General features: G+C 64.2%; 97 protein-coding genes (1 of these 97 running past the window's edge). 67 read left to right on the top strand and 30 right to left on the bottom strand.

From position 1 onward, the window contains the following. From zapE to FJ954_RS03640, 3 genes are all read right to left on the bottom strand, one after another. Nucleotides 1-169, bottom strand: the start of a protein-coding gene (zapE, locus tag FJ954_RS03630) for a cell division protein ZapE (protein ID WP_140660436.1). Its footprint begins 1,052 nt before the window's first position; the window shows 169 of its 1,221 coding nt (coding positions 1-169); the start codon lies at nt 167-169; its stop codon lies off the left edge, out of view. Nucleotides 170-261: 92 nt separating this feature from the next. Then, a complete protein-coding gene (locus FJ954_RS03635) occupies nt 262-801 on the bottom strand; it encodes a protease inhibitor Inh/omp19 family protein (RefSeq protein ID WP_015314997.1) in 540 nt (179 codons plus the stop codon). Between the two features lie 138 nt (nt 802-939). After that, on the bottom strand, nt 940-1,383 hold the full coding sequence (locus FJ954_RS03640) for a hypothetical protein (protein ID WP_015314998.1): 444 nt from the start codon (nt 1,381-1,383) through the stop codon (nt 940-942). A gap of 214 nt (nt 1,384-1,597) precedes the next feature. On the opposite strand from FJ954_RS03640, the gene FJ954_RS03645 reads away from it, so the two are divergent. From FJ954_RS03645 to FJ954_RS03690, 9 genes are all read left to right on the top strand, one after another. After that, the gene (locus FJ954_RS03645) at nt 1,598-2,608 is read left to right on the top strand and encodes an MBL fold metallo-hydrolase (protein ID WP_140618297.1); all 1,011 of its coding nucleotides are present in this window, start codon (nt 1,598-1,600) and stop codon (nt 2,606-2,608) included. A gap of 80 nt (nt 2,609-2,688) precedes the next feature. Continuing rightward, nucleotides 2,689-3,255 (top strand): hypothetical protein, encoded by a 567-nt coding sequence (locus FJ954_RS03650; RefSeq protein ID WP_140660437.1) that lies wholly within the window; start codon nt 2,689-2,691, stop codon nt 3,253-3,255. Nucleotides 3,256-3,468: 213 nt separating this feature from the next. Continuing rightward, nucleotides 3,469-3,630, top strand: coding sequence for a DUF1328 family protein (locus tag FJ954_RS03660; RefSeq protein WP_015315001.1), 162 nt, complete (start codon nt 3,469-3,471; stop codon nt 3,628-3,630). 93 nt (nt 3,631-3,723) lie between these two features. Next, nucleotides 3,724-4,608: a diaminopimelate epimerase gene (gene dapF / locus FJ954_RS03665; RefSeq protein ID WP_140660438.1), complete on the top strand. Its 885-nt coding sequence runs from the start codon at nt 3,724-3,726 to the stop codon at nt 4,606-4,608. Then, entirely contained in the window at nt 4,608-5,933 is a 1,326-nt protein-coding gene (gene mtaB, locus FJ954_RS03670; protein WP_140660439.1) for a tRNA (N(6)-L-threonylcarbamoyladenosine(37)-C(2))-methylthiotransferase MtaB, read from the top strand. Before dapF ends, mtaB begins: the two co-directional genes overlap by 1 nt. Nucleotides 5,934-6,218: 285 nt before the next feature. Beyond that, the gene (gene ftsY / locus FJ954_RS03675; RefSeq protein ID WP_318011572.1) at nt 6,219-7,838 is read left to right on the top strand and encodes a signal recognition particle-docking protein FtsY; all 1,620 of its coding nucleotides are present in this window, start codon (nt 6,219-6,221) and stop codon (nt 7,836-7,838) included. 57 nt (nt 7,839-7,895) lie between these two features. Further along, the gene (locus tag FJ954_RS03680; RefSeq protein ID WP_140660441.1) at nt 7,896-8,570 is read left to right on the top strand and encodes a septation protein A; all 675 of its coding nucleotides are present in this window, start codon (nt 7,896-7,898) and stop codon (nt 8,568-8,570) included. A 19-nt stretch (nt 8,571-8,589) separates the two neighbouring features. Next, nucleotides 8,590-9,210, top strand: coding sequence for a pyridoxamine 5'-phosphate oxidase family protein (locus FJ954_RS03685; protein ID WP_140660442.1), 621 nt, complete (start codon nt 8,590-8,592; stop codon nt 9,208-9,210). Between the two features lie 36 nt (nt 9,211-9,246). After that, entirely contained in the window at nt 9,247-9,786 is a 540-nt protein-coding gene (locus FJ954_RS03690; RefSeq protein ID WP_140660443.1) for an NADPH-dependent FMN reductase, read from the top strand. 72 nt (nt 9,787-9,858) lie between these two features. On the opposite strand, the gene FJ954_RS03695 is transcribed toward FJ954_RS03690, so the two are convergent. Continuing rightward, nucleotides 9,859-10,287, bottom strand: a complete 429-nt coding sequence (locus FJ954_RS03695; RefSeq protein WP_140660444.1) for a GNAT family N-acetyltransferase — start codon at nt 10,285-10,287, stop codon at nt 9,859-9,861. 214 nt (nt 10,288-10,501) lie between these two features. Between FJ954_RS03695 and mdh the strand changes: the two genes are divergently transcribed. The 10 genes from mdh to lpdA all read left to right on the top strand — a co-directional run bounded on the left by mdh (nt 10,502) and on the right by lpdA (nt 21,668). Further along, nucleotides 10,502-11,470, top strand: coding sequence for a malate dehydrogenase (gene mdh / locus FJ954_RS03700; RefSeq protein ID WP_015315009.1), 969 nt, complete (start codon nt 10,502-10,504; stop codon nt 11,468-11,470). A 45-nt stretch (nt 11,471-11,515) separates the two neighbouring features. After that, complete coding sequence (gene sucC, locus FJ954_RS03705) at nt 11,516-12,709, top strand: ADP-forming succinate--CoA ligase subunit beta (RefSeq protein ID WP_140660445.1); 1,194 nt, start codon at nt 11,516-11,518, stop codon at nt 12,707-12,709. Between the two features lie 4 nt (nt 12,710-12,713). Next, entirely contained in the window at nt 12,714-13,085 is a 372-nt protein-coding gene (locus FJ954_RS03710) for a cupin domain-containing protein (RefSeq protein WP_015315011.1), read from the top strand. A gap of 3 nt (nt 13,086-13,088) precedes the next feature. Continuing rightward, nucleotides 13,089-13,586, top strand: a complete 498-nt coding sequence (locus FJ954_RS03715) for a DUF1579 family protein (protein ID WP_140660446.1) — start codon at nt 13,089-13,091, stop codon at nt 13,584-13,586. Between the two features lie 11 nt (nt 13,587-13,597). Then, entirely contained in the window at nt 13,598-14,500 is a 903-nt protein-coding gene (sucD, locus tag FJ954_RS03720; RefSeq protein WP_140660447.1) for a succinate--CoA ligase subunit alpha, read from the top strand. Nucleotides 14,501-14,644: 144 nt separating this feature from the next. Next, nucleotides 14,645-17,629, top strand: a complete 2,985-nt coding sequence (locus FJ954_RS03725; protein ID WP_140660448.1) for a 2-oxoglutarate dehydrogenase E1 component — start codon at nt 14,645-14,647, stop codon at nt 17,627-17,629. Nucleotides 17,630-17,661: 32 nt separating this feature from the next. Next, nucleotides 17,662-18,939 carry a 2-oxoglutarate dehydrogenase complex dihydrolipoyllysine-residue succinyltransferase gene (gene odhB / locus FJ954_RS03730; protein WP_140660449.1) on the top strand — a complete coding sequence of 426 codons (1,278 nt, stop codon included), beginning with the start codon at nt 17,662-17,664 and terminating at the stop codon, nt 18,937-18,939. A gap of 93 nt (nt 18,940-19,032) precedes the next feature. Continuing rightward, nucleotides 19,033-19,485: a hypothetical protein gene (locus tag FJ954_RS03735; RefSeq protein WP_246681010.1), complete on the top strand. Its 453-nt coding sequence runs from the start codon at nt 19,033-19,035 to the stop codon at nt 19,483-19,485. Beyond that, the gene (locus FJ954_RS03740) at nt 19,482-20,237 is read left to right on the top strand and encodes an SDR family oxidoreductase (protein WP_140660451.1); all 756 of its coding nucleotides are present in this window, start codon (nt 19,482-19,484) and stop codon (nt 20,235-20,237) included. The genes FJ954_RS03735 and FJ954_RS03740 overlap by 4 nt, the downstream gene beginning before the upstream one ends. Nucleotides 20,238-20,261: 24 nt before the next feature. Then, entirely contained in the window at nt 20,262-21,668 is a 1,407-nt protein-coding gene (lpdA, locus tag FJ954_RS03745) for a dihydrolipoyl dehydrogenase (RefSeq protein ID WP_140660452.1), read from the top strand. 776 nt (nt 21,669-22,444) lie between these two features. Here the strand turns inward: lpdA and FJ954_RS03755 are convergent. Together FJ954_RS03755 and FJ954_RS03760 are read right to left on the bottom strand one after the other, a co-directional pair. Continuing rightward, on the bottom strand, nt 22,445-23,512 hold the full coding sequence (locus FJ954_RS03755; RefSeq protein WP_140660453.1) for a TraB/GumN family protein: 1,068 nt from the start codon (nt 23,510-23,512) through the stop codon (nt 22,445-22,447). Between the two features lie 349 nt (nt 23,513-23,861). Further along, nucleotides 23,862-24,800, bottom strand: a complete 939-nt coding sequence (locus FJ954_RS03760) for a tyrosine recombinase XerC (protein ID WP_140660454.1) — start codon at nt 24,798-24,800, stop codon at nt 23,862-23,864. 115 nt (nt 24,801-24,915) lie between these two features. Here FJ954_RS03760 and rimM point away from each other — a divergent pair, with 115 nt between their 5' ends. After that, on the top strand, nt 24,916-25,521 hold the full coding sequence (gene rimM / locus FJ954_RS03765; RefSeq protein WP_140660455.1) for a ribosome maturation factor RimM: 606 nt from the start codon (nt 24,916-24,918) through the stop codon (nt 25,519-25,521). Next, complete coding sequence (gene trmD, locus FJ954_RS03770; RefSeq protein ID WP_140660456.1) at nt 25,518-26,216, top strand: tRNA (guanosine(37)-N1)-methyltransferase TrmD; 699 nt, start codon at nt 25,518-25,520, stop codon at nt 26,214-26,216. The genes rimM and trmD overlap by 4 nt, the downstream gene beginning before the upstream one ends. Here the strand turns inward: trmD and FJ954_RS03775 are convergent. Further along, nucleotides 26,198-26,950 carry a sulfite exporter TauE/SafE family protein gene (locus FJ954_RS03775; RefSeq protein WP_140660457.1) on the bottom strand — a complete coding sequence of 251 codons (753 nt, stop codon included), beginning with the start codon at nt 26,948-26,950 and terminating at the stop codon, nt 26,198-26,200. The two genes, trmD and FJ954_RS03775, sit on opposite strands and share 19 nt — an antisense overlap. A gap of 338 nt (nt 26,951-27,288) precedes the next feature. Here FJ954_RS03775 and rplS point away from each other — a divergent pair, with 338 nt between their 5' ends. The 7 genes from rplS (at nt 27,289) to leuC (ending at nt 33,128) form a co-directional block, all read left to right on the top strand. Further along, nucleotides 27,289-27,840, top strand: coding sequence for a 50S ribosomal protein L19 (rplS, locus tag FJ954_RS03785; protein ID WP_013892267.1), 552 nt, complete (start codon nt 27,289-27,291; stop codon nt 27,838-27,840). A 158-nt stretch (nt 27,841-27,998) separates the two neighbouring features. Then, nucleotides 27,999-28,412, top strand: coding sequence for an organic hydroperoxide resistance protein (locus FJ954_RS03790; protein ID WP_140660458.1), 414 nt, complete (start codon nt 27,999-28,001; stop codon nt 28,410-28,412). Continuing rightward, entirely contained in the window at nt 28,409-28,909 is a 501-nt protein-coding gene (locus FJ954_RS03795; protein ID WP_015315025.1) for a MarR family winged helix-turn-helix transcriptional regulator, read from the top strand. Before FJ954_RS03790 ends, FJ954_RS03795 begins: the two co-directional genes overlap by 4 nt. Nucleotides 28,910-29,079: 170 nt before the next feature. Beyond that, entirely contained in the window at nt 29,080-29,877 is a 798-nt protein-coding gene (locus FJ954_RS03800) for a transporter substrate-binding domain-containing protein (protein ID WP_015315026.1), read from the top strand. A gap of 87 nt (nt 29,878-29,964) precedes the next feature. After that, nucleotides 29,965-30,774 carry an amino acid ABC transporter permease gene (locus FJ954_RS03805; protein WP_140660459.1) on the top strand — a complete coding sequence of 270 codons (810 nt, stop codon included), beginning with the start codon at nt 29,965-29,967 and terminating at the stop codon, nt 30,772-30,774. 53 nt (nt 30,775-30,827) lie between these two features. Continuing rightward, a complete protein-coding gene (locus tag FJ954_RS03810; protein WP_140660460.1) occupies nt 30,828-31,463 on the top strand; it encodes a class I SAM-dependent methyltransferase in 636 nt (211 codons plus the stop codon). 255 nt (nt 31,464-31,718) lie between these two features. Next, nucleotides 31,719-33,128 carry a 3-isopropylmalate dehydratase large subunit gene (gene leuC, locus FJ954_RS03820; RefSeq protein ID WP_140618342.1) on the top strand — a complete coding sequence of 470 codons (1,410 nt, stop codon included), beginning with the start codon at nt 31,719-31,721 and terminating at the stop codon, nt 33,126-33,128. A 39-nt stretch (nt 33,129-33,167) separates the two neighbouring features. Here leuC and FJ954_RS03825 read toward each other — a convergent pair whose 3' ends face one another. Then, nucleotides 33,168-33,485, bottom strand: coding sequence for a hypothetical protein (locus FJ954_RS03825; RefSeq protein WP_140660461.1), 318 nt, complete (start codon nt 33,483-33,485; stop codon nt 33,168-33,170). A gap of 149 nt (nt 33,486-33,634) precedes the next feature. On the opposite strand from FJ954_RS03825, the gene FJ954_RS03830 reads away from it, so the two are divergent. Together FJ954_RS03830 and FJ954_RS03835 are read left to right on the top strand one after the other, a co-directional pair. Beyond that, entirely contained in the window at nt 33,635-34,831 is a 1,197-nt protein-coding gene (locus FJ954_RS03830; protein ID WP_140618344.1) for a GGDEF domain-containing protein, read from the top strand. A 75-nt stretch (nt 34,832-34,906) separates the two neighbouring features. Beyond that, nucleotides 34,907-36,124, top strand: coding sequence for a GGDEF domain-containing protein (locus tag FJ954_RS03835; protein ID WP_140660462.1), 1,218 nt, complete (start codon nt 34,907-34,909; stop codon nt 36,122-36,124). Here the strand turns inward: FJ954_RS03835 and FJ954_RS03840 are convergent. Continuing rightward, nucleotides 36,108-36,470, bottom strand: a complete 363-nt coding sequence (locus FJ954_RS03840) for a hypothetical protein (RefSeq protein ID WP_140660511.1) — start codon at nt 36,468-36,470, stop codon at nt 36,108-36,110. The two genes, FJ954_RS03835 and FJ954_RS03840, sit on opposite strands and share 17 nt — an antisense overlap. Nucleotides 36,471-36,740: 270 nt before the next feature. Between FJ954_RS03840 and FJ954_RS03845 the strand changes: the two genes are divergently transcribed. The 8 genes from FJ954_RS03845 (at nt 36,741) to FJ954_RS03880 (ending at nt 44,052) form a co-directional block, all read left to right on the top strand. After that, nucleotides 36,741-37,166, top strand: coding sequence for a hypothetical protein (locus FJ954_RS03845; protein ID WP_015315035.1), 426 nt, complete (start codon nt 36,741-36,743; stop codon nt 37,164-37,166). Between the two features lie 255 nt (nt 37,167-37,421). After that, a complete protein-coding gene (gene sdhC / locus FJ954_RS03850; RefSeq protein WP_140660463.1) occupies nt 37,422-37,838 on the top strand; it encodes a succinate dehydrogenase, cytochrome b556 subunit in 417 nt (138 codons plus the stop codon). Beyond that, nucleotides 37,838-38,233 (top strand): succinate dehydrogenase, hydrophobic membrane anchor protein, encoded by a 396-nt coding sequence (gene sdhD, locus FJ954_RS03855; protein ID WP_015315037.1) that lies wholly within the window; start codon nt 37,838-37,840, stop codon nt 38,231-38,233. Before sdhC ends, sdhD begins: the two co-directional genes overlap by 1 nt. A gap of 4 nt (nt 38,234-38,237) precedes the next feature. Beyond that, the gene (gene sdhA / locus FJ954_RS03860) at nt 38,238-40,073 is read left to right on the top strand and encodes a succinate dehydrogenase flavoprotein subunit (RefSeq protein ID WP_015315038.1); all 1,836 of its coding nucleotides are present in this window, start codon (nt 38,238-38,240) and stop codon (nt 40,071-40,073) included. Nucleotides 40,074-40,075: 2 nt separating this feature from the next. Further along, nucleotides 40,076-40,510, top strand: a complete 435-nt coding sequence (locus FJ954_RS03865) for a DUF3052 domain-containing protein (RefSeq protein WP_140660464.1) — start codon at nt 40,076-40,078, stop codon at nt 40,508-40,510. Continuing rightward, nucleotides 40,510-41,289 (top strand): succinate dehydrogenase iron-sulfur subunit, encoded by a 780-nt coding sequence (locus FJ954_RS03870; protein ID WP_140660465.1) that lies wholly within the window; start codon nt 40,510-40,512, stop codon nt 41,287-41,289. Before FJ954_RS03865 ends, FJ954_RS03870 begins: the two co-directional genes overlap by 1 nt. A 394-nt stretch (nt 41,290-41,683) precedes the next feature. Beyond that, nucleotides 41,684-43,264, top strand: coding sequence for an LTA synthase family protein (locus FJ954_RS03875; protein WP_246681011.1), 1,581 nt, complete (start codon nt 41,684-41,686; stop codon nt 43,262-43,264). A 158-nt stretch (nt 43,265-43,422) separates the two neighbouring features. Then, the gene (locus FJ954_RS03880) at nt 43,423-44,052 is read left to right on the top strand and encodes a DUF480 domain-containing protein (RefSeq protein WP_140660467.1); all 630 of its coding nucleotides are present in this window, start codon (nt 43,423-43,425) and stop codon (nt 44,050-44,052) included. Nucleotides 44,053-44,208: 156 nt separating this feature from the next. Here FJ954_RS03880 and FJ954_RS03885 read toward each other — a convergent pair whose 3' ends face one another. Then, complete coding sequence (locus tag FJ954_RS03885) at nt 44,209-44,634, bottom strand: OsmC family protein (protein ID WP_015315043.1); 426 nt, start codon at nt 44,632-44,634, stop codon at nt 44,209-44,211. Nucleotides 44,635-44,846: 212 nt separating this feature from the next. On the opposite strand from FJ954_RS03885, the gene FJ954_RS03890 reads away from it, so the two are divergent. The 3 genes from FJ954_RS03890 to FJ954_RS03900 all read left to right on the top strand — a co-directional run bounded on the left by FJ954_RS03890 (nt 44,847) and on the right by FJ954_RS03900 (nt 46,099). After that, nucleotides 44,847-45,074: a hypothetical protein gene (locus FJ954_RS03890; RefSeq protein WP_015315044.1), complete on the top strand. Its 228-nt coding sequence runs from the start codon at nt 44,847-44,849 to the stop codon at nt 45,072-45,074. Continuing rightward, complete coding sequence (locus FJ954_RS03895) at nt 45,071-45,427, top strand: YciI family protein (RefSeq protein ID WP_015315045.1); 357 nt, start codon at nt 45,071-45,073, stop codon at nt 45,425-45,427. The genes FJ954_RS03890 and FJ954_RS03895 overlap by 4 nt, the downstream gene beginning before the upstream one ends. Before the next feature lie 141 nt (nt 45,428-45,568). Further along, nucleotides 45,569-46,099 (top strand): hypothetical protein, encoded by a 531-nt coding sequence (locus FJ954_RS03900; RefSeq protein WP_015315046.1) that lies wholly within the window; start codon nt 45,569-45,571, stop codon nt 46,097-46,099. Nucleotides 46,100-46,217: 118 nt separating this feature from the next. Here the strand turns inward: FJ954_RS03900 and FJ954_RS03905 are convergent, their stop codons facing one another. Continuing rightward, entirely contained in the window at nt 46,218-47,477 is a 1,260-nt protein-coding gene (locus FJ954_RS03905) for a ubiquinone biosynthesis hydroxylase (protein ID WP_140618363.1), read from the bottom strand. A gap of 98 nt (nt 47,478-47,575) precedes the next feature. Between FJ954_RS03905 and tesB the strand changes: the two genes are divergently transcribed. From tesB to FJ954_RS03940, 7 genes are all read left to right on the top strand, one after another. Continuing rightward, nucleotides 47,576-48,436 (top strand): acyl-CoA thioesterase II, encoded by an 861-nt coding sequence (gene tesB / locus FJ954_RS03910; protein WP_140660468.1) that lies wholly within the window; start codon nt 47,576-47,578, stop codon nt 48,434-48,436. A 298-nt stretch (nt 48,437-48,734) separates the two neighbouring features. Beyond that, nucleotides 48,735-49,073 (top strand): P-II family nitrogen regulator, encoded by a 339-nt coding sequence (locus FJ954_RS03915; RefSeq protein ID WP_015315049.1) that lies wholly within the window; start codon nt 48,735-48,737, stop codon nt 49,071-49,073. 31 nt (nt 49,074-49,104) lie between these two features. Then, nucleotides 49,105-50,460 (top strand): ammonium transporter, encoded by a 1,356-nt coding sequence (locus tag FJ954_RS03920; RefSeq protein WP_015315050.1) that lies wholly within the window; start codon nt 49,105-49,107, stop codon nt 50,458-50,460. A gap of 326 nt (nt 50,461-50,786) precedes the next feature. Further along, nucleotides 50,787-51,065, top strand: a complete 279-nt coding sequence (locus tag FJ954_RS03925) for a hypothetical protein (protein WP_015315051.1) — start codon at nt 50,787-50,789, stop codon at nt 51,063-51,065. 208 nt (nt 51,066-51,273) lie between these two features. Then, on the top strand, nt 51,274-53,931 hold the full coding sequence (locus FJ954_RS03930) for a DNA translocase FtsK (protein WP_140660469.1): 2,658 nt from the start codon (nt 51,274-51,276) through the stop codon (nt 53,929-53,931). Nucleotides 53,932-54,064: 133 nt separating this feature from the next. Further along, on the top strand, nt 54,065-54,745 hold the full coding sequence (locus FJ954_RS03935) for an outer membrane lipoprotein carrier protein LolA (RefSeq protein WP_140618433.1): 681 nt from the start codon (nt 54,065-54,067) through the stop codon (nt 54,743-54,745). A gap of 98 nt (nt 54,746-54,843) precedes the next feature. Further along, nucleotides 54,844-55,650: an exodeoxyribonuclease III gene (locus FJ954_RS03940; RefSeq protein WP_140660470.1), complete on the top strand. Its 807-nt coding sequence runs from the start codon at nt 54,844-54,846 to the stop codon at nt 55,648-55,650. A gap of 169 nt (nt 55,651-55,819) precedes the next feature. Here the strand turns inward: FJ954_RS03940 and FJ954_RS03945 are convergent, their stop codons facing one another. Beyond that, a complete protein-coding gene (locus tag FJ954_RS03945) occupies nt 55,820-56,275 on the bottom strand; it encodes a cyclic nucleotide-binding domain-containing protein (protein WP_015315055.1) in 456 nt (151 codons plus the stop codon). 123 nt (nt 56,276-56,398) lie between these two features. Next, complete coding sequence (locus FJ954_RS03950) at nt 56,399-57,082, bottom strand: response regulator transcription factor (RefSeq protein WP_015315056.1); 684 nt, start codon at nt 57,080-57,082, stop codon at nt 56,399-56,401. Between the two features lie 144 nt (nt 57,083-57,226). Here FJ954_RS03950 and FJ954_RS03955 point away from each other — a divergent pair, with 144 nt between their 5' ends. Continuing rightward, nucleotides 57,227-57,763: a L,D-transpeptidase gene (locus tag FJ954_RS03955; RefSeq protein ID WP_181177744.1), complete on the top strand. Its 537-nt coding sequence runs from the start codon at nt 57,227-57,229 to the stop codon at nt 57,761-57,763. A gap of 94 nt (nt 57,764-57,857) precedes the next feature. On the opposite strand, the gene FJ954_RS03960 is transcribed toward FJ954_RS03955, so the two are convergent. Then, the gene (locus tag FJ954_RS03960; RefSeq protein ID WP_015315058.1) at nt 57,858-58,100 is read right to left on the bottom strand and encodes a hypothetical protein; all 243 of its coding nucleotides are present in this window, start codon (nt 58,098-58,100) and stop codon (nt 57,858-57,860) included. A gap of 166 nt (nt 58,101-58,266) precedes the next feature. Here FJ954_RS03960 and gcvA point away from each other — a divergent pair, with 166 nt between their 5' ends. After that, the gene (gene gcvA, locus FJ954_RS03965) at nt 58,267-59,199 is read left to right on the top strand and encodes a transcriptional regulator GcvA (RefSeq protein ID WP_140660472.1); all 933 of its coding nucleotides are present in this window, start codon (nt 58,267-58,269) and stop codon (nt 59,197-59,199) included. Nucleotides 59,200-59,203: 4 nt separating this feature from the next. Here the strand turns inward: gcvA and FJ954_RS03970 are convergent, their stop codons facing one another. From FJ954_RS03970 to tsaD, 7 genes are read right to left on the bottom strand one after another with little or no spacing between them, the layout of a single operon-like run. Then, nucleotides 59,204-59,947, bottom strand: a complete 744-nt coding sequence (locus FJ954_RS03970) for a glycosyltransferase family 25 protein (protein WP_140660473.1) — start codon at nt 59,945-59,947, stop codon at nt 59,204-59,206. Between the two features lie 13 nt (nt 59,948-59,960). Then, nucleotides 59,961-60,377: a DUF1761 domain-containing protein gene (locus tag FJ954_RS03975; protein WP_015315061.1), complete on the bottom strand. Its 417-nt coding sequence runs from the start codon at nt 60,375-60,377 to the stop codon at nt 59,961-59,963. Between the two features lie 21 nt (nt 60,378-60,398). Then, the gene (locus tag FJ954_RS03980; protein WP_174361965.1) at nt 60,399-61,124 is read right to left on the bottom strand and encodes a methyltransferase; all 726 of its coding nucleotides are present in this window, start codon (nt 61,122-61,124) and stop codon (nt 60,399-60,401) included. Continuing rightward, on the bottom strand, nt 61,079-61,504 hold the full coding sequence (locus FJ954_RS03985; RefSeq protein WP_140660474.1) for an EVE domain-containing protein: 426 nt from the start codon (nt 61,502-61,504) through the stop codon (nt 61,079-61,081). Before FJ954_RS03985 ends, FJ954_RS03980 begins: the two co-directional genes overlap by 46 nt. A 39-nt stretch (nt 61,505-61,543) precedes the next feature. Then, nucleotides 61,544-61,840, bottom strand: coding sequence for a YciI-like protein (locus tag FJ954_RS03990; protein WP_140618378.1), 297 nt, complete (start codon nt 61,838-61,840; stop codon nt 61,544-61,546). A 37-nt stretch (nt 61,841-61,877) separates the two neighbouring features. Further along, the gene (locus FJ954_RS03995; RefSeq protein WP_140660475.1) at nt 61,878-62,900 is read right to left on the bottom strand and encodes an NAD(P)H-dependent glycerol-3-phosphate dehydrogenase; all 1,023 of its coding nucleotides are present in this window, start codon (nt 62,898-62,900) and stop codon (nt 61,878-61,880) included. Beyond that, nucleotides 62,897-63,982 carry a tRNA (adenosine(37)-N6)-threonylcarbamoyltransferase complex transferase subunit TsaD gene (tsaD, locus tag FJ954_RS04000; protein WP_181177745.1) on the bottom strand — a complete coding sequence of 362 codons (1,086 nt, stop codon included), beginning with the start codon at nt 63,980-63,982 and terminating at the stop codon, nt 62,897-62,899. Before tsaD ends, FJ954_RS03995 begins: the two co-directional genes overlap by 4 nt. Before the next feature lie 101 nt (nt 63,983-64,083). On the opposite strand from tsaD, the gene hemC reads away from it, so the two are divergent. The 6 genes from hemC to FJ954_RS04030 all read left to right on the top strand — a co-directional run bounded on the left by hemC (nt 64,084) and on the right by FJ954_RS04030 (nt 70,167). Continuing rightward, nucleotides 64,084-65,010, top strand: coding sequence for a hydroxymethylbilane synthase (hemC, locus tag FJ954_RS04005; protein WP_140660477.1), 927 nt, complete (start codon nt 64,084-64,086; stop codon nt 65,008-65,010). Between the two features lie 2 nt (nt 65,011-65,012). Next, a complete protein-coding gene (locus FJ954_RS04010; protein ID WP_140660478.1) occupies nt 65,013-65,729 on the top strand; it encodes a uroporphyrinogen-III synthase in 717 nt (238 codons plus the stop codon). A gap of 109 nt (nt 65,730-65,838) precedes the next feature. After that, nucleotides 65,839-67,317: a COG4223 family protein gene (locus FJ954_RS04015; RefSeq protein WP_140660479.1), complete on the top strand. Its 1,479-nt coding sequence runs from the start codon at nt 65,839-65,841 to the stop codon at nt 67,315-67,317. Nucleotides 67,318-67,327: 10 nt separating this feature from the next. After that, on the top strand, nt 67,328-68,920 hold the full coding sequence (locus FJ954_RS04020; RefSeq protein WP_140660480.1) for a heme biosynthesis protein HemY: 1,593 nt from the start codon (nt 67,328-67,330) through the stop codon (nt 68,918-68,920). A gap of 36 nt (nt 68,921-68,956) precedes the next feature. Continuing rightward, a complete protein-coding gene (locus tag FJ954_RS04025; protein WP_015315071.1) occupies nt 68,957-69,436 on the top strand; it encodes a TerB family tellurite resistance protein in 480 nt (159 codons plus the stop codon). A 14-nt stretch (nt 69,437-69,450) separates the two neighbouring features. Further along, on the top strand, nt 69,451-70,167 hold the full coding sequence (locus FJ954_RS04030; protein WP_015315072.1) for a glutamine amidotransferase: 717 nt from the start codon (nt 69,451-69,453) through the stop codon (nt 70,165-70,167). Between the two features lie 37 nt (nt 70,168-70,204). On the opposite strand, the gene FJ954_RS04035 is transcribed toward FJ954_RS04030, so the two are convergent. The 8 genes from FJ954_RS04035 to FJ954_RS04070 all read right to left on the bottom strand — a co-directional run bounded on the left by FJ954_RS04035 (nt 70,205) and on the right by FJ954_RS04070 (nt 79,386). After that, entirely contained in the window at nt 70,205-70,474 is a 270-nt protein-coding gene (locus FJ954_RS04035) for a hypothetical protein (RefSeq protein WP_051041236.1), read from the bottom strand. A 15-nt stretch (nt 70,475-70,489) separates the two neighbouring features. Further along, entirely contained in the window at nt 70,490-71,728 is a 1,239-nt protein-coding gene (locus tag FJ954_RS04040; RefSeq protein WP_015315074.1) for an MFS transporter, read from the bottom strand. 158 nt (nt 71,729-71,886) lie between these two features. After that, nucleotides 71,887-72,987: an aminotransferase class I/II-fold pyridoxal phosphate-dependent enzyme gene (locus tag FJ954_RS04045; protein WP_140660481.1), complete on the bottom strand. Its 1,101-nt coding sequence runs from the start codon at nt 72,985-72,987 to the stop codon at nt 71,887-71,889. Nucleotides 72,988-73,112: 125 nt separating this feature from the next. Then, complete coding sequence (locus FJ954_RS04050) at nt 73,113-73,577, bottom strand: MucR family transcriptional regulator (RefSeq protein WP_041163289.1); 465 nt, start codon at nt 73,575-73,577, stop codon at nt 73,113-73,115. 207 nt (nt 73,578-73,784) lie between these two features. Next, entirely contained in the window at nt 73,785-74,489 is a 705-nt protein-coding gene (locus FJ954_RS04055) for an ROK family protein (protein ID WP_015315077.1), read from the bottom strand. A 14-nt stretch (nt 74,490-74,503) separates the two neighbouring features. Further along, nucleotides 74,504-75,880, bottom strand: coding sequence for a glucose-6-phosphate dehydrogenase (zwf, locus tag FJ954_RS04060; protein WP_140660482.1), 1,377 nt, complete (start codon nt 75,878-75,880; stop codon nt 74,504-74,506). A gap of 22 nt (nt 75,881-75,902) precedes the next feature. Continuing rightward, the gene (gnd, locus tag FJ954_RS04065) at nt 75,903-76,919 is read right to left on the bottom strand and encodes a phosphogluconate dehydrogenase (NAD(+)-dependent, decarboxylating) (protein WP_140618400.1); all 1,017 of its coding nucleotides are present in this window, start codon (nt 76,917-76,919) and stop codon (nt 75,903-75,905) included. Nucleotides 76,920-76,968: 49 nt separating this feature from the next. Further along, nucleotides 76,969-79,386, bottom strand: coding sequence for a glucan 1,4-alpha-glucosidase (locus FJ954_RS04070; protein ID WP_140660483.1), 2,418 nt, complete (start codon nt 79,384-79,386; stop codon nt 76,969-76,971). 210 nt (nt 79,387-79,596) lie between these two features. Between FJ954_RS04070 and FJ954_RS04075 the strand changes: the two genes are divergently transcribed. From FJ954_RS04075 to FJ954_RS04095, 5 genes are all read left to right on the top strand, one after another. Continuing rightward, on the top strand, nt 79,597-80,610 hold the full coding sequence (locus FJ954_RS04075; RefSeq protein ID WP_015315081.1) for an ABC transporter substrate-binding protein: 1,014 nt from the start codon (nt 79,597-79,599) through the stop codon (nt 80,608-80,610). Between the two features lie 49 nt (nt 80,611-80,659). Next, nucleotides 80,660-82,180 carry a sugar ABC transporter ATP-binding protein gene (locus tag FJ954_RS04080; protein WP_246681012.1) on the top strand — a complete coding sequence of 507 codons (1,521 nt, stop codon included), beginning with the start codon at nt 80,660-80,662 and terminating at the stop codon, nt 82,178-82,180. Nucleotide 82,181: 1 nt separating this feature from the next. Next, complete coding sequence (locus tag FJ954_RS04085) at nt 82,182-83,177, top strand: ABC transporter permease (protein WP_181177736.1); 996 nt, start codon at nt 82,182-82,184, stop codon at nt 83,175-83,177. Next, nucleotides 83,165-84,112 (top strand): ABC transporter permease, encoded by a 948-nt coding sequence (locus tag FJ954_RS04090; RefSeq protein ID WP_023771850.1) that lies wholly within the window; start codon nt 83,165-83,167, stop codon nt 84,110-84,112. The genes FJ954_RS04085 and FJ954_RS04090 overlap by 13 nt, the downstream gene beginning before the upstream one ends. Nucleotides 84,113-84,231: 119 nt before the next feature. After that, nucleotides 84,232-86,301: a 3-hydroxyacyl-CoA dehydrogenase NAD-binding domain-containing protein gene (locus FJ954_RS04095; RefSeq protein ID WP_140660485.1), complete on the top strand. Its 2,070-nt coding sequence runs from the start codon at nt 84,232-84,234 to the stop codon at nt 86,299-86,301. A 17-nt stretch (nt 86,302-86,318) separates the two neighbouring features. Here the strand turns inward: FJ954_RS04095 and FJ954_RS04100 are convergent, their stop codons facing one another. Beyond that, complete coding sequence (locus tag FJ954_RS04100) at nt 86,319-87,131, bottom strand: LuxR C-terminal-related transcriptional regulator (protein ID WP_015315086.1); 813 nt, start codon at nt 87,129-87,131, stop codon at nt 86,319-86,321. Between the two features lie 114 nt (nt 87,132-87,245). On the opposite strand from FJ954_RS04100, the gene FJ954_RS04105 reads away from it, so the two are divergent. From FJ954_RS04105 to FJ954_RS04130, 6 genes are all read left to right on the top strand, one after another. Then, nucleotides 87,246-88,382: an ABC transporter ATP-binding protein gene (locus FJ954_RS04105; protein ID WP_140660486.1), complete on the top strand. Its 1,137-nt coding sequence runs from the start codon at nt 87,246-87,248 to the stop codon at nt 88,380-88,382. After that, nucleotides 88,363-89,526, top strand: coding sequence for a spermidine/putrescine ABC transporter substrate-binding protein (locus FJ954_RS04110; RefSeq protein WP_140660487.1), 1,164 nt, complete (start codon nt 88,363-88,365; stop codon nt 89,524-89,526). The genes FJ954_RS04105 and FJ954_RS04110 overlap by 20 nt, the downstream gene beginning before the upstream one ends. A 63-nt stretch (nt 89,527-89,589) precedes the next feature. Further along, nucleotides 89,590-90,453 (top strand): ABC transporter permease, encoded by an 864-nt coding sequence (locus FJ954_RS04115; RefSeq protein ID WP_140660488.1) that lies wholly within the window; start codon nt 89,590-89,592, stop codon nt 90,451-90,453. Continuing rightward, the gene (locus tag FJ954_RS04120; RefSeq protein ID WP_015315090.1) at nt 90,453-91,265 is read left to right on the top strand and encodes an ABC transporter permease; all 813 of its coding nucleotides are present in this window, start codon (nt 90,453-90,455) and stop codon (nt 91,263-91,265) included. Before FJ954_RS04115 ends, FJ954_RS04120 begins: the two co-directional genes overlap by 1 nt. Before the next feature lie 10 nt (nt 91,266-91,275). Next, nucleotides 91,276-92,037, top strand: a complete 762-nt coding sequence (locus FJ954_RS04125; protein WP_140660489.1) for a glucose 1-dehydrogenase — start codon at nt 91,276-91,278, stop codon at nt 92,035-92,037. A gap of 285 nt (nt 92,038-92,322) precedes the next feature. Then, the coding region (locus FJ954_RS04130) for a hypothetical protein (RefSeq protein WP_140618412.1) at nt 92,323-92,932 on the top strand (610 nt) is incomplete at its 3' end.

Here is a 92,932-nt window from a genome sequence, read left to right on the forward strand (position 1 = left end):
CACTGGACTTGTGCGCCAGCCGCTTGGCCGAGATCTCGACGGTCAGCCGGTCGAGCGCGGCGGCGATCGCTTCCTGCGCAGCGTCGCGCTCGATCGCGCCTGACACCACCAGATGGTCGTAGCGCTGCCGGACGGTCGGATGGGTCTGAAGGCCGTCACGCAGATGCATCGATCACGTCATTGTTCAGAGCAGGATGCCCAGAGAAAGGGTGCGCCGAGATCGAGGTCACGCCGCCGGCATCACCTGAATGTCGGCATCTCCTACCTCGTAAGCGAGATCGGTTGCCCGTTGGAAGTCTGGCCGTCGAATTTCGAGCCGCCCGACGAATAGAGCCGCGCCAGCGAACCGCCATTCTCGTCATAAAGCGTCAGCTGCTTGCCGGCGACGTTCCACGACTTGATGCCGTCGATCGGCGCCGGGCAATGCAGCGGCCCGGCGCGGAAACCGGCGCCGAACTTGGTCTGCGGCGTCGCCACCTTGCAGCTCTGGCCGGAGACGCTGACGTTCCAGACACCGGCGACGGCCGCCGCGCTGAGATCGGCGGCACCCGCGGGCGCCGCGCCGTCCGGCGGCAGCGAAGCAACTTGCGTGTTAGCCGGCGCGGTCGGGAACCGCGACGGGTCGGTGGTGCCGGGCGAGGCCGGCGGCGGCAGCTGGTTGGAACTCACCTGGCCAGCGGGGGCTGGCTGCAGCGGCGCCGGTTGCTGGTCGTCCATCGACGAGAAGCGTGAGGTTGAGCAGCCGCTCGCAACGAGTGCCGCCAGGGATACGGCCACCAGGCCGCCTTTCGAAAAATTCATTACAACCTCCGTCGGATCCGGCTGGGGGGAAACCGTCCGCGCAATCTCACCTCCACCAAGATGGAGAAGGTGGCGAAATTTCAACCCGATATGGTTAAAATAGGGTTTGCGGTATGAATTGTTGCAAATTTATCGCACTCACCCGGCGAGCGGCGCACTCGGCACGAACACATATCCGTCCGGTCCGACGATATAGCACTCGCGCAGACCATGCGGCTTGTCGATCGCGCCGGCCAGCACGATGTGGCCATGCTCCAGCGCCGCCGCCTCGATCGCGTCGGGCTCCGCGCCATAGAGACGCAGTTCGATGCCGGCACCGCGCGTCTCCGTACCCGCGATGGAGCCCGTCATGGGATTGTCGAGATAAGAATGGTCCGCATGCAGCATGAACACCGATCCCAGAAGCTCGAGCGCGGCGAAATCCTCGTCGGCATAGACGATGCGGGCGCCAAGCACGTCACCGCAGAAGGCTTCCATCGCCGCCATGTCCGATACCAGCAGATTGACGCCGATGCCGCGCGGCAGCGAGCGGCCGAAATCCTCGGCCTTCATCCAGGGTGTCTTGGTCCGCTTCATCGCCATGGCGTCTTCCTCCTGATGCCGCGATCCTAGCCGAGACCGCCTTGCCGCCCTTGGTCTTCGGCCGGCAAACGCTTGCGCCAGCCGCGTCAGGGCTTATGTCTATGGCCAATTCCAGGAAAGGTGTGTGGCGCTTCCCCGGGAAAACGCGCAGCACTTTCCCCCTGGGAATTGAGTGAAAACAAAGAGTTCACCGAAACCCGCCGGAGCGCAGACCTTGGCCGCCAGAAAGAAAGCCGCCAACCGCTACTACAGCGGCCCGCCCAGCGACCATTTCGACGGCAGCCTGTTCTTCAATCCCGGCGGCCGGATGCCCGGCCCCTTCAAGGATTTGCTGAAATGGCAGTTCAGCGGCCAGCGCTCTAAATGGCCGGCTGCCAGCCCGAGCCCCTTTGCGCAGGCAAAGCCGGCGGCGGCGGTCGAAGGCGCCGATCTGGTCGTGACCATGGTCGGCCATTCGACCTTGCTGATCCAGACAGCCGGGCTGAACATCCTTACCGATCCGGTCTGGTCGGAGCGCACATCGCCGTTCTCCTTTGCCGGACCCAGGCGCGTCAATCCGCCGGGTATCGCCCTTGGCGATCTACCGGCGATCGACCTCGTGCTGGTCAGCCACAACCACTATGACCATCTCGACCTTGCCACGCTGAGGCAGTTGCAGGAGAAGCACGATCCGCTGGTGGTGACGCCGCTCGGCAACGATGCCATCATCGCCGCCGCGGTGCCCGGGACGCGGCTTTCCGCGCATGACTGGGGCGACAGGGTCGATGTCTCCGACGGCACCGCTATCCACGTCGAGCCCGCGCATCACTGGTCGGCGCGCGGGGCGCGCGACCGGCGCATGGCGCTGTGGGCCGGCTTCGTCATCGAGACGCCTGGCGGAAAAATCTATTTCGCCGGTGATACCGGCTTCCACGGCGGCATCAACTACCGGCTGATGGCGGAGAGGCATGGCGGCTTCCGCTTCGCCATCCTGCCGATCGGCGCCTACGAGCCGCGCTGGTTCATGGCGCCGCAGCACCAGAACCCCGAGGAAGCGGTCCAGGGCATGTCGTTGTGCAACGCGGCCTTCGCCGCCGGCTGCCATTGGGGCACGTTCCAGCTCACCGACGAGCCGTTCGACGAACCGGTGCGGAAGCTGGCCGAGGCGCTGGACGGCCGAGGCATCCCACAGGAGCGCTTTCGCGCCTTGCGGCCCGGCGAGATCTGGGAAGTGCCCCGGATATGATCGCCTCGATGGCCGGAATGACCGTTTACCCTGCCATGGTTTTCGCTGATGGTCATCCGCGGACAGGATAGGGGAATCAGATGAAGTCAATCATGGCAGGTCTTTTGGCGCTGGCGGTCTCTGTGCCGGCGGCTTTCGCGGGCGAGATCAGCGATCGGGCGGCCGAGGCCGAGAAGCTGCTCCAGTCGGGTGATGGCGCCGGTGCGCTGGAGAAATTCAGCAGCGCCCAGGAAGCGCTCTGGCAAGCGATGCCGCTTGGCGTCCTGAACGTCAGGCAAGTCGACACGGCCTCCGGCTTCGGTATCTACAGCGAGCGCGCCAACCACATCTACAAGCCCGGCGAGAAAATCGTGCTGTACATGGAGCCGGTCGGCTATGGCTACGGCAAGGACGGCCTCGGCAACAGCATGATCGCGCTCTCTGTCGACATCACCGTCGTGTCCGCAGCCGGCGAAACGCTCGGCACAATGGAAAAAGTCGGCCGTGTTCAGATCGCCTCTCGCTCGCACAATCGCGAACTGTTCTTCAAACTCGACCTCTCCCTCGACGGCCTGCCGGCCGGCAAATACCGGTGCAACTTCGTCATGCATGACGAGAATTCGAGCAAGACGGCCCCCTTCAGCACGGATATCGAGATCGCCGGCTGAGGCGATGCCGGGAAAACCACCGATGTCCGATGGAGACGGCACCGGCGGGGACGAAATCCGCGTCGGGCGCAATGTCTTCATCAATCAGAACTGCACTTTCTACGACCTCGGCTGCCTCGACATCGCCGACGCTATCTCCCGGCCTCGGGAACCCAAGCACGACAGCCGCGTTTTTCAACCGGTTTCAATGTGTCCGGCTTGCGAGGCGTTCCCATGCTCAAATGGATCATCATTCTCCTGATCATCGCCGCCGCGGCGAGCCTGCTCGGCATGCCGGCGCTGGCGGGCGCGGCCGCCACTGGCGCGCGCATTCTCATCGGCATCGTGCTCATCATCTTCCTGTTGATCTTGCTTGGGGTCTTTGCGGTGACGTAAGTCCCGCGCCTTCGCCGTGAAAGCGGCTGCGCACTGGTAATTCCTGCCCGTTTCCGCCATATAGCGCCGAACGGACATGGAAATTTCGGAGCAATGGCAGGCACGGCCCCTTTCGCCAAGATGAACGGCATCGGCAACGAGATCATCGTTGCCGACATGCGTGGCCGTGCGGATCGGGTGACGGCCGCGGCTGCCATCGCGCTCAACGCCGATGCCTCGACGCGGTTCGACCAGATCATGGCGATCCACGACGCCAGGACGCCGGGCACCGCTTATTTCGTCGACATCCTGAATTCCGACGGGTCGGGCGCGCAGGCCTGCGGCAACGGCATGCGCTGTGTCGTCCAGGCGCTGGCCGCCGAGACCGGCGAGAAGACCTTCACCTTCGAAACCGTGGCCGGGATCTTGAACGCCTGCGAACACGCGGACGGCTCGATCTCGGTCGACATGGGCACGCCGCGCTTCGGCTGGCGCGACATCCCGCTGGCCGAGGAGTTCCGCGACACCCGCATGATCGAATTGCAGGTCGGCCCCATCGACGCGCCGGTGCTGCATTCGCCTTCGGCGGTCTCGATGGGCAACCCGCACGCCATCTTCTGGGTCGACGCCGATGTCTGGACTTATGAACTCGATCGTTTCGGCCCGCTGCTCGAAAACCATCCGATCTTTCCCGAGCGCGCCAACATAACCATCGCGCAGGTGACCTCGCCCGACTCGATGATCATCCGCACCTGGGAGCGTGGCGCCGGCCTGACCAAGGCCTGCGGCTCCGCCTCGTGCGCGGCTGTCGTTGCCGCCGCGCGCACCAGGCGCACAGGCCGCAGCGTCAATCTTTTGACCCCCGGCGGCGGTACGCTGCATGTCGAGTGGCGCGAGGACGACCACGTCATCCTGACCGGCGCGGCCGAGTGGGAATTTTCCGGCAGCTTCGATCCGTCGACCGGACAATGGGCCCGCGACACCGAAAGCGCGGCGTGATGTCCGCTCTTGCCAAGGACGTCGACGTGGCGAAGGAGCCCGGCTGCATCGACGTGGTGACTTTCGGCTGCCGTCTCAACACCTATGAGTCCGAAGTGATGCGGCGCGAGGCCGAAAATGCCGGCCTCGGCGCGCTGGATGGCGGCACCGTCATCTTCAACACCTGCGCAGTCACCGGCGAAGCGGTGCGCCAGGCCAGGCAGGCGATCCGCAAGGCGCGCCGCGACAACCCGGCCGCGCGCATCATCGTCACCGGCTGCGCCGCGCAGACCGAGTCCGAAAAATTCGCCGCCATGGACGAGGTCGATCTCGTGCTTGGCAACGAAGAGAAGCTGAAGGCCAATTCCTATCGCGCGCTGCCGGATTTCGGCGTCAACGACACCGAGAAGGCGCGGGTCAACGACATCTTTTCGGTGCGCGAGACCGCCGGCCACATGGTCGACGCCATCGAGGGCCGGGCCCGTGCGTTCGTGCAGGTGCAGAATGGCTGCGACCATCGCTGCACCTTCTGCATCATCCCCTATGGCCGCGGCAATTCGCGCTCGGTGCCGATGGGCGCCGTGGTCGAGCAGGTCAAGCGGCTGGCGGGCAACGGCTACGCCGAGATCGTGCTGACCGGCGTCGACATGACGTCTTTCGGCGCCGACCTGCCAGGCGCGCCGAAGCTCGGCAAGCTGGTGAAGACCATCCTGCGTCAGGTGCCCGACGTAAAGCGGCTCAGGCTGTCCTCCATCGATTCGATCGAGGCCGACGACGACTTGCTCGATGCGCTCGCCACAGAACCCAGGCTGATGCCGCATCTGCATCTGTCGCTGCAGTCGGGCGACGACATGATCCTGAAGCGCATGAAGCGCCGGCATCTGCGCGATCAGTCGATCCGCTTTTGCGAGGATGTGCGCAAGCTGCGGCCCGACATTGTCTTCGGCGCCGACATTATCGCGGGTTTCCCGACCGAGACCGAAGCCATGTTCGAGAATTCGCTGGAGATCGTCGAGGAGTGCGGCCTGACCCATCTCCACGTCTTCCCGTTTTCGCCGCGCGAAGGCACACCCGCCGCGCGCATGCCGCAGGTCCGCCGCGAGTTGGTCAAGCAGCGCGCCGCCCGGTTGCGCGCCGCCGGCGAAGCGGCCTACCAGCGCCATCTGTCCTCGCTCGCCGGCAGCCGTCAGTCGGTCCTGATCGAGCGCGACGGCCTTGGCCGCACCGAAGGGTTCACGCTTGCCGCACTCGGCACCGGCGCGCCGGGAGAGATCGTCGAGGCTGATATAACCGGCCACGACGGGATCAGGCTCATAGCCACCCCCCTTGCCGCCCGCGCCGCCTGAGAACACAAAAGCATGGCTGGTTTTTTCAAGAAGATATTTTCGTTCGGCAAGAAGGAGGTGGTCGAGGAGCGCATCGACGAGACCGCCCCGCTGCCGCCGATCAAATGGGACCAGCTCGACGCGCTGAAGCCAGCGGCCGAGCAGGCCGTGCCGGAGTTTTTGAAGCGCGAGGAGCCTGTGGCGGAAGCCGCGCCGGCGACCGTGCCTGCTCCGGTCGAGGCCGCGCCCGGACCGCAGCCCGAGGAACCCACACCCGAAGAACCCACACCCGAACCTGCGCCGACCATTCCGCCCGCGCCGGAACCGACCGTTCCGTCAGAACCGGAGCGGCAGCCGGAGCCCGAGCCGGAAGAGAAACCGGCACCCGCGCCCGAAACGCCTGAACCGCCCGCGCCCGAAGAGGTCCCGCCGCCGCCGGTTGCTCCCGAGCCCACACCCGAACCCCAGCCGCAGGAGATTCCGCCGGCGCCATCGGAGCCGGAGATCGTTCCCTCACGTCCGGAGGGGCGACCGGAACCCGCGCCCATCGAAGTGCCGACGCCGCCAGTCGAAGTGCCGGCCGGGATACCCGCACCGGTCGAGGTGCCGCCGGCGTCGCCGGTTGAAGTGCCTCCGTCGGCGGCCGCCGTCGAGCAGCCTTCAAAGGCCGGCGCTGCCCCTCATCCGCCTGCCGGCACCTTCTCCCCGTATAGGGACGAGGCGAAGGAAGGGGCTTCAGCACCACCCTCGCCCGGTTTGCGGGGAGAGCATGAAGGAAAGCGCGGACCTGCCGTCGAAGCGGCGCTCGAAGCGCCACCAGCTGAAATCGCCCCTCCCATTCGCCAGCCTGCACCGGTCGAGACGCAGCCGGTCGTTGCCGAGGTCGCGCCCGAGCCTCAATCGGTCCCGCGGCCCGCCCCGGAGCCAAAACCCGTTCCCGGCAAGGTGACGGTCGCCAGGAAGGTCGAGCAGAAGGCCGAGCCGCGGAAGGCGCCGGAGCCGGCGCCGAGGCAATCCTGGTTCCAGCGCATGCGGGACGGGTTAGCCCGCTCCTCGCGCGAACTGACCGGCAACATTGCCGGCGTCTTCACCAAGCGCAAGCTGGACGAGGAGACGCTGCAGGACCTGGAGGACGTGCTGATCCGCGCCGATCTCGGCGTCGAAACGGCGCTGCGCGTCACCGATTCACTGGCCTCCAGCCGCTACGGCAAGGATGTTTCCGATACCGAAGTGCGCGCCGTCATGGCGGCCGAGGTGGAGAAGGTGCTCGCGCCGGTCGCGAAACCACTCGAGCTCGACCTCTCGCACAAGCCGCATGTCATCCTGGTGGTCGGCGTCAACGGCACCGGCAAGACCACGACCATCGGCAAGCTCGCCGCCAAGCTGACCGATGGCGGCCTGTCGGTGATGCTGGCCGCCGGCGACACGTTCCGCGCCGCCGCGATCGAACAGCTGAAGATCTGGGGCGAACGCACGAAATCGCCCGTCATTGCCTCCAAGCTCGGCGCCGACGCCGCCGGCCTCGCCTACGATGCCTTCGAACGGGCAAAAGAAGCCGGCTCCGACGTGCTGATCATCGACACCGCCGGCCGGCTGCAGAACAAGACCGAACTGATGGCGGAGTTGGAAAAGATCGTCCGCGTGCTGGGCAAGCTCGATCCCGAAGCGCCGCACACCGTGCTGCAGACGGTCGACGCCACGACCGGCCAGAACGCGCTCAACCAGGTCGAGATCTTCCGCAATATCGCCGGCGTCAACGGCCTGGTGATGACCAAGCTGGACGGCACGGCGCGGGGCGGTATTCTGGTGGCGATCGCGGCAAAGCATAAATTGCCGGTCTATTTCATCGGCGTCGGCGAACAGGTCGACGACCTCGAACCGTTTTCCGCAAGCGAATTCGCCAGGGCGATCGCTGGAGTGGCTTGAACAGGCACGATGCCGGAAGTGAGGCTTCCGGACTGGATCGTGCGTTAGAAGGAAACCATGAACCCACCCATTCTCGAACGCGATCCGTCCGACCCGCAGAAAGAGAAGAAGGAAGGCATCAATCCCGTGCTCAAGCTGGGGCTGGAGCTCGGGCCGCTGCTCGTCTTCTTCTTCGCCAATGCGCGCGGCGAGTGGCTGACGCAGAAATTGCCCGTGCTGGCTGAATTCGGCGGCCCGATCTTCGTCGCCACAGGCCTGTTCATGGCCGCGACCGCCATCGCGCTGATCGCCTCATGGCTGCTCACCCGCACCTTGCCGATCATGCCGATGGTGTCGGGGGTCGTCGTTTTCATCTTCGGCGCGCTGACGCTTTATCTGCAGGACGATATCTTCATCAAGATGAAGCCGACCATCGTCAACACGCTGTTCGGCGGCGTGCTGCTTGGTGGCCTGTATTTCGGCCGCTCGCTGCTCGGCTATGTCTTCGAGTCCGCATTCAAGCTCGATGCCGAAGGCTGGCGCAAGCTCACCTTCCGCTGGGGCCTGTTCTTCCTGTTCCTGGCCCTCGTCAACGAAGTCGTCTGGCGGAATTTTTCCACCGACGCCTGGGTTACGTTCAAGGTCTGGGGCATCATGCCGATCACGCTTCTTTTCACCTTCAGCCAGATGCCGCTGATCCTGCGCCACTCGCTGGACGACAAGGCCGGCGGCGAAGAAAAAGTCGGCAAATAGGGCTGCAAAGGGGAGAGCCATGGAATTCGTCACCACCCAGGAGGAGCTGCGGACGATCTACAAGACGCCGCGCCCGACCGATGGCTCGATCCGCAAGGAATTGAAGGCGCTGGACGCCCATTGCCGCTCCTTCATCGGCAAGAGCCCATTCGTGCTGATCGGCTCGTCCGATGGCGAAGGCAATGCCGACGTCACCCCGAAAGGCGACAAGCCCGGCTTCGCCGCCATTCTCGACGAGAACACCATCGCCATTCCCGACCGGCCCGGCAACAACCGGCTGGATACGCTGGAAAACATCATCCGCAATCCCTCGGTCGGGCTGCTCTTCCTCATCCCAGGCATGAACGAGACGCTGCGCGTCAATGGCGATGCCCGCATCACCGTCGATGCCACCTTGCGCGAGCGCCTTGCGGTCGACGGCAAGGAGCCGCAAAGCGTTATCGTGATCGTGGTCAAGGCCGCTTACATGCATTGCGCCAAGGCTTTCATGCGCTCCGATTTGTGGAAGCCCGACAGCTGGCATGATCGCGCCACGCTGCCGACGCTCGGCCAGATCCTGCGCGACCAGTTGGCACTGGCCGATTCGGCCGAGGCGACCGACCGCTGGCTCGACGGCGAGTACAAACAGACGATGTGGTAGGGTTGTCGGCCCCCGATTCGTCTGGACTGGTCCGCCTTGCTCAACCTCATTGCGATATCCGGCAGCCTGCGGGCGGCCTCCACCAATTCGGCCCTGGTCGCGGCACTGGCGCTGAACACGCCAGCGGGCTGTCGCGTCACCGTCTATGACGGGCTTGGCCGGCTGCCGATCTTCAATCCCGACGACGAGGGCGAGCGGACGCCGCGCGAGGCCTCCGATCTGATCGAGGCCGTCACCGGCGCGGACGGTGTCGTCGTCTCCTGTCCCGAATATGCCCATGGCGTGCCTGGCGGCCTTAAGAACGCGCTCGACTGGCTGGTCTCGCGTGACGCCGCCGTCGGCAAGCCGGCGATGCTGGCGCACGCCTCGCCACGCTCGCTCTACGCCCGCGCGGCGCTGGCGGAGATCATGCGCACCATGTCGTTCGCGCTTTGCGAAGAGGCCATGCTCGAGGTTTCGCTCCTCGGCAAGAAGCCGGCGGAGGTTGAAAGTATCCTGCGAGAGCCGGCAAACGTGCGGGCAATTCGCGATGGCCTGTCAGCCTTCGCGGCCTTCATCCGCTCGCGCCAAATTTGAGCGGACTCGCGCCAAATTGAGCGGACGCCATCGTGTCGTCGTCCTGGAAGGACCGGAGGCGTCGGCCAATCGCTACAGCCGATAGACGTACATCACAAAGGTCTCCGCCTCGCCATGCGCCTCCTTGCGCCCCTCATAAAGTGCGCGGGCGGGCAGATTGTCCGGCTCGGTGCCGACCCAGGCCTCTTCGCAGCCATGCTCGCGGCCGAGCGCGAACATCGCGTCGAGCATTCCGCGCGCGATGCCCTGGCGCTGGAAGGCTGGCGAGACGCCGACCTCGTCGACATAGAGTTCGGGCGCCTTGTCCGGATGGCGGTGCATGACCGCCGCGCATTGGCCGACGACAACGTCCTCGGCCAGGGCCACGATCATGAAATGGCCCGATTGCGCGAGATAGCTTGCCAGGCGATCGGGCCGCACCGGCTCGTCGAACACGTCGTCGGCAATCCGCATCACAAGGGCGTCATCTCCGGGATAAAGCCTTCTGATCTCAATCGCCATTGTGTAAATTCTCCCAAGTCGGCTTACAAACTTTGACGTTTACGTAAATCCCAAACACACTAACCGATTGAAAATGCAGGGGTCGAAATAATCGTTTGAATTTATTCCGCACCAGAGCTATTGGGTGCGGGAAATTCGCGGTTCCCCCGCAGCAGTCCGGCCTCTTCCTCGACGCCGTGTTGGCGCGTCACAGACAAAGGGAAATCATCCTCACATGGCACGCAACAAGATAGCGCTTATCGGCTCTGGCATGATCGGCGGCACGCTCGCCCACATGATCGGCCTCAAGGATCTCGGCGACGTGGTCCTGTTCGATATCGCCGAGGGTATCCCGCAAGGCAAGGGGCTCGATATCGCGCAGTCGTCGCCGGTCGATGGTTTCGATTCCCGGCTGACCGGCGTCAACGACTATGCCGGCATCGAGGGCGCCGATGTCTGCATCGTCACCGCCGGCGTGCCGCGCAAGCCGGGCATGAGCCGCGACGACCTGCTGGGCATCAACCTGAAGGTCATGGAGCAGGTCGGCGCAGGGCTGAAGAAGTACGCGCCGAAGGCCTTCGTCATCTGCATTACCAATCCCCTCGACGCCATGGTGTGGGCGCTGCAGAAGTTTTCGGGCTTGCCCAAGACCCATGTCGTCGGCATGGCCGGCGTGCTCGACAGCGCGCGCTTCCGCTACTTCCTGGCCGAGGAATTCAAGGTTTCGGTCGAGGACGTCACCGCCTTCGTGCTCGGCGGCCACGGCGATTCCATGGTGCCGATGATCCGCTATTCCACGGTGTCGGGCATTCCGCTTCCCGACCTGATCAAGATGGGCTGGACCTCGAAGGAAAAGCTCGACCAGATCGTGCAGCGCACCCGTGACGGCGGCGCCGAGATCGTCGGCCTCCTGAAGACCGGCTCGGCCTATTACGCGCCGGCGGCCTCGGCGATCCAGATGGCTGAATCCTACCTCAAGGACAAGAAGCGCGTGCTGCCTTGCGCGGCACACCTCTCCGGTCAGTATGGCGTCAAGGGTACCTATGTCGGCGTGCCGGTGGTGATCGGCGCAGGCGGTGTCGAGCGCGTCATCGAGATCGACCTTAACAAGGCCGAGCAGAAGATGTTCGAGGCATCGGTGGCGACCGTGCAGGGCCTGACCGAGGCCTGCGTCAAGATCGCGCCGCAGCTCGCCTCGAAATAACCCGCCCAAACGTCACCCCGGCAAACGACCTGGAGATAGTTCCCGATGAACATCCATGAATATCAAGGCAAGGCGCTGCTGAAGAGCTTTGGCGCGCCGGTGGCCGAAGGCGTGCCGGTTTTCAAGGCAAGCGAGGCGGAAGCCGCTGCACAGGCGCTGCCCGGCCCACTCTATGTGGTGAAGAGCCAGATCCATGCCGGCGGCCGCGGCAAAGGCAAATTCAAGGAACTCGGCGCCGACGCCAAGGGCGGCGTGCGGCTGGCGAAGTCCGTCGCCGAGGTGGTCGCCAACGCCAACGAGATGCTCGGCCATACGCTGGTGACCAAGCAGACCGGCCCGGCCGGCAAGCAGGTCAACCGCCTCTATATCGAGGACGGCGCCGACATCGAGCGCGAGCTCTATCTCTCCATCCTGGTCGACCGCTCGGTCGGCCGCATCGCCTTTGTCGTCTCGACCGAGGGCGGCATGGACATCGAGGGCGTCGCGCACGACACGCCGGAAAAGATCATCACCGTCGCCATCGATCCGGAAAAGGGCGTTACGGCTGAGGACGTCAAGGCGCTCAACGACGCGCTTAAGCTCGACGGCGACGCGGCCAGGGATGGCGGCACGCTGTTCCCGATCCTCTACGAGGCCTTCGTCGAGAAGGATATGAGCCTGCTCGAGGTCAACCCGCTGATCGTCATGAAGGACGGGCATCTGCGCGTGCTCGACGCGAAGGTGTCGTTCGACAACAACGCGCTGTTTCGCCACCCCGATGTGCTGGAACTGCGCGACACGTCAGAAGAGGACGAGAAGGAGATCGAGGCGTCCAAATACGACCTCGCCTATGTCGCGCTCGACGGCAATATCGGCTGCATGGTCAACGGCGCCGGCCTTGCCATGGCGACGATGGACATCATCAAGCTCTATGGCGCCGAACCCGCCAACTTCCTCGATGTCGGCGGCGGCGCTTCCAAGGAGAAGGTGACGGCGGCGTTCAAGATCATCACCAGGGATCCGGCGGTCAAGGGAATCCTGATCAATATCTTCGGCGGCATCATGAAGTGCGACATCATCGCCGAGGGTGTGATTGCCGCGGTCAAGGAAGTCGGGCTCAAGGTGCCGCTGGTCGTGCGCCTGGAAGGCACCAATGCCGAGCTTGGCAAGAAGATCATCAACGACAGCGGCCTGAACGTCGTCTCGGCCGACGATCTCGACGACGCGGCCAAGAAGATCGTGGCGGCGGTGAAGGGCTGAGCCGGTGCCTCCACGCAAGATAAACCTGGTCGAGGCGGCGGATCGGACCATCACTGAGGTCTTCGATCCGCATATCGCCGGCGACGTGAATGACAGCCAGGCCAAGGTCGCCAAGTTCGGCGAGGTCTTCGACTGGCATGCGCATGACAATGAAGACGAAGCCTTCCTCGTGCTGCGCGGCAGGATCGCCATCGATTTTCGCGATGGGCCGATCGAGCTCGGCGAGGGCGATTTCATCGTCGTGCCGCGCGGCGTCGAGCATCGGCCGCGTTCGCTGACATCAGAGCCGGTGGTGCTGATGTTCGAACCGGCGACGACACTCAACACCGGCAATGCCAAGAGCGATCTGACGGTCGCCGATCTGAAGCGGCTCTGACCGATGAACGCCTCGCCCTTCTCTTCGCTCTCGGCCGATCACCAGCTCCTGCAGGCTTTGGTCGGTGCTTGGCGCGGCGAGGAGGAGGTCGCGGATACGCAGTGGGCCGATGGCGGCATGGCGACGAGCGAAGTGATAGCGGAAGCGCAGTTCGGCGGTCTGTTCGTGGTGCAGCGCTATAAGCAGCGCCGCGATGGCACGGTCTCCTTCGGCGCGCACAATGTATTCGGCTTCGACCAGCAGAACAGCGTCGTCACCATGCACCAGTTCGATTCGATGGGCTTTGTGCCGTCCTCGCCCGCCACGGGCACATGGAACGGCAGCGAATTGGTACTGGAGCGATCGTCGCCGCGCGGCTTTGCGAAGGTGACGTATGTTTTCGACGATGCCGACACCTACCGCATGCGATTGCATTTCAAACCTGCCGGCAGCGATGGCTGGCAAGACATGGTGAGCGGCGTCTACCGGCGCGTCTCGCCTTCCTCGATCAACGGTTTTTAAAAAGGGCGGCCATGTCCATTCTCGTCGACAAGAATACCAAGGTGCTGGTGCAGGGCCTGACCGGCAGGACCGGTACGTTCCATACCGAGCAGGCGCTGGCCTATCACGGGACAAAGATGGTCGGCGGCATCCATCCCAAGAAGGGCGGCGAGACCTGGACAGGCTCGAAAGGCGAGAGCCTGCCGATCTTCGCCACTGTCGCCGAAGGCAAGGAAAAGACAGGCGCCAACGCCTCCGTCATCTACGTGCCGCCGGCGGGCGCCGCGGAAGCCATCATCGAGGCGATCGAGGCGGAGATCCCGCTGATCGTCTGCATCACGGAAGGCATTCCGGTGATGGACATGATCAAGGTCAAGGCGCGGCTCGATCGCTCGGCCTCGCGGCTGATCGGACCGAACTGCCCGGGCGTGCTTACCCCCGACGAATGCAAGATCGGCATCATGCCCGGGAACATCTTCCGCAAGGGCTCGGTCGGCGTTGTTTCGCGCTCGGGAACACTTACCTATGAGGCTGTGTTCCAGACCACCAATGTCGGCCTCGGCCAGACCACTGCCGTCGGCATCGGCGGCGACCCCGTCAAGGGCACCGAGTTCATCGACATGCTCGAGATGTTCCTGGCCGATGATGAGACCAAGTCGATCATCATGATCGGCGAGATCGGCGGTTCGGCCGAGGAAGACGCCGCGCAGTTTCTCAAGGACGAAGCCAAGCGTGGTCGCAAGAAGCCGATGGCCGGCTTCATCGCCGGGCGCACGGCGCCGGCCGGACGCACCATGGGCCATGCGGGCGCGGTCATCTCCGGCGGCAAGGGCGGCGCGGAAGACAAGATCGCGGCGATGGAATCGGCCGGGATAAAAGTTTCGCCGTCGCCAGCGCGGCTGGGCACGACGCTGGTCGAGGCGATCAAGGGTTAAGCCAGTAGTGAGTAGCAGGTAGTCAGTAGTGAAGAAGGGAAGAACGGGTGAGTAGCAGCTGAGCGGAAAATTCCATTTTCCACTCACTACCGGCTACTCACTGTTCCCTCGAAAGGAGACGGAGCCAGGCTCCGCTGAAACGACATGGCAAGACAAGATCAGGCCAACGACCAATTTTCGCTCACCTCTTTCCTCTATGGCGGCAATGCCGATTACATCGACGCGCTCTACGCGGCGTATGAGGACGATCCCGGCTCGGTCAATCCCGAGTGGCAGGAGTTCTTCGCCGGCCTGAAGGACGATGCCGGCGATGTGCGCAGGAACGCCAAGGGCGCTTCATGGACGAAACCTTCCTGGCCGCTGCAGGCCAATGGCGAGCTGGTGTCGGCGCTGGACGGCAATTGGGGCATCGTCGAAAAGCACCTGGAAAAGAAGGTCAAGGACAAGGCCGTCACCAACGGTGTCGTGCTGTCCGACGCCGATGTGCACCAGGCGACACGCGATTCGGTGCGCGCCATCATGATGATCCGCGCCTTCCGCATGCGCGGCCATCTGCACGCCAATCTCGATCCGCTCGGCATCAACACGCTCGAGGATTACAACGAACTGTCGCCGGAAAATTACGGCTTCACCGAAGCCGACTACGACCGGCCGATCTTCCTCGACAATGTGCTGGGGCTCGAATTCGGCAGCATCCGGCAGATGCTGGAGATCCTCACCCGCACCTATTGTTCGACGCTCGGCGTCGAGTTCATGCATATTTCCGATCCCGAGGAAAAGGCCTGGATCCAGGCGCGCATCGAGGGCGCCGACAAGGAGATCTCGTTCACCGCCACCGGCAAGAAGGCGATCCTGCAGAAGCTGGTCGAGGCGGAAGGCTTCGAGCAGTTCATCGACGTCAAGTACAAGGGCACCAAGCGCTTCGGTCTCGACGGCGGTGAATCGCTGATCCCGGCGCTGGAGCAGATCGTCAAGCGCGGCGGCCAGCTCGGCATGAAGGAGATCGTGCTCGGCATGGCCCATCGCGGCCGCCTCAATGTGCTTTCCCAGGTGATGGCCAAGCCGCACCGCGCCATCTTCCACGAATTCAAGGGCGGCTCGGCGGCCCCCGACGAGGTCGAGGGCTCGGGCGACGTGAAGTACCATCTCGGTGCCTCGTCGGACCGCGAGTTCGACGGCAACAAGGTTCACCTGTCGCTGACGGCGAACCCTTCGCATCTGGAGATCGTCGACCCCGTGGTAATGGGCAAGGCGCGCGCCAAGCAGGATTCCCTGTTCGGCCGCGGCCGCGAGGAGATCGTGCCGCTGGAAGAGCGGGCCAAGGTGCTGCCGCTCTTGCTGCATGGCGACGCCGCCTTCGCCGGCCAGGGCGTGATCGCCGAGATCCTCGGCCTGTCGGGCCTGCGTGGCCACCGCGTCGCCGGCACGCTGCACTTCATCATCAACAACCAGATCGGCTTCACCACCAATCCGCGCTTCTCGCGCTCATCGCCCTATCCGTCCGATGTCGCCAAGATGATCGAGGCACCGATCTTTCACGTCAATGGCGACGATCCGGAGGCTGTGGTGCACGCCACCAAGGTGGCGATCGAATTCCGCATGAAGTTCCATAAGCCCGTGGTCGTGGACATGTTCTGCTACCGCCGCTTCGGCCACAATGAGGGCGACGAACCGGCCTTCACGCAGCCGCTCATGTACAGCAACATCCGCGCCCACAAGACGACGGTGCAGATCTATGGCGATCGCCTGATCGCCGAAGGGCACATCACCCAGGCCGAGCTCGATCAGATGAAGGCCGACTGGCGCGCGCATCTGGAAGCCGAATGGGAAGTCGGCCAGCACTACAAGCCCAACAAGGCCGACTGGCTCGACGGCGCCTGGTCAGGCCTGCGCACGGCCGACAACCAGGACGAGACAAGGCGCGGCAAGACCGCGGTACCGGTCAAGACGCTGAAGGAAATCGGCAAGAAGCTGACCGAGGTGCCGAAGGGCTTCGAAGCGCACAAGACGATCATCCGCTTCCTCGAAAACAGGCGCCAGGCGATCGAGTCCGGCGAAGGCATCGACTGGTCGACGGCCGAGGCGCTGGCCTTCGGCGCGATCCTGCTCGACGGCAATCCGATCCGGCTGTCCGGACAGGATTCCGAGCGCGGCACCTTCTCGCAGCGCCATTCCGTGCTTTACGACCAGCGCGACGAGACCCGCTACATCCCGCTCAACAATCTGTCGGCGGCGCAGGCCGGTTACGAAGTCATCAACTCGATGCTGTCGGAAGAAGCGGTGCTGGGCTTCGAATATGGCTACAGCCTGGCCGAGCCGAAGGCGCTGACGCTGTGGGAGGCGCAGTTCGGCGACTTCGCCAACGGCGCCCAGGTGGTGTTCGACCAGTTCATCTCGTCGGGCGAACGCAAGTGGCTCAGAATGTCTGGCCTCGTCTGCCTGCTGCCGCATGGCTATGAAGGCCAGGGCCCGGAACATTCTTCCGCCCGGCTGGAGCGCTTCCTGCAGCTTTGCGCCGAAGACAATATGCAAGTCGCCAACTGCACGACGCCGGCCAACTACTTCCACATCTTGCGCCGACAGCTGAAGCGCGACTTCCGCAAGCCGCTGATCCTGATGACGCCGAAGTCGCTGCTGCGCCACAAGCGGGCGGTGTCGACGCTGCCGGAAATCTCGGGCGAAAGCTCGTTCCACCGGCTGCTGTGGGATGATGCCCAGCTGTTGCCCAACCAGGCGATCAAGCTGACCAAGGATTCCAAGATCCGCCGCGTCGTGCTGTGCTCGGGCAAGGTCTATTACGACCTCTATGAAGAGCGCGAGAAGCGCGGCATCAACGACATCTATCTGCTGCGCGTCGAACAGCTCTATCCGTTCCCGGCCAAGGCGCTGATCACCGAGCTGTCACGCTTCCGCAACGCCGAGATGGTGTGGTGCCAGGAGGAGCCCAAGAACATGGGTGCCTGGTCGTTCATCGATCCGTATCTGGAATGGGTGCTGGCGCATATCGACGCCAAGCATCAGCGGGTGCGCTACACCGGCCGTCCGGCGGCCGCGTCGCCGGCGACCGGGCTGATGTCGAAGCACCTCGCCCAGCTCGCCGCCTTGCTCGAAGACGCGCTCGGCGAATAAGCAGAACAGAACCGAAAGAACGGACAGGCACAATGGCTACCGAAATCCGCGTTCCCACACTCGGCGAATCCGTCACCGAAGCGACCGTCGGCAAATGGTTCAAGAAGGTCGGCGATGCCATTGCCGCCGACGAACCGCTGGTCGAGCTCGAAACCGACAAGGTGACGGTAGAGGTGCCCGCCGCCGCCGCCGGGACGCTCGGTGAAATCACGGTTGGGGAAGGCGAGACGGTCGGCGTCGGCGCCCTGCTCGGGTCGATTTCGGCCGGTGGCGCGGCTGCTCCCGCGACCAAGCCGCAAGCGGTCGCGCAGGCGTCCAGCCCCGACGCGGCATCCACCACCAAGCAGGCCGCGGCCGAGACCGCCAAGGTTGCCGGCGATGCCGGACCGGTCGAGCCGCGCACCATGCCGCCGGCGCCGGCGGCGGCAAAATTGATCGCCGAGAACAATCTGTCGGTCGACCAGCTCTCCGGCTCGGGTAAGCGCGGCCAAGTGCTGAAGGGCGACGTGCTGGATGCCATCTCCAAGGGTGCGCCGTCGCAGCCGGCCGAGACGCCAAAGGCAGCGCCGGCACCGATCGCGGTTCGGGCGCCGTCGTCGGGTGATGATGCATCGCGCGAGGAGCGCGTGCGCATGACCAAGCTGCGCCAGACCATCGCGCGCCGCCTGAAGGAGGCGCAGTCGACCGCCGCCATGCTGACCACCTTCAACGAAGTCGACATGTCGGCGGTGATGGCGCTCAGGACCAAGTACAAGGACGTTTTCGAGAAGAAGCACGGCGTGAAGCTCGGCTTCATGGGCTTCTTCACCAAGGCGGTCACCCACGCGCTGAAGGAAATCCCCTCGGTCAATGCCGAGATCGACGGCACCGACATCATCTTCAAGAACTATGCCCATATCGGTGTCGCGGTCGGCACCGAAAAGGGTCTCGTGGTTCCGGTCGTGCGCGATGCCGACCAGATGTCGATCGCCGAGATCGAGAAGGATATCGGCCGGCTGGGCATCGCAGCGCGCGACGGCAAGCTGTCGGTCGCCGACATGCAAGGCGGCACCTTCACCATCTCCAATGGTGGCGTCTACGGGTCGCTGATGTCGACGCCGATCCTCAATGCGCCGCAGTCGGGCATTCTGGGCATGCACAAGATCCAGGACCGGCCGGTTGTGGTCGGCGGCCAGATCGTGATCCGGCCGATGATGTATCTGGCGCTCAGCTACGATCACCGCATCGTCGACGGCAAGGAAGCCGTGACCTTCCTGGTGCGGGTCAAGGAAAGCCTGGAGGATCCGGAGCGGCTGGTGCTCGATCTGTGAGGCGGTCGGATGGCGGCTTGCGGCAAAGAGCGGCCAATGATGGCTCGCTTGCTCGGAGCCACCAAACCGGTTGTGCTTATGGCCGGGATCGTGATGACTACCGCAGCCGCCCAAGCCGCCTGCCCGATCGAACTCGCCGTCTATGGGGATAGCCAGAGCGGCAGCGAGATCGATTTTGCCCCGACCGGCACATCGGCTGTTGTCACCAACAGTTTCCGGCTGATCCTCGACAACAACGTGGTGCTGAACGGCATCGTCATGTGGAACGAAGGCGTCGCACGGCCGAACGGTTCCTTGATGTACAAATGCCCTGAGGGCGACATCACCGGCGCCGAGCTCGCCACCTGCACGCTGTGGAACGGCGTCATCTACACGTCCGACGACAAGGGCAGCATCGGGCTTTTGCCGGCCGAGGGTGTCGAGGCGCCGAAGATGCTGATCCTGCCCGATCTCGGGCCGGTGCTTAGGCAATCCCGGGCGTATGGCGGTGGCGGATTTTCGAAAGTGCCGTCGGATGTGTTCGCGATGAAAGGATGCCAGGAATGAGCGCGGCGCAAAAAGTGCTGCTGGTCACCGGCGGCAGCCGCGGCATCGGCGCCGCCATCTGCCGGCTGGGGTCGGAGGCGGGCTATCGCGTCGCGGTCAATTACGCCTCCAACAAGGCCGCCGCCGATGCGCTGGTCGCCGAAATCAAGGACGGCGGCGGCGAAGCCGTTGCCGTCAGGGGCGATGTCGGCAAGGAAACCGATATCGTGGCCATGTTCGGCGCCGTCGACCGCGCCTTTGGCCGGCTCGACGCCTTCGTCAACAATGCCGGCATCGTCGACGTCAAGGCGCGCGTCGACGAGATGGATGTCGCGCGGCTGGAACGCATGATGCGCATCAACGTCGTCGGCTCGTTCCTGTGCGCCCGCGAGGCGGTGAAGCGCATGTCGACGCGGCATGGCGGGTCGGGCGGTGCGATCGTCAACATCTCGTCGGCGGCAGCGACGCTGGGCTCGCCGGGCGAATATGTCGACTATGCCGCATCCAAGGGCGCCATCGACACCTTCACCATCGGCCTCGCCCGCGAGGTGGCGCTGGAAGGCATTCGCGTCAATGCGGTGCGGCCGGGCATCATCGACACCGACATCCACGCCTCCGGCGGCCAGCCGGACCGGATAGAACGGTTCCGCGATCTGCTGCCGATGAAAAGGGCGGGCACGGCGGATGAAGTCGCCGGTGCGGTCCTCTATCTTTTATCCGATGCCGCGTCCTATACGACGGGCGCGATCCTAAATGTCAGCGGCGGCCGCTGAACCCCAAGCAAAAGGGAAACAAACATGGCTTATGACGTGGTTATCATCGGCTCGGGACCCGGCGGCTATGTCTGCGCCATCAAGGCGGCACAGCTTGGGCTGAAGGTCGCGGTGGTCGAGAAGAACGCGACCTTCGGCGGCACCTGCCTCAACATCGGCTGCATCCCGTCCAAAGCGCTGCTTTATGCCTCGGAAATGTTCGCCGAGGCCGGCCATTCCTTCGACACGCTCGGCGTCGAAATTCCGGCACCCAGGCTGAACCTGAAGAAAATGATGGCGCACAAGGACGCGACGGTGTCGTCCAACGTCAATGGCGTCGCCTTCCTGTTCAAGAAGAACAAGATCGATGCCTTCCGCGGCACCGGCAAGGTGGTTGCCGCGGGCAAGGTCTCGGTGACCGGCGAGGATGGCAAGGTCGACGAGATCGAGACCAGGAACATCGTCATCGCCACCGGGTCCGACGTCGCCGGCATTCCCGGCGTCAAGGTCGACTTCGACGAAAAGATCATCGTGTCCTCGACCGGCGCGCTGTCGCTGGAGAAGGTGCCTGGCCATTTGGTGGTGGTGGGCGGCGGTGTCATCGGTCTCGAACTTGGCTCGGTCTGGGCACGGCTTGGCGCCAAGGTCACTGTGGTCGAGTTCCTCGACACCATTTTGGGCGGCATGGACGGCGAGGTGTCGAAACAGTTCCAGCGGATGCTCTCCAAGCAGGGCTTCGAATTCAAGCTCGGCGCCAAGGTGACCGGCGTCGCCAAGGCCAAGAAGGGCGCGACCGTGACCTTCGAGCCGGTCAAGGGGGGTGCTGCCGAAACCATCGAGGCCGATGCCGTGCTGATCTCGACGGGACGCCGCGCCTTTTCGGACAGCCTCGGGCTGAAGGAGGCCGGCGTCGAGGTCGACGAGCGCGGCCGGGTCAAGACCGACGGGCATCTCAGGACCAATGTTCCCGGGATCTACGCCATCGGCGACGTCATCGCCGGGCCGATGCTGGCGCACAAGGCCGAGGACGAGGGCGTGGCGGTGGCCGAGACCATCGCCGGCCAGGCCGGCCATGTGAACTATGACGTCATTCCGAGCGTCGTCTACACCAGTCCGGAGATCGCCTCGGTCGGCAGGACCGAGGAAGAGCTGAAGAAGGCCGGCATCGACTACAAGGTCGGCAAATTCCCCTTCACGGCCAACGGCCGCGCGCGCGCCATGCTGCATACCGACGGTTTCGTGAAGATCCTGGCCGACAAGCAGAGCGACCGCGTGCTCGGCGTCCATATCGTCGGCTTCGGCGCCGGCGAGATGATCCATGAGGCGGCGGTACTGATGGAGTTCGGCGGCTCGTCGGAAGATCTGGCCCGCACCTGCCACGCCCATCCGACGATGTCGGAAGCGGTGAAGGAAGCGGCGCTGGCCACCTTCTTCAAGCCGATCCACATCTAAGGGTGCCCAACGCTTCGTCGTCCTATGGCGGAGCAAGGAGCGAAGCGACGCGGCGTAGATCCCTGGAGCTGCTCCGCAGCCCAAGGGATCCCTGCCGTGACTTCAGAGCGCTCCTGCGATGCGGAATTCTGCTCCGCTGCATTCCTCGGCCGAGGTCGCGGCATGGATCCTCGGGTCAAGCCCGAGGATGACGAACGGGCGGAGTGGCTTGGCGCCAAGGCCCCCCAACGGTCATCACCCAAAACAAAACGGCCCGCCTTTCAGCAGGCCGTTGGTCTTTGATATCGAGCCCCTTACTGGGCCGGCGCTGGTGCCGGGGCGGGCGCTGGTGCCGGGGCGGGCGCTGGTGCGGGAGCCGGCGCTGGCGCTGGTGCCGGGGCGGGCGCAGGAGCAGGTTCGGCTGGCTTGGCCGGTTCGGCGGGCTTCATCGGTTCAGCCGGTGCGGGCGCCGGAGCCGGTGTGCTGGCCGCTGGCGGCTCGGCGGGTGCCGGGTGCTCGCCACCACTTCTTCCGAAAACATAATACGCGACAATCGCCAGGATAACGACGACCAGTGCAATCAGCCAGGGGCTGCCGCCACCGCCGCTCGGCCGAGGGGCATTGGTGGTCGAATTGTACGGGTCGTTTGGGTTTGGTGTGTTCGCCATAAATGTGTCCTCCGGGAAAATGAAAAAGGTCAATCAACATCCATCAACGCGCAACCGTTGAATGGGTTTCACGCTAGCGGAGGAAAACGCCGTAAACGCGGCGTTTGCGTGCCTCCGCTGCCATCCGACTCAATTGACGGCGGTGACAGTATAGCCGGCTTTGCGGAAATCCTCGACCAGTCCCTCTGGACCGGGAAGGTGCAGCGCGCCGACCGCCATGAAGGCGTTGCCCTTGGCCAGGATCGGCCCGGCATGATCGACCATTACCTTGTTGCGGCTGGTGATCATGGTTTCCTCGAAGGCGGCGTAGCCCGCGGGGTCGTCCTGCTCCTCGGGCATGGCGGCGCGGAACAGCGGCCAGAACATCCCGGTGTCGCCACGCTGGTAAAGCACGATCATGGTTTCGTTGATATCGTTGACCTTGTCGCCCAGCTTCAGCGTGTCGACCAGACCTTTCATGTGAAACGCGAGCGGCAGCGAGGCCATGGCGCGCAGCTGGCTCTCGGCCGTTTCCAATCCTTCCACCGGCTTGCCGGCCGCCTTGGCGCTCTCGGCCAGCTTGACGTCGAGCACCGGCGCGCCGCCGGACTGGCGGGCGAGTTCGCAAGCCGGAAGCGCCATCATGGCCGACAGCATCCACGGCTTCATTTTTGCGACCGTCGCCGGCGGGATGCCGCGCGCATCGAGCGCGGCGTTCATGGCCGCCGCTTCGTCCGGCGACAGCAGTGACGAAAGCGTCGTGGAGTCGGTGAACATCATCAGGTCCGGCTCCTTCAGCATCGCCGCCATCATCTTCTGCTTGTCGAGCACGTCGGTGGTCTCGATGATGAGGGTGCCGGCAGCATCGAAGGCCTTCTGCGCATAGGCCGGCAGCGTGGTGACGCGCGGATCGGTCATGTGCATGGTGCCGAACAGGTAGGATGGCTGTTCGCCCGGTTTTTCCAGCTTCCACAGCAGTCCCTTGCCGTTCAGCGTGGCAGCCGCCTCGGCCGCGATTTTGCCGTAGGTGGCGGGATTGTTCTTCTGCAAGGCCGACAGCATGTCGGCGCCGGTACAGGTCGGGATTTCCGCGTGCGCCCTGCCGGCGGCGAACAGCAAGACAGCAAGGAAGGATAGGAAAAACAGCACGTTGAGCGCGACAAGCAGTTTCAGCGAGACGGAAGCCGCACGGTCGGCGATGGCAATGACACGTTTCATGGTCCCATTCCTAGGACTGAAAAGCGGCAAAACCGTTAATCGGGGTTATGAAATTGTCCTAACCGCCCATTCTTCGTCATCCACGGGCGGAGCAAGGAGCATAGCGACGCGGCGCAGACCCCTGGAGCTGCTCCGCAGCCCAAGGGATCCATGCCGCGACTTCAGAGCACCGCCCACGGTGCAGAATTCAGCTCCGCTGCATTCCACGGCTGATGTCACGGCATGGATCCCAGGGTCTCCGCGACGGAGCTTCGCTCCTGCTTCGCCCTAGGATGACGAAGTTGGGAAGGCTTCGGCCAATCGCGAATGTTTATAATGGGCCACCGATACTGCATGGCTTTACCGACGTTCATGCCCTGGGATGGGCCGATTCGTAGATTTCCAGCAGCCTTGCGGTGTCGACGCCGGTGTAAATCTGCGTCGTCGACAGGCTGGCGTGGCCCAGGAGTTCCTGGATGGTGCGCAGATCGCCGCCTCGGCCGAGCAGATGGGTGGCGAAGGAATGGCGCAAGGCATGTGGAGTCGCCGTGTCCGGCAGGTTGAGCGCCGAACGCAGCTTCGCCATGTCACGCTGGATGATGGCCGGGTTGAGCGGGCCGCCGCGCGCGCCGCGAAACAGCAGACCCTTCGGATCGAGGTGATAGGGGCAGAGCCGGCGGTATTCGGCGATCGCCCTGAGCGCCACCGGCAACACCGGCACCAGCCGTGTCTTGCCGCCCTTGCCGGTGACGCGCAGCACGGTGTCGGCTTCCGACGCCAGATCAGCGGCATTGAGGCCAAGCGCTTCCGAAATGCGCAGGCCCGAGCCGTAGAGCAGCGTCAGCACGGCGGCGTTGCGGGCGGCGATCCAGGGTTCTTCCGCCAGTTGGCCTTCCACCGATACGACATGTTTGGCATCGCTCGCCGTCAAAGGTTTGGGCAGGGATTTGGGTTGTCGCGGCGCGCGCAAGGCCGCCGCACCCGCCGCATTGGCGAGACCGCGCCGCTCGAGGAACCGCAGCAGCGAGCGGATGCCGGCCAAGCCACGGCCAAGCGTGCGGGCGCCGGCGCCGGCATTGCGGCGGGCGGCGAGGAAGCCGCGCAAATCGGCCGGGCGCAGGTCGGCGATATCGGAAATGCCAGGCGGTCCGCCGAGATGGCCGGTGAGGAAGTGCAGGAACTGGCGCGAATCGCGCTCGTAGGCTTCCACTGTCTCGGGTGACAGGCGACGTTCACGCGCGAGCATCTTCAGCCAGCTTTCGCGCGCGGCCTGGAGATCGGCTTTTGCCGGTATGAGGAATTCCTGCATCGGGTCTGTTCCGGTTCGCCGTCATTTTCCGGCAGCCGGGTTAGGAAGCGGTGAAGAGCCCGTTGTTGAAATGACGGCGAGGCGGCGCTAGAGCAGGGACAAAGGATTTTCGCCCATGAGCAAGCCGCAGAACCCCGTCCAGATGGCCGTAATCGGCGCCGCGCACGGCATCAAGGGCGAACTCAGGGTAAAAACCTTCACCGGCGAGCCAATGGCGCTGGCGGATTATGGGCCGCTCTACGCCAGGGATGGACGAGCCTTTCAGATAACCGACATAAGGCCTGCCAACACCGTTGTCGTGGTGCGCTTCAAGGGTGTCAGCGACCGCAATGCGGCCGAGGCGCTCGCCGGCACGGAGCTGTTCGTCGACCGTTCGATGCTGCCCGATGATGGCGAGGAGGACGAATTCTACCATGCCGACCTGATCGGGCTGGAAATCCGGGATGATACCGGCGCCGCTATCGGCAAGGTCGTCGCGGTGCACAATTTCGGCGGCGGCGACATCCTCGATGTGACGCTCGCGGGACGCAAGGGCGTGCTGATCCCGTTCACGCAAGCCGCCGTGCCTGCCGTGTCGATCGCCGAGGGCTTTGTCCGCGTCGATCCGGTGGCGGCTGGACTGGTCGAGGACGAGGACGAGGACGCGGACGCGCCGCGCGAGGAGGATTTCGACCCGAAGGGCCGGCCGCGCGGACCGCGCGACGCCGGGGGCAACCGGTGAGTTTTGCCGCGTCGGTGCTGACGCTCTATCCCGAGATGTTTCCGGGCCCGCTTGGCCTGTCGCTGGCCGGGCGGGCGCTGGAGGCGGGCACATGGTCGCTGGATGCGATTCATATCCGCGACTTCGCCACCGACCGGCATCGCACCGTCGACGACACGCCGGCCGGCGGCGGCGCCGGCATGGTGATGCGCGCCGATGTCCTGGCGAAGGCGATCGACCATGCCTCGCCGGAGGGCGATTTGCGTCCGCGCCTGCTGATGAGCCCGCGCGGCAAACCGCTGACGCAGGCTCGCGTGCGCGAACTCGCCGCCGGGCCGGGTGCCGTCATCCTGTGCGGCCGCTTCGAAGGCGTCGACCAGCGGGTGATCGATGCACGGGGACTGGAGGAAGTCTCGATCGGCGATTTCATCCTGTCCGGCGGCGAGCCGGCGGCCCTAGTGCTGCTCGACGCCGTGGTGCGGCTGTTGCCCGGGGTGATGGGCAATGCGGTCTCCGGGGAAGAAGAGAGTTTCGAAAACGGCCTGCTCGAACATCCGCACTACACGCGACCGCAGGAATTCGAGGGCCGGGAGATTCCGGAAGTGCTGATCTCCGGCAATCACAAGAAGATCGCCGCCTGGCGCCGCGCGCAGTCGGAGACGCTGACGAAAGAGCGGCGACCCGATCTGTTCCGCGATCAGCCTTTGCCGAAATAGTAAAGAGCCAGGAACAGGCCGACGGCGATGACGAAGCCGCGCACCACGTTCTGCGGTACGCGCTTGGCGATCCAGACGCCGGCATAGCCGCCGAGCGCGCCGCCCGGGATCATGACGATCGCCTCCGGCCAGGCGACGACGCCGCCCGAGACGAAGACGACGATGGCGACAGCCGCGATGACCACGGCCAGCATGTTCTTCAGCGCGTTCAGGCGGTGGTAGTCGCCGGCCTGGGTCAGGCCGAGGGTGGCCAGCATCATCACGCCCATGCCGGCGCCGAAGAAGCCGCCATAGATGGCGGTGACGAATTGCGCCAGGGAGCCGGCGAGTGAGCCGACAGCCGCTTCGTGTCCGGGTTTCGGCGCCGGCTTCAGCCAGGGCCCGGCGGCAAACAGTGCCGTCGCGCCCAAAAGCAGCCACGGCACCAGGACGCGAAAGGACGGATTGTCGAGCGCCAGCAGGATCAGGGCGCCGGCTAGCGCGCCGACGGCCGAGATCAGGCAGAGCAGCAGCGCGCCGCGCCAGAAGTGCCTGATGTCGGCCCAGTAAGCGAGGGTCGAGGTGATGTAGCCGGGGAACTGCGTCACCGAGGAGGTGGCGTTGGCCACGATCGGGGGGACGCCGACCAGTGTCATGGCGCCGAAGGTGATGAAGGTGCCGCCGCCGGCAACCGCGTTGGCGGCGCCTGACAGAAAGCCCGCCAGGAAGAGCAGGATGGCGTCGAAAACAGACATGGATGGCCGCCGTGAAGAAGTGTGCTATTCTGGCTTAGGAAGCTTGGTGGACAGACGCAACCCGGCACGGCAGGATTAAGATGGTGCCATGCCGGGAGCCATGCCGGCAAAAAATGCATGGGCAAGGCGTGACAAAGCGCCGAAATAGCTGTATGTGCCCGCCCGTACCGGCAAGAACAAATCTGCCGGACCCGTCAACAATGACGGTGTAGTCGCCCCTGCCCGATGTCTGGGAGACAAATGTCTTGGAGACAAAGGACATAGCCGAGCGGTCAATGGAACTGCAAGGCGAGCGTAGGGCGCTCTGACTGTCGGAAGAACAAGAAGTGGATTTTTAGATGGATCTCATCCGTCAGCTCGAGGCCGAACAGGCCGCCAAGATCGAAGCCAAGCGCAAGCTTCCCGAATTCCAGCCCGGCGACACCGTGCGCGTCCAGGTCCGCGTGACCGAAGGCACCCGCACCCGCGTCCAGGCTTATGAGGGCGTCGTCATCGCCCGCGCCGGTTCCGGCTTCCAGGAAAATTTCACCGTCCGCAAGATCTCCTACGGCGAAGGCGTCGAGCGCGTGTTCCCCGTCTACTCGCCGATGGTCGAAGGCGTCGAGATCGTGCGCCGCGGCAAGGTACGTCGCGCCAAGCTCTATTACCTGCGCGATCGTCGCGGCAAGTCGGCCCGTATTTCGGAAAACACCGGCGTGCGCGCCCGCAAGCTCAATGATGAGGAGCGCGACGCGCTGAACGCCGAGAAGGCGCGCATCGAGGCCGAGAAGGTCGCAGCCGCCCAGGCGCTGGCCGCCGAGACGGCCGCCAAGGAAGCCGCCGAGAAGAAGGCAGCCGCCGAGGCTGAAGCAGCAGCCAAGGCTGCCGCCGAAGCGACCCCGGCCGAATAAGAGTTCGACGAAGGAATTTGAAAAAGGCGGCTTCGGCCGCCTTTTTTTCGTTTCACCGAACTGTGAACGGGTTCAGCCTCGGAGATCGGGGTCGGCAATTGACGCCCAATCATATTGTGTACTAACTAATCGTGCACAATCTAATTGGAGAATGGAAGATGGCACTCTACACCACACAGGCCCACGTGACGGGCGGTCGCGCCGGCCATGGCGAAACCAGCGATGGCCTGCTCAAGGTCGATCTGGCAATGCCCAAGGAGCTCGGCGGACCAGGTGGCGCGACCAATCCCGAACAGCTTTTCGCCATCGGCTATGCCGCCTGCTTCGAAAGCGCGATCCGCTTCGTGGCGCGCAAGCAGAAGCTGCCGCTCGAGGATGCAGCGGTAGCGGCCACCGTCAGCCTGCTCCCCAATGGCGAAGGCTTCAAGCTCGGCGTCGCGTTGGCAGCGGAGACGAAAGGCCTTGATCAGGCGGCGGCTGAAGCGCTTGTATCGGCGGCGCATCAGATTTGCCCCTATTCGAATGCCATCAGGGGCAATGTCGAGGTGGCGCTTTCGGTAAAGGTGGCATGACGACAAAAGTCGAAACGAAAGCCAGAGAAGCCCCGGCGGAGGCCGCCCGGGCGCACCCGGTGCCACGGCTCGATCAACAGCTCTGTTTCGCGCTCTATTCGGCGAGCGGATTGATGACCAAGCTTTACCGGCCGTTGCTCGATCCGCTCGGCCTGACCTATCCGCAATATCTGGTGATGCTGGCGCTGTGGGAACGCGCGCCGAGCACGGTCGGCGACCTTGGCGAAGCGCTCGGCCTGGATTCAGCGACGCTGACCCCGCTGCTCAAGCGAATGGAAGCGGGCGGCCTCGTCACCCGCCGGCGCGATGCCGACGACGAGCGCCGGGTGCTGGTCGAGCCGACGGCCAAGGGCCAGGCGCTGCGCGCGAACATGAAGGATGTGCAGGCGGCGCTCGATTGCGGCATGCCGCTGGAGCGGGCTGAGCTCAAAACCCTTCACGGCACGCTCACCCGCCTTGTCGCGGGATTGCGCGAAGCCGCGACCGAGCAAGATTGATCGCGGCAAGGATCGTCCTCAAAAACCGCCTCCCGGAAGCACTGGAATCCACGTCAACGCGCAAGGTCGCGCTGGACCCGTCTTGCAAGGCGCTTGCGGAAAGCTAAAGTCGGCGCCGGATTTCTCTGCCGCGCATGCATCGCGCGGCCAATCATTTCGGGGAGTGTGTCATGACCAAATCGAAATTGCTGTTGGCCGGCCTGTTGGCCCTGGTCTTGGCGCCCGTTGCCGCCTTCGCGCAGGCGCTGCCCGATCTCGGCGGCAGACAAGTGGTGGTGGTGACCGAGAACGCCTATCCGCCGCTGCAGTTCATCGACGCCAAGACGGGAAAACAGATTGGCTGGGAATATGACGCGATGAACGAGATCGCCAAGCGGCTCAATTTCAAGGTCGAGTACCAGAACACCTCCTGGGATGCGATGATCCAGGCGGTTTCCGACAACCAGTACAACATCGGCATGACCGGCATCACCATCAAGGACGACCGCAAGCAGAAGGTGGATTTCTCCGACCCCTATATGCGCTCGGAACAGTTCATGCTGGTGCGCGGCGATGAAAGCCGCTTCACCGACGCCAAGACCTTCGGCGCCTTCAAGGACGGACTGATCGGCGCACAGGCCGGCACCACGCCTTTCTACACCGCCGTCTACAGTGTGCTCGACGGCAATGAGCAGAACCCGCGCATCAAACTGTTCGAGACGTTTGGCGCCACCGTCCAGGCACTGAAGTCCGGCGACGTCGATGTCGTGCTGACCGACGGCACCGCCGGCAAGGGTTATGTCGATGCTTCGGAGGGCAAGCTGAAGCTGATCGGCGGCCCGCTCGGCACCGAGGATTTCGGCTTCATCTTCCCCAAGGGCTCCGACCTCGTGAAGCCGGTCAACGCGGCGATCGCAGCGCTGAAGGCGGATGGCACCTTCGATGCGCTGAACAAGAAGTGGTTCCTTGATTACAAGATGGGGCAGTGAGCCAATCTTGTTGAGGGCGTGGTCTGATGGGCAGGGATTTGCGTTGGCGCGTCCCTCTCGCAGTTCTTGCGTCGCCGACCTCTGCTAATGGCAGCCCCCACCATTTCCAAACCAGACTTCCCCTGGTGGCTCGCCGTTGCCGGTGTCCTTGCGCTGGCGGCCGCTCTCGCCATCGCCGCCAGCGATCTCTATGCGCAGGTCTTCGCCACTGTCGCCAAGGGCATCGGCATCACCGTCTTCGTCACCGTGATCGCCTTTGTCCTGGCGTCGGTGATCGGCCTCGGCATCGCTTTGATGGGACTGTCGGGTTCGGCCTGGCTGCGGCAGATCGCGCGCTTCTATGTCGAGATCATTCGCGGCGTGCCGATCCTGGTGCTGCTGTTCTGGATAGCCTTTGCCGGCGCGCCGGCCTTCGTCGCGGCCTGGAACGGGCTGACCGCGCCATTGCAGAATGTCGGCATCCTCGGCGAATTGCTGGTGCGTGACGTGTCGTTGCTGTGGCGTGCCATCATGGCGCTGACCATCGGCTATTCGGCCTTTATCTCCGAGGTTTTTCGCGCCGGCATCCAGTCGGTCGAGAAAGGACAGATCGAGGCAGCGAAGGCCTTGGGGCTGAGCCGTGCGCAGCGCTTCCGGCTGGTCGTGTTCCCACAGGCGATCCGCACCATCCTGCCGCCGCTCGGCAATGATTTCGTCGCCCTGGTCAAGGATTCCTCGCTGGTCTCGGTGCTCGGCGTCGCCGACATCACGCAGATGGGCAAAGTGTATGCCGCCGGCTCGTTCCGCTTCTTCGAGACCTATTCGATAACAGCCTATATCTATCTCATCCTCACCGTCGGCCTGTCGCTGGCGCTCAGGGCGCTGGAGCGGCGTTTGCGCCGCCAGCACGAGGAATAGTTTTTGGGCCGGGACAGCGTTACGCTCGGTGCTTGCCGGAGGAGGAACTGCCAGTGAACATCGACAAGGCCAATGCGGCGCTGGATTCGGTCTACACGGCCGATACGCCCGAAACGCTGGCGCGGGCCTATGCCGCATGGGCCGCGACCTATGATGGCGAAACCGCCTCGCTCGGGTATCTCCTGCCGTTCCTGATCACCGCCTGGGTTACCCGCCACGTGCCTGCGGGAGAAGGGCCGCTGCTCGACGCCGGCTGCGGCACGGGCCTGTCGGGACCGTCGCTGAAGGCGCTCGGCTATAGCGACATTGCCGGACTCGACCTGTCGGACGATATGCTCAAGATCGCCGGCAGCCGCAGAGCCTACAGCGAGCTGAAGCAGGCAATGCTGGGCGGGCCGCTGCCATGGCCGGACGGGTATTTCCGCGCCTTCTTCTCCACCGGTGTGTTCACCATCAGCCACGCGCCGGCCACCGGCCTGCACGAACTGGTGCGCATCACGAAAAAGGGCGGCCACGCCATCTTCACCGTGCGCGACCAGGTGTTCGACAGCGGCGGTTTTCAGGCCGTGTTCGACGAATTGGAACAGGCAGCGAAATGGCGGGCGGTTGAGGCAAGCCCGTGGTTTCGCTGTTACGCCATCGCCGAGCCCGACGCGCTGGTGAAGACTTTTGTGTTCGAGGTGATGTAAGCCGAGGGAAGAGGTGCCGGCGACACGCCGCAATTGCCGAAAAGCCAAAACATTGCTATCTAGCCCGCCATGGAAAAGCTTTTCAGCGATCCGGCCTACAAGGGGTTCGTGCTGCAGGACAGAAAACGCCTGCCGTCGCGCTTTTCCGCGCGCGTGTCCGGCGCCCTGACCAGCCGACTTCGCTGATCCCTGCCGGCCGGCCGCGGGCTTGCGGCATCAGCTCCTTCCCATTCTCATATCGACGGATTTACGCACATGAGCGCACCGCGCACCCTCTACGACAAGATTTTCGACGACCATGTCGTCGACCGCCAGGACGACGGCACCTGCCTGCTCTACATTGACCGCCACCTCGTCCATGAGGTGACCAGTCCGCAGGCCTTCGAAGGCCTGCGCATGAGCGGCCGGAAAGTCCGTCACCCGGAAAAGACGCTGGCCGTGGTCGACCACAACGTCTCGACCTCGCCCGAGCGCAAGTTCGGCATCAAGAACGAGGAAAGCCGCATCCAGGTCGAAGCGCTGGCCAGGAACGCCAGGGATTTCGGCGTCGAATATTATTCCGAGAACGATATCCGCCAGGGCATCGTCCACATCATCGGCCCCGAGCAGGGCTTTACGCTGCCCGGCATGACCATCGTCTGCGGCGACAGCCACACTTCGACGCACGGTGCCTTCGGCGCGCTGGCGCATGGCATCGGCACGTCCGAGGTCGAGCATGTGCTGGCGACGCAAACGCTGATCCAGCGCAAGGCCAAGAACATGCTGGTGCGCGTCGACGGCCAGCTGCCGGAAGGGGTCACCGCCAAGGACATCATCCTCGCAATCATCGGCGAGATCGGCACCGCCGGCGGCACCGGCTATGTCATCGAATATGCCGGCGAGGCGATCCGTGCGCTGTCGATGGAAGGCCGCATGACGATCTGCAACATGTCGATCGAGGGCGGCGCGCGCGCCGGCCTGATCGCGGCCGACGAGACCACCTTCGCCTATGTCAAGGACAAGCCGCGCGCGCCGAAGGGCGCTGCCTGGGACGCGGCGCTCGAATACTGGAAGACGCTGCAGACCGACGAAGGCGCGCATTTCGACAAGGTGATCGTGCTCGACGCGGCCAAGCTGCCGCCGATCGTCTCCTGGGGCTCCTCGCCCGAGGATGTCGTCTCCGTGCAGGGCATCGTGCCGAACCCGGAAGACATCACCGACGAGAACAAGCGCACCTCCAAGCTGCGCGCGCTCGACTATATGGGCCTGACGCCGGGGACGAAGATCACCGACATCACCCTCGACCGCGTCTTCATCGGCTCCTGCACCAACGGCCGCATCGAGGATCTGCGCGCCGTCGCCAAGGTGGTCGAGGGCAAGACAGTCAGCCCGCATGTCGATGCCATGATCGTGCCGGGCTCCGGCCTGGTCAAGGAGCAGGCCGAAGCCGAGGGGCTGGACAAGATCTTCCGCGCCGCCGGGTTCGACTGGCGCGAGCCGGGCTGTTCGATGTGCCTGGCCATGAACGACGACCGGCTGAAGCCGCATGAGCGCTGCGCCTCGACCTCGAACCGCAATTTCGAAGGCCGCCAGGGCTTCAAGGGCCGCACCCACCTTGTGTCGCCGGCCATGGCGGCCGCCGCGGCGATTGCCGGCCACTTCGTCGACATTCGGGACTGGAAATAAGCCAGGCTGGAGTTGACCCGAGCCTTTGCAGGGCTTGGGTCAAGCCTTCCTGTCGCGCCGGATGAGTTCATGGAATTCCTCGCGGCGCCCAGGTTCGTCCACCGCGACCACGAGCGCCAGCTGCTCTTCGTCGAAGAGCTTGAACCACTCGTCCCATTCGACAAGCTCATAGCCGCCGGCGTTGACGGGCCGTTCCGGCTGGTCCTGGTCCTGATAGGCGTGCTGGCCGAAGACCAGCCTAAGCATGGGCTGCGTCCCAGCCTCTGGCGATATGTCGACGATTGCGGGAAAGCCGGCACGCCCGGCAGCCCATGAACGGATTGCATCGTGGTCGGTCAATGTGATCGTGTCGGCCATGGCCTGCTCCTGGATTGTGAATTCAGGAACGCTTCCGACAGCACCGGGTTCCCGCAAACATACGGCGCCGACAGCCCAGGCTTAACGGCTTGTTTGGGCTTGCCCTCTAAGGTCTTCCGCGACGTCAACAGAGGGGAAGTCACAGTCCTTTGGACACCGGCCTGTTCATTGCGTTGCTCAACCCGACGATCGCGCTGGCGCTCGGCGCGGCCTTCCTCATGCTGTGGTTCCATCAGCGCCATCGCCCCTATCTGGCGGTGCTGGCGCTCAGCTACTGCGTCTCGGCGCCCGGCTTCCTGTTCCAATATTTCACCTTGCCCATCGGTGTGACGCTGACCAAGCTGGTGTCGAACATCTGCTTCACCATCGCCGCCTGCTGCCTGTCCGGCGCCATCATCGCCCGCTACGGCCGGAAGGTGCCCGGCGTCGGGATCGCCGTGCTGGCGGGCGGCGGCCTTGCGGCATTCGCGTGGTTCCTGTTCGTCACCCCGGATCTCACCTGGCGCATCCTGGCGATGAATTTCGGTTTCGGCGGCGTCAGCCTGCTCGTCGCCGCCGAACTGCGCCCGGTGCGCAACAACGGCCCGACAGAAAAGATCCTGTTCGTGCTGTCGCTGCTGTCCAGCGTCAATTTCTTCGTGCGCACCCTGGCGGTCGTCATCGCGCACGGGCCCTTCGCCGGTTATGACGGCTTCTACGGCTCGTCCTACTGGACGACGGCGCTGCTGTCGCACGCGCTGCTGTCGCTGCTGATCGCGCTTTGCCTCTTCACCGCCGCCGCGCTCGATGTGATGAAGGCGCTGAAGACGGAAACCCACACCGATCCGCTTTCGGGGCTGCTCAACCGCCGGGGTTTCGAGGAGCGCGCCGCCATGCTGCTGCAGCGTTGCGCCGTGGCCAAATTCCCGGTGGCGCTGGTGCTGGCCGACCTCGACCATTTCAAGGCGCTCAACGATATGCACGGGCATGCCGCCGGCGACCGCGTGATCGCGGATTTCGCCGGGAAGCTGCGCTCGGCCACGGGAGCACGAGGTGCCGCGGGGCGCATAGGCGGCGAGGAATTCGCCGTGCTTTTGCCGCTGACCGATCTCGCCGCGGCGCGGCTCTTCGCCGAGGCGGTGCGCACACTCTATTCGGCCGGCGGCGTCGACGGGCTTCCCGCCGGCACCAAGGTTACCGCCAGCTTCGGCGTGGCGGCCCGCAGCGGCGACGAGACGCTGGAACCGTTGATGCGACGGGCCGACGAGGCGCTTTACAAGGCCAAGAAAAATGGTCGCGACAGCGTGCGCCTCTCCTACGAGCGACCGGAGACGGTGTTCGTGCCGGAGCCGCTCAGGGCCAGCTGACCGCCGCGTCCGCGCTTCGCGTTAACGTCTTTTTCGCCCGTCGATGTTTAGCTGTCGGCGGGGGTTTGAGGATAGATGAGCGGCGCCAACTTCATCCTGTTGATCAATCTGGCGGTTGCCGGCCTGCTGGCGGCATCCTTCATGGCTGTCTCGTTCCATGATGCCGGCCGCGCGCCGGCGCGCTGGATGGCGTCAGCTTATGTCCTGGGCGTGGTCTATTCGGCGATCGAATTCAGCATTCCGGCCTTCAACGATGCACGGCTTCCTGTGGTTACCGCCTTTGCCGTTTTCCTCGGCGCCACCATTGCCTTCAACGGCGGACTTGCCCGCAAATATGGCGTGGCGCTGCCATGGACGCCGATGCTGTTCTTCCTGGGCGCAACCACCATCGCGGTCTATTTCGTGCAGGATCTGCCGCGCCAGTCGCTCACCCGCATCATGGCCTACCAGCTTCCCTACGCCGCCATGCAGTTCGTTGGCCTTGGCATCGTCTGGACGTCTAGGCAAAGCCGCGGTCGCCTCGATCTGATCTTGATGGCGGTGCTGGCGGCCAGCGGCCTGCAGTTTGCCTCAAAGCCGTTCATCGCGCATGCGTTCGGCGGGTGGGGCGCCAATCCGCAGGCCTATCTGCAAAGCAGCTACGCGCTGGTGTCGCAGTCGCTGGGCACTGTCTTTGCCCTGGCACTGGCGCTGCTGACGCTGGGCATTCTCGTTCGCGATGTGCTTGCCGAAGTGACGTCGAAGTCGGAGGTGGACACGCTGTCGGGCCTGCTCAACCGTGGCGGCTTCACGCGTCATGCGGAGCTAGCGGTGCACGACGCCAGGCGCCTGGGCGTGCCGGTGGCGATGGTTATTGCCGATCTCGATCATTTCAAGTCCGTCAACGACAGCTTCGGCCATGCCTCCGGCGACCGGGTGATCGAGGCCTTTGCCGGCTTGCTGCGAGAAGCGGCCGAGGGCCATCACGTGGTTGGCCGCATCGGCGGCGAGGAGTTCGCCGTTATCCTGACAGGCGCCAATCTTGCAGCCGCCCGGCTGTTCGCGGAAGGCACCCGCCACGCGTTCGGCGCATTGCCCATCAGCGGGTTGCCGGCCGACAACCGCTGCACGTCGAGCTTCGGGATTGCCGAGCTCCACGTGAGCGAGGGGTTTTCCGACCTGATGCGGCGCGCGGATGAAGCGCTCTACCTGGCAAAGAATGCCGGGCGCGACTGCGTGCGTGTCTCCACCGGGCCGGCCGATGGGCTGGCCGTGTTCAAAATCGGCCAGGCCCGCATCAACGGCAGGGGCTGAGCTCAGGCATTTCGCCGTCGGACAGGCCGTACATATAGGAGCGGCCCTTGACGAACACCGGCGGGCGGTAGCAGTCGCCTTCGCCCGATATGTCGTCGGATTCGTTCTGGTAGATCACCTTGGGCTGGCCGGCGCTGGTGTAGTCGGACAATTGCCTGGCCAGCTTGCCTTCGCCGACGATGATGCGCTTGTAGCCGGCTGCGCTGTCGATGACGAGATTGCCGAGCGAATCGGCGTAGACGCGGTCGTGATGGCGCAAGCCGGCTTCGGCCGGCGCGGCCACCGTGACGGCAAGCGCTGCCAGCGTGAGGGCCGCGAGGGTCGTCCGCACTGATTTGGCCCGCACTGATTTAGCCCGCACTGATCTAGAACGCATGTCGCTCTCCCTTTGTCGGCGCGAGAGAGGTCGCGCCCCGATCTGGTCCGAATCAGAAATTAACCCTTTCTTAACCTTTGTTAAGGGGAGGAGCGGCCCGACGGCCGTTTCTCAATGAACATGGTTAATTTCGCGGTCGCCGCCGATGTCCCCAAGGATCGACATGGCCGGTCTAATCCGGGGTGAACTTGATCTTGGCGCGCCGCGTGGCTAGCGTGCCCGGCCATGAGGGGGCAGCACATGATGTTTGACCGAACGCTTCGGATGTCGTTCGCTATTCCGCTGCTTCTCGCGGCCGGCGCCTGTGTGCCGGAGGACGGCGCGCCCAAGGCCGCCAACACAGCGACACCCGTGGTGGCGCCTGCTGCTCCCGTCCAGCAACAGTCCGCGCGACCGGCGACCAAGATCACCACCGACCTCACCGCCCCACGCCTCACCACAGGCACGGCCACCTACAGATGCGGCAATGGCGGCATGATCACCATTCAGAATCTCGGCACGTCGCTGCGCGTGGTCGGCCAGGAAGGCGCCACCGAGGAGTTCGCGGCGTCACCGGCAAACCAGAGCAGCCGCTACCAGGGGGTCACGCATGACGCAATCGTGATCGACGGACGCGAGGCGCTGGTGATGAAGAAGGGATCGACGCCGCAGACCTGCACCCGGTGAGCCAAATCTCGACACGGCCGCGCCCCTGGCGAGACATGCTGCACTGCAGCGATATCGAGCCGGCTTCGGCTGTTCGCCCGCTAATCGATTGAAGCCGCATCCGGCTTTTAGTCAGACTAAATTACGTTTTCGAAACGGTTTTCTGGCTTTGACGCGGTGCAAAAAGAGCATTAGAAACCGGCTGTCCGAAGTCGCAACCGGAAGCGGCAATGCCGCATTTCCACCTGAGGCGGCAGACGCCGAACTGGGGCAGCCATGAGCAAATCACCAGCCACCCAAGCCAGACGCGAAAGGCCGCTTTCGCCGCACCTGAGCGTGTACCGGCCGCCGATCACCATGACGATGTCGATCATCCATCGCATCACCGGGGGCGCGCTTTACTTCGGCACGCTGCTGGTTGCCGTCTGGCTGATGGCGGCGGCATCCTCGCAGCCGGCTTTCGATTGGGTGAACTGGGCCTTCGGCACCTGGATCGGGCGGCTGATCCTGTTCGGCTATAGCTGGGCGCTGATGCATCACATGCTGGGCGGTGTCCGCCATCTGATCTGGGACACCGGCGCCGGGCTTGAAAAACACACGGCCTCGAAGATCGCCTGGGCGACGCTTGCCGGCTCGGTTCTGCTCACGCTGCTGATCTGGGTCGCCGGCACCATAGCGCGGGGAGCTTTGTGATGAGTGCGAAGAACACCGACATGCGCACCCCGCTGGCCAGGGTGCGCGGCCTGGGCTCTGCCCGCGAAGGCACCGGGCATTTCTGGCGCCAGCGATTGACGGCGATCGCCAACATCCCGCTGATCCTGTTTTTCACCGGGTTCCTGATCGCGCTCAACGGCGCCGGCTATGCACAGGTGCGGGCAGCGCTCGCCAACCCGTTCGTGGCGCTGGTGATGGCCCTGGTGCTCATCTCGCCGCTCTATCATATGCGGATCGGCATGCAGGTGATCATCGAGGACTATGTGCATGGCGAAGGCATGAAGCTGACGCTGATCGCCCTCAACACATTCTTCACCATAGCAGTCGGCGTCGCTTCGCTGTTCGCCCTGCTGAAACTGGCATTCGGAGGCTGAAGTCTTGGCCCAGGACACGAAATCAGCCAACGCGGCAGGCTACACCTTTGTCGATCACAAGTTCGACGTGGTCGTCGTCGGCGCCGGCGGCGCCGGGCTGCGCGCCACGCTTGGCATGGCCGAACAGGGCCTGCGCACCGCCTGCATCACCAAGGTGTTCCCGACCCGCTCGCACACGGTTGCCGCACAAGGCGGCATCGCCGCGTCGCTGTCCAACATGGGCCCGGATTCCTGGCAGTGGCACATGTACGACACCGTCAAGGGCTCGGACTGGCTGGGCGACGTCGACGCCATGGAATATCTGGTGCGCGAAGCCCCGGCCGCCGTTTACGAACTCGAACATTACGGCGTGCCGTTCTCGCGCACCGAAGAGGGCAAGATCTACCAGCGGCCGTTCGGCGGCCACATGATGAACTATGGCGACGGGCCGCCGGTGCAGCGCACCTGTGCGGCCGCCGACCGCACCGGCCATGCCATCCTGCACACGCTCTACGGCCAGTCGCTGAAGAACAACGCGCAGTTCTTCATCGAGTATTTCGCGCTCGATCTGATCATGGAACCGGACGGCACCTGCACCGGCGTCGTGGCGTGGAATCTGGACGACGGCACCATCCACCGCTTCTCGGCCAAGATGGTGGTGCTGGCGACCGGCGGCTATGGGCGCGCCTATTTTTCGGCGACCTCGGCGCACACCTGCACCGGCGACGGTGGCGGCATGGCGGCGCGGGCGGGGTTCCCGTTGCAGGACATGGAGTTCGTGCAGTTTCACCCGACCGGTATCTATGGCGCCGGCTGCCTGATTACCGAGGGCGCGCGCGGCGAGGGCGGCTATCTCGTCAACTCCGAGGGCGAACGCTTCATGGAGCGCTACGCACCGTCGGCCAAGGACCTCGCCTCGCGCGATGTCGTCTCGCGCTGCATGACGCTGGAAATTCGCGAAGGCCGCGGCGTCGGCAAGGCCAAGGACCACATCTTCCTGCACCTCGATCATCTCGATCCGGCGGTCTTGCACGAAAGGCTTCCAGGCATTTCGGAGTCGGCGAAAATCTTCGCCGGCGTCGACCTGACCAAGGAGCCGATCCCGGTGCTGCCGACGGTGCACTACAATATGGGCGGCGTGCCGACCAACTATTGGGGCGAGGTGCTCAATCCAACTGCGGACAACCCCGACCGGGTCTCGCCCGGCCTGATGGCGGTCGGCGAGGCCGGTTGCGCTTCCGTGCACGGCGCCAACCGGCTTGGCTCGAACTCGCTGATCGACCTGGTGGTGTTCGGCCGCGCCGCGGCGATCCGAGCTGGCCAGGTCATCGACCGCAAGGCGGCGATCCCGTCGCCCAACCAGGCTTCGGTCGACAAGATCATGGATCGCTTCGACCGGCTCCGCCACGCCAACGGCTCGACGCCGACGGCTGTCCTTCGTGAAAAGATGCAAAAGGCGATGCAGGAAGATGCCGCCGTGTTCCGCACGCAGGAATCGCTCGAAAACGGCTGCAAGCGTATTTCGGAAATCTGGACCGAGCTCAAGGATGTCAAAGTCTTCGACCGCTCGATGATCTGGAACTCGGACCTGGTCGAGACTCTGGAACTGGAAAACCTGATGGCCAACGCCATCACCACCGTCTACGGCGCCGAGGCGCGCAAGGAGAGCCGAGGCGCGCATGCTCGGGAAGATTTTTCCGCCCGCGACGACGCCAACTGGCGCAAGCATACGCTCGCCCATCTCAGCGAGGACGGCGCGGTGACGCTGACCTATAGGCCGGTGCACACCGAGCCGCTTTTGGCCGAAAAGGACGGCGGCATCAGTCTGGCCAAGATAGCGCCGAAGGCCAGGGTGTACTGAGGATGGCGACGGCGGCGGGATATTCCGGTACGTCCCTTCCGGCCAAGCTCGGCCTGAAGGATGGGATGATGGCTGCCTTCATCGCCCTGCCGCCGGAACTCACGGACCTCGCCGAGGCCGTCGATTTCGCCGAGGCCGACCGGCTGGCCGAATGGTCCGACATTTCGGGCGCGGTGCTGAAATACGACGCGGTCCACGCCTTCACCAGACAGCGCGCCGAGATCGAGGATCGCCTCGGCGCACTCGAGGCGGCGATCAAGCGCGACGGCATGGTCTGGGTCTCCTGGCCAAAGAAGGCCTCGAAAGTGGCCACCGACGTCACCGAGGGCGTTGTCCGTGCTGAAGCGCTCAAGCTCGACCTTGTCGACGTCAAGGTCGCCGCCGTGAACGAAATTTGGTCCGGGCTGAAGCTCGTCATCCGAAAGGACCTGAGGTAATGGTCGAACTCACGCTCCCAAAGAACTCGAAGGTCCAGCAGGGCAAGACCTGGCCGAAGCCGGAGGGTGCCACAAATCTCAGGGAATACCGCATCTATCGCTGGTCGCCGGACGACGACGAGAACCCGCGCATGGACACCTACTTCGTCGATATGGACGATTGCGGGCCGATGGTGCTCGACGCGCTGCTGTGGATCAAGAACAAGATCGACCCGACGCTGACCTTGCGCCGCTCCTGCCGCGAAGGCATTTGCGGTTCCTGCGCCATGAACATCGACGGCTCGAACACGCTTGCCTGCACCAAGGGCTGCGACGACATATCGGGCGCGATCAAGATCTATCCGCTTCCGCATATGCCCGTGATCAAGGACCTGGTGCCCGATCTTACCAATTTCTACGCCCAGCACGCCTCCATCGAGCCATGGCTGAAGACGGTGTCGCCAACGCCGGCCAAGGAATGGCTGCAGAGCCACGAGGAGCGCGAAAAGCTCGACGGGCTTTACGAGTGCATATTGTGCGCCTGCTGCTCGACCTCGTGCCCGAGCTACTGGTGGAACGGCGACCGCTATCTCGGCCCGGCGACGCTGCTGCAGGCCTATCGCTGGCTGATCGACAGCCGCGACGAGGCCAAGGGGGAACGGCTCGACAATCTCGAAGACCCGTTCCGGCTCTATCGCTGCCACACCATCATGAACTGCGCGCAGACCTGCCCGAAGGGGCTCAATCCCGCGAAGGCGATCGCCGAGATCAAGAAGATGATGGTGGAGAGAAGGGTTTAGGTTCGGCGGAGGACAAGCCGGCCGGCTGATCGAGAATCGGTACTCGCCTGAAATACACGGCGGCCATCCTCACCAACAATGCGCTGAGATCAAGGATCCCTCAGCGCCGTCGAAGCGGCTACCAGGCGCCACGGCACGGCCTGGATATGTGGCGCGCCCATCATTGTTTTCATACACGTTGCTTGCCCAAAACCGAGGTGATTTTCGGGACGACTTACATTAGAGAAACCTCATTAATCAGCTGTCATCTATACACTATGACGTGACGTTACCTTAGTATAGCGTTAAGAGATTCTCGATAGATACTTCGGAAGTCGTCGCTCGAGTACAGAGTATGAGTGGATTTCCTGCGGTTCGTTACTGGCCAATAGGACCGTTGGTTAGCGCCGCGACGGTGGGATCGCTCACCTGGCTCACCTCGCAGGTCTATTTTCAGGAGAAGAGGCTGATCCTGGTCGTCGGCCTAGTGGCTTTGATCGCCCTTGTCTTGCTGGATCGCCTCCAGGGGGCAAGGACGGATCAGCCAGGAAGCGGGTGGTTCAGAGCCTATTTATCGCTCGTTCCGTGCTTTTTCTTCCTTGTCTATGTCTACCTCGAAAATGTTTTCGGCTATTTCGATTGGGCAGCGATGTTCATGCATGTCGACGCCGGAGTTCTCACCCCCAGTGTCGTTCTTGAGTATTTGATGAATACTGGAAGCACGATCCTGATCATTGCCGTCGGTCTTTTCGGTCTTGGCGCACTGAAGGCGCGCGGCACGCTGACAAGAGGATTGGACGTTGCCTTGATGGCATTCTTCCTGGCGGCAAACCCGATGCTGACACGTCCGATCGCGGCAGCGATCCATCCCAACCCGCTGCATGATTTCCTGTCCAAGCAGTTCGTCGATGTCACCTCTTTGACAAAGCCGGCTGAAACAGCGTCGGCGACCGCCGCGCCAAAGAACCTCATTCATATTTTCATTGAGAGCGCCGAGCGCACCTACATGAACGAGGCGGAGTTCGGCGACGTCATGGGTCCGCTGCTCGAATTCGACAGGCGTGGCGTTTCGGCGACCAACATGGTGCAACTTGCCTATACCAACAACTCCATCTCAGGGATGGTCGCTGCGAACTGTGGAACGCCGCTGCTGATATCGTTCTTCACGACGCGCCAGTATCTGGAGGAGAATTCGCAATTCCTGCCAGGACTGACCTGCCTGGGCGACGTTCTGAAGGCGCGGGGCTATCAGCAGAACTTTATTACCGGTTGGCCGCTCAACTTCACCGGTCAGGGCACATTCTATTCCACCCATGGCTACTCATCGCTTTTTGGGGGATCCGAAGTGGTGGCCGCCATCGCGGGGCGCGGCAACGCTTTTGGCGCCGACGACGCCGAAGTTCTGGATATGAGCTTCGGCGTCTTGCGCCGAGTGCAGCGGGACGGCAAACCGTTCTCGCTCACGATCGCCGTCAGCGGCGGGCATGCGATGGACGGCTACCTGACCGACAAATGCATCGGCAAGATGGGACTTCCTCCGCAGACCCCCAACATTCTCCATGCCGTGAAATGCACGAACATGCTCATCGCGGACTTCGTTCACAAAGCCGAAGCCGCGGGTCTGATGAGGAACACTGTTCTGGCCTTGCAAAGCGACCACCTCAGCGCGCCGAGCACGGTGACGGATCGCTTGAACAATTATGAACGCCGCAACTTCTTCTCGCTGTCGGGCGATGGCATTCCTTCCAAAACCTATACCGGGCTTGCGGGCACGATTGACATATTTCCCACCATTCTTGCCGCGCTGGGGGTGCCGCTCTCGAATGACCAGGCTGCCCTTGGCGTTTCGCTGCTTGGGGATCGACCGACGCTGAGCCGGGCACTTGGACAGGACCAGTTCGATGACGCTATCTATGCCGAGGATGTGCTCGTCAGGTCATTCTGGCAGTTGAAACCGACACGGACCGCCGTGGCGTCCGAGGCTGAGTCGCGTTAATGCGCGCCTGCGTTTGTTCGCTGCTAGATAGCGCCTACCTGGCCGAGGCCTCAACCCGATCAAGGCGATCGCCGAGATCAAGAGTTCTGCTCTGTCGCGCTTCTCGGATGTCTGTCAAAATCATGCTGTCCAAGAATCGGTAGAAAATAACCAATCCAATGAGCGAAGACCTTCCCATCCTCTCTCCCGCCGAAGCCCGCGTGCTTGGCTGCTTGATCGAGAAGAAGGAGCTGACGCCGGACGTCTATCCGCTGACGCTCAACGCGGCACTTGCCGCGGCCAACCAGAAGACGGCGCGCGAGCCTGTCATGACGCTGGAACAGACGGAGGTGCACAGGGCGTTGAAGCTGCTGGAGCAGAAAGGACTGGTCCGGCAGATGTTCGGTTCACGCGTCGAGCGCTACGAGCATCAGATGGCGCAGCGTTTCTCACTGACCACGCCGCAGACCGCGTTGCTCGGTCTGCTCTTGCTGCGCGGACCGCAGACGGCACATGAACTCCTGGCGCGAGCTGAGCGCATGGCGCGGTTTTCATCGATCGAAGACCTGCGCGGCGAACTCGACATGCTGATCGGCCGCCGGCCGCCATTGGTCCAGGAAATCCCACGCGGGCCGGGCCAGCGCGAGGACCGCTACGTGCATCTGCTCGCCGGTCCAGTGGATGTTGCCGCTCTCTCGGCTCAGCGCAGTGCGCCGGCCGCGCCTGCCTCCCATCTGGAAGCGAGGTTGGAGGCGCTGGAGCAGGAAGTCGCGGCCCTTCGCGCCCGGCTTGATACGCTGGGGGTTTGAGGCCACCAATCCGAGACGTCGGCGGGACGGCGCCCCCCTCTGTTCTGCCGGGCATCTCCCCACGAGGGGAACATTGGATGCTGAACCACTTTCGCCAATCTCCGATGCAGAAACGCCGGCCCTGGAGCCGGCGTTTGTCACTTCAGGCCAAGCCCTTCAGCCAAGCCTGGCGTCGAGCGAAACCTTGATCGCGCCAAGCGCTTGAGAGACCGGGCATTCGGCCTTGGCCTTCTCGGCCAATTCCTTGAACTTCGCCGCATCGATGCCGGGCACCTTGCCGACCAGGGTGATGGCGCTGCCGGTGATGCCGGTGCCGGGAACCAGCGTCACCACGGCCTTGGCGTCGAGTTCTTGCGCCGGCGTGCCGTTTTCGGCGAGGAAATGCGACAGCTGCATGGCGTAGCAGCCGGCATGGGCGGCCGCGATCAGTTCTTCCGGATTGGTGCCGGATTTGCCGCTTTCGTCCTCGAAGCGCGCCTTGAACGAATAGGGCGTACCCTTCAGGGTCCCGCTCTGCGTGTCGAGCGTGCCCTTGCCGTCTTTCAAATTGCCTTTCCAGACGGCGTTTGCGGTGCGGTCCATGAAGTCCTCCTGGGTTGTCGTGAACTTGTCCTGGGTGAGCCAGCGTCCGGCCAACTATAGCGCGGACGTCGGCGAAGACCACTGCGCTGTTTGGACCACGGCACGATGACGGCCCTTTCCGCCGAAAAAATACCCACGCAAAAATGTCGGCTTCCATCCGGGCCGGCCGTCCTGCGGGAGGCCACGGGATTTGTGGCCCGATGGAGGTTGACATGGACAATCTGTTTTTCGCGCTGTGGAAGAGGCCAGGCCGCGGGCCTGGGCGACAGGAGGACTTCTGGCTGGACCCGCCGGCGTCCGGCCTCGGCAGGCTGCTGGCGGCGCTTGCCATCATCACGGTCGCGGCATGCCTTCTCGACCATGCGGCAACGGCCGCGGGCAAGGCTGACATGGCTGTCGCCGCAGCCTATGGTTTTTCAAAAGAAGGGAGCTCGAAATGAAATATGTCTGCCTGGTCTATGGTGAGGAAAAAGAGCTCCATGCCATGACCGCCGAGGGTGCCGCCAAGCTCGATGCCGACTCGCTGGCCTATGACAGGTCATTGGATCAACAAGGCAAGCTGATCATCGCGCAGGCACTGCAATCGGTGAAGACGTCGAAGACCGTACGGCGGCGCAAGGGCAAGCAGCTGATCACCGACGGCCCGTTCGCGGAAACGAAGGAGCAGTTGCTCGGTTTCGTCATGATCGAAGCGAAGGATCTCGACGAGGCGCTGGACATCGCCGGCGAGATTCCGCTGGCCGAAATCGGTACGATCGAAGTGCGCGCGATCTACAACGTGCCGGGGTCATAATTCCCTGTCATGCGTTGCGCTCCCTTATAAACCTGGGCGTTCGGTTGAGCGAAGGTCCTGCCTTGCCGGGACTCAATTCTTGCGTGTTGAAGCAAGCCACGAGTTCTCCTATCGTCGCCCAAGACTTTGGGGGATTTGGACATGCCTTTCCTGATTGCTGTCCTTGGCGTGCTCGGAGCGGCGGCATTGTGGTGGTACCGGATGAAGGCGATGAACGACGCCGCGCGCGAGGTCGCCGAAGTCGTCGGGCGCGTTCAAGGCAACATCCGGCGCAAGAAGCTGCGCAAGCAGGCCGCGCTTTCGCCGCTGACGGCGATCGATGATCCGGTGGTGGCGGCAGCGACGCTGATCACCGCGATCGTTTCGGAAGATGGCCCTGTTCTGCCGCGGCGCGAGGCCGTCATTCGCGAGGTGATTTCGCAGATCGCAGCCGGGCCGAAGAAGACCGACGAGGCGGTTGTCTATGCCAAGTGGGCCGCGACCCAGATAGACGACACTACCATCGTCATCGACAAGCTGGCGCCCTTCCTGCGCGAACGCCTCGACCCGAACGAACGGGACGATCTGCTGCAAATGCTGAACCGGGTGGCTCAGGGCGGAGAGCAGAGCCTGAAGATACCCGACCAGCGCATGCTGCGGCTGCGCCAGAAGCTTGGTTTTGAAGTGAACTGAGATCGCCAGCCTCGGCGATTGGCGCGAAACTCCCGCTGCATTCTCATCCCCATGGCGGAGCAAGGAGCGAAGCGACGCGGCGCAGCCCACAGGCCGCGACGTCAAGTCAGCGAGACGATCAAATCGCCTCGCCCTTCAGCAGGCGCGGCGTGCCCGCGGATAGTCCCGATGCCTGGCGGATGAAGAACTCCTTCAGCCGCGGCATACGCTCGACGAGACCGAGGCCGATGTCGCGGACGGTGCGCAGCGGGGTGATGTCGTTGGAAAACAGCCGGTTCAGCACATCGGTCGTGATGCCCATCTGCACCGTGTCGAAACGGCGCCATTGCTGATAGCGTTCCAGCACGTCGAGCGCGCCGATGTCCTGGCCGAGCCGGTCGGCCTCGACGATCACCTCGGCAAGGGCGGCCACATCCTTGAAGCCGAGATTGAGCCCCTGGCCGGCGATCGGATGGATGCCGTGGGCGGCATCGCCGGCAAGCGCGATGCGCGGTGCCACGAAGGCGCGCGCGATGGTGAGACCAAGCGGCCAGGCGCGCGGCTTGTCGGCGACGCGGATTTCTCCAAGTTTCAGCCCAAAACGTTGTTCAAGTTCGTGTTCGAAGACGAGATCGTCGCCTTCGACGAGCGTTTTCGCATCTTCCGCCCGTTCGACCCAGACGATCGAAGAGCGGTTGGTGCCGTCCTCGTCGGGTATCAGCGGCAGCGTGGCGAACGGGCCGGCGGGCAGAAAATGCTCTTCGGCGCGGCCGTTGTGCGGGCGTTCATGGGCCACGGTGCAGACGATGCCGGACTGACCGTATTCCCACTTGACCGTCTTGATGCCGGCCATGTCGCGCAGTTTCGAATTGACGCCATCGGCGGCAACCAGCAACCGCGCTGCCAACGTGGCGCCGTCCGCCAGATGCACTGACATGCCGGCTCCATTGGTCTCAAAACCTTGCACCGCCACGCCTTCGATGATGTCGATGCCGAGCTGTTCGGCTTTGGCCCGCAAGGCGCCGTTCAACGCCCTGTTGGCGACCATATGCGCGAAAGGCTCACCCGGCGCCACCTCGCCGCCGAAGGTCAGGAAGACCGGGCGCACCGGATCGGCGCTGCGTGAATCGGTGATGATCATCTCAGTGATCGCCTGCGCCTTCGGCGCGATCTCGGCCCAGACGCCGAGCTGGTCGAGCATGCGGCAGGCCGCCGCGGCGATGGCGGAAGCGCGGCCATCCCTTTGCCAGGAACCGGCGGGCGCCGCGTCGACCAGCGCCACGGCGAGGCCCGGGCGAGCCTGTTTCAGCGAGACCGCGGCGGCCAGGCCGACATAGCCGGCACCCGCGACGAGAACATCGATCCCGGATCTGGCCTTGGCGTCCGCCTTGCGTTCCATTGTCTTGGCTCCTTGCGCGCCTACGGGGCTTGCGCCCTTGACGGCTCGTTCTTCCTGTCGGAAACCGCCATAGCAATTTTGCGGCGAGGTCACAAAACATGACGGCGGCGATCGACGAGCTTCTGCGCATTCTCGACCTCGAGAAGCTGGAACACAATCTGTATCGTGGTCGCAGCCCCCAGGTGGAGTGGCAGCGCGTGTTCGGCGGCCAGACCATCGCGCAGGCGCTGGTGGCGGCGCAGCGAACGGTGGAGCCCGACCGTTTCGTGCATTCGCTGCATGGCTATTTCATGCGCCCGGGCGACATCAAGGTGCCGATCATCTACGAGGTCGATCGCATCCGCGACGGCGGTTCCTTCACCACGCGGAGGGTGCTGGCAATCCAGCACGGACAGGCGATCTTTTCGCTGGAAGCGTCGTTCCAGGTCGACGAGAAGGGGCTCGAGCACCAGTTCGCGCTACCTGACGACGTGCCGCCGCCGGAAGGGCTGAAGACGCAGCGCCAGCTGCTCGAAACGGCCGACCGGGTACCGGAGGCGGTTCGCCGTTTCTGGGCGCGCGAGCGGCCGCTGGAGTTGCGGCCGGTCAACCTCCAGCACTATGAAAGCCGCGACAAGCTGCCGCCCCGGCAGAACGTCTGGATCCGCCTTGCCGGGCCGGTTCCCGACGACCGCGGGCTGCAGTCGGTGCTGCTCGCCTACCTCTCCGATATGACGCTGCTCGACACCTCGACCTTCGCCCATGGGCGCGGCCTGTTCGATCCCGACATCCAGGCCGCCAGCCTCGACCATTCGATGTGGTTCCATCGGCCGCATTCGCTCGACGGCTGGCTGCTTTATGCGCAGGACAGCCCCTCGAGTTCGGGATCGCGCGGTTTCAGCCGCGGCACGCTCTATGCCCGTGACGGCACGCTGATCGCCTCGATGGCACAGGAAGGGTTGATCCGGCTCAAGCGTTGAGCATTCGCGAGTCTTGTTTGAGCAAGATTCTTTGCGAAAGCCGATTCCATTTTTCCTGATCATGCTCAAAGCCGGCAAATTAGGCAATTTCACAAAATTGCTTAAATTTTGAGCATGCGGCGTGCCGCACATGCATACAGCAATTGGCGGCGGGCGCTCCATTCCCTTTGTTTCCAATAGGTTAACGCCCTGCTTCGGCACTTGGCACGGAGCTTGAATCCTTGGGGGCACTCTCCGGCTCTTTGGGATCGGTGAAGTCGTGCAAACGCGGGGCACCGCAACAGCAAAGGGTGAACCTATGAAAATCGTGATGGCAATCATCAAGCCGTTCAAGCTGGACGAGGTACGCGAAGCGCTTACCGCCGTCGGCATCCAGGGCCTGACCGTCACCGAAGTCAAAGGCTACGGGCGTCAGAAGGGGCATACGGAAATCTATCGGGGGGCGGAATACGCGGTCTCTTTCCTGCCGAAGATCAAGATCGAGGTCGCGGTCGCGGCCGACATGGTCGACAAGGCCGTCGAAGCCATCACCGCCGCGGCCAAGACCGGCCAGATCGGCGACGGCAAGATCTTCGTTTTCGGCATCGACCAGGCGGTGCGCATCCGCACCGGCGAAACAGACAGCGACGCGCTCTGAGCGGCGAACACGTATTCCAATGGAGAGTTCAATGAATATTCCTTCCACCTTGAAGACGACGGGACGGGCGGCCCTTCTGGGCACGCTCGCTCTCGCAGCGCTGGGCAGCGTCGCCGCCTTCGCGCAGGAAGCCGCACCCGCTGCCGCTGCCGCGGCACCTGCCGCCGCACCCACCCCGGTGCTCGATACCGGCAACACCGCCTGGATGCTGACCTCCACGGCGCTGGTGCTGATGATGACCATCCCGGGCCTGGCGCTGTTCTACGGCGGCATGGTGCGCAAGAAGAACGTGCTCGCCACCGTCATGCAGAGCTTCGCCATCACCTGCCTGGTGACGGTGCTATGGTTCATGTTCGGCTATTCGCTGGCCTTTTCCGACGGCGGCGGCATGAATGCCTATCTCGGAGGCACCTCGAAATTCTTCCACCACGGCATCACCACCGCCAGCCTGTGGCTGCCGGGTGTGGCCAACATCCCTGAATTCGTCTTCTCGATGTTTCAGATGACCTTCGCCATCATCACGCCGGCGCTGATTGCCGGCGCCTTCGCCGAACGCTTCAAGTTCTCGGCACTGCTGATCTTCATGGCACTGTGGCTGCTGATCGTCTATGTGCCGATCGCGCATTGGGTCTGGGGTGGCGGCTTCCTCGGTACGGCTGGCGTGCTCGACTTCGCCGGCGGCACGGTCGTTCACATCAATGCCGGTGTCGCGGGCCTCGTCTGTGCACTGGTTCTCGGCAAGCGCGAAGGCTATGGCACCACCAACATGGCGCCGCACAACCTCGTCTATTCGGTCATCGGCGCATCGCTGCTGTGGGTCGGCTGGTTCGGCTTCAACGCCGGTTCGGAACTGGCGGCCGACGGCCTTGCCGGTGCCGCCATGCTCAACACCCAGGTTGCCACCGCCGCCGCGGCACTGGCCTGGATGTTCGCCGAATGGATCATCGCCAAGAAGCCTTCCGTGCTCGGCATCATCTCGGGCGCCGTCGCGGGCCTCGTCGCGGTGACGCCGGCTTCCGGTTTCGTCAACCCGACCGGCGCCTTCATCGTCGGGATCGTCGCCGGCGTCGTCTGCTACCTCTCGGCGGTCAAGGTGAAGCACATGTTCGGCTATGACGACTCGCTCGATGCCTTCGGCGTGCATGGCGTCGGCGGCGTGGTCGGCGCCCTGCTGACCGGCGTGCTTGCCGACCCGGCGATCAACAGCCTCTCGTCGGGCGCTTCTCTCGGCAAGCAGATCTACGGTGTCGCCGTCACCATTGTCTGGACGGCGGTTGCCACCTTCGTCATCCTCTACGTCGTCAAGGCGCTGGTCGGCCTGCGTCCGACGACCCAGGAAGAAGTCGAAGGCCTCGACATCTCCCAGCATGGCGAAGTGGTGCCGTAAGGCATCCTTGCCAACGGGCCGGCGGAACCCTCCTCCCGCCGGCCCCATGTTTGCCGCGCAATTCCGGAGGGAAAACCGCGAATCCCTTCTGCTGGAATTGCTTTGAAAGGATCCCGTCGTGATGCTCCCGCAAGGAGGTCACGCCTTGAGGCCCGGATCGCTCCGGGCCTCTTTTTTTGCAAATTCGTTCTCGCTTCGTCCGAGTCCACGCAATCACGTTCGCGTGAAGAAGCTTTTCGAGGAAACATCGACCGCTCTGTCGCCGAACTCAGGAGGCGATCGTCGTTCTGACGCTCGTGATTTTGAAACAGGGAAGGAATTTTCTCATGAACCTCAAGAATATCTGCCTCGGGGCACTCGCACTTTCCATGGTCAGCGGCTTTGCATTTGCCGGCGCACTGGACGAGCCGGACAACATGGCGCCGTTCTTCACCGATTCCAGCATGAAGACCATGAAGCCAATGGAGGAATTCAAGGCAGCTTTCATGGCCATGCCGAAGGAGAAGCAGGACGCCATGATGAAGGAATGCCAGGACGCTGCGATGAGCAAGCCGCACGCCGAGTTCTGCGCCAATGTGAAGATGCTCGGCGGCGCCAGCAAGTAGCACGCTGCCCAGCCCAACGAATGGATGGCGGGCCAGGGCGCCCGCCATTTTTCTTATGGTGCGGTCACTGGTAGATGTCGGTGCCAAAAGGACGGCCCCCACGGCCTTATAGTTAATGCGCCCTTAACCTTCCCACGCCTAGTCTGGCATCCGAATCTGCCGGAGTGCGTCATGCGCTGCGGCCAGGCAATCACTGACGGGGAAGAGCATGCGTTCAGGGGCTTCAGCACCGCTCGCGCTGACCGATACGGGGCACGGCATCCAGGCATTCGCGCGGCGCCAGGTCGGCCGGCTGATCGGCACCGGCCTGTTCGCGTTCACGGCCTTCGCCGTCGCCAGCCTCGCGACCTGGAACGTCGCCGATCCAAGCTTCTCGCATGCCACCGCCAACATCGTCACCAACGCCATGGGCTATGCCGGCGCGGTGTTCTCCGACCTCGCCATGCAGTTCTTCGGCCTTGCCGCGGTCGCCGCGCTGGTTCCGGCAGTGATCTGGGGATACCTCCTGTTTTCGGCGCGCGGCGTCGACCGGCTGCCCAGGCGCGGGCTGTTCTGGTTCGGTTTCGCGCTGCTCGCCGCCGCCATCGCCGGCTGCATCGTTCCGCCCAAGACCTGGCCGCTGCCCACCGGCCTCGGCGGCGTCTTCGGCGACATGGTGCTAAAGATCCCCGGTGTCCTCATCGGCGGCTATCCAACCGGGCTGGTGGCCAGCGTGCTCGCCATAGTGCTGGCTGCGCCCGCGCTCTGGCTGTTCGCCCATGGCGCGGCGCTGCTCGGGCGCAAGAACGGCTTCGCCGTGATGGAAGAACCGGCCGCCGCGGACCCGCGCGAGGACGAGCTTCTGTTCGACAATGACGAGGACGAGGGCGACGAGGGCATACTGGCGCTCGGCGCAATCACCCATTGGTGGCTTTCTTTCCGCGCGTGGATGCATCGCCGCGCGGTGCGCCGCAGGCAGGAGCGCGACGAGTTCGAACCGGAGATGGAGCCGCGCGCCAGCGCCTGGCGCCGGGCCGCCGAACGCGTCGAGTCGGCCGAGTTCGCCGAGCAGCGCATGAGCCATGACGGCCGCGCCCGTGTCGAACCGGAATTCTTCGCCGCCATGGTCAACGACCGCAGCGTCTCCGTCGACCCGGACGACGACGATGCCTTCGGCCGCGACGACGCGGATATGGATTTCGATGACGAGCCCGTCGCGCAGCGGCGTGCTCCCACGGCCAAGGTCCAGCAGTTCCGTTCCGATGCCGCCACCCGGGTGGAGGCGCCGGCGGCGCGACCGGTACCGGGCGCCCGCGTCCAGCGCGAGGCGCAAACCTCGCTGATCGGCTCCGACACGTTCGAAATGCCGTCGCTGCATTTCCTGTCCGAACCGAAGAATGTCGCGCGCGACCCAAGTCTTTCCAAGGACGCGCTGGAACAGAATGCGCGCCTGCTCGAAGGCGTGCTGGAGGATTTCGGCGTCAAGGGCGAGATCATTGCCGTTCGCCCGGGTCCGGTCGTCACCCTTTACGAACTCGAACCCGCACCGGGCATCAAGTCGTCGCGCGTCATCGGCCTTTCCGACGACATCGCCCGTTCGATGAGCGCGATCGCCTGCCGCGTCGCCGTGGTGCCGGGCCGCAACGCCATCGGCATCGAACTGCCCAACGCCAAGCGCGAAACGGTTTACCTCCGCGAGATCATGGCCAGCCGCGACTTCGAGACGACCAAGGCCAAGCTGGCGCTGGCGCTGGGCAAGACCATCAATGGCGAAGCCGTCATCGTCGACATCGCCAAGATGCCGCACGTGCTGGTCGCCGGCACCACCGGTTCGGGCAAGTCGGTCGCCATCAACACCATGATCCTGTCGCTGCTCTACCGCCTCACCCCGCAGGAGTGCCGGCTGATCATGATCGATCCGAAAATGCTCGAACTCTCCGTCTATGACGGCATTCCGCACCTGCTGACGCCCGTGGTCACCGACCCGAAGAAGGCGGTGGTGGCGCTGAAATGGACCGTGCGCGAGATGGAGGACCGCTACCGCAAGATGTCCAAGGTCGGCGTGCGCAACATCGACGGCTTCAACGCACGCGTGCAGCAGGCCGAGAAGAAGGGCGAAAAGATCTCGCGCACTGTGCAGACCGGCTTCGACCGCCAGACAGGCGAGGCGATCTACGAGACCGAGAATCTCGATCTCGAGCCGATGCCCTATATCGTCGTCATCATCGACGAAATGGCCGACCTGATGATGGTCGCCGGCAAGGACATCGAAGGCGCGGTGCAGCGCCTGGCGCAGATGGCGCGCGCGGCCGGCATCCACGTCATCATGGCCACGCAACGTCCGTCGGTCGACGTCATCACCGGCACCATCAAGGCCAACTTCCCGACCCGCATCTCCTTCCAGGTGACGTCCAAGATCGACAGCCGCACCATTCTGGGCGAGCAGGGCGCCGAGCAGCTGCTCGGCATGGGCGACATGCTCTACATGGCCGGCGGCGGCCGCATCCAGCGCGTGCACGGGCCGTTCGTCTCCGATGACGAGGTCGAGAAGATCGTCGGGCACCTGAAGCTGCAGGGCGTGCCGGAATATCTCGACGCCATCACCGAGGACGACGGCGAGGACGCCGACGAGCCGTCCGGCAAGGCCGGTTCGGGCGGCGGTGGCGGTGGCAATTTCGAGGATTCCGACGATCCTTATGATCAGGCGGTTTCGGTGGTGCTGCGCGACGGCAAGGCCTCGACCAGCTACATCCAGCGGCGTCTGGGCATCGGCTATAACAGAGCCGCCTCGATTATCGAGAAGATGGAAAAGGAAGGCATTGTCGGCCCGGCCAACCATGCCGGAAAACGCGAAATCCTGGTGCCGACAGAAGACGACAAGTTCTGACAGTGCAGAGTCCGCGGCAACTTTGAACCTTCTGGCGCGTTCACCGACTGAGCAGCGATCGGCTCGCCAAACTTCAGCCCAACTGGGGGTTCACGACAGCGGCCAAATCAGGAACCGGACGAGAGTGACCGATATGAAAAACGATCTTTCAGCGCTCAGCGATTTTGCCCCGACACGCCGCCAGTTGGTTGGCCTCGGCCTGGTCTTAGCGGGTGCCGCCGCACTTAACGTGGTGCCCGGATTCGAGTTGCTGGCCTCAGCGCAGGCGGCTGTGCCCGCGGCGGCACAGAAGATCGCCGACCATTTCTCGGCGGTCAAATCGATGAGCGGCGAATTCGTCCAGTTCGGCCCCAAGGGCGAGCAGACCGGCGGAAAATTCTTCCTGGAACGGCCGGGCAAGATCCGCTTCAACTATGACGGGTCTTCGAATTTCCGGGTGATTTCCGACGGCAGATCGGTTGCCATACTCAACAAGAAACTGAACACGTCGGACCTTTATCCGCTGTCGAAGACGCCGCTGAAACTGCTGCTCGACGACCGTATCGACCTCTCCGGCAACCGCGTCAAGAGCGTCAAGGAAGAAGACGACCTCACTACCATCCAGCTTTCCGACAAGTCGGTTTTCGGCAATGCGCGGATCACCATGATGTTCGACCCGAAAACCTATGATCTGCGGCAGTGGACGATCACCGACGCGCAGGGCAAGGACACGACGGTGATGATCTTCAACACCAAGGAAGGCGTCAGCTTCGCGCCCGACACCTTCGCCATCGACTATACGGCCAATCGCGAGCTGAACACCAAGACGCGGTAGGCCCGCCGATATAGCCAGGCCCGTTAGCGGAGCGGGCTGGCTTGTTTTTGCGGCGCGCGGCTGGCAGTAGAATGGCGATCTCTTGCCGGACCCTCCGCATGCCCTTTTCGATCGCCACCTGGAACATCAACTCCGTGCGCCTGCGCATGCCGATCGTCGAACGCCTGCTCGATGAGTACGCGCCCGATGTGCTCTGCCTGCAGGAAACCAAGGTCCCGGACGAGCTCTTTCCCGAAAAAGCCTTTCGCAAGGTCGGCTATCCCTACATCGCATTTCATGGCCAGAAGGGCTATCACGGCGTGGCGACGGTGGCGCGGCGGCCGATCGAGGTGGTCGAAAAGCGCCGCTTTTGCGACATCGAGGACAGCCGGCACCTGTCGGTGACGGTACAGGCCGGCGGCAAGACCATCCTGGTGCACAATTTCTACGTGCCCGCGGGTGGCGACGAGCCGGATCCCGAGATCAACAGGAAGTTCAGGCACAAGCTCGATTTCGTCGCCGAGATGAACGCCATCCGGGCCGAGCATGGCGAGGTATCGGCGTCGGTGCTGGTCGGGGACCTCAATATCGCGCCGCTGGAGCATGATGTCTGGTCGCACAAGCAACTGCTCAACGTGGTCAGCCACACGCCGGTCGAGGCCGAAAACTTCGAGGCGATGCGGCGCGCCGGCGGCTGGGTCGACCTGATGCGGCACAACGTGCCACCGGAACAGAAGCTCTATACCTGGTGGAGTTATCGCGCGCAGGATTGGGAGGCGTCCAATCGCGGCCGGCGGCTCGACCATGTCTGGTCGTCGCCAAACCTGCTGCCCAGTTTTGCCGGCTATGAGATCCTTAGAGCCGCCCGTGGCTGGGACCGGCCGTCGGACCATGTGCCAGTGATTGCCCGGTTCGCCCTGGATTAAGTTTATGATATTCAGGTGAAGCCGGCCTGCAAACGGCGGCTTCCTGCGCTTCCCAGTTCTACTACGTCGCAGTAGAACTGTGCTCACGTACTTTAGTACGCTTCTCGGAGTCCGCCGTTTTCGCCTCGGCCTGACCTGAATCTCGACACCTGCGGCGTCAAATGCCAGGTCAACCCGAAAATCGTGGCGCCAATTCCTCGATGCGGCGGATCATGTCGTGGAATTCCTCGGAGATGCGCTGATGCAGCTTCACCGCCAATTCCGGGTATTCCTCCAGGATGCGCCGGAACATCTTGCGGCTCAGCCTTATCACTTCCGAGTCGATTTCGGCCGAGGCGCTGGTCAGCCGGTTGGTATCGGCGATCAGCGCCAGCTCGCTAAGCATCGTGCCTGGGCCGACCTTGCCGATCGGGATGCGCTCGCCATCCTGCTCGCGATAGAGCACGATGCGCCCGCTGACCACGACATAGGCCGAGTCGGCCACGTCGTCCTCGCGATAAAGCTTGTGGTCGGCCTGCACCAAAGTGGTCTCGGCACCGAAGGCGAGCAGGCGCAACTGTTCCTGCGTGAAGCCCTCGAAAAGCCTCACGGCGGACAGGATGCGGATGTCGTCATCCAGCGCCATCTAGCTGTGTCCCCGAACGGTCAGTCCAATCCCTCCTCTGCGGTACGATCCCAGAATCCCCCTCCAACAGGATCGTACCCGAAAGCGGCCCCGCCCGAACCGCTCATTTGAATGGTGAAATGTTTAAGGAACCAGCTTGTAGCCGCCGCTTTCTGTCACAAGAATTTCAGCATTGGAAGGATCGCGCTCGATCTTCTGGCGCAGACGGTAGACATGGGTTTCCAGGGTATGCGTGGTGACGCCGGAATTGTATCCCCACACTTCCTCCAGCAGCACGTCGCGGGTCACCACCTTCTGGTCGGCGCGATAGAGATACTTGATGATCGAGGCTTCCTTTTCCGTCAGCCGCACCTTGCCGCCGCGCTGGTCGATGAGCAGTTTCTGGCTGGGCTTGAAGGTGTAGGGGCCGACCGAGAAGGTCGCGTCCTCGCTCTGCTCATGCTGGCGCAGTTGCGCCCGGATACGGGCAAGCAGCACCGCGAAGCGGAACGGCTTGGTCACATAGTCGTTGGCGCCGGCCTCGAGACCCAGAATCGTGTCCGAATCGGTATCGTGGCCGGTCAGCATGATGATGGGCGCCTTGTAGCCGCCCTTGCGCAGGATCTTCACCGCCTCCCGGCCGTCCATGTCGGGCAGACCGACATCCATGATGAGCAGGTCGATGAGCCCGCCGCGCGCAGCGGTGACGCCTTTTGCCGCAGTCGCTTCCTGCAGCACATCGAATTCCTCGTAGAGGGACAGTTGCTCGACCAGTGTGCCGCGCAGGTCGTCATCGTCATCGACGATCAGGATGGTACGTGAGGTCATGGATCAATCCGTTGTTTTGAAAAGTGAATTCAGTTGACCGCTGCGTATTTATGCGGAAGCTGGCCGGCACAATAGCCGATCACAGTGATTTGTTCCGTGGCACGATCATACAAGAAAAAACGCGATCGCAATGCAGCCGGCGCAATTTTGGCAAAACGGCTGCGCGTGCTGACCGTGCGGGCTCGGCCCGGCCATCCATGCCAAGGCCTGCTGCAGGCCGGCAAAACGGTGTTTGCGTGCGCGCTGGGGCGTGGCGGCATCTCGGCCGGCAAGCGCGAAGGCGACGGCGCCACGCCGCTCGCTTCGATGCGCATACTGACGGGCTATTTCCGGGGAGATCAGTTTGCCGCCGGGCGCAGAACGCGGCTGGCGATGGCGCCGATCGGGCCGGACCTCGGCTGGTGCGAAGTGCCTGACGACCGCAACTATAACAGGCCGGTCAAGATTCCCTACGGCGCCAGCCACGAACGCATGCGGCGCGACGACCGGCTCTATGACGCCTGCCTGGTGCTCGACTGGAACATCGCGCCGCGCCGGCGCGGGCGCGGCAGCGCCATCTTCTTCCATCTGGCGCGTCCCGGCTTCACGCCGACGGAAGGTTGCGTGGCGGTGACCGCGCGCACGATGGCGCGGCTTTTGCCGCTGCTGTCGGACCGGACAGTGGTAAGGGTGGTGAGATAGGGGAATAGGGAATAGGGAATAGGGAATAGGGAATAGGGAAGTCTTCAGCGGCAGCAGACACGCTCAAGCTGCATCATCCTACTCCCCTGCTCGCTTATCCCTTCCTGTTCCGCTGCCAGCCGATGTCGAGAAGGCCCAACCGGCCTGTCTCGCGGTCCATGGCCCGGGCGATGTCCCTGCGGCCGGCCCCGATATCGCGCAACTGGCGATCGGAGAGGTCCTCGACGTTCTGGTGAGGAAGGTTGACGGCGACCTTGGCCTGCCGCAGCCAGGTACGGGCAGCCGACAGCCAGTCTGGCCGGGCGATGTATGCAGGGCGAAGAGCGATGTGAGACATGAGGTGATCCGTATTCCCCGGAGATCAAATCCGGTTTGATGGTGTCTTTGATGCTGCAATCATGCTGTATTGAAAAACCAACGGGAAACGAGTAGTTCTTGTCTGATCATCAAGTTTTATTTGAGGATTAAGGCTCCATGAGCCGCTTCGATCAGGCCGCACACTGATGGCAGCGCTCTTGCCGGGAACGCGGGCGCTCAGGACGCTGGAGGCGGCGGCCCGGCACCTCAATTTCACCCGCGCCGCCGACGAGCTCGGCCTGACGCCTGCCGCCGTCAGCCACCAGATCAAGGAAATCGAGGATCAGCTCGGCATCGTGCTGTTCACCCGCACCAGCCGCACCATCCGGCTGACGGAGGCGGGCACGGTGCTTTACGAGGCGGCGACCGACACGCTCGACCTGCTTGGCCGCGCCGTGATGCGGGCGCGCAAGATGGCGCGCGGCACCGAATTCCTGAAGGTGACGCTGGATGCGCAGTTCGCGGCGAAATGGCTGATGCGGCGCGTCGAGAATTTCCGCCAGCAGCGGCCGGGCATCGAACTCAGGTTCGACATCGCCTATGGCTTGCGCGATTTCGATCTCGACGACGTCGATGTCGGCATCCGCTTCGGCGCCGGCAAATATCCGGGGCTCAGCGCACACCGCCTGTTCGACAACATCATCATTCCGGTGTGCAGTCCGGGCCTCCTGACATCGGGGCCGCCCCTGCGCGAGCCGCGCGACTTGTTCAACCACACGCTTGCCCATATCGAATGGGCCCGCCAGGGCGTGACATGGCCGAACTGGCGCATGTGGATGGCGGCGGCCGGCATCAACGATTTCGACGACAGCCGCACCGTGGTCTTCGGCACATCGACGGATGCGGTGCAGGCAGCGCTCGACGGCAATGCCGTCGCGCTCGCCGATTTCGCCATGGTGGCAAACGACCTGTCCGAGGGCCGGCTGGTGCGGCCCTTTGAGCTCAGCATCAGGGTTGCGCCGGAATACGCTTATTTCCTGGTTTATCCCCAGGCCATGGCCGACGATCCCCGCATTGTCGCCTTCCGCGAATGGGTCCTAGAGGAAGTTTCCAGGACGCGGACAGCGGACAAGGTGTAGTCCCTCAGGACCGGGCGTTGTGGCCGAAGATCATGCGTCGGTATTTCTTCACGTTCCATTTCAGCTTCTTGTAGAGCAGCGGCTGCATCTTGCCGGCGACGGAAGTCTGGAACGCACCGTTTTCGCTGCCTTGCTCGACGATTGGCCGCTCGAACCACAGCATCTCAACGCCCAGCTTTTCGTCCATCTGTTCGATCTGGTGGTCGATCACGGTGTAGATCTTGTGTTGATCGATCCAGGCACAACGGGCTTCGGCGACCGGACGGGTGATGAGATAGGAATCCGCGCACCTGGCATGCAGTGCCGGGTAGAGCCTCTGGCCCCTGCGCAATTTCCAGCTCGGCGTGTAGTAGTTGCTGCCGTTGCCGAAATAGATGACGGCCTTGCGCATCGGGCTGCCGAGTTCGGCCAGCCCTTGCCGGAATTTGGCGACGAAGTCGCGCGCGAGGAAGACGTCATCCTCGAAGACCAGGCAATAGGGCAGGTCGGTTTCGAGGAAGTCGCGCCAGATGCCGACATGCTTCAGCGCCAGCGAGACCTGCGCCGGGTGGACAAAATCGGGAGCGACCAATTCAGCACGGATTTCCGGGGTGATATCCGCCCTGTCCCAGTCGGTGTAGAAGGTGACCGGCACGCCGCGCCGGTCGAACTCGCGCACGATGTGCCGGCGCCGGTCGTCGTAGCCCTGCTTGACGTGACAGATCCTGGTGAACACCAGGTCGCGGGGAAATCCGGACTTATCCGCCATCGTCAACGCACCGTCAGCTTGCAGCGGCGCCGAACCAGCCGATCACCGCGCCGATGATCAACAGCACGCCAAGCCAGTGACCGCCGTCAATGACAGTCAGGTCCCAGCCGAAATTCTCGTAGCGATGGTTGACCGACAGCGTCGTGGCGACAAAACCCAGCCAAAGCACGAAACCGAAGATCAGTCCGGCCAGCCAGGTCGGCTCACCACCCGTCATCGCGCCGACGACCAGGGCCATGATGTAGGCCATCAGCAGTTCGGCGATGAAGGAGATGACGAAGGGCAGAGGCGATTTCTTCATCGTCGCCGGATCGAGCCTGGCGGCCTTCAGCCAGGGCTTGCTCAACGCCATGTACCAGGCGGCGCCGAACAGCCAGGCCACGACGGCGGCGGCGATCACCGCCAGCCAATTCACCGCTGAAAAATCCATGCGTTCCCCTCCTGTGCGGTTTTATGGAAACGCCTGTTCGGCGATGGCGTCAAGCAGTCGCCATACCGTGGTGCGTTTGACTTCGGCATCCTCCAGCGCCCTTGTCACCGGCACCTGATAGACGGCAAGCGGCTCCAGCCCCGATCGCGGCAGATAGGACCGGCCGGGATCGCCGACCAGAATGTCGGCGCCACGCCGTTTGAGCGTCGAAAACCACGGCATCAGCCGGTCGGCGAAGGGTTTGTCGTAGAAGACGTCGCCTGCCAGGACCACGTCCCAGCCCGCATCGGTGCCCACACAGTCCGTGCCGAGGAACGCGATGCCGACGCCGTTGGCCTCGCTGTTGAGGCGGATCGCGGTGGCGCAGAACGGGTCGATGTCGGCGGCGGTTACCTCGGCAGCGCCCGCCTTGACGGCGGCGATGGCGACGAGTCCGGAGCCCGAAGCGAAATCGAGCACGCGCTTGCCTCGGACCATATCGGGATTGTCGATGACATAGCGGGCGAGGCCCTGGCCGCCCGCCCAGGCAAACGCCCAAAAGGGCGGCGGCAGGCCGATCTCGACAAGTTCGTCCTCTGTTCGCTGCCAGAGATCATGCGCTTCGTCGGCGAGGTGAAGGCGAATTTCTGGCACATGCGGCGGCGCCATCAGCGCCGTGTTGTCGAGAATGAATTGCTTGGCGCTATCGGGCGTAAGTGCCGTCACGGCGCAGGCATCAGGCCGCCCATGCGGCAGACTTCCTTCCATTCGGCCGGGGTCACCGGCTGCACGGAAAGCCGTCCGAGCCGCACCAGCGCCATCTCGGCCAGTTTCGGATTGGCTTTGACTTCGTCCAGCGTCGGCGGGTTCGGCATGTCCCTGACGGCGCGGATGTCGACACACTCCCAGCGCGGATCATCCGACGTGGTGTCGGGATGGGCCAGCGCGCAGACCTCGGCAATGCCGACCACGTTCAGCCCGTCGTTGGAATGGTAGAAGAAGCCGAGATCGCCGACCTGCATGGCCTTCATGTTGTTGCGGGCGGCGTAGTTGCGTACGCCGTCCCATTGGGTGCCGGCATTGCCCTTGGCCTTCAACGCCTCGAAGGAGAAAACCGAGGGTTCGGATTTGAACAGCCAGTAGTTCATTTTCTCTCCTCCTTGCGGCCCAGTCGCGGGCGCCGCGAATTAACTAGCCGCCGGCTTGTTGAACGTCCAGTTCCACTGGCGGATTTCGACACTTTCGAACAGTCCGGCCTTGGCGTAGGGGTCGGCGGCCGACAGAGCCTGCGCGCTGGCCAGATCAGGCGCCTCGACCACCACGAGGCTGCCATTGGGCTTGCCGTCGGCGTCGAGGAACGGACCGGCAAAGGCCAATTTCTTGTCGCCGTTCAGCCCTTCGAGAAAGGCGACATGCTCGGGCCGCGTGTCGAGGCGCACCTGCAGGCTTCCGGGCTTGTCCTTGCAGATCAGAGCAAACAGCATGGTCTTTCTCCTGGGTGGTTGGATCAGAGTGTAGGGATCAATCGTTGGTTTCGGTCTTCAGCGGCCGGGTCATCAGCGCCGTCACGGCCTGCCCGATGGTGATGGTGCCGTCCAGTATGGCGGCGACCGCGGCTATGATCGGCGCATCGATTTCGCGCTCGGCGGCGATGCGGGCGGCGATCGCCGCGGTCGGCACGCCCTCGGCCAGCGGCAATCCGGAAAGTGCCTTGCCCTGTCCGAGCGCCAGCCCATAGGCGAAATTGCGCGACTGCGCCGACGAGCAGGTAAGCAGCAGGTCGCCAAGCCCGGAAAGCCCCATCAGGGTCTCGGGCCTGGCGCCGAAGGCGGCACCGATGCGGCGCAGTTCGACAAAGCCGCGCGTCACCATGGCCGCCTGTGCGCTGGCGCCGAGCCCGGCCCCGGTGACAGCGCCGGCGGCGATGGCGAAGACGTTCTTCAAGGCGCCGCCGATCTCGACGCCGATCAAGTCGTCGCTCGAATAGCAGCGCAGGTTTTCAGCCGAAAATCGGGCGGCAAGGTTGGCCGCAAGCGCCTCGTCGCCGGCGGCCACCACCACCGCCGTCGGCAGGCCGCGGGCGACATCGCTGGCAAAGCTCGGCCCCGACAGGGCTGCGACCGGGTTTGGCGGCAAGACTTCGGCAGCGATTGCCGACAGCAAGGCGCCGGTGTCGCGCTCGATGCCCTTGGCGCAAAGCACAAGCGGAATGCCGGCCGGCATATGATTCCTGGCGGCGGCCAGCGTGGCCCGCAACGCCTGAGCCGGCGTCACCGTCAGCACGCAATCGGCCCCAGTGAGGGCTGCCTCCATGTCGCTCGTCGCCTCGATGCCGGGCGCGATGGCGATGCCCGGGAGATAGCGTGGGTTCTCGCCCCGGCCGATCGCGGCCACGGTTTCAGGATCACGCGCGAACAGCCGCACCGTATGGCCGGCGCGCAGCATGGCCAGCGCCAGCGCCGTGCCCCAGGCGCCGCCGCCGAGCACGGCGACATGCCAGCCGCTTTTGCCCGGACCCCCACCCTTCATGGCTCGATCGGTCATGCCTTGGCTCCGCGACGGCCGGAGCCGACCATTGGCGCCGAGACGCTGTCCAGCGGCCAGCGCGAGCGCGGCACGAAATCGAAGCCGTTCTCCTGCGCCATGCCTTCTCGCAGGCGTTCGATACCGGCCCAGGCAATCATCGCCGCGTTGTCGGTGCAAAGCTTCAGTGGTGGCGCGACGAAGCTGAAACCGGCGTCAGTGCAAAGCCGCTCCAGCGTTGTCTTGACCGCTCGGTTGGCGGCGACGCCGCCGGCGACGACCAGCGCCGGGTTTTTCGTGCCAGGGAATGTTTCGCGAAAGCGTTCCAGCGCGCGAGAAACACGGTCGGCGAGCGCATCGGCGACGGCCGCCTGGAACGAGGCGCAGATGTCGGCGACATCCTGGTCGCTCAAGGGCTCGATCGCGGTCGCCGCCTGGCGCACCGCGGTCTTCAGGCCGGAGAAGGAGAAATCGGGCTGTGCCGAGCCTTTCATCGGCCGCGGGAAGGCAAAGCGCGAGGCATTGCCAGACAGCGCTGCCTTCTCGACATTGGGACCGCCGGGATAGGGCAGGCCGAGCATCTTGGCGGTCTTGTCGAAGGCTTCGCCGAGCGCGTCATCGATGGTGGTTGCCCAGCGCTGGTAGTCGCCAACGCCGCGCACGGCCAGAATCTGCGTATGGCCGCCGGAGACCAGCAGCAAGAGATAGGGGAATTCGAGCCCGTCGGTCAGTCGCGCCGTCAAGGCGTGGCCTTCGAGGTGATTGACAGCGATCAGCGGCTTGCCGGCCGCCGCGGCGATCGCCTTGGCCGTCATCAGGCCGACGATCAGTCCGCCGACGAGGCCTGGTCCGGCGGTCGCGGCGATCGCATCGAGCTCGGCCAGCGCCACGCCCGCATCGGCGAGTGCGGCCTCGATAATGCCGTCCAGTGCCTCGACGTGGGCGCGCGCGGCGATCTCCGGCACGACGCCGCCGAAGGCGGCATGTTCCTCGATCTGGGAGAGCACGATGGTGGACAGGATTTTCGGCGCGGCATCGCCCTCCAGCGCCACGACGCTGGCGGCGGTCTCATCGCAACTCGTCTCAATGCCCAGAACGCGGATCAATTCGTCGCTCTCTCCAGAGATTGTATGTCAGGGCGTTCCTCGTTAGGAGAGTGCCCGGAAACGCAAAGCCAGCCGGGGGTTATCACGGACCGCGCGCCATGCAAACAATCTTGAAAATCGGAACACGCGGCAGCCCGCTGGCATTGGCGCAGGCGCATGAAACACAGGCGCGGCTGATGGCCGCGCACCGCATGCCGGCGGAGGCGTTCGAGGTTGTCGTTATCTCGACCGGCGGCGACCGCATCCAGGACCGGCCGCTGTCGGAGGCTGGCGGCAAAGGCCTGTTCACCAAGGAAATCGAGGAAGCCCTGCTCGCCGGCGCGATCGACATCGCCGTGCATTCGTCGAAGGACATGCCGACGCAATTGCCGCCCGGCCTGGAACTCTCCGCCTTCCTGCCGCGCGAGGATGCGCGCGATGCCTTTGTGGGCAGGGCGGCGAAGACGATCGCGGAACTGCCGCAAGGGGCGAAAGTCGGCTCCTCGTCGCTGCGGCGGCAGGCGTTGATCCGCCGCATGCGGCCGGACCTCGACGTGGTGATGTTCCGCGGCAATGTGCAGACGCGGCTGCGCAAGCTGGACGAAGGGGTCGCGAGCGGCACCATCCTTGCCTATGCCGGCCTGAAGCGGCTGGGCCTGGAAGATGTTGCCACCGATTTGATGCCGCTGGACAGCTTCCCGCCGGCACCAGGCCAGGGTGCGATCGGCATCGAGACACGGATCGGCGACCGCGATGTCGAGAAGATGCTGGTGGCGATCCACGATGTGGCGACCGGGCAGGCACTCGCCTGCGAGCGCGCTTTCCTGGCGGCGCTCGATGGCTCCTGCCGCACGCCTATCGCCGGCTATGCCGCGATCGAGGCCGGAAAGCTCTCTTTCGCCGGGCTGATCATCTCGCCCGACGGCACGCAGTCGCACGCGGTCGAGCTACAAGGGCCGGCACAGGACGCCGCCCGCATCGGTGATGAAGCGGCGCGGACGGCGCGTGCCAAGGCCGGCGAAAAGTTCTTCCACGGCTGGCTCTGAAGATGCTCCGCGTGCTGGTCACCAGACCGGAGCCGGGTGCGTCGCGCACCGCGCGAAAGCTGGAGGAGATGGGTTTTGAGCCTCTTCTTCTGCCCTTGACGGAGACGATGGCATTGCCGGTCGATGCCAAGGCGATTCCGGAAGACGTGGCAGTCGTCGCCATCACCAGCGCTAATGCGGTGCGCCACGCCCCCAGAGATCTGATTGCGGTGCTGTCCAATCTGCCTTGTCATGCTGTCGGCAGGAGGACCGCGGAGGTCGCGCGCAAAGCCGGCTTTCTCTCGGTCAACGAGGGGCCCGGCGATGCCGAGGCGCTGGCCGACGGCATGGCAATCGCGTTTTCCGGCAAAACAATCGTCTATCTCTGCGGGCGCGTGCGATTTCCCGCCTTCGAGCAGAAGCTGGAAGCAGCTCACGCCCAGGTCCATGCCGTCGAGACTTATGACACGCTTGCGGTGAGCTATTCGGACGAAGCGATCCTTCCTCTGATATCCGGTCAATCCGTCGATGCGGTGCTGCTCTATTCGGCCATGGCCGCTGCCGAAATGCAGACACTGGCCAGGCGACTTACCTTGCAGCAGGCCTTTGAAAAGACCCGTTTTTTTGCTCTTTCCGCGCGCATTGCCGCCGCTTTCGGCGACGGCACCGGCAAAGCAATGCACGTTGCCGCGCGGCCCGACGAGGAGGCGCTGCTGGCACTTTTGCGGGCACGGCCCTGACCCGCGTCATCACACCGCCCCTTTTCACCGCTTGGTGATGTGCTAGACCCTTTCTGAACCATCACGCGCCGCCAGGCGTTGAGACGAAGCGAATTTGCGGAGCCCCTGCATGGTCAAGACGCCGAAGATGCGACACTCGAAAGGCCGCCGCGAGCCGGTGACCATCGATCTCGATCCGGGCGCCGTCTCACGCATCGTCGACGAGGATGCCGCCAAGAATACCGCCCAGACCGATGAGGCGAAGGCCGAGGAAGCGGCGAACGCCTCGCGGCCAGAGCCGCCGGACGAGCCGGTACATGCCGATCAGGCGGATCTCGAACCTTGGGAGCATGGCGATGCAGCCGCCGGGCAGCCTGGCACCCACGCGCCACCGCAAGCCGAGGCCAAATCCACTGAGCCGGAAATGCTTTATCCCGGTTCGGATACACCCCCCAACCGCGCCAAGGCTTCCGACTACAATTTCGAGGATGCAACCGCCAAAACCGCCGAGACCAAGGTGGCTTCCGGTAAAACCGACGCAAGGAGCGAACCGATGGCCACGCAGCCGAAGCGGGGCGGCCTCAACGGCATCGCCGCCGGTATCATCGGTGGTGTCATCGCCCTGGTCGGCGCCGGTGGCCTGCAATTTGCCGGCCTGCTCGGTGCGCCGGGTGCCGCTCCCGGTGTCTCGCTCGACGGCGTCAATGGCGAGATCGCCTCGTTGAAAAGCGAAATCGCGGATATGAGGGAAGCCGGCGGCAGCGGCGGTGCATCGGCCAAGGTCGACGGCCTGTCGTCGGCGCTGGATCAGGTCAAGAGCGATGTCGCGGCGCTGAAATCAGCGGTCGAACAGGGTGGCGCGGGCGACAATGCCGGGCTTGCCGCGATGGGCGACAAAGTCAAGCAGATCGAAACCTCGGTGGCCGCCCTCGGCAAGGCCGGCGGCGCGGCGCCTGTCGATCTCGGCCCGCTCAACGAAAAGCTGGCGGGTCTCGATGCGCTGGTGAAGTCGACGGGCGAGGCGGCGAAGGCACAGGAAGGCCGTCTCTCCGCGCTGGAGCAGTCGGTGTCGCAGCTTTCCAGCAAGGTCGATGCGCAGGCGTCGCAGCCAAAGATCGCACTCGCCATCGCGGCCTCGGCGCTGAAGGCGGCGCTCGATCGCGGCGCGCCGTTTTCGGCCGAACTCGATACGCTGGCCGCGATTTCGCCTGATGCGCCCGAACTCGCGACCTTGCGGCCCTATGCGGAAAAGGGCGTGCCGACCCGTACCGAGATCGCCTCGCAGATGGACGCCGCCGCCAATGCCATGGTCGCCGCCGCGACCCCGGTCGATCAGAATGCCGGCTTCCTTCAGAACCTGATGTCGAGCGCTGAATCGCTGGTCAAGGTCCGGCCGATCGGTGCCGTCGAAGGCCCCGGCGCACCGGAAACCGTGGCGCGCATGGAGGTTGCGGTCACGCAGGGCGACTATGCCAAGGCACTCAGCGAATATGACACGCTGCCGGAAGCCGCGAAGGCCGCGGGCGCCGACTTTGCCGGCAAACTGAAGGCGCGCATCGAGGTCGAAACCCAGGTCGACGCGCTGATCTCCGGCGCGATGAAGACATGAGGGCAACACGATGATCCGCCTGCTCGCCTTCCTCATCGTCGTCTTCGCGCTCGGGCTGGGCTTTGCCTGGCTGGCCGATCGGCCGGGCGACATGGTCGTTACCTTCAACGGCTATCAGTACCAGGTGAGCCTGATGGTGGCGGCGGTTGCCGTCGTCGCTGTCGTCGCCGCAGTGATGATTGTCTGGTGGCTCATCAAGTCGCTGTGGAACAGTCCCTACACCATCTCGCGCTATTTTCGCGTGCGCCGCCGCGACCGTGGCTATCAGGCGCTGTCGACCGGCATGATCGCCGCCGGCGCCGGCGACGGGGCGCTGGCCCGCAAGAAGACCAAGGAAGCGGCCAAGCTGATCCGCTCCGACCAGGAGCCGCTGATCCATCTGCTCGAGGCACAGGCATCGCTGCTCGAAGGCGACCATGAAGGCGCGCGCCAAAAATTCGAGAGCATGCTCGACGATCCCGAAATGCGGCTGCTTGGCCTGCGTGGGCTTTACCTGGAAGCCGAACGACTGGGCGACCGGAACGCCGCCCGGCACTATGCCGGCCGTGCCGCCGCAGTGGCGCCGCAACTGGCCTGGGCGGCCGAATCGACGCTGGAGGAACTAACCGCGCGCGGCGACTGGGATGGCGCGCTGAAACTGGTCGACGCGCAGAAGTCGACGCGGCAGATCGAGCGTGACGCCGCCAACCGCCGCCGCGCGGTGCTGTTGACCGCCAAGGCGCAGTCGCTTGCGGACAGCGATCCCGCGGCTGCCAGGACAGCGGCGATCGAGGCCAACAGATTGCAGCCGGATTTTGCCCCCGCCGCCGTTGCCGCCGCCGCGGCGCTGTTCAGGCAGAACGACGTGCGCAAGGGTTCGAAGATCCTCGAAGCGGCATGGAAGGCCGAGCCGCATCCCGAGATTGCCGAGCTCTACACCCATGCGAGGCCGGGTGACGCCGTGCTCGATCGGCTCAACCGGGCAAAGAAGCTGCAGGAGATGAAGAAGAACCACGCTGAATCGTCAATGACGGTGGCGCGTGCCGCGCTCGACGCGCAGGATTTTTCAACCGCCCGCCGCGAGGCAGAGGCCGCGATCCGGATGGACCGACGCGAGGGCGCCTATCTGCTGCTCGCCGACATCGAGGAGGCCGAGACCGGCGACCAGGGCAAGGTGCGGCAGCTGCTGTCCAAGGCGGTGCGAGCCCCGCGCGATCCGGCCTGGGTCGCCGACGGCGTCGTCTCCGAGCGCTGGGCGCCGGTCTCGCCGGTCACCGGCCGGCTCGACGCCTTCGAATGGCGCGCGCCGATGGAGCGGCTTGGCCAGCTGATCGACAGCCACGATGAGCCGGACGCCCCGGCAGTGGCCATCGAGGCGCCGGGCAGGCCGGAAAGGCCGGTCGAGGTGATCGATCACGCCGCACCGGGCGACGAGGCGACGGGCAAAGACGCCGAAAGCCGCGAGGATCATGTCACCCCGGTCACGGCCGCCGCCTTTGCCGCGGTGCCCGCCGACGCCGAGGCCGTCGAGCCGGCGGAAGAACTGGCGCGGCTGCCGGACGATCCAGGCGTCGATCCGGACGACGAGGCGGAAAAGTCGCCCCGCCGGTTCCGGCTGTTTTGATTTTGGGCAGGCCGTTAGGCGTTTGGGAATGAATTGATGTTCGAGCGCGTTCTGTCGTTTCTCAGGGATTTGCCGGCCGGCTCCGGCAGCCATGCCAGCACGGACGATCCGCGCGTCGCGGCCTCGGCGCTGCTCTATCACGTGATGAATGCCGACGGCGTGCGCCAGGATGTCGAATGGGAGCGGTTCAAGGCGGTGCTGGCGCAAAGCTATTCGATCAGCGGCGCCGAACTCGAAGCACTCGCCGCCGCCGGCGAGCGGGCCGACAACGAGGCAATCGACCTCTACGCCTTCACCAGCGTGCTCAAGCGCCACCTCGACGCGGAGGGGCGCAAGGCGTTCATCGGCCTGATGTGGGAGATCGTTTATGCCGATGGCGAGCTGCATGAGCTGGAGGACAACACGGTGTGGCGTGTCGCCGAGCTGATCGGCGTCGAACGCCACGACCGCGTCGAGGCGCGCCGCAAGGCGGCGGCGCACGCTCCGGGCGCCACTGGAACATCCTCGGACGAATAGGATTTTCGCCGTCCATGCCGCGCCAGACGAGGTCGAAACCAAAAGTCCTGATCGTGCTGCATCAGGAGAATTCGAGCCCCGGGCGCGTCGGCCACATGCTGCTCGAAGAGGGCTTCGATCTCGACATCCGCCGCCCGCCGCTCGGCGACGCCTTGCCGGAAACGCTGGATGGCCACGCCGGCACAGTCGTCTTCGGCGGTCCGATGAGCGCCAATGACGAGGACGAGTTCGTTCGTCGCGAGACCAACTGGCTGCAGATTCCACTCAGGGAGAACCGGCCACTGCTCGGCATCTGTCTTGGGGCGCAGATGCTGGCCAATCATCTCGGCGGCAAGGTCGAGGGCCATGGCGAAGGGCTGGTCGAGATCGGCTGGTATCCCCTGAAAGCGACCGAGGCCGGCAAGAAACTGATGCACTGGCCAGAGATGGTCTACCAGTTCCATCGTGAAGGCTTTTCGCTGCCGAGCGACGCGACGCTGCTGGCCACGAACGAGACTTATCCCAACCAGGCCTTCCGCTATGGCGATAATGCCTGGGGCATCCAGTTCCACGGCGAACTGACCCGAGTGATGATGCAGCGCTGGGTGGTGCGCGGCGCCCACCGCTTCGAGCTGCCCGGTGCGCAGCCCGGCCGCGACCATCTCGGCGGCCGGCTGATCTGGGACATGCATTTGAAGCGCTGGCTCGACGAGTTTTTGCGCACGATTTTTGGCGAGCCTGTGGCGCGGTAGTGCCGGGCCGGTGCTCTGAACCGCCGACGCCTAAAAACTAGTCCGAAAACGTTACGCTCACGCCGCGCTGCCGAAAATAAGCCTGCATCAACTTGCGGCCCGAGCGGTTGCTCTGCGCCAATTTGGCAGGATCGAACACCGCCTGTTTTATCCCCTCTCGCGCCAGCGCTGCCTTGAGCGTCGCGATATGGGCGTCGATGTCGGCATTGTCCGCCCTGAGCGACGCGTAGATATTTTCGGTCGCTTCGGCCACGGTCGGTTCGCTCACTTGTGTTGTCCTTTGGTTGGTTCGGCGGCGGCTTAGCATAGATTCGCTGCCCCGTCAGTTTCGTCCTTTGAGGTGCCTCACCTTGCGCAGCGCCGGGAACAGATAGGCCCACAGGCCGGCAACCGCGACGGCGCCGATGCCGCCGATGACTACCGCCGGAACCGTGCCGATCAGCGCCGCCATGGTGCCGGCGCGAAATTCGCCGACCTCGTTGGAGGCACCGACGAAGACCTGGTTGACGGCGTTGACGCGGCCGCGCACCTCGTCGGGCGTCCACAGCTGGATCAGCGTCTCCCTGATGTAGACACTGAACATGTCGGTGGCTCCGAGCAGGGCAAGTGCCACAATCGAGAGCCAGGTGAGCGTCGACAGGCCGAACAGCACGGTGCAGGCGCCGAACGCCGCCACGAAGCTCAGCATGATCTTGCCAGCACGGTCGCGGATCGGATGGCCCGCAAGCCAGACGGCGACGCAGATGGCGCCGATCCCAGGCGCCGAACGCAGCAGGCCGAGGCCCCAGGGGCCAAGTTGGAGGATGTCACGCGCATAGACCGGCAGCAGCGCCGAGGCGCCGGACAGAAGCACGGCGAAGAGGTCGAGCGAGATGGCGCCAAGCACGATCTTCTCGCTCCAGATGTAGCGGAAGCCGGCAAACAGCGTCTCCATTGTCGGCTTGTCGGTGGCGGTCTGTTGCGCGGGCTTGGGAATGGTGAAGATCAGCAACGCGGCGGCGAGCATCAGGACTGCGGCCGTCGCATAGGCCACTTCCGCCGACACGCCATAGAGCAAGCCGCCGGCGACCGGGCCGACAATCGTCGCGGTCTGCCAGGCGGAGGAGTTCCAGGCGATGGCATTGGCGAAATCGCGCTGCGGCACGAGATTGGCGAACAGGGAGGACGAAGCCGGCCCGTAGAAGGCGCGGGCAATGCCGAACATGACCAGCACGGCGAAGATCGGGAGCGGGGTTGTAAGGCCGCGCAGGGTCAAAAACAGCAGAGCCAGCGCGCAGGCGCCTTCGACCAAGGTCGCCAAGGTCATGATGAGCCGGCGGCCGAAACGGTCGGCGACGACACCTGTAACCAGCACCAGAAGCAGCGACGGCAGGAACTGGACGATGCCGACAATGCCAAGATCGAACGGATCGCGCGTCAGATCATAGACCTGCCAGCCGACGGCCACCGAAACGATCATGGTCGCGAAAGTGGTGAGAAAGCGCGCCGTCCAGTAGCTGAGGAAGGCTCTGTGCCGGAAAGCGGCATAGCGCTGCTCCGGCAAGGTTTGTTCTGGTATCATGAAGTGAGGCCCCGTTGCGGTGGGCATCGGCTCGCGGGGCACTTCCCGAATGGGCGCTGTTCGACCAATGGAACTTGGTAAAGTTCGGGGCGGATATGCTTTAAAATCAGATCCGGATCAAGGGACTTTCGATCCGCACCACCGATAGCACGCGGAAGTTACTGCCGCAGCGCAGCTGAAATCGCGTCCAGCCCGCCTTTCAACTCGGCCTCCCTCGGCCAGCCGAAGCCGACGCGGAAGAAGCGCTTTTCCATTTCGAACCAGTGGCCGGGCCCGACATAGGTGCCGTGATCTTCCAGCAGCCTGACATAGAAGCGATCGAGGTCGAAGCCGGGTTCGACATCGAGGCGCGGGAAACCGACGACACCGCCTTCGGGCCGCACCCAGTCGACCAGCGGCTCGCGGTCGATCCAGGCCTGGACGATGTCCCGGCGCCTGGCCATTTCGGGCAGCAGCTTTGCCAGGAAAGCGTCCCGGCCTTCCAGCATGCCGCGCGCCATGCCTTCGTCGATGACGCTGCCGCAGATGCCGATCTGCTCCTTGGCGGCCAGAAATGTCTCCTGAAGGGCCGCATCCCTGGTGATCAGCCAGCCGATGCGGATGCCGGGAATGCCGAAGGCTTTCGACAGCGACGAGACGCTGATGGCTTTTTTGCTCAGCGAGGCCGCCAAAGGCAGGCGCCTGCCATAGGAGAGATCGCGATAGGTTTCGTCGACCAGCAGATAGCAGCCGCTGGTCTCGGCGAGCGCGACCAGCGCGTCCAATTCGGCACGGCTCATCATGGTGCCGGTCGGATTGTGCGGGCAAGTAACGCTGATCAGCTTCGTGTTCGGCCGCATCGCGGCCCTGACGCGCTCGACGTCGATGGCGAAGCCTTCGTCGAAGGCGAGGTCGACAAAGCTGATGGCGCAGCCGATCGCCCGCGGCGTTTCGATGTTGGTGGCGTAGTTGGGCCTGATGACGACGAGGTGATCGCTGGCGGAGAGCAGCGAGGTGGAGATGATGAACAACGCGCCGGCCGCACCGGCCGTGACCAGCACATCGTCGGGCGCGATGCCGGCATCCTGCGCGGCGATCAGCGCGCGCAATTCCTTGTCGCCGCGATGCTCGCCATAGAAGAGGGTCAGATCAGGCAGCGAGAGGCCGATGTCGGAGAGTTTCTGATCGGCGATCGAACTTTCGGAGAGGTTGTAACGGATGCGGTCGTAACCGTACTCCTCCGGCGCTTCTCTCTCGATCACCATCCTGGTGTAATTCATGGCTTCCCCCAGATCGTCTTGTCCCAGGGTATCCAAGCCACAAAAGCACGAAGCCTGCCAAGGCGAATTCGCCGGCAGGCTTCTATTCCAGTCGTCCTAACAATTGGCTCAGCGTCCAAATCGCCTCAGGCCGAGACTTTGGCCTTTCGGCCCTTGCCTTTGACGGCGGCGACCACGGCGGCCTTGCGGCCGAGGCCGATCGACTTCGCCAGTTCGGAGCGCGAAGCCGCGTAGTTGGGGGCAACCATCGGATAGTCGGAAGGCAGGCCCCATTTGGCGCGATAGGCATCCGGCGTCAGGCCGAAATGCACGCCGAGATGACGCTTCAGCGATTTGAATTTCTTGCCGTCCTCGAGGCAGATGATGAAATCCGGCGTCACCGACTTCTTCGGGTTGACGGCCGGGACCAGCGGTGCCGCCACCGGGGCGACCGGCTGGCCGAGCCCGCTGATCGAGGCGCTGACGCTGGCGATCAGCTCGGGAAGGCCGGACGCAGGCAGGCGATTCTTCTCGACATAGGCCGATACGATATGGGCCGTCAGCTCGAGAAGGTCGAGGGTCTTGCTGGCGTGGCTGTTTTCGTCGGTCAATCTATTTCCTCCATCCATGGCGCATAACCTCGAAAATGGGACCGTTTTCAAAAAGGATGATGCGCAAAATTAAAGTGGGTCGTCTTCGTGCGTCGCGCGCGACGCGATGTAGTGGGGCTGACTTCCTAGTCGGCAAATCTGCGCAATGCAATCTATCGCCGCAACATAACACGGCATTTTGAACAACTATACTAAGCTGTAACAATATCAGACGATCAGGGCCTTGTCGCGCCACAGACGAAATCCGCCTTCGAAGGCGCGTGTGTTGTCACCGCGCCTGGAGTCGGGGGGCAATTCGTCTAGCTTGTCGACATTGCCGCCGCCGATGACGACATAGTCTGGCTGCAGGGCGGCGCGCAGCCGGTTGACGACGTCGAAGACATGACCGCGCCACTTCTTCTTGCCGCGCTTTACGAGGCCGCGTTCACCGACATAGTCCTCGAAACTCTGGCCTTTTCTGTAGGGAAGGTGGGCGAGTTCCATCGGCTGGCCGACATTGTCGAGGACCATCGCGGCACCGAGGCCGGTTCCGAGGCCGAGGAACAGCATGCGCCCGCCCTCATAGCTCCCGAGGGCCTGCATCAGCGCGTCATTGACCACCTTGACCGGCTTGCCGAACTCAGCGGTGAAATCGAAGCCGGCCCAGCCCTTGCCTAGATTCATAGGATCGAGCACGGGCTTGTTTTGACGCACGGGGCCTGGATAGCCCATCGAGATGACGTCGTAGGACAAGCCGTCGGCGAGCTTCTTCACCTTGTCGATCATCTGCCTTGGCGTCAGGTCAGGCCCGGAATCCGTCCGGCGCTCGGTGCCACCGTCGCTGGTCAGGATCTTGACGTGCGACCCGCCAATGTCGATCGAAAGGACTACCTGCCCGGTGTCCGAGGCAGCCTTCTTAACCACCTTGGCCATCTCGTCCCCTCCACTCATGCGACCGGGTCGATCCAGCCATTGGGCGGCCCGAAGCCGGCCATGGCGTCCGCTGGCCCCCACGTCTTCGGCTCGTAAAGATGCGGCGGCGTGGTGTCGCCGAGCACCGGACCGACGATGCGCCAGGCGAGTTCGGCGGCGTCCTGGCGGGTGAAGAGCTGGCCGTTGCCGTTCATGGCGTCGCCGATCAGCCGTTCATAGGGCGGCATGTCGCCCTTCGAATCGTCGAGCGCGGTGAGTTCCACCTGCTCGCCAATCATGTCGTCGCCCGGCGCCTTGCGCTGGGCGCCGATGGCGATCATCACCTGCGGGTCGATGCGGAAGCGGACGTAATTCTGGTCGGCGGGCTTGATCGGGTCGAAGACGTCGAGCGGCGGCCGTTTCAGCCGCACCACCACCTCGGTGACATGCACCGGCATGTTCTTGCCGGCGCGGATGAAGAACGGCACGTCCTGCCAGCGCCAGGTGTCGACGAAAAAGCGTACCGCCGCGAAGGTCTCGACCGGCGAGTTCGGCGCCACGCCGGGCTCGGCGAGATAGCCGGTGAACTGGCCGCGCACGACATCGTCTTTCGTCAATGTCCGGATGGCGCGCAACACCTGCACCTTCTCGTCGATCAGGTCGTCGGCGGAGCGGCCGACGGGCGGCTCCATGGCGAGGAGCAGCAGGATGTTGAGCAGATGGTTCTCGATGACGTCGCGGATGGCGCCGACATCGTCATAGAACCGCCCGCGTCCTTCGACGCCGAAATCCTCGGCCATGGTGATCTGCACGCTCTCGACGTAATTGCGGTTCCAGATCGGCTCCAGCAGGGAGTTGGCGAAGCGGAAATAGAGCAGGTTCTGGATCGCCTCCTTGCCGAGATAGTGGTCGATGCGGAAGATCGACTGTTCGTCGAACACCAGGTGCAGCACCCGGTTCAGCCAGCGTGCCGACTGCAGATCGTGGCCGAACGGCTTTTCGACCATCAGCCGTGCGCCATGCGCGGTGCCGGATTGCTCCAGCCCTTGCACGACGGTCTCGAACATGGACGGCGGCACCGCCATGTAATGGAGCGGCCGCTGGGCGCTGCCGAGTGCCGTCTTCAGCTTCTCGAAGGTTGTGGGATCGCGATAGTCGCCGCTGACATAGCGCAGCAGCGACGCGAACTTGGCGAAGACCGTCTCATCGATGGCGCCGAGGGCATGGACGATGCCGTCGCGGGCGCGGTCCTGCAACTGCTTCAAATCCCAGGCGTCGAAGGCGACGCCGATCACCGGTTCGGTGAGCGTGCCCTTGGCGACCATCTGGTAAAGCGCTGGAAATATCTTCTTGTGGGCGAGGTCGCCGGTCGCTCCGAAGAGCACCAGCGTATCGGACCGTTCCTGGCTCATGCGTGCGTCTCCCCTGTCGCCGTCACTTGCCGCCCTTCGGCTTTTCGATATGCCCGCCAAAGGCATAGCGCATGGCAGACAACAGCTTGTCGGCGAATTCGGATTCGCCTTGCGAGGAGAAGCGGTCGAACAGCGCCGACGACAGCACCGGTGCCGGCACGCCGGTGTCGATCGCCGCCTTCAGCGTCCAGCGGCCCTCGCCGGAATCCGAGACCCGGCCGCCGAATTGCGCCAGACCCGGATCGCTCTTCAGCGCACCGGCGGTGAGATCGAGCAGCCAGGAGCCGATGACGCTGCCATGCCGCCACACCTCGGCCACCTGCGGAAGGTCGATGTCGAACTGGTAGTATTGCGGGTTTTCCAGCGGGCTTGTCTCGGCGTCCGCCGTCCGCTGCCGTTTGCCGGCATTGGCCGACTTCAGGATGTTCATGCCTTCGGCATAGGCGGCCATGACGCCGTATTCGATGCCGTTGTGCACCATCTTGACGAAATGGCCGGCGCCGCTCGGTCCGCAATGCAGGTAGCCATAAGGCGCGGTGCCGGCGGTCTTGTCCGGGGTGGGCGCGCCGGCATCAGCGCCAGGCGCCAGCGTGGCAAAGACCGAATCGAGGTGCTGCACCGCCACGTCGGGACCGCCGATCATCAGGCAGTAGCCGCGCTCCAGCCCCCAGACGCCGCCACTGGTGCCGACATCGACAAGATGCATGCCCTTGGTGGCCAGTTTCGCGGCCTGGTCGACGGCGTCGTGATAGTAGGAATTGCCGCCGTCGATGACGATGTCGCCGGGCTCCATCAGCGCCGCGACCTGATCGATGATCCTGCCGGTGATCGCCGCCGGCAGCATCAGCCAGACACAGCGCGGCTTGGCCAGCTTGCCGACGAATTCCTCCAGGGATGCCGCCCCCAAGGCGCCGTCGCTCACAAGCGCCGCGACGCTGGCCGGGTTGATGTCATAGACGACGCATTCGTGGCCGTCGCGCATCAGCCGCCGCACCATGTTGGCGCCCATCCGGCCCAGTCCCATCATTCCGATCTGCATGGTTTCGTCCCTGTTTCCTAGAGATTTTCTGGGGTTGTCGAGGAAGGATCTACTGGCTGTCCTGCGCGCCTGACATGATGGAGAAGTCGACATTCTCCCAATCGCCGGTTCCGGGCCAGAAAAAAGTGAAGATCAGCGTGCTTCCGTTGGGGAGGCTGGCCGTGGGCAGATCGACAAGATGAAGGCCGAAAGCGTTTTCCGCTGTCCGGCTGTCGTGGGCGGTTGCCCAATTGTCCGTGCTCCAGTGGATGGTGGCCGCCGTCAGCAGCTCGAGGCGCAATGTCTTGCCCTCGGGCAGTGCGCGGATCTTGTTGTTGAAGCGCCATGCCCTGAACGACGATACGGTCTTGTCCTGGATGTAGCGCTTCACGCCTTGCGGCGGCATATCGAAGACGGCGCCGTCGCGTAGCGAGCGCAGCAGCTTGATGTGTTCGGAATGCGCCCAGACCAGTGGCATGGCGCTGCCCGATGGCTTGCCATGCAGCAGCTCGCGCTCGGGAATATCGGCGCCGTCCCACACCTGTTCGGGCAGCAGGCCGCCAGGCCCGGCCGACCGTTCCAGCGCATCGAGCAAGCTGGCCGCCTTGTCCTTGCGCCCGGCGGCCAGCTCGTAATGAGCCCGTTCGCCGGCAAGCAGGGGCCAAGGCCGGCCCTGGCCGGTGCCGTCGAAGGGCGTGCCATCCTCATGCTCGCCATAGCCGTCGCTGTTATAGCGGTACCAGAGAGGCCCTTGCGGCAGTTCGCAGCGCAGCTGCGCGTCGATGATCTTGACGGTGTCGACGATGCGCGGATCGTCGGCGGCTCTCAGGCCAAAGCGCACCAGGGCCAGCGCGTCAGGGCTGACGATTTCCTCGGCCGGTCGGTCGGTGTCGCCTGGTGGCCGGTTCTTGATCGGGACATAGCCGTCCTTCGGCGAGCCGGCTTCGGGGTCGTCTGGCGGCGCAATGCGGACGTAATAGCCGCCGACGCCGACGGCCTTGCAGATGGCGGTGCCGCTGACATAGCTCCAGCGCTCGACCTGGTCGTTCCAGCAGTCGGCTGTTTCGCGCAGGTAGGCCGCCTCCGCCGCTTTGCCGCAGGCATCGAGCAGGTCGGCGCCGGCAAGCAGTGCCGCGATCTCGACGGCCATCGTGAACGGGCTGTAGCCGGCGTCTTCTTCCCAGCGGTCCTCGCCAGTGACCGGACCATTGCGCACGACATAGGAGGCGGCGCGCTCGATCATCGGCAGGAAGGCCTTCAGCCTGGCACGCGGCAAGTGGCCAGCGCGATGCAGGGCATCCAACAGCAGCAAGGGAAAGGCGCATTCGTCCATCTGGATGCCGGGCCAATAGGCGGAGCCGTCGAGCCAGGCGTTCTGCGGCCAATGGCCGTCCGGCTGCTGGATGGAGCGGAGATATTCCAGGATCCGCAGTGCCGAGGCGGCATCGCCGGCGGCGAGAAAGCCGCCCGCTGTTTCGACCAGGTCGCGTGGCCAGACAAGATGATAGCCGCCGAGATCATCGTCGCCCTTGTTGAATCCCCATGGGATCGACAGGCTGGCCACCGCCGCGCCGGGCATTGCCGACGACCGGTGGGTGGCCAGCACCGCGGTGGAGACGCGGTAGCTGTTCACTCCGGGGACCGCGTGGCGGTCCAGTGGCAGCAGCCCCGCCTGCCATTCGCGCCATTGTTCGACGTAGGATTTCGCCGCCGGTTCAAAACCCCGCTTCAGGCTGGCGAAGGCGTTTTCGGCGGCTTCGTCCGGTGTCGTCCCAAAACCCAGCGCCAGCATGGTTTTTGTGTTGGCGGCGGTGAAGCCGATCTCGCCGGTCAGCGCGACATTGCCGTCCTCGGCACGCCGGCAAGCCGTATCGAGCTTGCCGGCGCTGTTGAGTTGCTGCCAGCCGTCGGAGAAGCCGACATAGCCGGCCGAGCAATCCCGCCAGGGCAGGGACGAGGCCAGCGCCAGGCAGGTGCCGCGCCCCGAGGCAAACAGGACGGGTTTTCCCTGGTACTCGCCGATCCAGGCGGTGTTGCCCATGCCGGCATTGACCAGATGCGGCGCCAGAAGCGCGTAGACGCGGTAGTCGGCCGCGGAGCCCTTGAGCGGACTGAAGGTGATTTCCTGCAGCAAGGTCGGTCGCGCCGGATCGGCCACGATGCGCTTCTCGATCCGGTAGGCGCCGTCGTCGGCTGTATTGACCAGCCTGTAGGCGGGCACGCCGTCCTCGAACGGCTCTATGCCGTGCGAGGCATCGCGCTTCTCCTCGGAGAAATAGCCATCCATGCCGGTGACGATCAGGCCGAGGTCGCGCGTGCAGGCGCTGTCGACGCGCGGATAGTACACCTCGTTCAGGATGCCGTGGCTGGTGGTGAACCAGACGCGGCTGGACGGCGAAAGCGCCGAGCCGACTCCGCTCTTGGCGCTTGAGGTCCAGCGCGCGGGAATTCCCGGCGCGCCCGGCGGCACAATCGGCGTCACTGCCATGCTTGTTCGCTCTCCTGGCCCGCATGCCTAGCCATCAAACGAAGCCATTTCAATCAGCGCACCTCAAGTTGATCGGCGGCGCACATCGGATTGCAGTTGACAGCCCGCCGGCCTTCTGCACTTTTGTCTGACAATAGATAAAAAACAGGATCGCAATCGCGAAATTCGTCGACAATCAAACTGATCAGCAACTCTCGGGAGGAGTATCACATGAAGAAACTATTGGTTCTCAGCACGCTTGCGGCGGTGCTCGCGGCCGGTACGGCTTTTGCCGACACCAGCGGCAAGAAGATCGCGTTCTCCAACAATTATGCCGGCAATTCGTGGCGGCAGGCGATGCTCGACAGCTATGGCATCGTCACCAAGAAGGCCGTCGACGACAAGATCGTCGGCGCGGCTGATGTCTTCACCACTGCCGACAAGGAGGTGCCGACCCAGGCCGCCCAGGTGCAGAACCTGATCCTGCAGGGCTATGACGCCATCGTCATCAACGCCGCCTCGCCGGATGCGCTCAACGGTGCCATCAAGCAGGCCTGCGATGCCGGCATCACCGTCGTCTCCTTCGACGGCACCGTCACCGAGCCCTGCGCCTACCGCGTCGTCGTCGACTTCAAGGACATGGGCAAGCAGGAAGTCGAGCAGATGGCCAAGTTCCAGCCCAAGGGCGGCAATCTGCTTGAAATCCGGGGGCTTGCCGGCACCTCGATCGATGATGCCATCCATGCAGGCATCCTCGAAGGCGTGGCCGCGCATCCCGAATTCAAGATCGTCGGTTCTGTCACCGGCGACTGGGACCAGACCACGGCTCAGAAGGCGGTGGCGACCATCCTGCCGTCGCTGCCCGACGTCGTCGGCATCGTCGACCAGGGCGGTGACGGCTATGGCGCCGCGCAAGCCTTCGCCGCCGCCGGCAAGCCGCGCCCGACCATCATCATGGGCAACCGGCAAGATGAATTGAAGTGGTGGAAGGAACAGAAGGACAAGGACGGCTACCAGACCTGGTCGGCTTCGATCGCGCCGGGCGTATCGACGCTCGCCTTCTGGGTGGCGCAGCAGGTGCTCGATGGCCGCAAGGACATTCCGCACGATCTGCTGGTGCCGTATCTGGCCTTCACCCAGGACGATTTCGAGGCGGCCCTGCCCAAGATCAAGGAGGGCGGTGTCGCCACCCACGAATACACGCAGGAAGATGCCATCGCGGCGATCAAAGCCAATATCAAGTGAAAGTCGCAGACGCGTTGCCGCGGGCATCACCGAGCGGATATCGTTGAGCATGGCTGCAGGCGACACGGACATCATCAGACCGGACGGCGCCGAAAACCAATTCGGCGCCGCCAGTGTTGACATCGTAAGACTTGACGGTGCCGAAAAGCATTTCGGCGCCGTCAGGGCGCTGGGCGGGGTGGATTTTCATGTCGGGCCCGGCGAGTGCGTCGGCCTCGTCGGCCATAACGGCGCCGGCAAGTCGACGCTGATGCACATGGTGGCCGGGACCTCGACGCCCGACAGCGGCACGATCACCGTGCATGGCGGCATCGAGGACAACTACTCGGTGTCGCGGGCGCAGCAGCTCGGCATACGCTGCGTGTTCCAGGAACTGTCGCTGTGCCCCAATCTCAGCGTCGCCGAAAACACGCGCATCAACCATGCTTCGCTCACCGGCTTCGGCTGGCGGCGCAAGGCGGCAGAGCTGATCGCCGCCAAGCTGGACGAAATCTTTCCGGACCATGGCATCTCGGCCTGGGACATTGTCGGTGACCTGTCGATCGGCCGGCGCCAGATGGTTGAGGTGGCGCGTGCCTTCACCGTGACGCAGGACCGGCTCGACCTGGTCATCCTCGACGAACCGACCTCGTCGCTCGACGCGCACACATCAGGCCAGTTGCTGGCCTTCGTGCGCCGCTTCGTCGCTGGTGGCAAAAGCTGCATCCTGATCTCGCACGTGCTGGGCGAGGTGCTGCGGAACGCCGACCGGATCGTGGTGATGCGCGACGGCAAGGTGGTGGCGTCGGACGCGGCTGGTGACTTTGATCGCGACCGGCTGGTGACCGTGATGGGCGGAGCCGAGGCGCGTGCGAAGACCGCCGCGCAGGCCGCCGCCGCCAACACAGACGCCAATCCGCTGCGCGTCCGGGCGCGGCCCGCCGGACAGGCGGATGGCAAGGACCTCGTCGCGCGCGCGGGCGAGATCATCGGCCTTGCCGGGCTGGCCGGTCACGGACAGACCGACTTGCTGCTGCGCATCTTTGACGCCGCCGCACGCGCCAAGACCGGCATCGAGGTGACGGCGCCGGTGGCCTTGGTGGCAGGCGACCGCCAGTCCGATGGCATTTTCCCGCAATGGTCGATTGCCGAAAACATTGGCATCCGCTCGCTGGCGCGCTTGCGCAACGGGCTGTTGATTTCACCCCAGTATGAGGCCGAATTGGCCGCGTTCTGGCAGAAGAAGATCGGCATCCGCACGCCTGACATGAACAACAATATTTTCTCGCTGTCGGGCGGCAACCAGCAGAAAGCGCTGTTCGCCAGGGCGCTCGGCTCCGATGCCCAGATCGTGCTGATGGACGACCCGATGCGCGGCGTCGACATCGGTACCAAGCTGGAGGTCTACGATCTCGTGCGCGAGGAGGCGGGCCGCGGACGCACCTTCCTCTGGTACACGACCGAAACCGAAGAGCTCGACAATTGCGACCACATCTATGTCTTCAAGAACGGCCGCATCGTCGCCAATCTGACGCGCGACGAGCTGACCGAAGAGAAGATCATCCAGTCCTCCTTCGGCGATGCGGCCTGAGATGACGGCGACGCCAATCGACAATGGCTTCAAGGGATCGGCGGCACGCAATGCGGCGGCGCGGGCGCGGCTGTTGCGCGGCCTGCTGCCCGCTCTATCGCTGGCGCTGGTGTTGCTCGCGATCGCCTGGCTCAATCCGCGCGCCATCAGCTATTTCGGCTTCAGTCTGATGTTGAACCTGGCGATTCCGATCGCGCTGGCGACGATCGCGCAGATGTTCGTCATCGCCGGCAACGAGCTTGATCTCTCGATCGGCACCTTTGTCGGTTTTGTCGGTTGCGTCACCGCGACCTGGCTGAAGGATGCGCCGCTCGTTGGAGTCCTTATTCTCGCCGGATCGATCGGCATCTATGCGCTGCTCGGCGCGCTGATCCATCTGCGCAACCTGCCCTCCATCGTGGTGACGCTCGGCATGAGCTTCGTCTGGCAGGGCCTCGCCATTCTCGTCCTGCCAAAACCGGGCGGCAAGGCGCCGGACTGGCTGCTGGCGATCATGTCGTTCAAGCCGCCTTTCATTCCGTTTCCGATCATCGCCGCGCTGCTGATCGCGGCGGTCGTGCATTTCGGCCTGATGCGTACCTCCTATGGGGTGATCCTGCGCGGCTCGGGCGGCAATCCGGCGGCGCTCAAGCGCGCCGGCTGGTCGCTGCTCAAGACCAAGATCGTGCTGTTTGCGCTGGCCGGCCTGTTCGGCGTGCTGTCGGGCATGGCGCTGATCGGCATCACCACCTCGGCTGACGCCAATATCGGCAATGGTTACACGCTGCTGGCCATCGCCGGCGTCATCCTCGGCGGCGGCGAGTTCGTCGGCGGCCGGGTCTCGCCGATCGGCGCCGTCATCGGCGCGCTGACGCTGGCGCTGGCCGCCTCGCCGCTGCTCACCTTCATGCACATTCCGCCCGACTGGCAGGTGGCCGCCAACGGCGCCATCCTGATCATCGTGCTTGCGGCGCGGGTGCTGATCAGCCGCAGGAAAGGTGAGCGATGGCTTCGCTGAAAACCCTGCTCACAAAACCCTGGATCTGGTCGTTTGTCGGTGCGCTGCTGGTGTGGTTGGCGACGATCGCCTTCACCGGGGGCTATGGCGGCGGCGGCATGGTCACGGCGGCATTGTCGCTTGCCGTGTTTACCGTCATCGTCGGCGTCGGCCAGATGTTCGTCATTACGCTTGGACCCGGCAATGTCGACCTGTCGCTGCCGGCCAATATCGGCCTCGCCAGCGCGGTCGCCATGAAGGTGATGGGCGGCAGCGATGCCATGATCCTGGTCGGATTGCTGGCGGCGCTCGCCTGTGGCGCAGCGATCGGCGCCATCAACTATCTCTTGATCTGGGCGCTGCGCATTCCGCCGATCATCGCCACGCTGTCGGCGAGCTTCATCATCCAGTCGGTCGACATCAGCTATGGGCGCGGACTGCAGATCAAGCCGCCGCCTGGCTTCGCCGATTTCACCAACTGGCAGGTGCTGGGCGTGCCCGTGCTGGCGATCCTCACCGTGCTGTTCACCATCGCAGCGGCCATCGCCTTGCAGCGCATGATCTATGGCCGCTCGGTGCTGGCGATCGGCCAGAACATCCGCGCCGCCTGGCTCGCCGGCGTCAATGTCGGGCGCATCCGTTTTCTCACCTATACGCTGTCGGGCGCGCTCGGCGGCATCGACGGCGCGCTGCTCGCCGGTTATTTCCGCGGCGCCAATGTCGACATCGGCAACGAATACCTGCTCGCTTCGATCGCCGTGGTCGTTATCGGCGGCACGTCGGTGGCGGGCGGCAAGGCGAATGTGCCCGGCGTCTGGGGCGCGGCGCTGTTCCTGGTTCTGCTGCTCACCATGCTTAACACATTCGGCGTCAGCGCCGGGGTGCGTCTCCTGCTGACCGGGCTTATCATCGTAGGGGTGATCACGGCTGCGGGCGGCGAGAAGGCGGTGCGCTGACCGCAACGTCTCCGGCGTGACCGCAGCCTATCCGCCAACCATTGGACCAGCCGGTTCCCATTCGCGGCGTGGCCTTGTAAACCGGTCCCCAATCTCAGCCGGTCTTGGGAGGCCTCCACTTGTCCAGTTCTGTCAGCGTCGCGAACGAGGGTGGCGTCGCCATCGTCACCATCGACAATCCGCCAGTAAACGCGCTGAGTTTCCACGTCCGCGAACCGCTGATGCAGGCTCTGGTCGCTTTGCGCGATGACGCATCGGTCGCGGCCATCGTCATCGCTTGCGCCGGCCGGACCTTCGTTGCCGGCGCCGACATCACCGAATTCGGCAAGCCGATGCAGCAGCCGGAATTGCGCGCCATCGTGGCTGTGCTGGAAGCCATCGCCAGGCCAACGGTCGCCGCCATCCACGGTACCGCGCTCGGCGGCGGGCTGGAATTGGCGCTCGGCTGCCATTTCCGCGTTGCCGATCAAGGCGCAAAGCTCGGCCTGCCCGAGGTGAAGCTCGGCATCCTGCCCGGTGGCGGCGGCACGGTGCGGCTGCCACGCTTGGTTGGCGCAGCCAAGGCATTGAAGATGATCGTTTCCGGTACACCGATCGGTGCCGATGAGGCTTACGGCGCCGGCCTGGTGGATGCCGTTTTCGAAGGCGATCTGACCACCCACGCCGTGAATTTCGCCCGCGAAATGGCCCGCAAGGGCGGTCCGTTCCCGCCGGTGCGCGACCGCGACGACGTCCTGAAGGAGACCGACCTTGCCGCCTTCGATGCGGAGGCCGCGGATCTTGCCCGCAAAGCGCGTGGCCTCGAAGCGCCAATCGCCTGTGCGCAGGCGGTGCGCAATGCCGTCACGCTGCCCTTCGACGAGGCGCTGGCGGAGGAGCGGGCGCTGTTCGTCAAGCTTGTCGCCAGCGATCAGTCGCGCGCCCAACGGCATCTGTTTTTCGCCGAACGCGAGGCGGCCAAGCTTCCCGGCAAGGATGTCGTCAAGCGCAGGATCGCCCGCGTCGGCGTCATCGGCGCCGGCACGATGGGCGGCGGCATTGCCGTGGCCTTCGCCAATGGCGGCTTTCCCGTCACCTTGCTGGAAACCAGCCAGGAGGCGCTGCGGCGCGGGCTGGCGACGATCGAGAAGAATTACACCGTCTCGGTTGCACGCGGCTCCTTGAGCGAGGATGCCAAGCGGCAGCGGCTCGCCCAGTTCAAAGGCACGATCGACCATGCCGATCTCGCCGAGTGCGACCTGATCGTCGAGGCGGCGTTCGAGGACATGGCGGTCAAGAAAGAAATCTTCGGGAAGCTCGACGCAGCGGCGAGGCCGGGCGCCATCCTCGCCACCAACACCTCTTATCTCGACATCGACGAAATCGCCGCCTCGACCTCGCGGCCGCAGGATGTGCTCGGCCTGCATTTCTTCTCGCCGGCCAACGTCATGAAACTGCTGGAGATCGTGCGCGCCGAAAAAACGGCGCCTGATGCGCTGGCGACCGTGATCGACCTTGCGCGCCGGATCGGCAAGGTGGCTGTCGTCGTCGGCGTCTGCCACGGCTTCGTCGGCAACCGTATGCTGGCCGCGCGCGGCTCGGAATCCGAAGCGCTGCTGCTCGAAGGCGCAACCCCCAGCCAGATCGACAAGGCGTTCACCGATTTTGGCTGGCCGATGGGTCCGTTCCAGATGGGCGACCTTGCCGGTCTCGACATCGGCTGGCGTAACCGCAAGGCGCGGGGCCTCACGGCCCCCATCGCCGACACGCTCTGCCAACAGGGGCGTTTCGGCCAGAAAACCGGCCGCGGCTTCTATCTCTACGAGAACGGCTCGCGCACGCCGGTGCCCGATCCAGAGGTCGAGGCGCTGATCCGCGACAAGGCGGCGGAAAAGGGCATCGTGCCGCGCACGATAGGCGCCGACGAAATCATCGAGCGCACACTCTATCCCCTGGTCAACGAAGGCGCGAAGATTCTGGAGGAGGGCATCGCGGCCCGTGCGTCCGACATCGATGTCGTCTGGGTCAATGGCTACGGCTTTCCCATCGGCAAGGGCGGCCCGATGTTCTGGGCCGGCCTCGAAGGCGCGGCCAGGATCGTCGGGCGACTCAGGTATTGGCATGAGCGGACGGGCAAGGATGTCTTCAAACCGGCGCCCTTGCTCGAGCGGATGGCCGAAACCGGTCATGGGAAGCCTGATCCAGCGTAGTCAGCGGCCTGTGGGAATTACCGGATCCGCGCGTCGATGATCTCGACAAAGCGGGCGAAAAGGCCGGCCTGCGACTTGATGTTGAGCTTGCGGTAGATGTTGCGGCGATGGACCTTCACGGTTCCCGGCACGATGCGCATGGCCCTGGCGATCGATTCCGTCGAATGGCCCTGCAGCACCAGGTCGACGACGTGTTTTTCGCGCGGCGTCAGCGACAGGCTTTTCCAGATATGGGCGCGGTCGAACTCGTTGACCTCGGTGATTTCCTCGTCCTGCTTCGTCTCGGCCGGTTCGTCGGCGGGAAGAGTTGGCCAGCGCAGCCTGGTGAAGCTGATCACCGTCGGCGCCATGTCGCGCAGCAGCCTGGCATCGGCGGTGCCGAACGGACCGGAAGCGCTGAGCCGCATCAGCGACAGCACCAGCGCGTCCTTGCCCGGCAGCGGCACGAAGAAGCCGACTTCCTCGGCCAGCCTGGTCTGGCTGTAATAGGAGCGAAAATATTCGCTGGCGTAGAAGCGATCAGGAGCCAGTTCGCGCATGCGCCAGAACCCTTCCTTGCGCTCGACCGCCGCGTGATGGAAGGGGTCGAGCAGATAGGGGCCTTCCTGATAGAGCGCGACGAAGACGTGGCTTTCGGCCGGCGTGAAGGTCTCGAACAGCAGTGGCGGGCGCGCGGCACCCCGATAGCCGAAGATCACGCAATGGTCGAAGCCGACATGCTGCCGCAGCCAATCGACCATCGCTTGGCCGAAGAGATCGCCGCTCGTCTCCCGCGTCGCCGCGACAAGCGTCGCGAGCCGGCTGTATTCGTCGCTGCGGGAAGCGCTCAATCCAATACCCCCTTAAACGGGAAAATAGATCAGATATACCACCTGCGAGGTATATACTAGCTGCCATTAGCTCTGGTAGCGTCTTGAAATCGCATCGTCCTGGAGCCCGCAGCCTTGACCGCAGTGCCCGACATCGAATTTCGCGGCGTCGCCAAGCGCTATGGCGCGGTGACCGCGGTCAGCGGCATCGACCTTGCCGTGCCGCCCTCCGCCTTCGTTGCGCTGCTTGGGCCGTCCGGCTGCGGCAAGACCACCTGCCTGCGCATGATCGGCGGGTTCGAACAGCCGAGCGAAGGCCAGGTGTTCATCCGTGGCCAGGACATGGCCGGCACGCCGCCCTACCGACGGCCTGTCAACATGGTGTTCCAGCAATACGCGCTGTTTCCGCATCTCGATGTCGAAGCCAACGTTTCCTACGGGCTGCGCCAGGCAAGGCCACGGCTGTCGTCGCGCGATATCGGCCGGCGGGCTGGCGAAGCGCTCGAAATGGTGCGGCTCGCCGGCTATGGCGGCCGCAAGATCCACGAACTGTCCGGCGGCCAGCAGCAGCGTGTCGCGCTGGCGCGTGCATTGGTCAACAAGCCGGCGGTGCTGCTGCTCGACGAGCCGCTTGCGGCGCTCGACAAGAAGCTGCGCACCGACATGCAGATCGAGCTGCAGAACCTGCAGCGCGAGATCGGCATCACCTTCGTGCTGGTGACCCACGACCAGGAGGAAGCGCTGTCGATGAGCGATTTCGTCTGCGTCATGAATGGCGGGCGCATCGTCCAGCTCGGCCAGCCGAGCGAGATCTATGACGAGCCGGCCGACCTGTTCGTCGCCGATTTCGTCGGCAAGACCAATCTCTTGAGCGGCACCGTCGCCGGGCACACGGGCGACCTGGTGGACGTGGCGCTGGCGGACGGCACTGTGATCGCGGCGCGCAAGCGAACCGCGCTTCGACAAGGCGAGACCGTCTCGGTTAGTCTGCGCCCCGAATCACTCAGCCTTGGCGCTCCCGAAAGCGGCCCGCTCAAGGGCATCGTCCGCAACCGGATATTCCTCGGCTCGACTGCGGAATACGCGATCGAAGTGCAGGGCATCGGCACTTTGCTCGCCAAGGCTGATCACCTGATCGGCCAAGGCAATCTCTTCAAGCCGGGTGAACCCGTCGCCATCGGCTATGCCACGGGAACGCCGCTGGCGTTTCCGGAAACCAAGAACAACGGGACCAACCAGAGGGTAAACGAACATGTCGAAATCATATCGTGACGGACTGCCGATAAGCCCAGAGAATTTCGTCGACCAGCTGATGCGCCTGAAGCGCGGCTCGATCGGCCGCCGCGACTTCCTTGGCCTCACCGGCCTTGGCATCGCAACGGCGGTGATGGCGCGCGAGATCGGCATCATGCCGACCCCTGCCTTCGCCGCCGAAAGCCTTGGCGACCGCATGTCGATCGCCACCTGGCCGAATTACCATGACCCGCAGACCTTCGAGAACTTCAAGAAGGACACCGGCGTCGCCGTCGAGGTCAACGTGTTCGGCTCCAATGAGGAGATGCTGGCCAAGCTGCAGGCCGGCGCCTCGGGCTGGAGCCTGTTCGTGCCGACCAATTATACGATCTCGACCTACAAGAAGCTCGGCATTATCGAGCCGCTGGAGATGGCGAAGCTGCCGAATTTCGACGGTGCGCAGGAAGATCCGCGCTTCACCTCCGAGGGCACGATCGACAAGGTGATCTACGCCGTGCCGAAGAACTGGGGCACCACGGGCTTTGCAGTGAACACCAAGAAGCTGACCAAGCCGATGACGAGCTGGAAGGAGTTCTGGGATACCGCCATGGCCGAGGGCGATGGCCGCACCATGGTGCACGACTACCAGCTCACCACCATCGGCAACGCGCTGAAATATTACGGCTATTCGTTCAATTCGCTGAAGCAGGACGAGCTCGCCAAGGCAGAGGAACTGCTGCTGAAGGTCAAGCCGCATCTGTTCGCCGTCTCGTCCGACTACCAGCCGGGTATGCGTGCGGGCGACGCGTGGATGACGATGTGCTGGACCAATGACGGCGCGCAACTGCATCGCGACATTCCCGAGATCGCCTATGTGCTGGGCAAGGAGGGCGGCGAGATCTGGACCGATTTTTATGCCATCCCGAAGGACGCGCCCAACAAGCCCGCCGGTTACGCGCTGCTCAACTATCTGATGAACCCGCAGGTCGCGGTGAAGGAGCACCTCGCCAACGGCGCGCCTTCGACGGATGCGCGCGTCAACAAGCTGCTGCCCAAGGAAGTGCTCGACAATCCGATCCTCTACCCGGCGGCGGAGCTGTTGACGCCGCTCGAATTCGGCGCGGCGGCAACGCTGACCGACCCGGGCCGTGCCGAACTGATGGCGCGCTTCAAATCGGCTTGAGACTGGCCTGGATAAAGACAATCGACCGGCGGGCCCATGCCCGCCGGCACCGGGGCGGTTTCGATGCACGGCAACAGATTTCGGCGTAATTTCCTGACCGCCTTGCTGCTCGCGCCGGCGACGGCATGGCTGGTGGTGTTCCTGGTGCTGCCATTCATCGCCATCGCCGTGTTCAGCGTCGGCGAGCGGGCGCCGGAGGGCGGCTACCAGGCAGCCTTCACGCTGGCGCAGTATGCCAATCTCCCGGCACGGGCGACCGCGTTCTGGAACACGATGGTGCTGGCGCCAGTGGGCGCGCTCGCCTGCCTGCTTGTCGCCTATCCGGTCGCCTATTACCTCGCCTTGCAGGCGCCGCAGCGCTGGCGGCTGATCCTGCTCGCGCTGGTCGTCATTCCGTTCTGGACCAGCCTTTTGATGCGGACCTATGCGTGGATGTACATTCTGGGTGGACGCGGCATCCCGGCGCTGCTCGCCTTTGCCGGCATCGAGGATGTCAGGTTGATCAACACGCCGGGCGCGGTCCTGCTCGGCATCGTCTACGGCTATCTGCCGCTGATGATCCTGCCGATCTATGTCAGCCTCGAACGGCTCGACCGAAGGCTGCTGGAGGCCTCCGCCGATCTCGGCGCGAGGCCGTTGTCGACCTTTCTCGGCGTGACCCTGAAGCTGTCGCTGCCGGGCGTGATGACCGGCTTCTCGCTGGTCATGATCCTGCTGCTCGGCGAATACCTGATCCCGACGCTGCTTGGCGGCGGCAAGGTGTTCTTCATCGGCAACGCGCTGGTCGACCTCTTCCTGCAATCGCGCAACTGGCCGTTCGGGTCGGCCATCGCGATCACGCTGGTGCTGGTCTCGGTGGTGGTGCTGATTGTCGCCAACCGCATTTCGAACCGCGTTGCGGGCGCTCGCCGGGTGGACCTCATCTGATGCGCGCCTTCGTCATTGCCGTCTTTGCGTTCCTCTATCTGCCGATCGTGCTGGTCGTGCTGTTTTCCTTCAACGCCGGCCACCACGCCAGCGAGTTCACCGGTTTCTCGGTGCAGTGGTATGGCAAGGCCCTGTCCAACCCGTTCCTGGTCGAGGCGCTGAAGAACAGCCTGTTCATCGCCAGCACCAGTGCCCTGCTGGCGGCGGTGTTCGGTACCGCGGCGGCGCTTGGCCTGGCGCGTGTCGGCGCCAGAACCCGCGCCGTCTTCGACGGCCTGCTTGGCGCGGCGATCGTTGTTCCGGGCGTCGTCATCGGCATCTCGACGCTGGTCGCGCTCGTTCAGCTGTTCGCGGTCGTCAATCCGTTCCTCGCCTCGGTCTGGCCGGGCGACCAGCCGCCGCGCCTGTCGCTCGGCTACGGCTCGATCATCGCCGCGCATGGCCTGTTCTCGATGGCGCTGGTAACGATGATCGTCGGCACGCGGCTCGGCAGCCTCGATCGCAATCTGGTCGAGGCCTCCAGCGATCTATACGCCACGCCGTTGACGACCTTCCGCTCGATCGTCCTGCCGCAGATCATGCCGGCGGTGGTCGCCGGTTTCCTGCTCGCTTTCACCTTCTCCTTCGACGACTTCATCGTCGCCTTCTTCGTCGCCGGCGCGCAGACGACGCTGCCGATCTATGTCTTTGCCTCTATCCGGCGCGGCGTAACGCCGGAGATCAACGCCATCGCGACGATCGTGCTCGTCGCCTCCGTCCTGCTCGTGGTGCTTGCCCAATGGCAACTGCGCCAGCGCAAGCCGTCAAACTGAAAGCCGCTCCATGATCCTCAAAGACCGCATCGCCGTGGTGACAGGCGCCGGCTCCGGCATCGGACGTGCCGGCGCCATGATCATGGGCAGGGAAGGCGCGGTGGTCGTCATCGCCGACAGGGACGGGACCGCCGGCGAGGCAACGGCCGCGGATATCCGGGCGGCGGGCGGCCGGGCCGAGGCGATCGCGACCGACGTCTCGAACGACAATGCGATCGACCAACTCATCGTCGGCACGCTCGACAGACATCAGCGCATCGACATCCTGCATAATCATGCCGGCATCCAGGTCGGCGGAACGCTGACCGAGGTCGAGACCGCCGGCATGGACGCATCCTGGCGGGTCAATGTGCGGGCGCAATTCCTCGCGGCGAGGATCGTGATGCCGTCGATGATCGCGCAAGGTGGTGGCGTCATCCTCAACACGGCTTCGAATTCGGGTGTGTTCTACGACCGCGAGATGATCGCCTATGCGACGTCGAAACATGCCGTGGTGGCGATGACCAGACAGATGTCGCTCGACTATGCCCGGCACAATGTGCGCGTCAACGCGCTCTGCCCGGGCTGGGTCGACACCCCATTCAACGAGCCGTTCATCGCCCAGATGGGCGGACGCGAGGCGATCGAAACCTATGTCCGCACCAAGATCCCGATGGGGCGCTGGGCGGTGGCCGAAGAGATCGCCGAGGCGATCCTGTTCCTCGTCTCGGACCGTTCATCCTTCATGACCGGGCAAGCGCTGGTGATCGATGGCGGCGAGAGCATCGGCTGACGCTGCTTTCATCGATCGACCTTTCCCAGTTCAGCCCCGCTTTTTCTGTCGTTTCGCGGGATGCCGGACGGCACAAGACCATGGTCTGGCGGGTATGGGACTTCAGTGCCAAGCCAGGTCAAAGCTGTGTATTTCCTTATCTTTTCAAGGGGTTGTTGATCCGACGCAGCGCGCGCTCTCGGATTGAGACCGCATTTGTCTAAAGTTTACCGGGTATGATTAGCGATTTCTCATACGCAGGTGGTTCAGCGGTGGGCGAGTGCGGCGATTCCCGAGGAGATTAGCATGACAAACCGGAAAACACTGTTCGCGGCCGTGGCCGCATTGGCGCTTCTGGCGTCTCCGGCGCTCGCCGGCAATGGGCATGGCAATGGCGGCGGCAATGCTGGAGGCAATGGCGGCGGCAACGGCAATGGCGGCGGCAATGGCGGCACCCATGGGAATGGCAACGGCAACAGCGGTGCTTCGCACGGCAAGTCGTCGGCACCGGGACGGGCAGCCAAGACGGACACCGACACAACGGCCGACGCCACGGTCGATACGAACACAAAGGTCTCGTCCGTGCCCAAGGAGAAGAATATCCACGCCAAGCTTGGCCGGCTGAACTCGCTGCAGCGCAACGTCAACGCCTATATGAACTCCAAGAGCAAGAAGTTCGCCGCCGTTCAGGCATTCGTGACGCAGTCGGCGAAAGCCAAGAACGCGCAGACCGCGGCTGCGGCGGCCGCTGCCACAGCTGCCGCGGCCCAGGCTCAACTGGATACGCTGAATTCGCAGTTGAGCGCACTGACGTCGCTGTCTCAGGCCGAAATCGACGCCATGACAGCCGAACAGCAGGCGGCCCTGCCCGGCCAGATATCGGCGCTGCAGGCTGACATCACTGCCCAGCAGGCGG

Origin of the sequence: Mesorhizobium sp. B2-3-15 (genome assembly GCF_006442875.1) — a bacterium.
Classification (GTDB): domain Bacteria; phylum Pseudomonadota; class Alphaproteobacteria; order Rhizobiales; family Rhizobiaceae; genus Mesorhizobium; species Mesorhizobium australicum.

Bases quoted from the DNA above. Each gene is read 5' to 3' on its own strand.
- FJ954_RS03635 (WP_015314997.1), bottom strand. From the start codon at position 801: ATGAATTTTTCGAAAGGCGGCCTGGTGGCCGTATCCCTGGCGGCACTC.
- FJ954_RS03640 (WP_015314998.1), bottom strand. From the start codon at position 1,383: ATGGCGATGAAGCGGACCAAGACACCCTGGATGAAGGCCGAGGATTTC.
- FJ954_RS03650 (WP_140660437.1), top strand. From the start codon at position 2,689: ATGAAGTCAATCATGGCAGGTCTTTTGGCGCTGGCGGTCTCTGTGCCG.
- FJ954_RS03660 (WP_015315001.1), top strand. From the start codon at position 3,469: ATGCTCAAATGGATCATCATTCTCCTGATCATCGCCGCCGCGGCGAGC.
- dapF (WP_140660438.1), top strand. From the start codon at position 3,724: ATGGCAGGCACGGCCCCTTTCGCCAAGATGAACGGCATCGGCAACGAG.
- mtaB (WP_140660439.1), top strand. From the start codon at position 4,608: ATGTCCGCTCTTGCCAAGGACGTCGACGTGGCGAAGGAGCCCGGCTGC.
- FJ954_RS03680 (WP_140660441.1), top strand. From the start codon at position 7,896: ATGAACCCACCCATTCTCGAACGCGATCCGTCCGACCCGCAGAAAGAG.
- FJ954_RS03685 (WP_140660442.1), top strand. From the start codon at position 8,590: ATGGAATTCGTCACCACCCAGGAGGAGCTGCGGACGATCTACAAGACG.
- FJ954_RS03695 (WP_140660444.1), bottom strand. From the start codon at position 10,287: ATGGCGATTGAGATCAGAAGGCTTTATCCCGGAGATGACGCCCTTGTG.
- mdh (WP_015315009.1), top strand. From the start codon at position 10,502: ATGGCACGCAACAAGATAGCGCTTATCGGCTCTGGCATGATCGGCGGC.
- sucC (WP_140660445.1), top strand. From the start codon at position 11,516: ATGAACATCCATGAATATCAAGGCAAGGCGCTGCTGAAGAGCTTTGGC.
- FJ954_RS03715 (WP_140660446.1), top strand. From the start codon at position 13,089: ATGAACGCCTCGCCCTTCTCTTCGCTCTCGGCCGATCACCAGCTCCTG.
- sucD (WP_140660447.1), top strand. From the start codon at position 13,598: ATGTCCATTCTCGTCGACAAGAATACCAAGGTGCTGGTGCAGGGCCTG.
- FJ954_RS03725 (WP_140660448.1), top strand. From the start codon at position 14,645: ATGGCAAGACAAGATCAGGCCAACGACCAATTTTCGCTCACCTCTTTC.
- odhB (WP_140660449.1), top strand. From the start codon at position 17,662: ATGGCTACCGAAATCCGCGTTCCCACACTCGGCGAATCCGTCACCGAA.
- FJ954_RS03735 (WP_246681010.1), top strand. From the start codon at position 19,033: ATGACTACCGCAGCCGCCCAAGCCGCCTGCCCGATCGAACTCGCCGTC.
- FJ954_RS03740 (WP_140660451.1), top strand. From the start codon at position 19,482: ATGAGCGCGGCGCAAAAAGTGCTGCTGGTCACCGGCGGCAGCCGCGGC.
- lpdA (WP_140660452.1), top strand. From the start codon at position 20,262: ATGGCTTATGACGTGGTTATCATCGGCTCGGGACCCGGCGGCTATGTC.
- FJ954_RS03755 (WP_140660453.1), bottom strand. From the start codon at position 23,512: ATGAAACGTGTCATTGCCATCGCCGACCGTGCGGCTTCCGTCTCGCTG.
- FJ954_RS03760 (WP_140660454.1), bottom strand. From the start codon at position 24,800: ATGCAGGAATTCCTCATACCGGCAAAAGCCGATCTCCAGGCCGCGCGC.
- rimM (WP_140660455.1), top strand. From the start codon at position 24,916: ATGAGCAAGCCGCAGAACCCCGTCCAGATGGCCGTAATCGGCGCCGCG.
- FJ954_RS03775 (WP_140660457.1), bottom strand. From the start codon at position 26,950: ATGTCTGTTTTCGACGCCATCCTGCTCTTCCTGGCGGGCTTTCTGTCA.
- rplS (WP_013892267.1), top strand. From the start codon at position 27,289: ATGGATCTCATCCGTCAGCTCGAGGCCGAACAGGCCGCCAAGATCGAA.
- FJ954_RS03790 (WP_140660458.1), top strand. From the start codon at position 27,999: ATGGCACTCTACACCACACAGGCCCACGTGACGGGCGGTCGCGCCGGC.
- FJ954_RS03795 (WP_015315025.1), top strand. From the start codon at position 28,409: ATGACGACAAAAGTCGAAACGAAAGCCAGAGAAGCCCCGGCGGAGGCC.
- FJ954_RS03800 (WP_015315026.1), top strand. From the start codon at position 29,080: ATGACCAAATCGAAATTGCTGTTGGCCGGCCTGTTGGCCCTGGTCTTG.
- FJ954_RS03805 (WP_140660459.1), top strand. From the start codon at position 29,965: ATGGCAGCCCCCACCATTTCCAAACCAGACTTCCCCTGGTGGCTCGCC.
- leuC (WP_140618342.1), top strand. From the start codon at position 31,719: ATGAGCGCACCGCGCACCCTCTACGACAAGATTTTCGACGACCATGTC.
- FJ954_RS03825 (WP_140660461.1), bottom strand. From the start codon at position 33,485: ATGGCCGACACGATCACATTGACCGACCACGATGCAATCCGTTCATGG.
- FJ954_RS03835 (WP_140660462.1), top strand. From the start codon at position 34,907: ATGAGCGGCGCCAACTTCATCCTGTTGATCAATCTGGCGGTTGCCGGC.
- FJ954_RS03845 (WP_015315035.1), top strand. From the start codon at position 36,741: ATGATGTTTGACCGAACGCTTCGGATGTCGTTCGCTATTCCGCTGCTT.
- sdhC (WP_140660463.1), top strand. From the start codon at position 37,422: ATGAGCAAATCACCAGCCACCCAAGCCAGACGCGAAAGGCCGCTTTCG.
- sdhD (WP_015315037.1), top strand. From the start codon at position 37,838: ATGAGTGCGAAGAACACCGACATGCGCACCCCGCTGGCCAGGGTGCGC.
- FJ954_RS03865 (WP_140660464.1), top strand. From the start codon at position 40,076: ATGGCGACGGCGGCGGGATATTCCGGTACGTCCCTTCCGGCCAAGCTC.
- FJ954_RS03870 (WP_140660465.1), top strand. From the start codon at position 40,510: ATGGTCGAACTCACGCTCCCAAAGAACTCGAAGGTCCAGCAGGGCAAG.
- FJ954_RS03880 (WP_140660467.1), top strand. From the start codon at position 43,423: ATGAGCGAAGACCTTCCCATCCTCTCTCCCGCCGAAGCCCGCGTGCTT.
- FJ954_RS03885 (WP_015315043.1), bottom strand. From the start codon at position 44,634: ATGGACCGCACCGCAAACGCCGTCTGGAAAGGCAATTTGAAAGACGGC.
- FJ954_RS03890 (WP_015315044.1), top strand. From the start codon at position 44,847: ATGGACAATCTGTTTTTCGCGCTGTGGAAGAGGCCAGGCCGCGGGCCT.
- FJ954_RS03895 (WP_015315045.1), top strand. From the start codon at position 45,071: ATGAAATATGTCTGCCTGGTCTATGGTGAGGAAAAAGAGCTCCATGCC.
- FJ954_RS03900 (WP_015315046.1), top strand. From the start codon at position 45,569: ATGCCTTTCCTGATTGCTGTCCTTGGCGTGCTCGGAGCGGCGGCATTG.
- FJ954_RS03905 (WP_140618363.1), bottom strand. From the start codon at position 47,477: ATGGAACGCAAGGCGGACGCCAAGGCCAGATCCGGGATCGATGTTCTC.
- tesB (WP_140660468.1), top strand. From the start codon at position 47,576: ATGACGGCGGCGATCGACGAGCTTCTGCGCATTCTCGACCTCGAGAAG.
- FJ954_RS03915 (WP_015315049.1), top strand. From the start codon at position 48,735: ATGAAAATCGTGATGGCAATCATCAAGCCGTTCAAGCTGGACGAGGTA.
- FJ954_RS03920 (WP_015315050.1), top strand. From the start codon at position 49,105: ATGAATATTCCTTCCACCTTGAAGACGACGGGACGGGCGGCCCTTCTG.
- FJ954_RS03925 (WP_015315051.1), top strand. From the start codon at position 50,787: ATGAACCTCAAGAATATCTGCCTCGGGGCACTCGCACTTTCCATGGTC.
- FJ954_RS03930 (WP_140660469.1), top strand. From the start codon at position 51,274: ATGCGTTCAGGGGCTTCAGCACCGCTCGCGCTGACCGATACGGGGCAC.
- FJ954_RS03935 (WP_140618433.1), top strand. From the start codon at position 54,065: ATGAAAAACGATCTTTCAGCGCTCAGCGATTTTGCCCCGACACGCCGC.
- FJ954_RS03940 (WP_140660470.1), top strand. From the start codon at position 54,844: ATGCCCTTTTCGATCGCCACCTGGAACATCAACTCCGTGCGCCTGCGC.
- FJ954_RS03945 (WP_015315055.1), bottom strand. From the start codon at position 56,275: ATGGCGCTGGATGACGACATCCGCATCCTGTCCGCCGTGAGGCTTTTC.
- FJ954_RS03950 (WP_015315056.1), bottom strand. From the start codon at position 57,082: ATGACCTCACGTACCATCCTGATCGTCGATGACGATGACGACCTGCGC.
- FJ954_RS03960 (WP_015315058.1), bottom strand. From the start codon at position 58,100: ATGTCTCACATCGCTCTTCGCCCTGCATACATCGCCCGGCCAGACTGG.
- gcvA (WP_140660472.1), top strand. From the start codon at position 58,267: ATGGCAGCGCTCTTGCCGGGAACGCGGGCGCTCAGGACGCTGGAGGCG.
- FJ954_RS03970 (WP_140660473.1), bottom strand. From the start codon at position 59,947: ATGGCGGATAAGTCCGGATTTCCCCGCGACCTGGTGTTCACCAGGATC.
- FJ954_RS03975 (WP_015315061.1), bottom strand. From the start codon at position 60,377: ATGGATTTTTCAGCGGTGAATTGGCTGGCGGTGATCGCCGCCGCCGTC.
- FJ954_RS03980 (WP_174361965.1), bottom strand. From the start codon at position 61,124: ATGGAAGGAAGTCTGCCGCATGGGCGGCCTGATGCCTGCGCCGTGACG.
- FJ954_RS03985 (WP_140660474.1), bottom strand. From the start codon at position 61,504: ATGAACTACTGGCTGTTCAAATCCGAACCCTCGGTTTTCTCCTTCGAG.
- FJ954_RS03990 (WP_140618378.1), bottom strand. From the start codon at position 61,840: ATGCTGTTTGCTCTGATCTGCAAGGACAAGCCCGGAAGCCTGCAGGTG.
- FJ954_RS03995 (WP_140660475.1), bottom strand. From the start codon at position 62,900: ATGACCGATCGAGCCATGAAGGGTGGGGGTCCGGGCAAAAGCGGCTGG.
- hemC (WP_140660477.1), top strand. From the start codon at position 64,084: ATGCAAACAATCTTGAAAATCGGAACACGCGGCAGCCCGCTGGCATTG.
- FJ954_RS04010 (WP_140660478.1), top strand. From the start codon at position 65,013: ATGCTCCGCGTGCTGGTCACCAGACCGGAGCCGGGTGCGTCGCGCACC.
- FJ954_RS04015 (WP_140660479.1), top strand. From the start codon at position 65,839: ATGGTCAAGACGCCGAAGATGCGACACTCGAAAGGCCGCCGCGAGCCG.
- FJ954_RS04020 (WP_140660480.1), top strand. From the start codon at position 67,328: ATGATCCGCCTGCTCGCCTTCCTCATCGTCGTCTTCGCGCTCGGGCTG.
- FJ954_RS04025 (WP_015315071.1), top strand. From the start codon at position 68,957: ATGTTCGAGCGCGTTCTGTCGTTTCTCAGGGATTTGCCGGCCGGCTCC.
- FJ954_RS04030 (WP_015315072.1), top strand. From the start codon at position 69,451: ATGCCGCGCCAGACGAGGTCGAAACCAAAAGTCCTGATCGTGCTGCAT.
- FJ954_RS04035 (WP_051041236.1), bottom strand. From the start codon at position 70,474: ATGCTAAGCCGCCGCCGAACCAACCAAAGGACAACACAAGTGAGCGAA.
- FJ954_RS04040 (WP_015315074.1), bottom strand. From the start codon at position 71,728: ATGATACCAGAACAAACCTTGCCGGAGCAGCGCTATGCCGCTTTCCGG.
- FJ954_RS04045 (WP_140660481.1), bottom strand. From the start codon at position 72,987: ATGAATTACACCAGGATGGTGATCGAGAGAGAAGCGCCGGAGGAGTAC.
- FJ954_RS04055 (WP_015315077.1), bottom strand. From the start codon at position 74,489: ATGGCCAAGGTGGTTAAGAAGGCTGCCTCGGACACCGGGCAGGTAGTC.
- zwf (WP_140660482.1), bottom strand. From the start codon at position 75,880: ATGAGCCAGGAACGGTCCGATACGCTGGTGCTCTTCGGAGCGACCGGC.
- gnd (WP_140618400.1), bottom strand. From the start codon at position 76,919: ATGCAGATCGGAATGATGGGACTGGGCCGGATGGGCGCCAACATGGTG.
- FJ954_RS04070 (WP_140660483.1), bottom strand. From the start codon at position 79,386: ATGGCAGTGACGCCGATTGTGCCGCCGGGCGCGCCGGGAATTCCCGCG.
- FJ954_RS04075 (WP_015315081.1), top strand. From the start codon at position 79,597: ATGAAGAAACTATTGGTTCTCAGCACGCTTGCGGCGGTGCTCGCGGCC.
- FJ954_RS04080 (WP_246681012.1), top strand. From the start codon at position 80,660: ATGGCTGCAGGCGACACGGACATCATCAGACCGGACGGCGCCGAAAAC.
- FJ954_RS04085 (WP_181177736.1), top strand. From the start codon at position 82,182: ATGACGGCGACGCCAATCGACAATGGCTTCAAGGGATCGGCGGCACGC.
- FJ954_RS04090 (WP_023771850.1), top strand. From the start codon at position 83,165: ATGGCTTCGCTGAAAACCCTGCTCACAAAACCCTGGATCTGGTCGTTT.
- FJ954_RS04110 (WP_140660487.1), top strand. From the start codon at position 88,363: ATGTCGAAATCATATCGTGACGGACTGCCGATAAGCCCAGAGAATTTC.
- FJ954_RS04115 (WP_140660488.1), top strand. From the start codon at position 89,590: ATGCACGGCAACAGATTTCGGCGTAATTTCCTGACCGCCTTGCTGCTC.
- FJ954_RS04120 (WP_015315090.1), top strand. From the start codon at position 90,453: ATGCGCGCCTTCGTCATTGCCGTCTTTGCGTTCCTCTATCTGCCGATC.
- FJ954_RS04125 (WP_140660489.1), top strand. From the start codon at position 91,276: ATGATCCTCAAAGACCGCATCGCCGTGGTGACAGGCGCCGGCTCCGGC.